The organism is Thioclava atlantica (assembly GCF_000737065.1).
Taxonomy (GTDB): Bacteria; Pseudomonadota; Alphaproteobacteria; order Rhodobacterales; family Rhodobacteraceae; genus Thioclava; species Thioclava atlantica.
Genome location: NZ_AQRC01000017.1, coordinates 1 through 82,182, shown reverse-complemented (window position 1 = coordinate 82,182; position 82,182 = coordinate 1). Strand labels below are relative to the sequence as shown.

74 protein-coding genes, 1 tRNA gene and 2 pseudogenes are annotated in these 82,182 nt (G+C 65.2%); 34 read left to right on the top strand and 43 right to left on the bottom strand.

What is annotated here, in order from left to right; translation table 11 throughout:
- Window positions 1-423: 423 nt before the first annotated feature.
- The 3 genes and pseudogenes from DW2_RS17340 to DW2_RS19180 all read left to right on the top strand — a co-directional run bounded on the left by DW2_RS17340 (window position 424) and on the right by DW2_RS19180 (window position 3,542).
- Entirely contained in the window at window positions 424-1,578 is a 1,155-nt protein-coding gene (locus DW2_RS17340; RefSeq protein ID WP_051856381.1) for an AAA family ATPase, read from the top strand.
- 365 nt (window positions 1,579-1,943) lie between these two features.
- A pseudogene (locus DW2_RS17335) lies at window positions 1,944-2,867 on the top strand (HAD-IC family P-type ATPase); the annotation flags it as partial.
- 48 nt (window positions 2,868-2,915) lie between these two features.
- Complete coding sequence (locus tag DW2_RS19180; protein WP_051856378.1) at window positions 2,916-3,542, top strand: hypothetical protein; 627 nt, start codon at window positions 2,916-2,918, stop codon at window positions 3,540-3,542.
- Between the two features lie 231 nt (window positions 3,543-3,773).
- Here DW2_RS19180 and DW2_RS17325 read toward each other — a convergent pair whose 3' ends face one another.
- Window positions 3,774-4,769, bottom strand: a complete 996-nt coding sequence (locus tag DW2_RS17325) for an HNH endonuclease signature motif containing protein (RefSeq protein WP_051856375.1) — start codon at window positions 4,767-4,769, stop codon at window positions 3,774-3,776.
- 506 nt (window positions 4,770-5,275) lie between these two features.
- On the bottom strand, window positions 5,276-7,483 hold the full coding sequence (locus tag DW2_RS17320) for a heavy metal translocating P-type ATPase (RefSeq protein ID WP_038148487.1): 2,208 nt from the start codon (window positions 7,481-7,483) through the stop codon (window positions 5,276-5,278).
- Window positions 7,484-7,592: 109 nt separating this feature from the next.
- On the opposite strand from DW2_RS17320, the gene DW2_RS17315 reads away from it, so the two are divergent.
- A complete protein-coding gene (locus tag DW2_RS17315) occupies window positions 7,593-8,021 on the top strand; it encodes a MerR family transcriptional regulator (RefSeq protein ID WP_038148485.1) in 429 nt (142 codons plus the stop codon).
- A 22-nt stretch (window positions 8,022-8,043) separates the two neighbouring features.
- Here the strand turns inward: DW2_RS17315 and DW2_RS17310 are convergent, their stop codons facing one another.
- The 3 genes from DW2_RS17310 to DW2_RS17300 all read right to left on the bottom strand — a co-directional run bounded on the left by DW2_RS17310 (window position 8,044) and on the right by DW2_RS17300 (window position 10,729).
- Window positions 8,044-8,664: a class I SAM-dependent methyltransferase gene (locus DW2_RS17310; protein WP_038148484.1), complete on the bottom strand. Its 621-nt coding sequence runs from the start codon at window positions 8,662-8,664 to the stop codon at window positions 8,044-8,046.
- 139 nt (window positions 8,665-8,803) lie between these two features.
- A complete protein-coding gene (locus tag DW2_RS17305; protein WP_038148483.1) occupies window positions 8,804-9,778 on the bottom strand; it encodes a calcium/sodium antiporter in 975 nt (324 codons plus the stop codon).
- Window positions 9,779-10,084: 306 nt separating this feature from the next.
- A complete protein-coding gene (locus DW2_RS17300; RefSeq protein WP_238321357.1) occupies window positions 10,085-10,729 on the bottom strand; it encodes an ArsR/SmtB family transcription factor in 645 nt (214 codons plus the stop codon).
- Between the two features lie 103 nt (window positions 10,730-10,832).
- On the opposite strand from DW2_RS17300, the gene DW2_RS17295 reads away from it, so the two are divergent.
- A complete protein-coding gene (locus DW2_RS17295) occupies window positions 10,833-11,684 on the top strand; it encodes a sterol desaturase family protein (protein ID WP_038148480.1) in 852 nt (283 codons plus the stop codon).
- Window positions 11,685-11,832: 148 nt separating this feature from the next.
- Here DW2_RS17295 and DW2_RS17290 read toward each other — a convergent pair whose 3' ends face one another.
- Window positions 11,833-13,104, bottom strand: coding sequence for a hypothetical protein (locus DW2_RS17290; RefSeq protein WP_238321356.1), 1,272 nt, complete (start codon window positions 13,102-13,104; stop codon window positions 11,833-11,835).
- A gap of 225 nt (window positions 13,105-13,329) precedes the next feature.
- Window positions 13,330-13,698 (bottom strand): annotated as a pseudogene (locus DW2_RS20395) (TniQ family protein); the annotation flags it as partial.
- 39 nt (window positions 13,699-13,737) lie between these two features.
- On the opposite strand from DW2_RS20395, the gene DW2_RS17280 reads away from it, so the two are divergent.
- Window positions 13,738-14,280, top strand: a complete 543-nt coding sequence (locus DW2_RS17280; RefSeq protein WP_038148475.1) for a flavin reductase family protein — start codon at window positions 13,738-13,740, stop codon at window positions 14,278-14,280.
- Between the two features lie 310 nt (window positions 14,281-14,590).
- Here the strand turns inward: DW2_RS17280 and DW2_RS17275 are convergent, their stop codons facing one another.
- The 4 genes from DW2_RS17275 to DW2_RS17260 are packed head-to-tail and all read right to left on the bottom strand — an operon-like array spanning window position 14,591 to window position 18,049.
- On the bottom strand, window positions 14,591-15,856 hold the full coding sequence (locus DW2_RS17275) for an NAD(P)/FAD-dependent oxidoreductase (RefSeq protein WP_038148474.1): 1,266 nt from the start codon (window positions 15,854-15,856) through the stop codon (window positions 14,591-14,593).
- A 12-nt stretch (window positions 15,857-15,868) separates the two neighbouring features.
- Complete coding sequence (locus DW2_RS17270) at window positions 15,869-16,600, bottom strand: amino acid ABC transporter ATP-binding protein (protein ID WP_038148473.1); 732 nt, start codon at window positions 16,598-16,600, stop codon at window positions 15,869-15,871.
- Window positions 16,597-17,253: an amino acid ABC transporter permease gene (locus DW2_RS17265; RefSeq protein ID WP_038148472.1), complete on the bottom strand. Its 657-nt coding sequence runs from the start codon at window positions 17,251-17,253 to the stop codon at window positions 16,597-16,599. The genes DW2_RS17270 and DW2_RS17265 overlap by 4 nt, the downstream gene beginning before the upstream one ends.
- 58 nt (window positions 17,254-17,311) lie before the next feature.
- Window positions 17,312-18,049, bottom strand: a complete 738-nt coding sequence (locus DW2_RS17260; RefSeq protein WP_038148471.1) for a substrate-binding periplasmic protein — start codon at window positions 18,047-18,049, stop codon at window positions 17,312-17,314.
- 212 nt (window positions 18,050-18,261) lie between these two features.
- Here DW2_RS17260 and DW2_RS17255 point away from each other — a divergent pair, with 212 nt between their 5' ends.
- Entirely contained in the window at window positions 18,262-18,873 is a 612-nt protein-coding gene (locus tag DW2_RS17255) for a helix-turn-helix domain-containing protein (RefSeq protein ID WP_051856371.1), read from the top strand.
- Window positions 18,874-19,036: 163 nt separating this feature from the next.
- Here the strand turns inward: DW2_RS17255 and DW2_RS17250 are convergent, their stop codons facing one another.
- From DW2_RS17250 to DW2_RS17240, 3 genes are read right to left on the bottom strand one after another with little or no spacing between them, the layout of a single operon-like run.
- Window positions 19,037-19,453 carry a thioesterase family protein gene (locus DW2_RS17250; protein WP_038148470.1) on the bottom strand — a complete coding sequence of 139 codons (417 nt, stop codon included), beginning with the start codon at window positions 19,451-19,453 and terminating at the stop codon, window positions 19,037-19,039.
- On the bottom strand, window positions 19,450-20,364 hold the full coding sequence (locus DW2_RS17245) for a DMT family transporter (protein WP_156103016.1): 915 nt from the start codon (window positions 20,362-20,364) through the stop codon (window positions 19,450-19,452). The genes DW2_RS17250 and DW2_RS17245 overlap by 4 nt, the downstream gene beginning before the upstream one ends.
- Window positions 20,361-21,284 carry a bifunctional helix-turn-helix transcriptional regulator/GNAT family N-acetyltransferase gene (locus DW2_RS17240; RefSeq protein ID WP_038148468.1) on the bottom strand — a complete coding sequence of 308 codons (924 nt, stop codon included), beginning with the start codon at window positions 21,282-21,284 and terminating at the stop codon, window positions 20,361-20,363. The genes DW2_RS17245 and DW2_RS17240 overlap by 4 nt, the downstream gene beginning before the upstream one ends.
- 59 nt (window positions 21,285-21,343) lie before the next feature.
- Here DW2_RS17240 and paaI point away from each other — a divergent pair, with 59 nt between their 5' ends.
- Window positions 21,344-21,757, top strand: a complete 414-nt coding sequence (paaI, locus tag DW2_RS17235; RefSeq protein ID WP_202900128.1) for a hydroxyphenylacetyl-CoA thioesterase PaaI — start codon at window positions 21,344-21,346, stop codon at window positions 21,755-21,757.
- Between the two features lie 405 nt (window positions 21,758-22,162).
- A complete protein-coding gene (locus DW2_RS17230; RefSeq protein ID WP_038148465.1) occupies window positions 22,163-22,951 on the top strand; it encodes a hypothetical protein in 789 nt (262 codons plus the stop codon).
- A 43-nt stretch (window positions 22,952-22,994) separates the two neighbouring features.
- Here DW2_RS17230 and DW2_RS17225 read toward each other — a convergent pair whose 3' ends face one another.
- From DW2_RS17225 to DW2_RS17215, 3 genes are all read right to left on the bottom strand, one after another.
- Window positions 22,995-23,381 carry a hypothetical protein gene (locus DW2_RS17225; RefSeq protein ID WP_038148463.1) on the bottom strand — a complete coding sequence of 129 codons (387 nt, stop codon included), beginning with the start codon at window positions 23,379-23,381 and terminating at the stop codon, window positions 22,995-22,997.
- A 151-nt stretch (window positions 23,382-23,532) separates the two neighbouring features.
- A complete protein-coding gene (locus DW2_RS17220) occupies window positions 23,533-24,624 on the bottom strand; it encodes an AAA family ATPase (protein ID WP_038148461.1) in 1,092 nt (363 codons plus the stop codon).
- A gap of 314 nt (window positions 24,625-24,938) precedes the next feature.
- Complete coding sequence (locus DW2_RS17215) at window positions 24,939-27,203, bottom strand: adenosylcobalamin-dependent ribonucleoside-diphosphate reductase (RefSeq protein WP_038148458.1); 2,265 nt, start codon at window positions 27,201-27,203, stop codon at window positions 24,939-24,941.
- Window positions 27,204-27,379: 176 nt separating this feature from the next.
- Between DW2_RS17215 and DW2_RS17210 the strand changes: the two genes are divergently transcribed.
- Window positions 27,380-27,793: a DUF1489 family protein gene (locus DW2_RS17210; RefSeq protein WP_038148456.1), complete on the top strand. Its 414-nt coding sequence runs from the start codon at window positions 27,380-27,382 to the stop codon at window positions 27,791-27,793.
- On the opposite strand, the gene DW2_RS17205 is transcribed toward DW2_RS17210, so the two are convergent.
- The 7 genes from DW2_RS17205 to DW2_RS17175 form a co-directional block, all read right to left on the bottom strand.
- Window positions 27,790-28,110 (bottom strand): hypothetical protein, encoded by a 321-nt coding sequence (locus DW2_RS17205; protein ID WP_038148455.1) that lies wholly within the window; start codon window positions 28,108-28,110, stop codon window positions 27,790-27,792. The two genes, DW2_RS17210 and DW2_RS17205, sit on opposite strands and share 4 nt — an antisense overlap.
- An 80-nt stretch (window positions 28,111-28,190) precedes the next feature.
- The gene (gene pgi, locus DW2_RS17200; protein ID WP_038148454.1) at window positions 28,191-29,798 is read right to left on the bottom strand and encodes a glucose-6-phosphate isomerase; all 1,608 of its coding nucleotides are present in this window, start codon (window positions 29,796-29,798) and stop codon (window positions 28,191-28,193) included.
- Between the two features lies 1 nt (window position 29,799).
- Complete coding sequence (gene pgl / locus DW2_RS17195) at window positions 29,800-30,471, bottom strand: 6-phosphogluconolactonase (protein WP_038148452.1); 672 nt, start codon at window positions 30,469-30,471, stop codon at window positions 29,800-29,802.
- Window positions 30,468-31,925 carry a glucose-6-phosphate dehydrogenase gene (gene zwf, locus DW2_RS17190; protein WP_038148447.1) on the bottom strand — a complete coding sequence of 486 codons (1,458 nt, stop codon included), beginning with the start codon at window positions 31,923-31,925 and terminating at the stop codon, window positions 30,468-30,470. Before zwf ends, pgl begins: the two co-directional genes overlap by 4 nt.
- A 108-nt stretch (window positions 31,926-32,033) precedes the next feature.
- Window positions 32,034-32,528, bottom strand: a complete 495-nt coding sequence (locus tag DW2_RS17185; RefSeq protein WP_038148445.1) for a DUF2478 domain-containing protein — start codon at window positions 32,526-32,528, stop codon at window positions 32,034-32,036.
- A 197-nt stretch (window positions 32,529-32,725) separates the two neighbouring features.
- Window positions 32,726-33,271 (bottom strand): RSP_2648 family PIN domain-containing protein, encoded by a 546-nt coding sequence (locus DW2_RS17180; protein WP_038148443.1) that lies wholly within the window; start codon window positions 33,269-33,271, stop codon window positions 32,726-32,728.
- Window positions 33,271-34,464, bottom strand: a complete 1,194-nt coding sequence (locus tag DW2_RS17175) for an RSP_2647 family RNA methyltransferase (RefSeq protein ID WP_038148438.1) — start codon at window positions 34,462-34,464, stop codon at window positions 33,271-33,273. Before DW2_RS17175 ends, DW2_RS17180 begins: the two co-directional genes overlap by 1 nt.
- A 213-nt stretch (window positions 34,465-34,677) precedes the next feature.
- On the opposite strand from DW2_RS17175, the gene edd reads away from it, so the two are divergent.
- Both edd and eda read left to right on the top strand, forming a co-directional pair.
- Window positions 34,678-36,483, top strand: a complete 1,806-nt coding sequence (gene edd / locus DW2_RS17170; RefSeq protein WP_038148435.1) for a phosphogluconate dehydratase — start codon at window positions 34,678-34,680, stop codon at window positions 36,481-36,483.
- A gap of 133 nt (window positions 36,484-36,616) precedes the next feature.
- Window positions 36,617-37,258 (top strand): bifunctional 4-hydroxy-2-oxoglutarate aldolase/2-dehydro-3-deoxy-phosphogluconate aldolase, encoded by a 642-nt coding sequence (gene eda / locus DW2_RS17165; protein WP_038148434.1) that lies wholly within the window; start codon window positions 36,617-36,619, stop codon window positions 37,256-37,258.
- Here eda and DW2_RS17160 read toward each other — a convergent pair.
- Both DW2_RS17160 and DW2_RS17155 read right to left on the bottom strand, forming a co-directional pair.
- Window positions 37,255-37,521: a hypothetical protein gene (locus DW2_RS17160; RefSeq protein WP_038148506.1), complete on the bottom strand. Its 267-nt coding sequence runs from the start codon at window positions 37,519-37,521 to the stop codon at window positions 37,255-37,257. The two genes, eda and DW2_RS17160, sit on opposite strands and share 4 nt — an antisense overlap.
- A gap of 15 nt (window positions 37,522-37,536) precedes the next feature.
- Window positions 37,537-40,311 (bottom strand): [protein-PII] uridylyltransferase family protein, encoded by a 2,775-nt coding sequence (locus tag DW2_RS17155; RefSeq protein ID WP_038148433.1) that lies wholly within the window; start codon window positions 40,309-40,311, stop codon window positions 37,537-37,539.
- A 135-nt stretch (window positions 40,312-40,446) separates the two neighbouring features.
- Between DW2_RS17155 and DW2_RS17150 the strand changes: the two genes are divergently transcribed.
- The 5 genes from DW2_RS17150 to DW2_RS17130 all read left to right on the top strand — a co-directional run bounded on the left by DW2_RS17150 (window position 40,447) and on the right by DW2_RS17130 (window position 45,227).
- Window positions 40,447-40,914 (top strand): YbaK/EbsC family protein, encoded by a 468-nt coding sequence (locus tag DW2_RS17150; RefSeq protein WP_038148432.1) that lies wholly within the window; start codon window positions 40,447-40,449, stop codon window positions 40,912-40,914.
- A 128-nt stretch (window positions 40,915-41,042) separates the two neighbouring features.
- Entirely contained in the window at window positions 41,043-41,504 is a 462-nt protein-coding gene (locus DW2_RS17145) for a DUF2852 domain-containing protein (RefSeq protein ID WP_038148431.1), read from the top strand.
- A gap of 168 nt (window positions 41,505-41,672) precedes the next feature.
- Window positions 41,673-42,503 carry an arginyltransferase gene (locus tag DW2_RS17140; RefSeq protein WP_038148430.1) on the top strand — a complete coding sequence of 277 codons (831 nt, stop codon included), beginning with the start codon at window positions 41,673-41,675 and terminating at the stop codon, window positions 42,501-42,503.
- A 240-nt stretch (window positions 42,504-42,743) separates the two neighbouring features.
- Complete coding sequence (locus DW2_RS17135) at window positions 42,744-43,841, top strand: TRAP transporter substrate-binding protein (protein ID WP_038148426.1); 1,098 nt, start codon at window positions 42,744-42,746, stop codon at window positions 43,839-43,841.
- Between the two features lie 273 nt (window positions 43,842-44,114).
- Window positions 44,115-45,227: a TRAP transporter substrate-binding protein gene (locus DW2_RS17130; RefSeq protein WP_038148425.1), complete on the top strand. Its 1,113-nt coding sequence runs from the start codon at window positions 44,115-44,117 to the stop codon at window positions 45,225-45,227.
- A gap of 93 nt (window positions 45,228-45,320) precedes the next feature.
- Here the strand turns inward: DW2_RS17130 and DW2_RS20095 are convergent, their stop codons facing one another.
- From DW2_RS20095 to DW2_RS17115, 4 genes are all read right to left on the bottom strand, one after another.
- Window positions 45,321-45,488 (bottom strand): hypothetical protein, encoded by a 168-nt coding sequence (locus DW2_RS20095; protein ID WP_156103013.1) that lies wholly within the window; start codon window positions 45,486-45,488, stop codon window positions 45,321-45,323.
- 105 nt (window positions 45,489-45,593) lie between these two features.
- Window positions 45,594-45,764, bottom strand: a complete 171-nt coding sequence (locus DW2_RS19885) for a hypothetical protein (RefSeq protein WP_038148424.1) — start codon at window positions 45,762-45,764, stop codon at window positions 45,594-45,596.
- Window positions 45,765-45,852: 88 nt separating this feature from the next.
- Entirely contained in the window at window positions 45,853-47,589 is a 1,737-nt protein-coding gene (locus DW2_RS17120) for a TRAP transporter large permease (protein WP_038148423.1), read from the bottom strand.
- Complete coding sequence (locus DW2_RS17115; protein WP_038148422.1) at window positions 47,589-48,161, bottom strand: TRAP transporter small permease subunit; 573 nt, start codon at window positions 48,159-48,161, stop codon at window positions 47,589-47,591. The genes DW2_RS17120 and DW2_RS17115 overlap by 1 nt, the downstream gene beginning before the upstream one ends.
- A gap of 542 nt (window positions 48,162-48,703) precedes the next feature.
- Here DW2_RS17115 and DW2_RS17110 point away from each other — a divergent pair.
- From DW2_RS17110 to DW2_RS17100, 3 genes are all read left to right on the top strand, one after another.
- Window positions 48,704-50,449: an acetolactate synthase 3 large subunit gene (locus tag DW2_RS17110; protein WP_038148419.1), complete on the top strand. Its 1,746-nt coding sequence runs from the start codon at window positions 48,704-48,706 to the stop codon at window positions 50,447-50,449.
- 90 nt (window positions 50,450-50,539) lie between these two features.
- On the top strand, window positions 50,540-51,100 hold the full coding sequence (gene ilvN / locus DW2_RS17105) for an acetolactate synthase small subunit (protein WP_038148417.1): 561 nt from the start codon (window positions 50,540-50,542) through the stop codon (window positions 51,098-51,100).
- An 8-nt stretch (window positions 51,101-51,108) separates the two neighbouring features.
- Window positions 51,109-52,080 carry a glycosyltransferase family 2 protein gene (locus DW2_RS17100; RefSeq protein ID WP_038148416.1) on the top strand — a complete coding sequence of 324 codons (972 nt, stop codon included), beginning with the start codon at window positions 51,109-51,111 and terminating at the stop codon, window positions 52,078-52,080.
- Here DW2_RS17100 and DW2_RS17095 read toward each other — a convergent pair.
- The 4 genes from DW2_RS17095 to DW2_RS17080 all read right to left on the bottom strand — a co-directional run bounded on the left by DW2_RS17095 (window position 52,077) and on the right by DW2_RS17080 (window position 57,894).
- Entirely contained in the window at window positions 52,077-53,282 is a 1,206-nt protein-coding gene (locus tag DW2_RS17095) for a glycosyltransferase family 4 protein (RefSeq protein WP_038148415.1), read from the bottom strand. The two genes, DW2_RS17100 and DW2_RS17095, sit on opposite strands and share 4 nt — an antisense overlap.
- On the bottom strand, window positions 53,279-54,748 hold the full coding sequence (locus DW2_RS17090; protein WP_051856364.1) for an O-antigen ligase family protein: 1,470 nt from the start codon (window positions 54,746-54,748) through the stop codon (window positions 53,279-53,281). Before DW2_RS17090 ends, DW2_RS17095 begins: the two co-directional genes overlap by 4 nt.
- Window positions 54,745-56,889, bottom strand: coding sequence for a right-handed parallel beta-helix repeat-containing protein (locus DW2_RS17085; RefSeq protein ID WP_038148413.1), 2,145 nt, complete (start codon window positions 56,887-56,889; stop codon window positions 54,745-54,747). The genes DW2_RS17090 and DW2_RS17085 overlap by 4 nt, the downstream gene beginning before the upstream one ends.
- 138 nt (window positions 56,890-57,027) lie before the next feature.
- Window positions 57,028-57,894, bottom strand: a complete 867-nt coding sequence (locus tag DW2_RS17080) for a glycosyltransferase family 2 protein (protein WP_038148411.1) — start codon at window positions 57,892-57,894, stop codon at window positions 57,028-57,030.
- A 185-nt stretch (window positions 57,895-58,079) separates the two neighbouring features.
- Here DW2_RS17080 and DW2_RS17075 point away from each other — a divergent pair, with 185 nt between their 5' ends.
- Window positions 58,080-59,483, top strand: a complete 1,404-nt coding sequence (locus DW2_RS17075) for an oligosaccharide flippase family protein (protein WP_051856359.1) — start codon at window positions 58,080-58,082, stop codon at window positions 59,481-59,483.
- Between the two features lie 42 nt (window positions 59,484-59,525).
- On the opposite strand, the gene DW2_RS17070 is transcribed toward DW2_RS17075, so the two are convergent.
- The 7 genes from DW2_RS17070 to pdxH all read right to left on the bottom strand — a co-directional run bounded on the left by DW2_RS17070 (window position 59,526) and on the right by pdxH (window position 66,436).
- Complete coding sequence (locus DW2_RS17070; protein ID WP_038148500.1) at window positions 59,526-59,867, bottom strand: zinc ribbon domain-containing protein YjdM; 342 nt, start codon at window positions 59,865-59,867, stop codon at window positions 59,526-59,528.
- A gap of 190 nt (window positions 59,868-60,057) precedes the next feature.
- Window positions 60,058-60,303 (bottom strand): hypothetical protein, encoded by a 246-nt coding sequence (locus tag DW2_RS17065; protein WP_038148499.1) that lies wholly within the window; start codon window positions 60,301-60,303, stop codon window positions 60,058-60,060.
- 89 nt (window positions 60,304-60,392) lie between these two features.
- Window positions 60,393-64,043: a vitamin B12-dependent ribonucleotide reductase gene (locus DW2_RS17060; RefSeq protein ID WP_038148404.1), complete on the bottom strand. Its 3,651-nt coding sequence runs from the start codon at window positions 64,041-64,043 to the stop codon at window positions 60,393-60,395.
- A gap of 512 nt (window positions 64,044-64,555) precedes the next feature.
- A tRNA-Pro gene (locus DW2_RS17055) sits at window positions 64,556-64,632 on the bottom strand.
- A 40-nt stretch (window positions 64,633-64,672) separates the two neighbouring features.
- Window positions 64,673-65,170 (bottom strand): DUF192 domain-containing protein, encoded by a 498-nt coding sequence (locus tag DW2_RS17050; protein ID WP_038148498.1) that lies wholly within the window; start codon window positions 65,168-65,170, stop codon window positions 64,673-64,675.
- The gene (locus DW2_RS17045; protein ID WP_038148495.1) at window positions 65,140-65,676 is read right to left on the bottom strand and encodes a cold-shock protein; all 537 of its coding nucleotides are present in this window, start codon (window positions 65,674-65,676) and stop codon (window positions 65,140-65,142) included. The genes DW2_RS17050 and DW2_RS17045 overlap by 31 nt, the downstream gene beginning before the upstream one ends.
- A 136-nt stretch (window positions 65,677-65,812) precedes the next feature.
- On the bottom strand, window positions 65,813-66,436 hold the full coding sequence (gene pdxH, locus DW2_RS17040) for a pyridoxamine 5'-phosphate oxidase (protein ID WP_038148403.1): 624 nt from the start codon (window positions 66,434-66,436) through the stop codon (window positions 65,813-65,815).
- A 152-nt stretch (window positions 66,437-66,588) separates the two neighbouring features.
- On the opposite strand from pdxH, the gene fabI reads away from it, so the two are divergent.
- The 7 genes from fabI to trpE all read left to right on the top strand — a co-directional run bounded on the left by fabI (window position 66,589) and on the right by trpE (window position 73,783).
- Complete coding sequence (fabI, locus tag DW2_RS17035) at window positions 66,589-67,410, top strand: enoyl-ACP reductase FabI (protein WP_038148402.1); 822 nt, start codon at window positions 66,589-66,591, stop codon at window positions 67,408-67,410.
- Between the two features lie 8 nt (window positions 67,411-67,418).
- Window positions 67,419-68,036: a LysE family translocator gene (locus DW2_RS17030; protein WP_038148401.1), complete on the top strand. Its 618-nt coding sequence runs from the start codon at window positions 67,419-67,421 to the stop codon at window positions 68,034-68,036.
- A gap of 10 nt (window positions 68,037-68,046) precedes the next feature.
- Complete coding sequence (gene gpt / locus DW2_RS17025; RefSeq protein WP_038148400.1) at window positions 68,047-68,553, top strand: xanthine phosphoribosyltransferase; 507 nt, start codon at window positions 68,047-68,049, stop codon at window positions 68,551-68,553.
- Between the two features lie 4 nt (window positions 68,554-68,557).
- Entirely contained in the window at window positions 68,558-69,061 is a 504-nt protein-coding gene (locus DW2_RS17020) for a DUF2127 domain-containing protein (protein ID WP_051856357.1), read from the top strand.
- 105 nt (window positions 69,062-69,166) lie between these two features.
- Entirely contained in the window at window positions 69,167-70,348 is a 1,182-nt protein-coding gene (locus DW2_RS17015; protein ID WP_038148399.1) for an aminotransferase, read from the top strand.
- A gap of 67 nt (window positions 70,349-70,415) precedes the next feature.
- Complete coding sequence (locus DW2_RS17010; RefSeq protein ID WP_038148398.1) at window positions 70,416-72,260, top strand: SurA N-terminal domain-containing protein; 1,845 nt, start codon at window positions 70,416-70,418, stop codon at window positions 72,258-72,260.
- An 11-nt stretch (window positions 72,261-72,271) separates the two neighbouring features.
- Window positions 72,272-73,783, top strand: coding sequence for an anthranilate synthase component I (gene trpE, locus DW2_RS17005; protein ID WP_038148397.1), 1,512 nt, complete (start codon window positions 72,272-72,274; stop codon window positions 73,781-73,783).
- A gap of 28 nt (window positions 73,784-73,811) precedes the next feature.
- Here trpE and DW2_RS17000 read toward each other — a convergent pair whose 3' ends face one another.
- Entirely contained in the window at window positions 73,812-75,524 is a 1,713-nt protein-coding gene (locus tag DW2_RS17000; RefSeq protein WP_038148396.1) for a divergent polysaccharide deacetylase family protein, read from the bottom strand.
- A 185-nt stretch (window positions 75,525-75,709) separates the two neighbouring features.
- On the opposite strand from DW2_RS17000, the gene DW2_RS16995 reads away from it, so the two are divergent.
- The 6 genes from DW2_RS16995 (at window position 75,710) to lexA (ending at window position 80,584) form a co-directional block, all read left to right on the top strand.
- The gene (locus tag DW2_RS16995; protein ID WP_038148395.1) at window positions 75,710-76,303 is read left to right on the top strand and encodes an anthranilate synthase component II; all 594 of its coding nucleotides are present in this window, start codon (window positions 75,710-75,712) and stop codon (window positions 76,301-76,303) included.
- A gap of 8 nt (window positions 76,304-76,311) precedes the next feature.
- Complete coding sequence (gene trpD / locus DW2_RS16990; protein ID WP_038148394.1) at window positions 76,312-77,334, top strand: anthranilate phosphoribosyltransferase; 1,023 nt, start codon at window positions 76,312-76,314, stop codon at window positions 77,332-77,334.
- Window positions 77,331-78,128: an indole-3-glycerol phosphate synthase TrpC gene (trpC, locus tag DW2_RS16985; protein ID WP_038148392.1), complete on the top strand. Its 798-nt coding sequence runs from the start codon at window positions 77,331-77,333 to the stop codon at window positions 78,126-78,128. Before trpD ends, trpC begins: the two co-directional genes overlap by 4 nt.
- Window positions 78,125-78,595 carry a cyclic pyranopterin monophosphate synthase MoaC gene (gene moaC / locus DW2_RS16980; RefSeq protein WP_038148391.1) on the top strand — a complete coding sequence of 157 codons (471 nt, stop codon included), beginning with the start codon at window positions 78,125-78,127 and terminating at the stop codon, window positions 78,593-78,595. Before trpC ends, moaC begins: the two co-directional genes overlap by 4 nt.
- Before the next feature lie 3 nt (window positions 78,596-78,598).
- Window positions 78,599-79,783: a molybdopterin molybdotransferase MoeA gene (locus DW2_RS16975; protein ID WP_038148390.1), complete on the top strand. Its 1,185-nt coding sequence runs from the start codon at window positions 78,599-78,601 to the stop codon at window positions 79,781-79,783.
- 90 nt (window positions 79,784-79,873) lie between these two features.
- Window positions 79,874-80,584 (top strand): transcriptional repressor LexA, encoded by a 711-nt coding sequence (lexA, locus tag DW2_RS16970; protein ID WP_038148389.1) that lies wholly within the window; start codon window positions 79,874-79,876, stop codon window positions 80,582-80,584.
- A 113-nt stretch (window positions 80,585-80,697) separates the two neighbouring features.
- Here lexA and DW2_RS16965 read toward each other — a convergent pair.
- Window positions 80,698-82,182 (bottom strand): ComEC/Rec2 family competence protein (locus DW2_RS16965; protein WP_038148388.1); only part of this gene is annotated, 1,485 nt, incomplete at its 5' end.

The following is an 82,182-nucleotide window of genomic DNA, read 5'->3' as shown; positions in this document are numbered from 1 at the left end:
AGCCAGGAAAGCTTAGCCGAAAACTCCAGCTTCAAACGGTCCAGTTTTCAGGGGGCAGAGCACGCGTAATACGAAATCGCTCGTGCGAAAAACGAACTCGAACGGAAGCGAGTGACGTTCCTGCCGCAGGCCGGTCACCCATCCTGTGGGTCACAGAACGAATCTTCGCCGATATCGCGCCACCAACCGCACACTTTACAGCCTGCACAGCATGTCCGACCAGAGTCGTGCGCCGGCCTCACCATGTGCGAAAAACACTGAAAGAACAGTGGGTTGACTCACACACCCTCTGAGACCAGAAGAGCGACCTAGAAGAGAATCGTCGTGTTGCGGTCGCTATCCCCAAAAGATCGGCTTGTATCGTTTGGAACCGAAGCCTCGTGCCGCCCGCGCTTCCCATAGTTGTGCTGCGAGGAACATCAGATGAAGACTTCCTGGGGAGCCCATGCGGGGCGGTCAAACGCCGGACCGGATGCCGATATGTTGCGAACTTCAACCGTGCAGATCGCGCATGTGAAGTTCTTTCCGAAGCAGACAGCACAAGACATCGAAAACCGCCTTTCAAAGACGCAGGCGCAGCTTCGACGACGCGCACTCGGGATCGACGAGATCTGGTTCTCATCGCTCGAAAAGGGAGAAGAATGGACAGATATCATGGATCAGACCGCCCCGAGCCGAGTGGATCGGGAAAAAATCGTCCGTCGCGCCCAGCGGTTCGTGCAGTTACGCGAGTTGGCGTCCGGCCAGAGCCATCTCGGACATGAAGACCGAAAACGGCTCTCATCGCTGGAAGACGGGATCACGCTCACGCAGCTCAGAACTGAGCATCAGGCTGACGAAATTGCGGCTCGCTTACACGAGGAGATGCCCTGGATGTCCCGGGCGACTGAAATCGCCTGGAACGCCATGCGTGAAAGCGTCCGTGAAGGTAAACCGGCCCTGAGCTTGCCGCCCATCCTGCTCGACGGCCCCCCTGGGATAGGCAAGAGCCACTGGGCGCGACGGCTGGCAACTCTCGTCGGCACGCCATCGGAACTGATCGATGCCGCGACTGAGCCCGCGGGATTTTCCATAGCCGGCAGTCAAAAAGGCTGGTCGACGGCAAATCCCGGTCGGCCACTGGAACTCATCCTACGCGAGCGCGTGGGCAATCCGTTTATCGTTATCGATGAGGTGGATAAGGTGGGCGATGTGCGGTCGAACAAAGGTTTGAGCTTCGCACTGAGCAATGCGCTCTTGCCGCTGCTTGAGCCCCTCAGCGCCCGCACCTGGAGCTGCCCCTATTTCCGGGTGCGTTTCGATATGCGGTGGATCAGCTGGGTTCTGACCTCGAACAACCGCCGCAACGTTCCTGCGCCTTTGCTTAGCCGCTGCCGGGTTGTGGATGTAGCGCCTCTCACGGGCGTGCATCTAGCCCACTTTGCGCGGAGGGAAGGGGCAAGGCGCGGTTTGTCCGATGGGAGGATCGAGGCGCTGTCGCAAGTGCTGGCGCGCACCCATCAGAACGTGGATTTGCGGGCCATTATCAAGCTGATCGATGGCTTGTTTGCACGTGAGAACCTGCCACCGCTGCATTGAGGGTAATTCGTATTCAGCCCTTTGCGGCGGAGCTCAGAGGCGCGCTGCCAAGGGGCGTCGCCCTCGGCAATCCGGCGCAACTCGTTTGAGCCGAAGACCGAACCGACCCGTTTTTGTCGAAGTGAAAACAACCTGCTTGCGGAGAGAGCGGATGGAGATCGAAGGCAACAGCTTTTCTCAGGTGGAGATCGAAGTGTTCCTGAAGGCCTATTCGCGCCTTGCGCGCGCATGGGGCCTGTCGGAGCACGAAGCCTCTGGTCTCCTCGGAATGCCTGAGCCAGTTTGGAGCGGCCTGCAGGAGCCGGGCGATGCCCCGTCTCTGACGGAGGATCAACTCCTTCGCCTTTCTGGCGTGCTCGGGATCTACAAGGCGCTTGACCGAGGGCAAACCCGCGCTGACCGACGTGATCGCAGAGGGCGCCTCGGAGGACGAGGTCAAATCGCTCGCCGCCGCGCTGGAACGCGGCGCGGAGCACCCGCTGGCCGAGGCGATCGTGCAGGGGGCGGAAGATGCGCCGAAGCGCGAGGCGGAAGGCTTCGAGGAGGTCACTGGCAAGGGCGTCACGGGCCGCGTGGATGGCGCGCAAATCGCGCTCGGAAATGCCGCCCTGATGGCGCAGATCGGCGCGGAGTTCTCGGGTCAGTCCGCCACCGTCGAGCACCTGCAATCGGACGGCAAGACCGCGATGTATCTCGCCCGCGACGGCGCGGTGATCGGCGTGATCGCAGTGGCCGACCGGATCAAGGAAACGACGCAAGAGGCGATCCGCGCGCTTCATGCCGAGGGGCTGCGCATCGTCATGGCCACCGGCGACAGCGAAGCCACCGCAATGGCCGTCGCGCGCGAACTGGGCATCGACGAGGTCCATGCCGGGGTTTCCCCCGAGGACAAAGCCGCGCTGGTGGAGAAACTGCGCAAGGGCGGCGCCTCGGTCGCGATGGCCGGTGATGGTGTAAATGACGCCCCCGCGCTGGCCGCCGCCGATGTCGGGATCGCCATGGGCACCGGCGCCGACGTGGCGGTGGAAAGCGCGGGGCTCACGCTGGTCAAGGGCGACCTGACCGGGATCGTGCGCGCCCGTCGCCTCGCCGAAGGGGTGATGCGCAACATCCGCCAGAACCTGTTCTTCGCCTTCGCCTATAACACGGCGGGCGTGCCGATCGCGGCTGGCGTGCTCTACCCGGTCTTCGGCGTGCTGTTCTCGCCGGTGATCGCCGCGCTTGCGATGAGCTTCTCCTCGGTCTCGGTGATCGGGAACGCGCTTCGGCTGCGGCGCTTGAAACTGTGACGCGCGCACCTCGAGATGATAGGTTGGACCAAACACTTCGGAGATCACATGAAACGACATCTTGCTATCGCCGCGCTCGTGGCGGCCCCGGTTCTCGTCCCTGCCATTTCCCATGCGCAGAGCATGGACGCTCACGACATGATGTCGGGCGATCACGCGATGACGCATAGCGCGGACATGGCGGAGCACGCGGGGATGATGACAGCGGGTTCACCCGAGGGCGAAACGGGTGCGATCACCGAGCCCGGCCAGTCCGCTTTCGCGGCGATACAGGAGATCGTGGCCCATCTGCTTGCCGATCCCGAGACCGATTGGAGCCGCGTCGATATCGAGGCCCTCCGCCAGCATCTGATCGACATGAACAACGTCACCCTGCACGCTCAGGTCAGCGAGAGCGACATCCCCGGTGGCGCACGCTTCGAGGCAATCTCGGAGGCTCCGGAAGTCACCGCGTCCATCCGGGCGATGGTGCCCGCCCATGTCGCAACGATGAACGGGGTCGAAGGCTGGAAGATGAGCGCGGAGGAGATCCCCGGCGGCAGCGCCCTGACCGTGACCGGGGCGGATGCGCAGAAGATCCGCGCGCTCGGGTTCATCGGCATCCTGACGGTCGGCGCGCATCACCAGGCGCACCACCTGGCAATCGCGAAGGGCGAAGCGATGCATGGGCACTGAGGCCCTGACGGCCGCCGATGTCGTTCGGCCTTGAAAGCCATTGAGGTCGGTCGTCGCTCGAACTCGCGACCGTCGCCACGTTTGTGGCGGATGGTCACGATGGGCCTTGAAAAACCTCATTGGCGAAAGGGCGTAGACCAGTCATTCGCCGCGTTTTGCCTCGATGGTTGCTTTGGGCCGACAGGCACCAAGGATTGCACGGCGGTAACACGAAATAGCGCCGCACACACTTCACGTATAGTCGTCGATGCTGTCCTCAAAACTTTCGCCGGTCAGCTCGCAGAAGACCTTCAGCGCTCCCTGAAGCGTGAAATATTGATGCTTGCTGCTATGAACAAACAACTCGCCACGGATCGTGATCATAGCGACAGCCCAGTCCTTGATCGCGTTAGCTTCCGCAGCCCGGGTGAGAACAACCAGCCCGCCCTCGACCAGCGCGCGTTGCACGACCAAGCTCTGGTAGATGCGGTTCCGGGCGAAGACATCACCGAACCGGAGGTTCTGAGCGTATCGCTCCAACCCATCTTCTGACACTGCCTCCGGGCATCCGGGAAACTCGGTCGGAACCCTCCACTTCACTTGGATTGCCGATGGTGTCAGGCTTTCATACTCTTCCGGCTCCGGCTCGAAGTCAGCTCGCTCACGGGTGCCGTAGAGCCACTCGCCGATTGCGCCTCCGCTCGGAACCGACCCGCTCTTCGCCCATGCCTCAAAGCGGGACATGGTTCTGGCACCCTCTTCCTTGGTCACGGTCCGCATCCATGAGACGTCGGGAAAGGATGTCTCGTTTATGGGCTTGGATGGATCTTTGAGAAACGCTTCTATCGACCCGTAAGCCAGCTCAATGCGGCGGGCAGTTGTTTCGTTCAAAAGTGCATTTTCCAGCCTCGTGAGCCAGCGTAGGTTCTCGGGTCTGTTATTCGCCCGATTGGTGTCGATGTGATCAACGACATGTTGATCGGAGGGTGGCGGGCCGTTGAAGGCGGTGCAAACGATGCGATGGATCGGCACACCGGCCAGAAAATGATAGCCGGTCATGAGGTTCTGGCGTCCGAAGGTCCACGTCTTGTCAAGCGGACGGGCGCGTTTTCGGAACTCGTTTAGTCGATAGACCGCGCCGTTGTCACGAACGCGATATCGCTCGCCGCGATATTCGACCTCGACTTCGGATTCATAGAGTTCCAACAGGTGGTTATGCTCGCCCACAAGCGTTTTCGAGGATGGCATCTTGCTCTCCAGTGCAAGGGTGTCTCGGCCTTCCCCGGTTTGGTCCGGTGCCGGTTCTTGTTGGCAGACGTGAGATAGCGCGTCTGGCGCTGCCTTATGCTCTGGACGCACCGGAAGAATGTCGAATTTGCAAGGTGTGTGTCAACGACAAACGGGGACAGTGCACGTTCATGCGACGCGCACTAATGCGAGCCCCTCTGATGTCAGCTACGCGGGTGCAGCCGCAGCATCAAAGCACGGTGCTGAGAGACCGGTATGGGCCGATTGCAACTGATGGGTCGAAAGGGCGGAAAGCTGTCGTTCGCTGCGAAGACAAAGTAGTGCCTCTATCATTTGGAAGCGGCCATTCAGGGCGCGCTATCCCACAAATCGCCGCGGCGGATTCCTTCAAAGAAAGAGTAGGCACGCCAGCTTCGAGTTGCCTCAAACGTTTTCGGCTGCCCGGTTGAACGGCACGGGGTTTGTCGATTTAGGAAATCTCCAGCGCTTGAGCAGAGATTTCAGGCCTACTGCGCCTCCGCCTTGAACCGCAGCAGGCGCAGCGCGTTCATCGTGACCAGCACCGTCGCCCCGGTATCTGCCATTACCGCGATCCAGAGACCGGTGAGACCGAGGAGCGTCGTCACCAGAAACACCCCCTTCAGCCCGAGCGCGATGGCGACGTTCTGACGGATGTTAGCCATCGTCGCGCGCGCCAGCCGGATCTGCTCGACGACATCGGTGACCCGGTCGCGCAGCAGCGCTCCGTCCGCAGTCTCGAGGGCGACATGGGTGCCCGATCCCATCGCGATGCCGATATGGGCGGTGGCGAGCGCCGGGGCGTCGTTGATGCCGTCGCCCACCATCATCACATGCGCATCCCGCGCCAGATCGCGCACTGCCGTCACTTTGTCCTCGGGCAGCAGCCCGGCACGGGCTTCGATGCCCAACCCGTCGGCAATCGCGCGGGCCGTCACCGGGTTGTCGCCGGTCAGCATGACCGACGAGATACCCATTTGCTTGAGCGCGGAGACCGCCTCTGCCGCATCAGCGCGCGGCTCGTCGCGAAGAGCCATCAGGCCCAGAAGGCGCTCAGGCGTGAAGACGGCGACCACGGTCTTACCCGCGCTTTCCAGGCGGTGGGCAGTGGCGCTGTCGGCGGCGCTGAGCACGCCCGTTTCGTTTGCGAGGCGCGGCGCCCCGACATTCCAGATTTCACCGTCGATCTCGGCGCGCGCACCGCAGCCCGGGATCGCCGTGGCGGAGGTGCTCTGCGGCACCGCGATGCCACGTGCCTCCGCCCGGGCGACGATCGCCTGTGCGAGCGGATGGCTGCTGCCGGTCTCGACCGCCGCGGCGGTAGCGAGAAGCTCAGCCTCGGTCCCGTTCAGGGGCAAAAGATCGGTGATCTGCGGTCGCCCCTCGGTCAGCGTGCCGGTCTTGTCGAAGGCGACGAGGCTGGTTTTAGCCGCTGTCTCCATCACCGCGCCGCCCTTCATCAACAGCCCGTGGCGCGCCCCGGTCGAGAGCCCGGCGGCGACCGCGGCGGGAACCGAGATCACCAGCGCGCAGGGGCAGCCGATCAGCAAGAGCGCGAGGCCGCGATAGATCCACGTCTCCCAGGGCGCGCCGAAGGCCAGCGGCGGCACGATCGCGGCCAGAAGCGCCACGCCCACCACCGCGGGCATGTAGACGCGGCTGAACCGGTCGATGAACCGCTCCACCGGGGCGCGCGCGCTCTCGGCCTCCTCGACGAGGTGCAGGATGCGCGAGATGGTGTTGTCCTCGGCGGCTTTCTCGACGCGGATGCGCAGCTCGCCCTCGGTGTTGATCGCGCCGGCGAAGACCGCGTCGCCGGGCTCTTTCAGGACTGGCACGCTCTCGCCGGTCACAGGGCTTTCATCGACACCCGAACTGCCGGAGACGATGACGCCGTCCGCCGGGATGCGGTCGCCCGGGCGGGCCTGCACGATCTGCCCGATGGCGAGGCTGTCCGCCGGAACTTCTCGGATCCGGTCTCCGGTGACGAGCCGCGCGGTCTTCGGCACAAGATCAGCCAGCGCCCGGATCGAGCCGCGGGCGCGCGACGCCGCAAGCCCTTCGAGCATCTCGCCGACAGCGAAGAGGAAGACGACGAGCGCGGCTTCCTCCGCCGCCCCGACGAAAAGCGCGCCGATCGCGGCGATGCTCATCAGCATTTCGATGGTGAAGGGCATCCGCGCCCGCGCCATCAGGGCGGCCCGCCGCGCCACGGGGGCGACGGCGATCACGGTGACGAGCACGAAGACCCAATGCGCGATCGGGCCGCCGACCAGCAGCTCCACCACCCAGGCGGCGGCCAGCAGAAGCCCGGTCGCGATCAGGTAGCGTCCCTTCGGGATCGCATACCACGCGGGATCGGCAGGCGGCGTTGGCGCGCTCTCGACCGCAGGCGTCTCATTCGTCTCGCTCGCCCCCGGAAGGGCACCCTCGGGAAGAACGAAACCGCCCTTGGGCTTTTCCGGCTCAGCCCCTTTGGCCGAGACGCCGTAGCCGAGGCGGCGGATCGCCTTCTCCACGCTTTCGCGCGAGGTGGTGGCCGTATCGAGCCGCAGCCGCAGACGCTCGTTCATCAGCGTCACCTCAACCCCGTCGACACCGGGCAGAGCCTCGACCGCGCCGCGCACCTTCGCCGCGCAGGCGCCGCAATCCATGCCCGTCACGCGCCATTCCTGAAGGTCTGCTGTCTCGGTCATCTGCTGTCCTCTCGCGTGGTTTTCTCGACAGAGGGGAAGATAGGAGCTACAGCAACTATAGGTTCAAGGAGGAAATCCGCACTCACGCAACCGTGAAGGGAGGTGCAGCATGCATACGATCGGAACATTGGCCCGCCGCACCGGAACCAAGGTGCAGACGATCCGCTATTACGAGCAGATAGGCCTGATGCCCGAGCCCGGACGGACCGAGGGCGGCCAGCGGCGCTACGGCGATGTCGATCTCGACCGGCTCGCCTTCATCCGTCATTCGCGCCAGCTTGGGTTCCCGCTCGAAGCGATCCGCGAATTGCTGGACCTGTCAGATCATCCGGCGCGCGATTGCGGAGCTGCGGATTCGATTGCGCGGCGGCAATTGCGCGAGGTCGAGACCCGGATCGCGCGTCTCCAAGCGCTCAGGAGCGAACTGGAACGGATGATCGGCGAATGTCGGGGTGGGACAGCCTCGGAGTGCCGGGTGCTCGAGGTGCTGCGCGACCACTCGGAATGCCTCGCCGACGATCACGACGCGATAGACTGACGCCTCGGAGCATAGGGGCCGATCAGCGAAGCTTCCGGAACAGGCTGAACTGGAAAGACTGCAGGTTGCCTGAGGGCGTCGTGTGTTTCTGGAACCGTTTCGCCACCAACTCAAAATTGGGGCCCAGCACACCGCCGAGGGCCTCCGGACTGTAGCGACGAACGGGAAGGCCGCTGCAGGTCTCCGGCCCGTCAGGAGCGAAGGTCGCGATGATCGCGTGCCCCCCAATGCGCAGGGCACGAGATAGGCGCGTCACATAGGCAGCCCGGTCCGATGGATCGACCAGAAAGTGGAACACGGCGCGATCATGCCAGAGGTTATAGACCCGCTGGGGCGACCAGCGCGAGATATCGGCGACGATCCACTCCACGTCCGCGCCGCGCGGCCCAAGCCGGGCACGCTGGGCGTCGAGGGCCGTCTGGGAGAGGTCGAGAACGGAAAGGTCGTGCAGGCCACGCGCGATCAAGCCGTCAACGACCCGGGACGTGCCGGCGCCCACGTCGATCACCCGAGTGTCCGGCGTCAAACCGGCGCATTCGGCAAGTCCGAGCGAGGTCTCCGGAGCGTCCTGATGCCAGCTGAGGTCACTGTCACTCTTGCTGCCGTAGATCCGGTCCCAGTGATCCTTTCGCGCCTCGTTCATCCAAATCCCCTATTCTCTGGCAATAATAGCATTGCTATCAAGGCGCCTGGTGTTCGTGATCCATATGCTTTTTCAGATTTTGACGCCGCCCCGCCCAGGGTTCGACATTTCAAAGTTTTCACCTTTGGCTCCAACCTTCTCAAGGCCAAAGCTTCCAAAGATAGATACCGTAGCCCGCGATTAGCGCCAGCCCCTCCCATCGGGTGATCCGTAGCCCGGTGGTCGCGAAGACCACCAGAAGGAGTGAGACAAGAACCATCAGCGGGGCGTCAAATCGCGCGATTTCCTCGGGCACGCGCGACGGGGCGATCAGCGCCGTCGTCCCACCGATGCCGAGAATATTGTAGATGTTTGATCCGACTACATTTCCGAAAGCCACCTCGCCCTGACGCTTCAGCGCCGCCACGATCGAGGTGATCAGCTCGGGCATCGAGGTGCCAATCGCCACGATGGTCAGACCGATGACCGTTTCCGAGACGCCAAAAGCCCGCGCGAGCGATACGGCGCCACCAACCAGCAATGAGCCACCGAAAACCACGAGTCCCAATCCGGCGAACGCGAGCAACAGCGGCATGAGAATACCGTGAGGTGCATGCGGTGGCGCGAGGCCGGGATCCGCGTCAGCAAGGGCCACCGTCTTGTCGTAGATCGCGCCGCGGTCAGCGTGCTGGCGTTCCTGATGGATCACGAAGCACAAATAGCCGACCAGCGCTGCGATCAATCCAACTCCGGCGATCCGCCCCATCGGAGCGAACGGCGCGACCCCAGCGAAGACGACGGCGACGACCAGCATCACCATCGCATCTCGTCGCAGGGCGACGCGCGCCACAACGAGGGGCGCAATAACGGCAGAAACGCCAGCGATCAGAAGGATATTCGCGATGTTTGAGCCCACGACGTTGCCGAAGGCGATGCCTGGCGATCCACTCAGACCGGCCTGAACCGATGTCACCAGTTCCGGTGTCGAGGTGCCGAACCCCACCAGTGTCAATCCGATCACAAGCGGTGAGATACCGATCCGCTCAGCGGTCTGGACCGCCCCGCGGACCAAAAGCTCGCCTCCGACCACCAGCGCGACCAGCCCCGCCAGAATGGGCCCCCAAATCTCGAACATCTCAGTCCATCCCTATGCGGTCATCGCCGCTTACCGCACGCAAAATGGCGGTGGCGCGCGCGGGTATCAAGAGAGTTGCGCGAGGTGTGTCGCGGTGTAGAGCAGCGCTCCGGCATGCGTATCAACGGCAGCAACTGGCCGTCCATGAACGGCGACCCGGTAGCAGACACCAAGCGGAGGTTGCTTCCATCATGAGATCTCATGTGAAGTCTGGGCGAATTGTCATTGCACTTTTGAAGGCCTCGCATGCAGTGCGATCACATAGTCAGGTCGACCCGTAGCGACATCGAATAAGGCCTTTGTCGATCAGGATGTTGCCTGAATGGCTCGACCGTCTTCGCGCCACTCAGGCAGACCGCCGTCAAGCCGACGAGCGTTGAAGCCATTCTTGCGCAAGAACGCCACGGCTTGGTGAGCGTAGACACAGTATGGACCACGACAATAGGCCACAATCTCGGTGTTTCGGTCGAGATCCGTCAGGAACTTGTCCAGCTCCGTCACGGCCATGTTGAGCGCGCCCGGGATATGAGCATCGGCGAACTCGTCGGCGGGGCGCACGTCGAGGACGGTCACCGACCCTTCACTCAGTCGAGCGGCAAGCTCGTCGCGGTTGATCGGTTCCGGCGCGTCTTCGCCGTTTGATAGCCCGCGCAGAATCTCCCCAACCTGTGCGAGGTTCCTTTCGGCCACATCGCCCAAAACCCCCAACAACGTCAGTGTCCTCGCGTCGGTCAGCCTGTAGATTATCGCCTTGCCGTCGCGCCGACTGGTGACAAGGCCAGCACGCCGCAATTGCTGCAAATGTTGCGAACTGTTCGCAACAGTGAGCCCGGTTTTTTCCGCAAGCGCCTCTACCCTGCGCTCGCTCTGGGCGAGCTGCTCAAGAAGCATAAGGCGTGCGGGGGCCGACAAGGCCCGCGCGACAAGGGCGTATTCTTCGAGAAGGGCCATCTTTGGGCTAATTGACATGGGCTGCCTCGGGATATTACATCATTCAATCGAATAATTGAATGGTAGCGAATCCAGCCTGCGCCACAAGAGCAAAGCCGACCGCATGACCGAAACGATTCTCACCGCTGAGCCGACGATCCGACTTGCCGCTTTCCTGGGCGTATTGGCGGCGATGGCGCTATGGGAGGTCGTGGCCCCCCGGCGGCGCAGAGAGATCCCGCGCTTGATCCGTTGGACGAACAATATCGCCCTGGTCTTTGTGGATACGGTGATCCTGCGCCTGGCATTCCCGATCCTCGCAGTCGGATTGGCCATCATGGCCGAGGATCGTGGCTGGGGGCTGTTCAACAATCTTGATTGGCCCAGCTGGGCCGCGATCCTTGTTTCGATGCTGGTGCTCGATTTGGCGATCTACCTTCAGCACGTCATGTTCCACGCAGTTCCCGGACTTTGGCGGCTTCATAGGATGCACCATGCCGATCTCGACTTCGACGCAACGACGGGCCTGCGGTTCCATCCGGTGGAAATCCTGATCTCGATGGGGATCAAGCTGGCGGTGGTCGCGGCGCTCGGGCCGCCTGCGGTCGCGGTGCTGCTGTTCGAGGTGATCCTGAATGCGACCGCGCTTTTCAACCACGCTAATATCGATCTGCCGCGCCCGGTTGATAGAGTGCTGCGCCTGTTCGTGGTCACGCCCGACATGCATCGCGTCCACCATTCCATCGATCCGCGTGAGACCAATTCGAACTACGGCTTCAACCTGCCTTGGTGGGATCGGCTATTAGGCACCTATGTCGCGCAACCGGCCAGAGGGCATCAGGACATGGAGATCGGGATCGAACAGTTCCGCACGCGCCGTGACCTTTGGATCGATAGAATGCTGCTCCAGCCCCTGCGCGGCCCAGCTTCGGGTCATGCCCTTGATCCACGCATCGCGGTGGAGGAAGAGGAATGACTTACATCCTCGGCATCCGCGAGAACCTGCGCCTTTTCTTGAACAGCTCTTGCAGGTTCTCTTTTCGGCTTTCAGGAAGCCCGTTGACCCTTGGAAACGCACTCCGCTTAAATCCCGCCTCCGATCAGAAAGATACAGATGCTTGAAATCACAACGCGACGCCTTGGCTTTGCGGCGATCCTTCTCGGCCTTGTGTCCCTTGCGCTTCTTGCTTTGTCCGTCTGGGGGTATCCCCCCGTCGATAGATCGTCGTCCCAATCTCGCGAGGTTTGAACAACGGCTCGATACCGTGCTTGTCCAAGAGGGATTTCGCGGCGGATCTCTTGATATGATATTCGAGTTCCAGTTTGTGCCCCAAAACGAAATGCTTCCGAAATTCGTAAAGCGCCCCAGGCAAGACCCATTTTCCATATCGATCTGGAGCATCAATTGCTTCGAGAAGCGCACCGCCTTCCCGCTCCCGGGTCAACGAATTGATCGCGGCACGGGTCAGGCCCAGCACTACCATCGCCATCTCCAGAGACATACCCGGCTGAGGGAGATTGTCAGACGTGGCGAATTCTTTTGGATCCAGAACAAGCCCCTTGAACCCCTTGACGTTCGCCAGTCGAAATACCCGCCGAATTCGTCTGGCGAGTAAGCGGCGGAGAACCCGTTCGTTCGTCAGGCGCGAGCGTTCAAGGCATTCCGAAATCGTCGCCATACCAGGAGGGATGCGGTCGACGACACGAGGCACCAAGTTCCCGAGCCGATTGAGCAAGTCGTGAATCTCCCTCGCATCGATAGAGCGGCTGAGTTTTCCTCTGGCCTCGCCATCAAGTCGAACCTGCGAAAGCGCACCGATTTCAATGAGTGTGGACACCATAGGGCGCGACGCATTGAGGATTTCGCCGACGCACGTGACCGGGACCGCGCAACGGATCGCATAGGTTGCTTGTCGTCCTTTTTTTGTATCGACAAGGAGTTCCGAGCACGTTCGGGACGCGGCGTGGCAGTCAAGAACGCCGCGAGCGATCAAAACATCGCGCAGCGTCAGCGCATTAACTCTGTCTACCTTTGACAAGGTGGTTACGCTGGAAAGTCTCGGGGTTCGGACTTCCTGACCAAGGACTACCTCCCCGGGTGCGACGTCCATGGTTTCGACGATATGGCGGCGAAGAACCTCTCGGATTTCACCGGGATCCTTGCGCTGCTTGCTGGAGGCGAGCCAACGATAGAGCATCCCGAAGACGGCACTTCGGCTCAGCCAGTCCCGTCCTCTGCCCTTTGCGGCTTCCTGCAACTCCGTGAGAGCCCTGCGCACACCATGCTCACCGCAGCGCACGTATTGCCAGCCCAACTCTCCCGCCTTAGCCCAGTCGAGCATGGTCAGCCCCCCCGGCTTTGCTTTCGGGCCGAATGCGAGCACGGCCCCCAGCATTTCTGTGGCTCTCACTGCCTGCTCGATCGGCTGCCTGTCCAACCACTGGGGGCCGTTCTGCCCCTCAAATCGCGCCAAGACGTAGTCTTGGAGTCCCAGTCGCTGCACTGTAGGTGCCGCACCGACCAGACGGAGAAGCTGCTCGCGCGTCTCTGGCACGAGGACGGGAAGCTCGTGGAGAAAGTCATCCCACACCCCCCGGCGCCTCTCAAGGAGCGGTAATTTGTGGTGAGGACAGATTCGGATCGGCTGCAGACCCCAACTCAGCCTGTGCTTGCGCGCGACAGAAATTCGCGGCTCGCGGGTATCATCCTCAGCCAAACACGCGGGGCAAAAGCGCGTCACCGCCCCTGTCGTGAATTCGGCACTAAAGGTCTCCCGGCGGAGGCGATATTGACGCGGGCCGTTCCGCGCGATGGCGTTGCGATGAAGATCGGACAGATTTTGGCCTGTCTTGTCAGACAGTCGAAGAAGCGCGTCCTCACCGCCTGCAGTGAGGCGATTGGGAGCGATCCCCAGATCGTTCAGGAATGGCCCCAGCCGCCCTCCCGTATGAAAGGCAGCAAGGCGTGAAGCCCACGACAGAACGCTCTCTTCGGCTTGGAAGGGAAGGTAACCGAAAGGAAAATACCAATGATACCGTTACCGCTTTCGCGCACTTTCACCTTGATCGAACCCGGGCCGGTGGTCTTGGTGACGACCCATGACGGAACAAGGGCTAACATTATGACCATTAGCTGGACAATGGTCCGTAGTTTCGACGCTACCTTTGCGCTCACTACCGGCCCGTGGAACCACTCTTGGAAGGCATTGTGCGCGACTGGTGAATGCGTCTTCGCCATCCCCACCGCCGACATGATCGACACAGTCGTCGGCATCGGGATGTGTTCGGGCGCCGACACCGACAAGTTCGAGCGCTTCGATCTGACCGCCGTGCCTGCGCAACATGTCAGGGCGCCGCTGATTGGCGAGTGCCTCGCTAACATCGAATGCCGCGTCGAGGAGATTGTCGAACGGCTGAATCTTGTATTGCTTCAGGGCGTCGCCGCCCATATCGACACCGACCGGAAGGATATGCGCCTACTTCACGCGGTTGGCGACGGGACCTTCACCGCTGACGGCGAACGGTTTGACCGAAGCGCGGCCATGCGCGCCAAGCTCCCCACCGGACTGTAGGCGGCGAACGGAAGCCGAGTTGTTTTACAGCAATGAAAGCCCGGGTTGAGAGGGCGACACCATGTGAGAGGTGCGACCGGCCAATCCTGTCGTCCGGCTTCATGCGGTTTCTGCGGCGCGGTTTCTCCAAACCAGCCGCTCGATGTTGGGACCCACTCAAACTCTGCTGCGGAGCAGTCCCTAGGTCTCTCGTGGAGATGGTAGCTCAGAACCGCTTGCGTCGTCGTGATGCCCCTTCAGGTTGCCCTCGCCAGAATTGGCCGACGCGTCATCAGAGGGGGCACTTCTGGCAGAACCGTGACGGGAACGGTCAGTCGAAGCGGTCGCGCAAGCGGTAGTATTCGATTGCGACGGTGCCGTAGAGCGCATGCAACGCATGAAACGGGAGCGTCTTGATAGTCTTGGCAACGGGAAACGGCATTGCGGCGCCTTGGGTCAGATAGGCGGCAAACGCCTTACCGAGTGCCGTCGACAAAGCCACCCCACGTCCGTTGAACCCGGTCGCGAGCAACATCCCCGGTTCCGGCTCACAGATCCGGATCCGATGATCGGCGGTCATACCGACGCGCCCGAACCAGCGATGCTCGATTTCGATGTCTTGGCCCAGAACCGAACCGAAGCGCGTGCGCATCTCAGCCTCGATACGACGAAAATGCGTGGCGCGGGTCGGATCCGAGAACTGCCCGCGTCCGCCGAGCATCAGCCGGTTGCCCGGTCCGATCCGGAAATAGGTGCCGACGCGGCGCGCTTCCGAGACGACCGCGCCATTGGGCAGGATCTGCGCGAGCAGCGCGGGGGGCAGCGGCCTTGTCGCGATCTGGAAGCTGTTGGCCGGCACAGTGGCGCGGGCAAGATCACGGTTGAGGGTGGGCGGCGTGTAGACATTGGTTGCCAGCAAAACCCGCTCGGCGCGCACGGCGGGCCCCGAAGCGAGTTCGGCTCGCCAGCCTGTCCCTTCGCGCAGAAGCGAGGCAACGGGCGAGCCGCCGAAAATCCGTGCTCCGGCCGCCGTCGCGACCCGTGCCAGCTCCCGGGCGTATTTCAGCGGATGCAGCTTGCCCGCACGCCGGTCGATCCAGCCTCCCGCGAAACTCTGCGAGCCGATCTCGCGCGCCATGTCTTCGGCTTCGAGCCATTGCACCGGAGCACCGCGCGCGGCCCATTGCGCCATCCGCTCGTGCAAACCCGCCAGATGCACCGGCTTGGTCCCGGCCTGGATCCAGCCGTCGCGGACCGCGTCACAATCGAGCCCAAGCCGCGCGACCAGATCGAAAACCACATCGGCGGTCGACCCGGCGAATTCGGTCGCTTGCGGTCCCCAGAGCCGGTCCAGCGCATCGGGATCGTCCTTCAGCCCCGGGATCACCTGCCCGCCATTGCGGCCCGAGGCGCCCGAACCGGGCTGCCCCGCCTCGAGCACCACCACATCGACCCCGGCCTCGGCCAGATGCAGCGCTGCGGACAGGCCCTGGAACCCGGCGCCGATCACGAGGACATCGGCCTGGAGGCTTTCCGTCAGGCGCGGAAAGGCCGGGACGTCCGGTGCGGTCGCGGCCCAGAGGGATTGAAAGCTCATGATCGGCTCCGCTTACAGCAAATGACTGACGCGACGCAGGAATTCCTGCGTCCGCTCGCTTTTCGGGCGGGAGAGAACCTCTTCGGCGGTGCCCTGCTCGGCGATCCTGCCGCTGTCGAGGAAGAAAACCCTGTCGGCCACTTCGCGCGCGAACTGGATTTCGTGGGTCACGATCAGCATGGTCATATGCGCGTCCGCCAGATCGCGCAGCACATTCAACACCTCGCCCACCATTTCCGGATCGAGCGCCGATGTCGGCTCGTCGAGCAGGATTGCCTCGGGTCGCATCGCAAGGGCGCGGGCGATCGCGACGCGCTGCTGTTGACCGCCGGAGAGCGCGGAGGGGTAGAAATCCATCTTGTCGGCCAGACCGACACGGCGCAGATGCTCCTCGGCCCGGGCGCGCACCTCCTTGCGATCCTCTCGCAGCACTTGCGCTGGCCCCTCCATGACGTTTTCGAGCGCGGTCATATGAGGAAACAGGTTGAAACGCTGGAACACCATCGCGACGCGGGTGCGGATGTCGTGGATGCTCGCGGCATGGGCATCGACCTTGCGATCATCGATGAAGATGCCGCCCGCCTGGTAATCCTCCAGCCCATTCACGCAGCGCAACAGGGTGGACTTGCCCGAGCCGGACGCCCCGATCAGGCAGACGACCTGCCCCTTCTCGACCTCGGCGTCGATCCCCTTGAGCACCTCGTGACGCCCGTAGGACTTGTGGACATTCTCGAAGCGGATCATCGCGATTTCCCCATTTTCAGCTCGACCTGGCGCATCACGATGTTGAGCGGGATGGTGAGGCAGAGATAGAGCGCGGCGACCATCGTGAAGACGGTCATGTTGTCGAAGGTCGAGGAGGCAAGCATCTTGCCCTGCATCGTGAGTTCGGCGACCGAGATCACCGAGACCTGCGAGCTGTCCTTGAGCAACATCACCATGTTGTTGCCATAGGGCGGCAAGGCGATCCGCACTGCCTGTGGCAGAATGATCCGGCGCATCATCTTGCCGTGGCGCATGCCGATGGACTTCGCCGCCTCGACCTGCCCGCGATCGACGGCTTCGATGCCGCCCCGGAAGGTTTCACCGATGTAGCACGAATAGGTCAGCGCGAGACCGATCACCCCGGCCTGAAAGGCGCTCAGATCGAGACCGATCTCGGGCATCACGAAATAGATGTAGAACAGCACGACGAGGATCGGGATCCCGCGCAGGAATTCGACGATGAACCGCGCGGGGCGCTCCAGCCAGACATTGCGCGAAGTGCGCAGCATGGCCCAGACAAGGCCCAGTGCCGTCGCAAGGATAAGGGCGAGCAGCGACACCGCGACGGTGCGCCACAGGCCGGTGATCAGCAGCGGCAGATAGTCCTGCATCCGCTCGGTGAGGGGCGCCATGATGGCCTCCTGTAGAAAGGCAGGGGCCCGACGCCGCCGCGCCGGGCCCGGGATCGGATCAGAGGCCGTATTTCGCGAAGATCTCGGTCAGCTCGCCGCTGTCCTTCATGGCCGCGATCGAGGCATTGACCTTGGCCAGCAGTTCCGGATTTTCCTTGGATACCGCAAGCGCCACATTGCCGATCCCCATCGGGGTGTAGCCATCGACCAGATGCACGCCGAGCGCGGGGGTCTGCGCGACTTGATAGGCGATGATCGGCTTGTCGCCGAAACCGGCCTTGATCCGGCCAAGCTTCACGTCGCGCATGATGTCGACGAGGCTGTCGTAGAGTTTCACCTCCTTGAAGATCCCCTTCGCCTGCAGCTTGTCGGCAAAGGTCGTGCCGATCTGCGCACCGACAACCTCGCCGGCCAGATCGTCGATCTGATAGGCGGTGTCGTCATCGGCGGCCACGAACATCGCATCGCCATAGCTGTAAACCGTGTCCGAGAAATCGACGACCTCCTTGCGCTTGTCCGTGGCGAACATGCCCGCCGAGATCAGGTCGATCTTGCCGGTTTCGAGCGCGGGGATCAGTGCCGAAAACTGGGTGACCGCGAATTTCGGCGTGTCGCCGATATCCTCTGCGATCGCCGCCGCAAGATCCACCATCGCGCCGGTCGGCTGCTGCGTCGCGGTATCGACGAAGGTGAAGGGGACGCCGGTCGTGGTCACGCCGACGGTCAAATCGCCGGCATGGGCGCCAAGCGCAGTCAGGGTGAGAGTGCTGACGAGGGTGAGCATTCGAAGTTTCATCGGAGTATTCCCTGTTGTGAGCGCGTCTTCGGGCGCATTTGAACGAACTTCACTATAATGAAGAACATTGCATTCTCAAGCGACAACCTTCACAATCTTCATATTGGTGAAGAATTATGCGAAATCGTAGATTTTTCTTATCCACAAGCTGAACGTTTCATATAAAGAAGTTCCGATCGACGTTGCCTTCCCTAGTGAAAGAAGAGCTCCCCATGCCCCTCGCCCCGACCGAAGCAAGATTACAGCCCGACCCGCTCGGCGGTCTCGATGATGTGTCGCTTGGCGATGCGGTGCGCCGCGCGCGCAGGGATCGCCGGCTGTCCCTGCAGACCGTCGCGGACGGGGTCGGGATCTCGACGGGGCTGCTGAGCCAGATCGAGCGTGGAATTTCCTCCCCCTCGGTGCGAAATCTGCGCGCGATCTGCGAGGTGATAGGCATCCCCTTCATGTCGCTCTTCGAAGCGGCACCGTCGGCCGATCGCGAAAACGGGCTGATCGTGCGATCAGGGCATCGACGCACGGTCGATTTTGGCGACCGGGGCATGGTGAAGTCTTTCCTGACGGCCCATGACGAGGGCAGCTTGCAGGTCATGGAAATCGTGATCGAGCCCGGCGGCGGATCGGGCGATGAATCCTATAGCCACGAAGGCGAGGAATGCGGTGTCGTGCTTTGCGGCGAGGCAGAACTATTCGTGGATGAGGACAGCTATCGGCTTCGCGAAGGAGATTCATTCCATTTCGAAAGCAAGCGGCCGCACCGGTTCCGCAATATCGGCCAGGACATCTGCAAGATCATGTGGGTGACCACACCGCCAGTCTGGTGATCCGCGTCGACCTAATCGGCCCAGTCCTGCCGTTCGAAGCGACCGTCGATGACTCACCGCACCGTCACCGAAGCGGCCATTCGTGAATCGCGCAGCAATTTTCGTGGGTGAAGGTCGGCAGTGCGGACAAAGCCGCCCTTCGTCCAATGTCCGCTCATGGCGATTATCCTCTCGCCTTTTCCTCGACTTTCGCCATGAACCGGTCGAGATCGATCACCGCGCGGTGGTGACTGCCTTTTCCGATCAGGCCGACATCATCGAATGCCTCCACCTTGAAGGTAAGCATCCGGCGCTCCACGCCAGTCAGGCTGACCTCGGCCCGCAAGCCCATTCCGGCGGGCGTCGCAGCGGTGTGGCTGATATTGATGTGCGTTCCAACCGTGTGTTCTCCATCACCCAAGTGATTCGCGATGCACTCGATGCAGGTGGCTTCGATGAAGCCCACCATCATCGCCGTAGCGAACACCGGTGGCATATCCGCGAAGGCCGTCAGCTCCGCGCTGACATTTGGAACGGTCATCGAGGGCAACACCTTCAGCGTGCCGGCGTGTTTCAGGCCGGGTTTCAGCGTGTCCTTCATAGGTGTTTTTCCTTTCGGTCGATGGGCCGCTCCTTGAAGCGGGCGAAGCAGAGGATACCGCCGCAGACGATAGCGACGGCAATCAGCAACGAGGGCGTCATGTCCGTCGCGAGGGAGACCAGCGACAGAACCGCAGCGGTGATCGGGCTGAGAGCGAGAAAACCGGTGACGAGGGTTGCGGGCAATTTCTCGATGGCGTGGAACCACATCAGGTAGCCGATGCCCGAGGACAGGCCGATTGCCAGGATCAGCCACCAAATTGCACTCGTCCATTCATTCGGTGTCTGCGCAGATGGCAGGATTACCGCGATCAGTCCAAGCGGAATTAGCGAGACTGTAAAGGCAACGGAGCTGATCTTGACGGGGCCGTATCGCCTCACGAAAGGCGCGTAGAGCGACGAGCAGACTGCAACGCAGAGTGTCGCTCCGGCGGCGGCACCCATGCCAATGACATCGTTTGTGCGAACCCCGCCGGTCATCGCATCTGCGCCGACCAGGACCGCCACACCGCCTATCGACAGCGCGACCCCAAGACCGATGCGCCTGCCCCCGAACGGACGACCAAGAGCAAGGTCGATAAACATACTGACGGCGGGCAAGGTCGCGAAGATCAGGGCGACCCGTGCGGCGCTGGTATAGGCGACGGCCGTGTTGAGCAGGGCGATCATCATCCCGATCTGACCAAGACCGAGCAGGATGATCGGGAGCCAATCGGCACGTGCGATCGGCGCGGATGGTCTTAGGAGCAGGAGAGGGAAAAGGAGCAGCAGGGCGATGCCGTATCGCAGAAGCCCCAGCAGCCCGACTCCGACATCGCTGACGATGAGCTGGCTGGCAAAGAGCGCCGCGCCGACCTGTATTCCTGTCAATAGCCCCGCGACGGCCCCCGATCCCGAACCAGTTTCTGTCACAAATCGCGGCCCCACACCTGCCCGACCAAATCCTTGCCGAAGCTGTGATGGGGTTCCTCTTCCAGAAGTTCGAATCTGGCCGCCTCGTAGATGCGCCTCGCGGAAACAAGCACATCATTCGTCCAGAGGATCATCCGCTTGTAGCCTTTAGCGCGGGCGAAGCGCAGGGTTTCCTCGACCAGCCGCCGCCCGAGGCCGAGACCGCGCGCGCTTTCATCCACATAGAGCAGGCGCAGCTTGGCGGTGTCGTCGTCCTGCCGGACGACGAAGACCGATCCGATGACTTCGCCCTCGCGCTCCGCCACCCAGCAACGTTCACAGGACGGATCATAGGTCTTGGCGAACTGGCCGACGATTTCCGCAACCAGAGCCTCGAAGGTCCAGTCCCAGCCGTATTCCTTGGCGTAGAGACGCCCATGCTGATAGGTGATCCATCCCAGATCACCCGGTTCAGGGTCACGCAGTATGAAGGTTGCTTCGTTTGTCCCGTTACCCAGCAGACGGCGCACCTTCCACATCGCACCGATCAGCTCGCGCTGTTCCTGGTCCGACAGGCCTTCGAGCATCGTGGCCGCTTCCTTGGCTGAGGCGTCGTTCAGTCCCTTGAAGACCTCGCGGCCTTTGTCGGAAAGCGTCAGCGCCAGCCTCTTCGCGTTCCCGTCCGAAGGCACACGGTCAATCAATCCTTCCTCGGCCAGGCCGGTAACGATCCGGCTCAAATAGCCGGTGTCCATACCGAGAGCTTCGCCCAGATCGCGGGCCGAAGGTGGAGCCTTCCGCGGTGCGTTGGCCACTTCATAGAGAACCCGTACCTGCGGCAGCGTGTAGTCAGATGCCAGCAGATGTTCATTCAGCGCACCGATCAAGCGCGTGTGGAAGCGGTTGAACTCCCTGAACTGCGCAATGCGATCCTCCGACATATTGACTATTCCTTATATATGTTGCTTTTAGCAATATGCTGATTTGGAGGTTATTTGCAATGATTGACAATGACGAACACAGCGCGGCGCGGCGCATGTTCGAAGGCGATGCGTTGATGCGGCAATTCGGGGCGACGCTGGATGATGTGGGGGACGGCGCAGCTACTCTTTCGCTGACGGTCGGAAAGAACATGGTGCAGGCTCATGGCACCTGTCACGGAGGGACGATCTTCGCGCTGGCCGATGCCGCCTTCGGGGTCGCTTGCAACAGCGGCGAGCATCCGGCTGTCGCACAGCAATGCTCGATCATTTACCTGCGTCCGGCAAATGTCGGTGACATGCTCACGGTCAGGATTGCCCACCGCTCCGAGAGTGGGCGAACCGGTGTCTATGATGGGTCTGTCGTGACCGGAGACGGCACGCTGATCGCGGAGTTTCGGGGGATTTCGAGAAGCCTGCCGCCCCGGAAGTGATGAAGAAAGCGGCCGTTCGCTGCACGTTGTCGAATGGGCAAGTTGGGCTCAAAGCGGTCATGCGGCGCTGCGGCGGGCCGCGTGACCAGCCTGGCGGTGCTGCGTGATGCTCACGGCCCATTGCGGACTTTCGCCTTTACGATCGATGCTGCATTGCAGCTTCCTCAAAGCTGACCTTGGCGCGGCGACCCATATTTGCGGCGTCGCGATCACACTTCTGCCACTCGCGGACTTGGCGACGTCTTTACAGTAGCGTTTTCAGCACTGTAGGGTTTCGAAGGCCCTTACATCTCAAGAGCATAACCGGATTTTGAATTTGCGCGGTATTCCTCAGGTGCACACCCTCCATTGGGGCCAAAATAGTCAATGCGAAGGCCGTTTACTTGAGTGAGATGTATAGAAAAGATGCCAATTTTCGAGATTGAAAAAGATGACCTTCTTGGCCTTGATGATGGTCAGTTAGAGGAGCTGATTGCACGCCTTTGTGAGGCTGAAGTCGCCGCAAAAAGCCATGCAATCAGCAGCGTTCGTTGGGGCGGAAGTCTCACAGCGGCGGATGGCGGTGTCGACATTCGCGTAACTGTCAAAGATCCGACCTTTGTGGGTGATTTCATTAGGCGCAGGGATACGGTCTACCAGGCCAAAGTGCCATCTATGGCACAGGCGGCCATCAAGAAAGAGATCTCAGGCAAGGACACCAGCAAAGATCTATTTCAAGAGTTGGCTATATCTCAGGGCGCATACGTCATCGTCAGCCTAAAAGATGACCTTGCGCCTGCCAAGCTGACAGAACGCCGTAAGCTCATGTCGGAAGAGGTGGACAAGCTTGTCACCCCAGGCTCCGTTGCGTTGGATTTCTTTGATCGCTCCACTCTCCATCAGTGGCTTCGTCAACATGTTTCCGTCCAACTGTGGGTTCGCCGCGCCTTGGGAAAAACGCTCTCTGAGTGGCGGCCATTTGAGCGTTGGACGAACGTCCAACCTGATGCCGACGACACCTTGATCGTCGGAGAGGGGCTATATCTCTCGCTCCCCGGACAGAACTCCGATCTACCATTGGCAGAAGGAATCCCCGCTGTCCACTTTCATCCTACGACAAGGGCGCCTTCGCACGTGCAGAGAAAGCCAGCTTTCCGCCCGAATTACCCCTATAGTCCACGCCCCGAAGCCCTTCGGACCGGATACGCTCAATAGCGGGACTGAACTGGCGCCGTCCGCTGACGGTGCGGCCCACTCCTCACGCCCCGGCGAGGCAAGCATTGAGATATTTCCGGATCTCCAGGATCTGTTCCAATCCTCCTTTGATCGCTACATCAACCGGGCGCGCTCCGAGAAACAGCGGCCCGGTGTTGGGCCGCGTCATCCAAGTGCGCGCGAGCGGCTTGGAGAAATAGAGTTCAAGCGCCTTGTAGATCCCGAGCACAGCAGAAAGGCGAAGGAGTTGAACCTCCGTCAGAGACGGGGCATCGCCCGGCTCCTGTGGGGTGCTCCAAACTGGCCCAGGCATTCCGAGGAGGCCAGAGGCTTCGTGCTCCGACAGACCCCATGCGCGCGCAAGGCGCGAATAGGCCTTCAGGAACACTTCGATCTCCACCTGAGAAAAGCTGTTGCCTTCGATCTCCATCCGCTCTCTCCGCAAGCAGGTTGTTTTCACTTCGATACGACCAGGTCGGCTCGGTCTTCGGCTCAAACGAGTAGCGCCGGATTGCCAAGGGCGACGCCCTTTGGCAGCGTGCCGCTGAGGTCCGCCGCGCAGGGCTGAATACGAATTGCCCTCAATGCCGCGGTGGCAGGTTCTCACGCGCAAACAAGCCATCGATCAGCTTGATAACGGCCCGCAAATCCACATTCTGATGGGTGCGTGCCAGCACTTCCGATAGCGCCTCGATCGCCCCATCGGACAAACCTCGCCTTGCCCCTTCCCTCCGCGCAAAGTGGACCAAATGCACGCCCGTGAGAGGCGCTACATCCACAACCCGGCAGCGGCTCAGCAAAGGCGCAGGAACGTTGCGGCGGTTGTTCGAGGTCAGAACCCAGCTGATCCACCGCATATCGAACCGCACCCGGAAGAAGGGACAGCTCCAGGCCCGGGCACTTAGTGGCTCCAGAAGGGGAAGAAGCGCGTTCGAGAGTGCGAAACTTATGCCCTTGTCCGACCGCACCTCCCCCACCTTGTCGATTTCATCGATAACAATGATCGGATTGCCCACCCGCTCACGTAGTATCATCTCGACTGGGCGACCCGGATGCGCCGTCCCCCAGCCTTTCTGGCTTCCGGCCACCGCGAACCCCGCCGGCTCTGCTGCGGCATCGATCAGTTCCGAGGGCGTGCCAATCAGCTCCGCCAATCGACGCGCCCAGTGACTCTTCCCGATTCCCGGCGGCCCGTCGAGGAGGAGCGTCGGCAGGCGCAGCGCGGGCGCTCCGGAGCGCACACTCTCACGCATCGCATTCCAAGCGATCTCGCTCGCGCGGGACATCCAGGGCATCTCCTCGTGCAGAGCGGCGGCGATCTCGTCGGCGCGGTGTTCACTCGCGAGCTGTTCCATGCGCACGCCGTGCTTGAGCCCCGTCAGCGTCTCCCGTGCGTCACGACCCAAATGCGCCATTCCTGACGCGCTCAGCCGCCGATCGGCGAGCGCAGAGGCGCGACGCCGGATCCTGTCGCCATCATGCAAGCTGGGGCGACACGCACGCATCGCGTCGTCCCAGCGGTCATCATCGCGCACCGCGTCAAAGTCAGCCCGATCGTGGCCCTTTGCCACCCAACGCAGCTTGCGCAGGAAACTGGTGAGTTCGGCCTCGATCTTCGCAGGCGAGGTCTCGAGATCGAAGCGTAGGTCGCAGATCGGGAAATGGTCGGACATGGCAGGCTCCTTCTGATCAGGCGGCACGCGCCGCTGAAGCCCCTCACGAGACGGCTGCTCGCGAGGCGTTGATGATGAGGAACCCGGGTTTGGGTGGAGGTTAAGTCGATTTCCCGAGGCGACGTCAACCGGCCTGGAGCGCCGGAAAACTGATAAGAAAGCCCCTTTGCCGGAGACGAACCAAAGCATTGAAACAAAAGAAAAACCATCGAAGGAAGAACCTTCGATGGTCACTTTATGCTTTCCGGAATGGACAAAAACCTACCGGAATGGGTATTTTATGCGGCGCTCAATATCTTGCCCCGCGCGCGCGATCAGCCGCACTTGCTGTGGCCGCAATCGGCGCAGGTCATGCAGCCTTCGACCATCCGCATCGAGAACGAGCCGCAGGAGGGGCAGGTCTTGCCGCGCGGGGCCTCGTTGACGATCATCTTCTCGGCTTCCGGGTCGGATTTGAGCCCCATCCCCTCGCCTTCGATGAAGCCGATCGAGATCAGGTGACGCTCGATCACCCCGCCGATGGCCGCGAGGATCGAGGGCACGTATTTGCCCTGCACCCAGGCGCCGCCGCGCGGATCGAACACCGCTTTCAGCTCCTCGACCACGAAGGACACGTCGCCACCGCGGCGGAACACGGCCGAGACCATCCGGGTCAGCGCCACGGTCCAGGCGAAATGCTCCATGTTCTTCGAATTGATGAACACCTCGAAGGGCCGGCGATGACCGCCCTGCACGATGTCGTTGATCGTGATGTAGATCGCGTGCTCCGAACCCGGCCACTTGATCTTGTAGGTCGCGCCCTCGAGCGCCGCCGGACGGTCCAGCGGTTCGGTCAGATAGACGACATCGGCACCGCTATCGGCCTCGGGGGTCTTCTCCGAGTTTTCCGACACGCTCAGCACCGACCCGGTCACCTCGTTCGGACGGTAGGTCGTGCAGCCTTTGCACCCCGTCTCGTAGGCTTCCATATAGACATCCTTGAACCCTTCGAAGGAGATGTCCTCGGGGCAGTTGATCGTCTTCGAGATCGAGCTGTCGATCCATTTCTGCGCCGCCGCCTGCATCCGCACGTGATCGAGCGGGGCGAGCGTCTGGGCGTTGACGAAATAGTCCGGAAGCGGCGCATCGCCGAACTTGTCGCGCCACATCTGCACCGCGTAATCGACCACCTCTTCCTCGGTGCGCGAGCCGTCGGGCTGGAGCACCTTGCGCTTGTAGGCATAGGCGAAGACCGGCTCGATCCCCGACGACACGTTGCCTGCATAGAGCGAGATCGTCCCGGTGGGCGCGATCGAGGTCAGCAACGCGTTGCGGATGCCGTGTTCGCGGATCGCCTCGCGCACGTCATCGTCCATCTGCATCATGTTGCCGGAAGCGAGGTATTTCTCGGCGTCGAAGAGCGGGAAGGCGCCCTTTTCCTTCGCCAGATCGACCGAAGCGAGATAGGAGGCCCGCGCGATCTGCTTCATCCAAGACTCGGTCTGCGCCGCGGCCTCTTCCGAGCCGTAGCGCAAGCCCAGCATCAGGAGCGCATCGGCGAGGCCGGTCACGCCAAGGCCGATCCGGCGCTTGTTCTGCGCCTCTTCTTCCTGCTGCGGCAGCGGGAAGCGCGAGGCGTCGACGACATTGTCCATCATCCGGATCGCGAGGCGCACCAGCTCGTCGAGCTTCTCCGGATCGAGCTCGGCATTCGCCTCGAACGGGTCGGTCACGAGCCGCGCGAGGTTGACCGAGCCCAGCAGGCAGGCGCCATAGGGCGGCAGAGGCTGCTCACCGCAGGGGTTGGTGGCCGCGATCTGCTCGACATAGTTGAGATTGTTCATCTTGTTGATGCGGTCGATGAAGATCACGCCCGGCTCGGCATAGTCGTAGGTCGCGCGCATGATCTTGTTCCACAGATCGCGCGCATTGACGGTGTGATAGACCTTGCCGCCGAATTTCAGATCCCAGGGTTTGTCGGCCTTCACGGCCTCCATGAAATCATCGGTCACCAGCACCGAGAGGTTGAACATGCGCAGCCGCGCCGAATCCTGCTTCGCGGTGATGAAATTCTCGATATCGGGGTGGTCGCAACGCATCGTCGCCATCATCGCGCCGCGGCGCGAGCCGGCCGACATGATGGTGCGGCACATCGCATCCCACACATCCATGAAGCTCAGCGGCCCCGAGGCATCCGCCGCCACGCCCTTCACCTCGGCCCCGCGCGGGCGGATCGTGGAGAAATCATAGCCGATCCCGCCGCCCTGCTGCATGGTCAGCGCGGCTTCCTTCAGCATGTCGAAGATCCCGCCCATATTGTCGGGAATCGTGCCCATCACGAAGCAGTTGAACAGCGTCACCGCGCGGCCCGTCCCGGCACCTGCGGTGATCCGGCCTGCCGGAAGATATTTGAAATCCTCCAGGGCGTTGTAGAATTTCGCCTCCCACTCGGCGGGATCCTTCTCCACCGAGGCGAGCGCGCGCGCGATCCGGCGCCAGCTATCTTCGACAGTGGCGTCGATCGGCGTGCCATCTTGCTCTTTAAGACGGTATTTCATGTCCCAGATCTGTTCGGCAATCGGGGCGGCAAAACGGCTCATTCTATCCTCTCAACGGTTTGGACTGGACGGGGCTGAATCCAAAAACCCCCGCCGCATATTGTGCGCCGGAGGCGGACAACCACTATACATAAGGCGGCAGGCTCTGGCCAGACGCCATTTACCCGGTTGCCGCCGCGGGAGGCAGCCCCTACCTAGGGAAAAGAGCGGGGGTCGGCATGATTCATCTCATCAAACTTTGCGTAGGCGCCGAGAAGGTCGAGGATCTCATCGCATGGCAGGCGAGCCGCTACGGCGCGGGCCCGGCGATGCATGTCACGCGGATGTGGCCCAAACGCGCACCGGAAATCCTCGAAGGCGGCTCGCTCTACTGGGTTTTCAAGGGGGCGGTGCTGGCGCGCCAGAGGGTGCTCGCGCTCGACGAGGTGATGGGCGCTGACGGGATCGCGCGCTGCGCCATCGTTCTCGACCGCGACGTCGTGCGCACCGAAGCGCTCACCCGCCGCCCCTTCCAGGGCTGGCGCTACCTCAAGCACGAAGACGCCCCGCGCGACCTGCCGAAGGGTCGCGGCCGCGAAGAGACCCTGCCGCGCGAACTCGCGGTGGCGCTCTCCGAGATCGGCCTGCGTTAAGCTGCGAGCCAGCGCTCGGCTTCGTCTCGGGCGGTGAAGACGCGAAACCCGTCGCCCTCGCCCTGCATCGTCGCTTCGGAGCGCATGTCCTTGGGCACGATCAGCGCACAGCGCTCCGCCTGACCGTCGCGGCAGGCCCGGCGCATGCCCCCGACCAGTTCGGCCATGTACCCATCGAAGCGCGGCGCGACCTGCACCAGAAGGCGATCGCTCGGCGCGACGACCCGGAGCGCCTCGGTCACGTCATGCGCCAGAACGGTGCCCGAAACCTCGAAGCCGGTGATCCCGCCAGGGGCGTTGTCCATCTTCTCGATCATCGCAAACCTCCTTCGCACTCACACGTTTCGACACGAAAACCTGCGAATGCGGGAGAGCGTTCCGTCACGATCGCGGGACGTCAGCCCCAGAGGTTCCGGATGCGGGCGACGAGCTGGCGGGTGGAGCCGTCCAGCTCCGCGCCGCTATCGCTGCCTTCGAGCACCGGGCCGAGCGCGAGGGCCAGCTCCTTGCCCAGTTCCACGCCCCACTGGTCGAAGCTGTTGACCCCGAGGATCACCCCTTCGACGAAGACGCGGTGCTCGTAGAGCGCGATGATCCCGCCCAGAACCGCCGGGGTGAGCTTCGGGTAGAGCAGCGTGGTCGAGGGCCGCGATCCGGGGAAGACCCGGTGGCGCGCCTGCCGGTCGAGCTCCGCCCCCTCGAACCCTTTCTTGCGCATGATCGCGGTCGCCTCTTCGAGCGAGCGACCGCGCATCAGCGCTTCGGACTGGGCAAGGCAATTGGCGACGAGGAGAAGATGCTGATGGGCCAGATCGGGCTCGTGCCCCTCGGCGGCCACCATGAATTCGCACGGGACAACCCGCGTTCCCTGATGGATCAGCTGGTAGAAGGCGTGCTGGCCGTTCGTGCCGGGCTCACCCCAGACGACAGGGCCCGAATTCACCGCCAGATCCTTGCCATCCATGCTCACGCGCTTGCCGTTGCTCTCCATCTCGAGCTGCTGGAGATAGGCGGGCAGACGGGCGAGCCGCTGATCGTAGGGCAGCACCGCGCGGGTCGCGCAATCGCAGAACTGGTTGTGCCAGACCCCGACAAGCGCGAGCAGGACGGGCAGGTTCTCGGCATAATCGGCAGAGCGGAAATGGGCATCCATCTCGGCCGCGCCCTTGAGGAAATCCGCGAAATCCTCGGGTCCGATCGCGATCATCAGCGACAGCCCGATCGGCCCCCACATCGAGTAACGTCCGCCGACCCAATCGGCAAAGCCGAAGACCCGCGCGGGGTCGATCCCGAAGGCGGCGGTCTTCTCGGCCGAGGTCGAGAGCGCGGCGAATTGCGCCGCCGGGTTGGAAACCTTCTGCGCCATCCAGCGCTTGGCGGTCTCGGCATTGGTCATGGTCTCGATCGTGGTGAAGGTCTTCGAGGCCACGATCACCAGCGTCGTTTCCGGGTTCAGATCTTCAAGCGTATCGTGGATATGCGCACCATCCACGTTGGAGACGAAATGGCAGCGCGGCCCGTCATGATAGGGCGCGAGCGCGAGCACCGCCATCGCGGGCCCGAGATCGGAGCCGCCGATACCGATATTGACGATATCGGTGATCTTGCCCCCCTGCCCCGTGAAACGGCCGTCGCGGACGTCGCGGGCGAAAGCGACCATGCGCTCATGGGTCGCGCGCACCTCGGTCATCACGTCCTGGCCGTCGACGCGGATCTCGGCTTCGAGATTGCGCAGCGCCGTGTGAAGAACCGCCCGATGCTCGGTGTCGTTGATCTTCTCGCCGGAGAACATCGCCTCGGCGCGGCCCGCGACATCCCGCTCGCGCGCCAGGTCGACGAGCATCTCCAATGTTGCAGCGTCGATATTGGTCTTGGAGAAATCGAACAGGAATGGCCCGAATTCCCGGGTGAACTCGGCGGCTCGCTTGTCGTTTTCGAACAATTCCGCAAGGGGGCGGGATTTCACAGCGGTGGATTTCTCGAGAAGGTCTTGCCAGATCGTCATGTCATTCGGCCCAGTGAACGGTCGCATTTTTCAGAACGGCGCGCACCGGCGCCTGCTCGACGGGGAGGCTCTCGGCCGCTTCGATCGCGGCGCGTTTCTCGGCGCCCGTGATCAGGATATGCGTGTGCATCGCATCGCGCAGCACCGGTGCCGAGAGGGTGATGCGCGGCTCGCCAGCCGCTTCGGCGCGCATCGGCAGCAGGATCGGCGCGGCTTCGGAGAGCGCCTCCGCGAGCCGGTCGGCGCCGGGAAAGAGGCTTGCCGTATGCATGTCCCCGCCCATCCCCAGCAGCAGGACCGAAATCGGCAGATGCGGCGCGATCCCCTCGGCCAGCTCATCCATCTTGTCCTCGGGGCGCGGCGCCTCGCAATAGAGCGGCACCAGCTTCGCTTTCGCCGCGCGGCCGGTCAGCAACCGCTCCCGGATCAGCCGCGTGTTCGACCGCTCGGAGCTTTCTGGCACCCAGCGCTCGTCATTAAGCAGCACCGCGACCTTGTCCCATTCGAGATCGAGATCGGAGAGGATGTCGAAAATCGGACCCGGCGTGGTTCCGCCCGGAACCGAAAGCGTCGCGCGCCCATCGCTGCGGATCGCGGCGCGCAATTCGCTTGCGATACGGTCGGCGAGGCCCATCATCAGCGCCTCGCGGTCAGGGTAGGTCGTGAAGTTCATTCGCGGATATCCCTCCAGCGGCGGCCATCGCGATGCATCAGCATCAGGGCGTCATCGGGGCCCGAGGAGCCGCTGTCATAGGGTTGCGGCCGGTCGCCCCGCTTTTCCCAGCCCTCGATGACCGGATCAGTCCAGGCCCAGGCCGCCTCGACCTCGTCGCCGCGCATGAACAGGGTCTGGTTGCCGCGGATCACATCCATGATCAGGCGCTCATAGGCATCGGTGATATCCGCCCCCTCCGGCCCGAGCGCCTCGGCGAAGGACATGTCGAGCGGCACCTGGACGAGACGCATCCCGCCCGGCCCCGGTTCCTTGATCATCACCTTGAGGTTCATCCCCTCATTCGGTTGCAGCCGGATCACCAGCACGTTCTCGCGCCATTCGCCCTCGGCCTCGTCGAAGATCGAATGCGGCGGCGCCTTGAAGGTGATCGCGATCTCGGAGGTACGGGCCCGCAAGCGCTTGCCGGTGCGCAGGTAGAAGGGCGTATCCGTCCAGCGCCAGTTCGCGACATGGCATTTCAGCGCGATATAGCTCTCGGTCGTCGACTCCGGGTCTTCGGAATCCTCCAGGTAACCCGGCGCATCCTTGCTCGCGAGATACTGGCCGCGCACGATATCGGCGGGTGCGACCGGCTGGAGCGCGCGGATCACCTTGAGCTTCTCGTCGCGTACCGCGTCGGGATCGAAGTGATAGGGCGGCTCCATCGCGATAAGGCACAGAAGCTGCATCATGTGGTTCTGCACCATGTCCCGCATCGCGCCGGACTTGTCGTAATACGACCCGCGCCCGCCCACGCCGACGGTCTCGGCCACGGTGATCTGGACATGATCGATGAACTGGCTGTTCCAGAGCGGCTCGAACAGGATGTTGGCAAAGCGCACCGCCATCAGGTTCTGCACCGTCTCCTTCCCGAGGTAATGGTCGATCCGGTAGATCTGCGTCTCGTCGAAATACTCCGCGAGCGTCGCATTGAGGGCACGCGCCGAGGCAAGATCACGCCCGAAGGGTTTCTCGACCACGATGCGCGCATCGGGTCCCGCGATGCCGCGCGTGTGCAGCCGCTCGGCCAGATCGCCGAAAAGCGCGGGCGCGACCGAGAAGTAGAAGGCATTGACGGCCTCGGTGCGAACGAGCGACTTGAGCGTATCCCAGCCACCGTCCCCTTTCGCGTCGATCGCGACATATTCGAGGATCTCGAGGAAGGCCGTGACGGCTTTCTTGTCATCGGCCATCGGGCCGGCATGTTCGGCGATCGCCGCCCGCGTCTGGTCGCGGAACTCGTCGGCGCTCATCTCGGTCCGCGCCGCCCCGATGATCTTCGAGCCTTCGGGAATCTGTCCGGCGCAATAGCGGCGATAGAGACCGGGCAGGATCTTGCGATTGGCGAGATCGCCGGTGGCACCGAAAATGACCAGATCGAACTGATCCACCGGAATGACGCGCGATACCATGGGATGCTCCGTTGTTGAGGTCCGTTAGCGCTAACGAGCGTCTTCTAATCCGCTTCGCTCCCGAAGTCTAGCGCTGCCGGCCCTCAAGGCAAAGGATCGCGGCCTTCCCTATAGGCCCGCGACGAAGCTTTCGAGCGCATCCATTTCCGGCGCGAGCTCCTCGCCCAAACCCGCCGAGAAAGCATCGAACTCCGCGCGCGTCTCGGGCGGCACCGAAATCAGCACCGGCAGCCCGGTTTCGAGCGCCCGCGCGATCAGGTCACGACAGCCGCGCCCCGCGGCCTCCTGCTTGCCGAACTTGTTGAGGATCACGACCGTTCCCGGCTCCGCCATGTCGAGCGCCCGGTTCACCTGCGCGACCACCTCTTCGAGCGCGCCCGCATCGAGAGAACAGGCCTCGGCCTCAGTGCCAAGAGCCTGGGAGATCGAGCGCACGCCCAGATCGGGCAGAAGCCGCAGATGCATCTCGCAGTCGAACCGCTGGGGCACATCCGCCCGCACCATGCCCACCACGGGCCGCCCCGCCGCGACCAGCCGGTCGGCGAAGCGGGCGAGAAGGCGATCTGCCGCCCCTTTTTCGGTGCAGGTGATGAAGCCAAGCATACAAGTTCAATGGCGGGGCTTTGCGCCGGGGTCAAGACGGCTCCTAGGCGGCGAGGCCGCAAAGGGGGCGCTGCCCCCTCGCGCGGACGCGCTCACCCCCGGGATATTTGGATCAAGAGGAAGGAAACGCCCTCTGACTTCCTCTTGACGAAAATATCCCGGGGGAGGCTCCCGCAAGGGAGACGGGGGCGGAGCCCCTACCCGGCCAGCGCCTTGCCGAAACGCGGCAGGCGGGCGCGCTTCATCAGCGGTCGGATCGGCTGCGGCTCTCCCGAGAGACGCTCGGCCTCTGTGCGCACCGCTTCGACGACCGCACGCATTTCGGCGGGATGTTCGGAAAGAAGCTGCCAGAGGAAACCGTCGGGATCGCGCCGTTCCAGCCCCTCTCCGGCAAGCGTGCCACGCGGAAAATCGCTGGCGTTGAAGGTCAGGATCGCATCGGCCGAACCCGCGATCGCGGCCGCGAGCACGTGAATATCGTTCGGGTCAGGCAGGACGAGGCGCGCCTCGATCCCCGGCTGCGGCGGCACCTCGGCTCTTGGGAAAGCCGCGCGCAGAAGCGCGATCTCGCCGCGTGCGATCGCCTCGTCGGCAGGCCCGGTCCGGGCCGCGGCCCGCGCCCATTCCTCGAGCAGCCGCGCCGACCAGAGCGGGCGGTAGAGCCCCGCCTTCGCTGCGCCGATCAGGATCTCGCGCAGCACCGTGGGATAGAGCACGCAGGCGTCGAGCAAGACCTTCTGCATCAGTCCAGCCGGAAGAACAGCGATTTCAGGTAGCCCGATTCGGCGAGCTGCGGCAGCATCGGGTGGTCGGGCCCGGCAAAACCGGTATGGATCAACTGCGCGGCCCGCCCCGCCTTGCCGATCCCGCGGGTGCAGGCGGCGCGGAACTGCGCGAGGTCGGCCGCATGCGAGCACGAGCAAAGCACCAGATATCCACCCGGCGCCACCAGGGGCGCGGCCATGCGCGCGATCCGCTCATAGGCGCGCAACCCGGCCTGAAGCGCGGGTTTCGCCGGGGCGAAGGCCGGCGGGTCGCAGATCGCCAGATCGAAGCGCGCACCCTCCCGGCCCAACGCTTCGAGCGCGTCGAAGGCGTCGCCCTGCCGGGTCGCGAACCGATCCGCCGCGCCCATCGCCGCGGCCCCGCGCGCGGCGAGATCGAGCGCCGGAGCGGAGGCATCGACCGCGAGCGCCTCGCGCGCACCGCCCGCGAGCGCCGCCAGGGCAAAACCGCCCACATGCGAGAAGAGGTCGAGCACCCGCGCCCCCTCGGCAAGCCGCGCCGCGAAGGCGTGGTTCGGGCGCTGATCGTAGAAGAGCCCCGTCTTCTGCCCGCCCATCAGGTCGGCCAGATAGATCGCGCCGTTCATCGGCACTTCGATCGGCGCGTCGACACCGCCGCGCAGGGTCAGGGTTTCCTCGGCCAGGCCCTCGAGACTGCGCGCGCGCCCCGAGCCGTTCTTGATGATCGTGGTGACGCCCGTCACCTCGGCGAGCGCGCCCTCGATCTCCCCGATCATCGCCTCGGACCAGGCGGCGTTGGGCTGGATCACCGCCGCATCGCCGAACCGGTCGATGATCACCCCCGGCAGGCCATCGGCCTCGGCATGGACAAGCCGGTAGAAGGGGGCCTCGAAGAGCCGCGCGCGCATCTCCAGCGCGCGCGACAGCTTGGCCGCGATCCAGTCGCGGTCGATTGTGGCCTGCGGATCGCGCTCCATCACCCGCGCGATGATCTTCGAATTCGGGTTCACCGTCACGGTGGCGAGCGGGCGGCGCTCGGCATCCTCGAGCGTCGCGATCGTGCCGGACGCCAGCGCTTTCGTGCGCCGGTCCGTCACCAGCTCATCGGCATAGACCCAGGGGAACCCGTGGCGGATCGCGCGGGCCTCGGCCTTGGGACGCAGGCGGATGACGGGGCGGGTTTCGGACATGATGCACTCCTTGCTCTCGGGCGCCTCTCTATCCGCTCGCGCCCGCCCGCGAAAGCCCGATCCTTGCCGATCGGGCGCCGCGGCCCAGATATTCGCGTGGGTTTCCGGGTTGCCACGTTAGCGCTAACGGAGTAGAAGACGGGCAACCTCCCCGCAATGGCAGCCCAGGGGCTGCGACCCGCGACGGACTGATAGCAAGGAAAGGCCCAGCCGATGACACTCGATGCCACGATCGCCCGTGTGACCGACCGGATCCGCGCCCGCTCGGAAGGACCGCGCGCCGATTACCTCGCCCGCATGCGTGCGGCGGCGGAGAACGGGCCCTCCCGCGCGCATCTGAGCTGCGGCAACCAGGCCCATGCCTATGCGGCGATGGGCGAGGACAAGGAGGCGCTCGCCACCGGCCGCGCCCCGAATATCGGGATCGTCACCGCCTATAACGACATGCTCTCGGCCCACCAGCCCTACGAGACCTTCCCGCAACTCATCAAGGCGGCGCTGCGCGACGTGGGAGCGACCGCGCAGGTCGCGGGCGGCGTGCCGGCCATGTGCGACGGGGTCACGCAGGGCCAGCCTGGGATGGAACTGTCGCTGTTCTCGCGCGACGTGATCGCGATGGCGGCGGCGGTGGCGCTGTCGCACAACACGTTCGACGCGGCGCTCTATATGGGCGTATGCGACAAGATCGTGCCGGGGCTGATCATGGCCGCGGCGACCTTCGGTCACATCCCGGCCATCTTCATCCCCGCGGGCCCGATGACCACGGGTCTGCCCAATGACGAGAAGGCGCGCGTGCGCCAGCAATTCGCCCTGGGCGAGATCGGCCGCGACAAGCTGATGGAAGCCGAGATGGCCTCCTATCACGGGCCGGGCACCTGCACTTTCTACGGCACCGCGAACACCAACCAGATGCTGATGGAATTCATGGGGCTGCACCTGCCCGGCAGTTCCTTCGTGAACCCGAACACGCCGCTGCGCGAGGCGCTGACCGTGGCGGGCGCGAAACGCGCCGCCGAGATCACCGCGCTTGGCAACGAGTATCGTCCGGCCTCCGAGATCCTCGACGAGAAAGCCTTCGTGAACGGGCTGGTCGGATTGATGGCGACGGGCGGCTCGACCAACCATATCCTGCACCTGCCCGCGATGGCGCGCGCGGCCGGGATCGTGCTCGATCTGGAGGATTTCGACGAGGTCTCCTCGGTCGTGCCGCTCATGGCGAAGGTCTATCCGAACGGCCTGGCCGACGTGAACCATTTCCATGCCGCGGGCGGGCTGCAATTCATGATCCGGCACCTCCTGAAGGCGGGCTTGCTGCATGAGGATGCCAAGACCATCGCCGGCGACGGCCTCCAGCGCTACACGCAGGAGCCGAAGATCACCGAGGACGGTCTCACCTGGGTCGAGGGCCCCGAAGAGAGCCAGAACGACAAGATCCTGCGCAAGCCCGCCGACCCGTTCCAGAAGACCGGCGGCCTCAAGCAGCTCGAGGGCAATCTCGGGCGCGGCGTGATCAAGGTCTCCGCGGTGGCCGAAGAGCGCCGCCAGATCGAGGCGCCGTGCCGGGTGTTCCAGGATCAGTCCGAGGTCAAGGAGGCCTTCAAGCGAGGCGAGTTCACCCAAGACACCGTCGTGGTCGTCCGCTTCCAGGGGCCGAAAGCCAACGGGATGCCCGAGCTGCACTCGCTCACCCCGACCCTTTCGGTGCTCCAGGATCGCGGGCTGAAAGTGGCGCTCGTCACCGATGGCCGGATGTCGGGGGCGTCGGGCAAGGTGCCTGCGGCGATCCATGTCTCGCCCGAGGCCGCCGATGGCGGGCCGCTCGCGAAACTCCAGGACGGCGATATCGTCCGGCTCGACGCGCAGTCGGGCGAGCTTGTCTGCCTCACCGAGGGGTTCGAGAGCCGCGCACCCGTCCAACCCGATCTGAGCGGCAACCAGTTCGGCCTCGGCCGCGAGCTTTTCGGCGCCTTCCGCACCCATGTCGGCCCGTCCACCGCCGGGGCCTCCGTGGTCCTCTGATCCATTGCCTCCGCGGGGGATATTCGAGCGGAGTCGAAGTCGAGACTGCATGACCTTCGACTTTACCGAGACATCCCCTGCGGCGCATTCCGCCATTCCCGCCCCTGCGGCGATCCGAGACAGGAGAGAGCCAATGACGCCTTCCGAACAATCCCAGGCCACCCGCAAGGTCTGCCAGCTCGCGCCGATCGTGCCGGTGATCGTGGTCAAGGACGTGGCCCATGCCGCCCCGCTCGCGAAAGCGCTGGTCGCGGGCGGCTTGCCCGCGCTCGAGGTCACGCTGCGCACGCCCTGCGCGCTCGACGCGATCCGCGCGATGGCCGAAGTCGAGGGCGGCGTGGTCGGCGCGGGCACCCTGCTGACGCCCGCCGACGTGAAGGCCGCGAAGGCGGCAGGTGCGAAATTCGGCGTCTCGCCGGGTGCGACCGAGCGACTGGTCAAGGCCTGCGAGGACGAGGGGCTGCCGCTCCTGCCCGGGGCCGCCACCGCCTCGGAAGTGATGAAGCTCTACGAGATCGGCTATGACGTGCTGAAATTTTTCCCCGCCGAAGCCTCGGGCGGCGCCCCTGCGCTCAGGGCGATCGGTGCGCCGATCCCGCAGGTTTCGTTCTGCCCGACGGGCGGGGTCAGCATGAAGAATGCCGATGACTATCTGAGCCTGCCGAACGTCCTCTGCGCGGGCGGCTCCTGGGTCGCGCCCGATGCGATGGTGCAGGCGGGCGACTGGGACGGCATCGAGGCGCTCGCCCGCGAAGCCGCCGCCTTGCCGCGCTAGGACCGGCGCCCGCGCGCCCCGCCGCGCCGCGCCGGCGGGCGGCTCTCGCGGGTCAGACCCTCCCCGAGCACCCGTGTCATCGGGTGTTCGGATTGCCCCTGATAGGCGACCAGCACGGTGCGCATGGCCTCCTTGGGATCGAGCCCGGGATGCAGGCTCAGCGCCCAATCCATGAAGATCGACCGGCATTCGGCGTCGCCGATCCCGTCGATCCGGTAGCTCTCCCGGATCAGCCCTTTCGGATCGGCCTCACCCAGATCCATCAGCTTGCGCCCCATTCAGCCCTCCAGAACCCGATCCACGATCGCGGCGACATCGGTCGTCGCCTCGCTCAGCCGCGCGGCCAGCGCCTCGAGACTGTCGAGCCCGGTCTCGCGCAGAAGGAAGGCCCGCCCCCCCTCGCCGATCGCCGCCATGTCGAGCGGCTTGTCGCTGAGGAGCCGCCCCCCCGCCTGCAGACGCCACAGGAACCGATAGGCGGAGGCGAGACGCTCGCCTTCATCGCGGGTCACATATCCCGCCCGAGGCCCGATCCGCAACTGCGCTTCGACCCTGCGCGCAGGCGCGCCTTCGCGCAGCGCGAAACTCTGCGCCAGCAATTCGATATCCTGCAACCGCCCGGGCCCGATCTTGGCCTCCCATTCGGCATCGGGCGCCTTGGCGGCGAAGATCCGCGCCCGCATCTGGGCCAGATCCGGAAGCACCTTCGGATCGCGCCCTTTACAGCTCAGCACCCTGTGCCGGATCTCCTCGACGCGCGCGGCGAGATCCGGGCTTCCCGCGACGGACCGGGCGCGGGTCAGCGCGAGATGCTCCCAGGTCCAGGCCTCCTCCATCTGGTAGCTCTCGAAACTCTGGATCGAGGTGGCAACCGGTCCCTGCCGTCCCGACGGACGCAGGCGCATGTCGACCTCGAACAGCGTGCCCTCCGGCATCGGCGCCGACAGCGCCGTGATCAGGGCTTGCGTGAGCTTCGCGTAATAGGCCCTTGCCGCCAGGGGTTTCCTGCCCTCGGACCAGTCCTGTCCGGCAGCATCGTAGATCACGATGAGATCGAGATCGGATTGCGCGTTGAGCCGCTCGGCGCCAAGGCTCCCCATCCCCAGAACCACCGCGCCATTGCCGGGGCACGGGCCGTACCGGCGCGCGAATTCGGATTGCACCACCGGCCAGAGCGCGGCCAGAACCGCCCCCGCCACGTCGGCATATTGACCCGCCGCCTCGGCCGCCTCGACAAGCCCGCGCAGGTGATGCACGCCGACGCGGAATTTCCACTCCTTGGCCCAGCGGCGCGCCGCATCGAGCGCGGCCTCGTAATCGGGCGCCTGCGCCAGAACCCGTTCGAGATCCGCCGCAAGCTGCGCGCGCCCCGGCCAAGGCGCGAAGAAACTGCCGCCCAGCACCGCGTCGAGCACACCGGAATGGCGCGAGAGATAGCTCGCGAGCGCCGGCGCGGTCGCGCAGATATCCACGATCAGGTCGATCAGTTGCGGGTTCGCCTCGAAGAGCGAGAAGATCTGCACCCCGGCGGGCAGGCCGCGCAGGAAGCCGTCGAACTGGGCAAGCGCCTCTTCCATATTCGCCGCCCGCGCCATCCGCCGCAGCAATTCCGGCTCGAGCCGTGCGAAGATCGCGCGCCCCCGCTCCGAACGCAGCGCCGGGTATCCGCTCCAGCCCTCGACGATGGCGCGCGCGGCTTCCGAGAGCTCGGGGCGCTCCGCCGCCTCGTCGGGGGAGAAGAACGCCTCGGTGAGGCTCTCGACGCGCTCGAGCCGGTCGCGCAACCGCTCGGACCACCGTGCGGGATCGCCCTCGCCCATCATCGCGGCGATACGCGCGATCCCCTCTTCGTTGCCCGGCAGCCGCTGGGTCTGCGCGTCGTTGACCATTTGCACCCGGTGTTCGATCTCGCGATGTTCGCGGTAATGGGCGATGAGTTCCTCGGTCACCTCGCCCGGGACCCATTTCTTTGCCGCGAGCGCGCGCAGCCCGCCCACGGTGGTGCGATCGCGCAAGGATTCGTCGCGCCCCCCGGCGATCAGCTGGCGGGTCTGGGTGAAGAACTCGATCTCGCGGATGCCGCCCTGCCCGAGCTTGATATCGTGGCCGCGCACCTCGATCGGGCCGTGCAGGCCCTTGTGCTCGCGGATCCGCAGCCGCATGTCATACGCGTCCTGGATCGCCGCGAAATCGAGATGCTTGCGCCAGACGAAGGGGCGCAACGTCTCGAGAAACCGCTCGCCGGCCGCGAGATCGCCTGCGCAGGGCCGCGCCTTGATATAGGCGGCCCGCTCCCACGTGCGCCCCTCGGCCTCGTAATAGAGCTCCGCCGCCCCCATCGAGATGCAGACCGGGGTCACGCTTGCATCGGGACGCAGCCGCAGATCGGTGCGGAAGACATAGCCCTCCGCGGTCCGGTCGTTGAGCATCGCCGCCATTTTCCGCGTCGCCCGGATCAGTGCCGCGCGCGCCTCCATCCGGTCGCCCGCATCGTATCGCTGCTCGTCGAACAGGCAGATCAGGTCGATATCCGAGGAGTAGTTGAGCTCCCCTGCCCCCATCTTGCCCATCGCCAGCGCCACCATCCCAGCCGCCGTCTCGGCATCTCCCTCGCCCGCGCCGGGGATCTTTCCGCGCCGGATCTCCTCGCCCACGAGCCGCTTGAGCGCCAGATCGACCGCCAGATCGGCAAGCCGGGTCAGCGCGCCGGTCACCTCTTCGAGGCACCAGACGCCCCCCAGATCGGCCAGCCCCGCGAGAAGGGCCACCCGGCGCTTGGCGCGGCGCAGCTCCGAGGGAAGTTCGGCGACCGGAACCGGCGCGAGCCGCGCGAATTCCTCGGCCAGCGCAGCTTCGGGATGGATCGCGAGCGCCGCGCGCAGCCAGTCCTCCTCAGACTCGATGAGCCCCTTCAGATATGGGCTGCATCCGGCCGCCCCGGCGATCAGCTCGCCCAGTTCCGGAGCGAAGTCGGAGAAGCGCGCGCGGGCTTCGCTCCCCCTTTCGGGTTCGAACGGGATCGGACAGCGGTTCAGGCGGGACACGAAGGGCATGGGCGCATCGTTACCCCGCCTGCGGCAAGGGTCAATGGCGATTGGACACGTCCCCCCTTAGCGATAGTTTCCCCACATGAGGCGGTGCCGGGACCGACCCGGCGCCGCGGCGAGGCAAATCGAGGAACAGGCAGGATGAGCAAATCCCTCAAGAGGGTCCGCGCGGCACTGGAAGCCACCGGGGAGCCGCATGAAATCCGCGAAGCGGGCGAGGCGCGCACGGCGGAACTCGCGGCGCAGGCGGTGGGCTGCGAGGTCGACCAGATCGCGAAGTCGATCATCTTTCGCGGCGAGACCAGCGGCCAGGTCACGCTCTTCATCACCGCGGGGGGAAACCGCGTGTGCCACGAGAAGGCGAGCGCCGTCGCGGGCGAGCCTCTGGGCAAGGCGGATGCCGCCCTGATCCGGGCCGAGACCGGGTTCGCGATCGGCGGCGTCGCCCCGCTCGGGCATCTCTCGCCGGTGCGGGCCTTCCTCGATCCGCGGCTGTTCGATTTCGACGAGGTCTGGGCGGCCGCAGGCACGCCGCGCCACGTCTTCCGCATCGCCCCCACCGACCTGGAACGCATCAGCGGGGCCGCCCGGGCCGATTTCACCGAATAAAATCCAATGAGATCGCGCACTTCTTCCGCGGGATGTAAAAAACATTCACATCCCTCTTGCAAGCGCGGCCAGGGCTACCGATCTTGAGTGATGTAAAAGGCATTTACATCTTCAACCCGGAGGTTCCCATGTCCACCTATTCCACCAATTCCGCGATGCCGGTCGCACGCGGCAACTGGTTCACCCGCGCCATCGACTGGATGGACGGCCACGGCCCCGGCGCTTGGATCGCGCTGATGGTCGCGGGCTTTATCGTCGCCGGGCCGCTGGGTCTGGTCCTGCTGGCCTATATCCTCATCACCGGGCGCTTCGGCCGCCGCTGGCGCAACGGAGGCGCGCAGGTGCAGGCCCGCAACTGGGGCTGCATGGGCTCGACCCGCGTGCATGTATCGCGCTCGAGCGGCAACGCCGCCTTCGACGCCTACAAGGCCGACACGCTTGAACGGCTCGAGCGCGAACAGCAGGAATTCGAGGACTTCCTGCGCCGCCTGCGCGAGGCGCGCGACAAGGCCGAGTTCGACCAGTATATGGAAGACCGCGCCAAGGCCGCTGCGCAGGACACGCCTGCCGAAGACGAGAACAGGGCCTGACCACCGCCCTCGAAAGAGGCACGCACATCCCTGACGGCGTATTCTCTCGCTCCCTTGCACCGCCCCGGTTGACGAAACCGGGGCGGTATCTATCTCTACGCACGAAACACTTGGCGGTCGGGAGGCGGTTTGCTAGCCTCTGGCAATTCCGCCCCGATCGAGGCTCTTATGCGCCACTCGCTTCCGCTTGCCCCGCAGTTCTACGTGACCGCGCCGCAGCCCTGCCCCTATCTGGACGGCAGGTTCGAACGCAAGCTGTTCACCGCGCTTCAGGGCGAAGGGGCCGAAAAGCTCAACAACGCGCTCTCGCGTCAGGGTTTCCGGCGCTCGCAGAACGTGCTCTATCGCCCCTCCTGCGCCGATTGCACCGCCTGCCTGTCGGCCCGGATCCGGGTGGCCGATTTCAAGAAATCGCGCTCGCAGAAACGCGTGCTCAAGCGCAATGCCGATCTCCAGCGCACCGCGACGAGCCCCTGGGCGACCGAGGAACAGTTCGCGCTGTTTCGCCGCTATCTCGATGCGCGTCACGCCGATGGCGGCATGGCGGACATGGATATCTTCGAATTCGCCGCGATGATCGAGGAGACGCCGGTCAAGTCGCGCGTGATCGAATATCGCGAGAGCGCCGAGACGCCGGGCTCGGTACGCGCTCTGATCGCGACCTGCCTGACCGATGTGCTCGATGACGGGCTGTCGATGGTCTATTCCTTCTACGAACCCGAACGCATCGGCGACTCGCTGGGCACCTATCTGATCCTCGATCACGTCGCGATCGCGCAGCGGCTCGGGCTCCCTTATGTCTATCTCGGCTACTGGGTGCCGGGCTCGCGCAAGATGGGCTACAAGGCGAATTTCGCGGCGCTCGAGATCTACAAGGGCGGCCGCTGGGTCGATATCGGCGACCCGAAGGACCACGAGACCGAGACGCATCCCCTCTCGGTCGACCCGATCGCCGAACAGGTGGCCCGGATCCAGCTCCCCGATACCCGCAGCGGCTGATCGTCGCATCTCGCCCCTGCGGGATTCGCAAGCGTGCGAGAAAAACCTCGGCAGACAAGGCCCGGTCAACACGATTTCCAAAAAACTTTCCGTGATCTCAGGTGATTACCTGCGTGTGGTCTCTGGACACTCGCCCTGCACAGTGGAAAGGCTCCGGCCAAGTCCGCAGCGGAGGACTCGTCGCGGGCGGCGGAACGCAGAGGCGTTCCGCGAACCGAAATAGATTTGGGAGGATCCTTCATGGACCGTCGTTCCTTTCTGACGAAGGCCGCACTGGGTGGCGCGGCCGCAAGCACGCTGGCCGCCCCCGCGATCGCGCAGAGCAACCCGCAGATCACCTGGCGCCTCGCCTCGTCCTTCCCGAAATCGCTCGACACGATCTATGGCGGCGCCGAGGTCCTGTCGAAGATGGTCGAGGAAGCCTCGGACGGAAATTTCAAGATCCAGGTCTTCGCCGCTGGCGAGATCGTCCCCGGCCTGCAGGTCGCCGACGCCGTGATGAACGGCACCGTCGAGGCCTGCCACACCGCGGGCTACTACTTCTGGGGCAAGGACCCGACCTGGGCGCTCGCGGCGGCCGTGCCGTTCTCGCTCAACGCGCGCGGGCTCAACGCGTGGCACTACCATGGCGGCGGCATCGACCTCTATAACGAGTTCCTCGCCAAGCAGGGCCTCTACGGCCTGCCCGGTGGCAATACCGGCGCCCAGATGGGCGGCTGGTTCCGCAAGGAAATCAACTCGGTCGAGGACTTCAAGGGCCTGAAGATGCGCGTCGGCGGCTTTGCCGGCAAGGTGCTCGAGAAGCTCGGCCTCGTGCCGCAGCAGATCGCCGGCGGCGATATCTACCCGTCGCTGGAAAAAGGCACGATCGACGCCACCGAGTGGATCGGCCCCTACGATGACGAGAAGCTCGGCTTCTACAAGGTCGCGCCCTATTACTACTACCCCGGCTGGTGGGAAGGCAGCCTGACCGTCCACTTCTTCTTCTCGAAGAAGCAGATCGAAAGCCTGCCGAAGCAATACCAGGGGCTCCTGCACACCGCGGCGCAGGCGGCCAACGCGGACATGCTTCAGAAATACGACATGAAGAACCCCGCGGCGATCAAGCGCCTTGTCGCTAACGGCACCCAGCTCAAGGCCTTCAATCCCGAGATCATGCAGGCCTGCTTCAAGGCGGCCAACGAGGTCTACGCGGACATGGAAGCCTCGAACCCCGAATTCGCCAAGATCTGGGGCTCGATCAAGGACTTCCGCAAGGACTACTTCACCTGGGAGCAGGTGGCCGAGTACAACTACGACACCTTCATGATGCGCGAGAACATCGCGGGCAAACTCTGATCCGCCCCGCTTCAAGCGGTCAAGTCACTGACCCCGCCCCGGCGCCAACAGGCGCCGGGGCTTTTTCATCCCTGTCCTTTTGGTCAGGTGGGGCTCAAGCCAAAAAGGTATCGGGCCATCAATCTGACCGAAAATCCGCAAAAGGCGAAACTCGCCGGTTTACAGGCCGAACCGGTCAAGTAAAGTGACCGCCATGATCGTCCGTGAGGGAGCCTGAGGGCACGGAGGCGGGCGGTTAGAAAAAAAGACGAGAACCAATACCGGGAGGAAAACATGGATCGTCGCTCTTTCCTGCGCAAAGGCGCGCTTGGCGGGGCCGCCGCCGCTGCGGCTGGAACGCTGGCCGCACCGGCCATCGCACAAGAAACCCCGAGCGTGACGTGGCGCATGACCTCGTCCTTCCCCAAGTCGCTCGACACGATCTACGGCGCCGCCGAGACGATGGCGAACTACGTCAAGGGAATGACGGACGGCAAGTTCAACATCCAGGTCTTTGCCGCGGGTGAGATCGTGCCCGGCCTGCAGGCCATGGACTCGGTGTCGAACGGCACCGTCGAAGCCTGTCACACCGCGTCCTACTACTACTGGGGCAAGGATCCGACCTTCGCCTTCGCGACCGCAGTGCCCTTCGGCCTCAACATGCGCATGCAGAACGCCTGGTTCTACTATGGCGGCGGCAACGACCTGATGAACGAGTTCTACGCGAACTACGGCATCACCGCGTTCCCCTGCGGCAATACCGGCGCCCAGATGGGCGGTTGGTTCCGCAAGGAAATCAACACCGTCGAAGACCTCAAGGGCGTGAAAATGCGCATCGGCGGCTTCGGCGGCAAGGTTGTCGAGAAGCTCGGCGTGGTGCCGCAGCAGATCGCCGGCGGCGACATCTACCCGTCGCTGGAAAAAGGCACGATCGACGCCACCGAATGGGTCGGCCCCTACGATGACGAGAAGCTCGGCTTCTACAAGGTCGCGCCCTACTACTACTATCCGGGCTGGTGGGAAGGCGGCGCCTGCCTGCACGCCATGTTCAACAAGAAGGCCTATGACGAGCTGCCGGAGGCCTACAAGGTCGCCCTGCAGGCCGCGACGCAGGCTGCGAACTCGGACATGATGGCGTCCTATGACTACAAGAACCCCTCGGCGCTGAAGAAGCTTCTCGGCCAGGGTGCGCAGCTGCGTCCGTTCTCGCAGGAGATCCTCGACGCGTGCTTCAACGCCGCCAACGAGGTCTATTCGGAACTGAACGCCTCGAATGCCGCGTTCAAGAAGGTCTATGAGAGCCAGTTCGGCTTCCGCAACGACGCCTATGGCTGGTGGCAGCTCTCGGAGTTCAACTTCGACTACTTCATGATGCGCCAGCAGGCGGCGGGCAACCTCAAGATCTGAGGCGACTTCCAACAAATCGCGAAGGCCCCGGAGAGATCCGGGGCCTTTTTCGTTTGCACTGCCTGGGCCCCGAGAAGGGCGCGGGGCACGAGATTACTTCGTCGTGGCCGCTCCGGCCGCCGCGCCCGCCGCCGCCCCCACGGGCCCCGCAACAAGCAGTCCGCCCACGCCGCCGGTGGCCGCGCGCTGTTCGGTCGTGTTCCCGCAAGCCGCGAGCGAGACGAGCATCCCGCCCGCCATCAGAAGTGCCAAGATACGCATGTCTTCGTCCTTTCCCGTTTCAAGGCCGTATTAGGCCACCCGGGGAAAAGACGCGCCAGCCCCTGCCCCGGTTCCCACCGGGGCGCGGGCGGCCTGCGGCTCTTCTCAGTTCTTCTTGGTGACGACGCCGAGACCGGCCCCGACCGCCGCGCCGACCGGGCCCGCCACGACGAGCCCCGCCACCCCACCGGTGGCCGCGCGCTGCTCGGTCGTGCTCCCGCAGCCCGCCAGTCCGAGCGCCACCATCCCCGTGAAGACCAAACCCAAGATCCGCATCGTTTCTATTCTCCGTTGAAACTCGCCGCCGGCGAATGCGCGGTCAGCGCGAAAGCAAGAGGCGGCCCCGCAGGGCCGCCTCGATCACTCAGTTGCTGCCCGGTGCCGGAAGCGGAGGCAGACCGCCTCCATCCGACGAAGGCGCACCACCCGGAGGCGCCAGGGGCGGCAGCCCGCCCAGGCCTCCCAGACCGCTGCCATCGAGGCCCGGCATCGTCGGCAGCTTGATCTCGACCGTGGAGGGATCCACCACCTTGCCCTTGTAATGCATCACCATGCCCGGGAAGGCGATCACGATGGCGATCATCGCGATCTGGATGAACACGAAGGGAATGGCGCCCCAGTAGATCTGGGAGGTCTTCACCGGCTCCATCTTCTTGCCCGTGACCTTGTCGATATAAGGCACCTTGGCCGCGACCGATCGCAGGTAGAACAGCGCGAAGCCGAAGGGTGGGTGCATGAACGAGGTCTGCATGTTCACGCCCAGGATGACGCCGAACCAGATCAGGTCGATCCCCAGTTTCTCGGCGGCCGGCGCCAGAAGCGGCACGATGATGAAGGCCAGCTCGAAGAAGTCGAGGAAGAAGGCCAGGAAGAACACCAGCAGCGAGACCACGATCAGGAAGCCCAGCTGGCCACCCGGAAGCGAGGTCAGCAGATGCTCGACCCAGATCTGCCCGTTCACCCCGTAGAAGGTCAACGAGAACATCCGCGCGCCCAGAAGGATGAAGAGCACGAAGGCCGAGAGCCGCGTCGTGGCCGCGAGCGCGTCGCGCACAACCTGGTAGCTCAGGCGCTTCTTGATCGCCGAGAGCACGATCGCACCGACCGCACCCATCGCGCCGCCTTCGGTCGGGGTCGCAACGCCGAGGAAGATGGTGCCGAGCACCAGGAAGATCAGCGCCAGCGGCGGGATCAGCACGATCACGACCTGTTGGGCCAGACGGCTCATCACGTTCGTCTTCAGCGCCTTGTCGAGCACGGCGACGATGTAGATCGCGATCACGGCGACGCCCGCGGCGAGGATCTCGGCATTGTTGACGCTCGATCCGGTCTTCTCGAAATACGCCAGACCGAGATAGTAGATCACGCCCGCGCCGACCAGCGCGACAACGAGCGAGGTCACGCCCGAGCCGAGCGTCCGGGCTTCCTTCGGAAGGGCCGGCATCGAGTGCGGGCGGATGATCGACATCAGCGCGACATAGCCGAGATAGATGCCGGTCAGCACGAGACCCGGGATCATCGCGCCCTTGTACATGTCGCCCACCGAGCGGCCGAGCTGGTCGGCCAGGACGATCAGCACCAGCGAGGGCGGAATGATCTGCGCCAATGTGCCTGAGGCCGCGATCACGCCTGTCGCCACCTTCCGGTCATAGCCATAGCGCAGCATGATCGGCAGCGAGATCAGGCCCATCGCGATCACCGAGGCCGCAACGACGCCGGTGGTGGCCGCGAGAAGCGCCCCCACGATGATCACCGCATAGGCGAGACCGCCGCGCACGGGGCCGAACAGCTGGCCGATCGTGTCGAGCAGATCCTCGGCCATGCCCGATTTCTCGAGCACGATCCCCATGAATGTGAAGAATGGAATGGCCAGAAGCGTCTCGTTACTCAAGACCCCCCAGAACCGTTCCGGCATCGCGCTGAGCAAGGGCCAGCTGAGGTTGATCGCGCCGCCGGAATAGCCCGACAGCTCGACGCCGATCACGAAGAAGAACAGGCCGTTCGCCGCCAGGGCGAAGGCGGCCGGGTAGCCGATCAGAAGGAACACGATCAGCGACACGAACATGATCGGCGCCATGTTCTGAGCGATAAGCTCGAGCATCAGAGCGCCTCCTCTTCCGCGATCGGATCATGGCCGTGATGGCCCGCCGAGAGCGCATGCGGGTCTTCGATCAGGCCGCGCATCACCGCGATTTTCTTGATGATCTCGGAAATGCCCTGGAAGAAGAGCTGCATGAAGCCGATCAGCAGCAGCATCTTGGCAGGCCACAGGATCAGGCCGCCGGCATTGGTCGACATCTCGCCCGAATGGACCGAGAGAAGAACGTAGGGCACGAGCTTGAAGAGCATCAGGATCACGAAGGGCATCAGGAAGAAGATGTGCCCGAGCAGGTCGATCCAGTGCTGCACCTTGCGCGAGAAGGCACCGTAGACGATGTCGATGCGGATATGCTCGTTCTGCTTGAGCGTATAGGCCGCGGCCCCGAGGAACGCTGCACCGAAAAGATACCATTGCAGTTCCAGCCACGCATTCGACGACATGTCGAACAGCTTCCGGACAATGGCGTTTGTCGCACTCACGATGATCGACACCAGGATCAGCCAGGCGACAGCCTTTCCGATCTTCTCGTTTATCGTGTCGATAAGACGTGAAAGGGCAAGTAAAGCGCCCATTTTCCACTTCCTCCCTTGGTTTCCCACCCGGCTTCGGGCCGTTGCCTGTCCTTGACCGAGGAGCCCGAAAAGGTCAAGCGTTTAAGGGCCGATGCGGTCTATTCACCTTACCACCTGCGGCTGATTGGGCGAGAAGCAAACTCGCGAGTTGAGCCCGGTTTTTCCGGCGGTTCCGGCCGAAGTGACCGGCAATCCACGCGCAAGGCCCTTCCGAACCACCCCGTTTTTTCCCAAAATTGCGACCTTGCGCCGCAGCGGCGCAACAATCAGGAAGATTTCACCGCCTGACGCGACATTTTATTCAGCTTTTGCCATTGACGCCCAAATCCGCCGCTCCTAATGTCCGCCCGAAGCATTCGAAAGGGATCCGCAATGGATGCGATTCTTCTTGTCGTCGTAGGAGCCAAGCGCATGGGCCGGTAACGGTTTGACCATGAAGGTTCCCATGCGCCCCCGCCTGAAAGCCGGGGGCTTTTTCTTGACAGGACGATGCGGCAGCGACAGACGGGAGAGACCCGTCGGCGGGAATATGGAGTGAGCAAATGGCACGGCAGATGACCGGCGCGAAGATGGTGGTGCAGGCGCTGAAGGATCAGGGGGTCGATACGATCTTCGGCTATCCGGGCGGCGCGGTCCTTCCGATCTATGACGAGATCTTCCAGCAGAACGATATCCGCCACATCCTCGTGCGCCACGAACAGGCCGCCGTCCACATGGCCGAGGGCTATGCTCGCTCAACCGGCAAGCCGGGCGTGGTGCTGGTGACCTCGGGCCCCGGCGCCACCAACGCGGTGACCGGCCTGACCGACGCGCTGATGGACTCGATCCCGGTCGTGGTGCTGACGGGCCAGGTTCCGACCTTCCTCGTGGGCACCGACGGGTTCCAGGAGGCCGATACGGTGGGCATCACCCGCCCCTGCACCAAGCATAACTGGCTGGTGAAGGACCCCGCGAAGCTCTCCGAGACGATCCATCAGGCCTTCCATGTCGCCACCTCTGGCCGCCCCGGCCCGGTTCTGGTGGACATGCCCAAGGACGTGCAATTCGCCGTCGCGACCTATACCGAACCGAAAGCCGCGAAGACCGACCACTATCAGCCGAAGGTGAAAGGCGATCTCGATGCGATCACCAAGCTCGTCGAGCTGATCGAAACCGCCGAGCGCCCGATCTTCTACACCGGTGGCGGCGTCATCAATTCCGGCAACGCCGCGAGCCAGCTTCTGCGCGAGCTGGTGGAGGCGACCGGCTTCCCGATCACCTCGACCCTGATGGGGCTTGGCGCCTATCCGGCTTCCGGCAAGTCGTGGCTCGGAATGCTCGGGATGCACGGGCTCTACGAGGCCAATCTCGCGATGCATGGCTGCGACCTGATGATCAATCTCGGCGCCCGCTTCGACGACCGGATCACCGGGCGGATCGCGGATTTCTCGCCGCGCTCGACCAAGGTCCATGTCGATATCGACGCCTCCTCGATCAACAAGATCATCCCCGTCGACCTGCCGATCCTCGGCGATATCGGCCATGTGCTCGAGGACGTGCTCAAGGTCTGGAAATCGCGCGGGCGCAAGCTCAACAAATCCGGGCTCGAGAAGTGGTGGAAGAAGATCGAGGAATGGAAGAAGGTCAACTGCCTCGCCTACACCGCCTCGGAGAACACCATCAAACCGCAATATGCGCTGCAGCGGCTCGAGGAACTCACCAAGAAATACGACCGCTACATCACGACCGAGGTGGGCCAGCACCAGATGTGGGCCGCACAGTTCCTCGGCTTCGAGGATCCGAACCGCTGGATGACCTCCGGGGGTCTGGGCACCATGGGCTACGGCTTCCCGGCCTCGATCGGCGTGCAGATCGCGCATCCCGACGCGCTGGTGATCAACGTCGCGGGCGAGGCGAGCTGGCTGATGAACATGCAGGAGATGGGCACCGCGACCCAGTTCCGCGTGCCGGTGAAGCAGTTCATCCTCAATAACGAACGCCTCGGGATGGTGCGCCAGTGGCAGGAACTGCTGCATGGCGAGCGCTACTCGCATAGCTGGTCCGAAAGCCTGCCCGATTTCGTCAAGCTCGCCGAGAGCTTCGGCTGGAAGGGGATGCAGGTCTCCGACCCCGCCGATCTCGACGATGCGATCATGGAGATGATCGCGCATGACGGGCCGGTGCTGTTCGACTGCCTCGTGGAGAAGCACGAGAACTGCTTCCCGATGATCCCGAGCGGCAAGCCCCATAACGAGATGCTGCTCGCGGCCGATGCCGAGGTCTTCAAGGAAGGCGCCGCGCTGGTGTGATGTGCAGGCTGGGGGGCCAGCCCCCCAGACCCCCCGGGATATTTGGATCAAGAGGAAGATCTGGTCCAAAGATAGAAAAGGAGAGAGGCGATGGCCGCTCTGAAGATCAAGAAAGGCTCGTCGAGCCACTCGGCCTACGACCTGCGTGACAGCCATTCCCAGGTCGAGAGTTCGCATACGCTCGCGGTGATCGTGGATAACGAGGCGGGCGTGCTCGCCCGGGTGATCGGGCTCTTCTCGGGGCGCGGATACAATATCGACAGCCTCACCGTCGCCGAGGTCGATCACAAGGGCCACAAGAGCCGGATCACCGTCGTCACCCGCGGCACCGAGGCGGTGATCGACCAGATCAAGGCGCAGCTCGGGCGGATCGTGCCGGTTCACGAGGTCAAGGACCTGACCGTGGAGGGTTCTCCGGTCGAGCGCGAGCTGGCGCTGATCAAGGTCTCGGGCACGGGCGACAAGCGGATCGAGGCGCTGCGCCTGGCCGAGATCTTTCGCGCCAACGTGGTCGATTCCACCCTCGAGAGTTTCGTCTTCGAAATCACCGGGACGCCCGAGAAGATCGATGCCTTCGCCGATCTGATGCGTCCGCTGGGGCTCGCCGAGATCGCGCGGACCGGGGTGGCGGCGCTTTCGCGCGGGGCCTGAGCCCCCCGATGCCCGATCAGCGCCCCGCCATCGGCGTCGTCATCGTCACCTACCGCTCGGCGGATGTGATCGGGGCCTGCCTCGCCTCGCTGCGCGCGATCGACGACGTCGCGCTGCATGTGGTCGTTGTCGACAACGCCTCGCCCGATGACACGCTCGCCGCGATCCGGATCGCCGTACCCGATCTGAAACCCGCGTCCCAGGCCGGGAGCGAGGGGGTCGCCCTGATCGAGGCGGGTGCGAATGGCGGGTTCGCAGCCGGGGTCAATCTCGGGCTCGCCCGGCTCGCGGCCAACCCGGCGCTCGACCGGTTCTGGCTGCTCAATCCCGACTGCACCGTGCCGCGCGATACGCCGCGCCGTCTCGCGACCCACGATCCCGGCCCGAAAGGTGCCGCGATGATCGCCCATCGGGTGGTCTATGGCGACGAGCCGGGCCGGATCCAGATCGATGGCGGGGTGATCGACCGGCGAACCGGGGTGACGCATAACCTCAACCAGTTCGCGCCCGCGCACTGCCCTGCCCCGGACCCGGCCCAGATCGATTTCGTGACCGGCGCGAGCCTTGTCGCGACGCGCGCCTTCCTTGAGCGTGCCGGGCCGATGGCGGAGGACTATTTCCTCTATTACGAAGAGGTGGACTGGGCGCTGCGCCGGGGCGACCTGCCGATCACTTTCTGCGAGGGGGCGGTGGTGCATCACATGGCGGGTACCGCGATCGGCTCGCAGCGGATGGGCTCGGTCGCCTCGCCCTTCTCGCAATATTTCAAGCATCGGGCACGGGCGATCTTCCTGCGCCGGCATTTTCCCTCGGGCCTGATCGGGGGCGCGGCCTGGTCGCTGGCGAAAGCCGCCCAGCTTCTGGGCCAGGGGCATCGCGCTGAGGCGGCGGCGCTGTTGCGCGGCTTCTTCGGGATGGCGCCGCCGAGAGCCGTTCTCGCGGCGCTCAGCCCCGAGGCGCGGCAGAAGATCGGCCGCTAGCCTCCGAGCGCGCCCTCGTAGAGCCGCACCAGCCTCTCGGCCTTGCCCGGCCAGAGCCCTTCGCGCAGCACTTTCGCCCGCCCCCCTGCCCCCAACCGCGCGCGCAAGTCGGGATCGTCGGCGAGGGCCGCGATGGCGGCGGCGACATCGCGGGCAAGCGCCTCGGGCGTGGTGACCGGGCATTTGAGCCCCGTCACGCCCTGCTCGACGATCCAGTCCGGCCCGCCCCGCGCCGCGGCGATCACCGGCAGGCCCCAGCGCATCGCTTCGTAGAGCACATTGCCCGCGGGTTCGCGCCAACTCGGGAACACGAAGATATCGGCCTCGGCATAGAGCGCCTCCACCTCGGCACGCGGGATCGGACCGAGGAAACGGCAGCGATCCGCGACACCCAGCCGTTCGGCCTCGGCGCGGCAGATCGCGATCTCTTCCCCTGCCCCGGCGCTCGTCAGATGCAGATCCGTCCGCCCCTTCAGCAGTCCCATCGCCCGCACCACGTCGCGCAGACCCTTGGTGCGCACGCCACGCCCCACATGCAGAAGCCGCATCGGGCCATCGCTGCGCGCCGGACGCTCGGGGGCGGCTCCGTCCACGCCAAGCTCGAGGACGTTCTCATAGGCGTGGATCGGCACCGGGGCGAGCTGGTCGCGGATATAGGGGGCGACGCCGAGCACGAGCGCCGCGTCGGAATAGGAGGCCCGGAGCGCCGGATCGAAGCGCAGCCGCAGCCGGTCGAGCCCGCGCAGCCGCGTATACCATTTCGCCCGCCCCGCCTCGACGGCGAAGGCGGGCGGCGTCGAGAGCGAACCGCCGAGCGGGCCGATCACATAAGGCAGACCATACCCGCGCAGCGGCGTCGCGTAGCGCATCGCCTGCGGCATGATCTGATGGGCGATGTCGAACTCATCCGCGTGCTCTTCGAGCCAGCCCCGGACCCGGCGCATGAAGACCGGCCATTCGGGCTTGAGCATCGCGCGCAGCCGCGGCGCCGCGTCGAAGATGCGCGGCGCGGGCCAGGTGATCGCGCGCACGGTCGGAAGCTGCTCGGCCAGAGGCGTGTGGCCGGGGCTTTCGAAGGCGGCCACCGTCAGATCGACCCGCTCGGCCAGCGCCTCCGCCCATTTGAAGGCAACGAAGGCCTCGCCCGTCGCCTCGCGCGACAGGAAGGGCGCGATCAGGAGAACCCGCAGCCTATCGCTCATTTGGCGGAGCGCGCCTTTCGCGCGGGAAAGCGGCTATAGGGAAGCTGGGCGGAAGGGCGACGCGGGCGCGGCTCGGGCCGGTCCCGGGCGGGTTCGGAATTTGCCGTGGGCGCGGCTTCTTCCTTCGCGTCGAGCAGCCACATCCCGGCGCCGAACATGAAGAAGACGAAGGCATAGACCGAGCCCCAGACATGCACCGTGCAGAGCGTGAAGGACAGGCCGACGAAGGTGAAGACCCAGGCGCGCCGGAACACCCGAAGCCTCAGATCATGGGTGAAGTTGCGCCGCATGATCTGCGCGAGGCCAAGCGCATAGCCGCCCGCGACCAGCGCGAAGCCCGGTATCCCGTAGCGCATCGCCATCAGCAGCCAGTAATTGTCGACGCTCGGCGAATGCATCCAGGCCGGACGCACCCAGTCGTTGAGCCCGAGGCCGAAGACCGGATTGGCCCAGACATTCACCATCCCCCATTCGAAGATCAGCATCCGCCAATAGGCGGTATGGGCCGAGAAGGTCGCATAGGACATGAAGACCTTGATCGGGCTGCGGTTGGAGAGCAGGTCGATGGCGACATAGGCGAGCACGACGAGCCCCACCAGCAACCACCAGCGCCAGACGATCCGCCGGAACATCAGGAACCAGCCGATCAGCCCGATTTGCAGCAGCACGGCGAGGATCGCACCGGAAGAGAGCGCGAGCATCCCCGAGGCACCGACGGTCGCAGCCATGAGGACGCGCCATTGCCGCGAACGGATGCCCTTGAAGGCGAGGAATGCCAGCGAGAAGGCGACCGAGGCGTAAAGCCCGAAATGGATCGGGTGATCGAAGGAGCTCTGCACCCGCTCGAGCCCGAGACGCGGATCGGTCACGACGAGGGTGATCGAGCCCAACCCCGGCAGCTTGCCTATCAGCGTCGGGATCAGGGCGATCCCGGTCTTCGTCTCGTAAAGCGTGAAGGGCAGCAGGAGCAGGAGCGACAGGACGAGGGCGTGGGAGAGCGCGGCGAAATCCTCGCGCGTGCGGATATAGGCCCGACCCAACAGGTAGCCGCCGAGAAACTCGATCCCGACCGAGCCCGATTGCTGGATCACCCGGTCGAAATTGTTCACCGCAAGCGCGAGGGTGAGCCATCCGAAATGCGCGAGAAACAGCCAGTCGACCCCCCGCATCCGCCCGTAGCGCCCGGAAAAGAGCCCCGCGAGCAACGGAAGCACCATCACCATCAGCACGAGCCGTACGCCGGTCAGAGCGAGCGGGCCGAGCTTGAAAGAGACCGGCACGAGGATCGCGATCAGGAAGAGGAGAACGGGCCTGGGAAGTTTCGCGCCTGCCAGCGCCGCATCGGGGAGAAACGGGCCGGATCGTCCCGCCTCTTGCGGCGCGCGCCCCCCCGCCGGAGGGGCCGCAGCCGCGCTGGCCGCATTCCCGCCCGCGCGGGTGTAGCGCAGCGTTCCCGAGCCGCTCACCGCTGCGCTCCCATCACCGCGGGGCCGGTGGCGCGCAGATCGAGCGCCCGGATCTCGCCGTGGAAGCTGGGGCGGTCGCCGAAGGGATTGCCAAGCGAAAGCCCCCAATATTCCATCGGCCGCACCCGTCCCGATACGGTGCCCTTGCCGATCACCTCGTCATCCGCCAGCACTTCGAAAAGCGTCTCGGCCGAGGAATAGCGCAGCGTGATATCGTGCCAGTTCCCGTCGTAAAGCGGCACCGAGCGGGTACGCAGCAACAGCCTCTGACCGTTCGCGGGCCAGAACTCGACCCGGAGCGTACCGCGTCCGGAGGCCGTCACGATCAGCGATTGATGGACCCGCAGGACCTCGCCCGCCGATTTGTAGCCCCCCTGCGCGCGCAGCTTCAGATGGATCTCGAAATGATCCGCACCGAAGAAGGGGGCGATCATCTCGGGCGGGATGTCGATCGAACCGCCGCCCAGGCCGAATTCGAGCGCGCCGGGGCTGATCTGGATGCTGTCGAGCGCTTTCGGCTCGGCCCCCGCATGCGAGATGATCCGCCCGAGCTGCGGATCGTAGCTCAGGATCCGGTCGTCGCGCACCACCACCCGGCCCTGGCTCTTCGCCACCCGCCCGTCGGGAAGCGTCGCGCTCAGCGTCACGTCATAGCTGCCGGGATGGGTAAAGCGCATCGGCACCCTCGCCCCCTCGACCGGCGCGGCCTCGGCGATCTGCCAGACGTAGCGAACATCGCCTGAAGCGATCCCCTCCGGCAGCACCGATCCGCTGGCATCGAATTCGAGCGCGGTGCCCCCCGAGGCATCCTTCGCGACGCGCATGACCGGCTGGAAACTGTTCCCGGCCCCGAGCGTATCGAGTTGCGGCGCCCCCACGCCAGTGCCCGCCAGTGCGCCGCCCGGAAGATAGGCGAAGTTGCGCAGATCGGTCGGCAGTCCGGTGCGCGCGGCCACGAAAAGCGCGTCGTAGTAATCCGGGCGGCCCGGGGTCAGGTCCTGGATGATCCGGTTGCCCGTCACCCTCCAGTCGCTCTGCCCCACGGGGCCGCTTATCTCGCCCACCGCATTGCGCGCGATGGTGACGTTGCGCGCCGATTTCGCGACCCGGATCTGCGGGATCCAGAGCCGCGGGTCGCGTTTCTCTCCCTCGGAGAAGACATCATGGATCAGCGTGTTGTTCTCGATGCGCAACCCGTCGGTCTCGCCCACGGAAATGCCGTGCAGATGCGCATTGACGATCACGTTGTCGCGGATGTCGAGATTGCGGTAATACATCTCGCGCCCCGCCTCGCCGCGATCGACCATCTCGTTGCGAATGAAGATCGACTGGGTGAAGCCGCCGAAGCCCGAATTGAGAACGTTCTCCGCGATCACCACGTCGCGGGTCGGGCGCTCGGTGCGCGCGGTCCAGAACTGGATCATGTCGGCATGATCGCCCGAGCCGAGCGCGCGGCGGAAATCGTGGATATGGTTCTTCTCGATCCGCACCCGCTCGACTTGCGCGAAATTGAGCCCGTCCATGCGCATGTCGTGGATGTCGTTGCCGCGCAGGACCACATCTGTGCAATCGGTGACGATCGCGCCGCGATAGAACAGCCGGAACTCGTTGTCCTCGATCGTGATCCCGGTCGAGGCGCGCACGGCAAGGCCGAAAGCCGTGGGCAGCGGGCCCAGTTCGGTCAGCGCAGGGTCAGGGGGCGCGAGATCGCCGTCGAAGAGGCTGTCACGGATCGTCAGGTCGCGGGTGGTGAAGACCTGAAAAGGGCGCAGATTGGCGGCATCCCCCTGCGAATGGCGGTAGTCGAAGATCAGGCGGTCGAGCACGAGATGGCTCACCTCGCGCAGATCCATGCGCGCGATCTGCGCGGGATGGCCAGGCTCGGCGGAGCGGATGGTGATCGGCGCGCCCTGGGCGCCTGCGACCTTGTTAAGAACGAGCTCCGGATACCGGCCGGGCGCCAGGTCGACCACATCTCCCGGTACGACGCGCTCAAGGACCTGCGCAAGCTCCCCGGGCGCCGCCACCCGCCAATCCTTCGCAAATCCCGGCGTGACAGCGACCAGCGCCAGCGCGCACCCGAAAAGGCCACGCCGTGCGGCGCGGGCGAATTGTCCCCAGCGTTGTGCGATTTGCTCCATCGCGACCTGCCCATCACGGCCGCTTGGCTGCGGCTCTCGAGATATCGTTGCCCGCGACGATAGTCGGCCGTTGCGCGGTCGGGCAAGGTTTTCGGGCCGCGCGCAAGGGCTTGGTCGCGGTCTGTGGCCCCTGAGCCGCTACAGTTTCCCGAAAAGCGCCTGCCGCAGCATCCAGACCATCCGCGCCAGCCGCAGGCGCGCCAGCGTGCCGACAGCCCGTATCCGCTCGCCCCCGTCGCGGAGCCCGGGATGCCTGAGGACCTTCGGCACATGGGCGAGGATCGAGAGCGGCATCAGGAGCGCCTTGCCCGCCCAGCGGAGCCGGTCGCGCGGCCCCGCGCCATTCACCCCGAACCCCTCCTCGGTGAGCCGTCGCCATTTCCGCGCCAGCGCCGCCCAGTCCTGTCGCGAGGGATGGCCCACGCGCAACTCATCCGCATAGACGAGCGTATAGCCCTTCGCGGTCGCGCGGCGGCACCAGTCGAGATCCTCCGAGAGCCCCGCGATGAAAGGCCCCGTCGCCGCGTAGACATCGCGCCGCGTCAGCAGGTTGCCAGTGCCCGAAAAGCCCTTCTCCTCGATATAGCGGCGGAAATCGAAGGCGAAGACGGTCTCGAAAGCTTCCGCGCCCGAACGCGGGGGCGGCGTTTCGTCGAAGACCGCGACATGTCCGCCCACGAGATCACCCCGTCCGGCCACGGCGAAGGCGGTGGCGATCCAGTCGCGATCGGCCACGCAATCGCTGTCGATGAAGAAGAGCCGCTCCGCCGTGGTCTCGGCCACGCCGCGATTGCGTGCCTCGGCCGCCCCGCGCTTCGGCTCGGTGACGATGCGCAAGTCGGGATAGGCCGCGCGCAAGGGCGAGAGATCGGCGCTCGAGCCGTTGTCCACCACGATCAGTTCGATCCGGTCGTCGAGTTGCGGCACCAGCCCGTCGAGGCAGCGCATCAGGCGCGCCACGTCATTGTAATGCGGGATGATGACGGCGGCTTCGGGGCGGGTCATGCTCGATCTGTCTCGGTTTTGCGGCGAGTTGAACAGCAATGCCCGACCGCAGGCAAGCCCGACCGCGGCGCTCAGGGCACAGCGATGGCGCGAGCGCCACAGCCTTCTTGACCTCTCCACCCGCGCGACCGGATGATGCGCCTCGAACCGCGCGGCCGCGAAAGGCCCGCCCAGCCGGACCGAGCATGCTGCGCACCGCCCTTCTGATCCTTTCGGGAAATGCCGCGACCTCCGCGCTGCTGCTGGCGCGCAACCTGATGGTGGCGCGGCTGATCCCGGTGCCCGATTACGGGATCGCGGCGACCTTCGCGATGGTCATGGCGATGATCGAGATGGCCTCGACGCTCGAGCTGCACCAGCAGATCGTCCAATCGCCCAAGGGCGACGAGCCCCGGTTTCAGGCTGCGCTACAGGGGTTCCAGGTGCTGCGCGGCGCGATCGCGGCGGCGGTGCTCTTCGCGCTGGCCGGGCCGATCGCCGCCTTCCTCGACGTGAGCGAGGCCGTCTCGGCCTATCGCTGGCTCGCGCTGATCCCGCTCATCAACGCGCTTCAGCATTTCGATATTCACCGCGCACAGCGGGGCGGGCGCTACCTGCCGATCCTGCTGACCGGCAACCTGCCCGCACTCGGGGCGCTGATCTCGCTCTGGCCGCTCGCGCATCTCTTCGGTGACTGGCGGGTCGCGCTCTGGGCGATGCTGCTTTACGCGGGGCTCGGGCTCGTCACGTCGCATGTCATGGCCGAACGCCCCTACCGTCTGAGCCTCGAGCGCATGGTAATCCGCGAGAGCCTGCGCTTCGGGATGCCGATGCTGGTCAATGCGGGGCTGATGTATCTTGTCTTTCAGGGCGACAAGATCATCGTCGGGCGCGTCTCGGGGATGGAGGCGCTCGCGGTCTACGCGATGGGCGTGACGCTGACACTCACGCCCACGCTGATCGGCGCGAAGACGATCCAGAACCTGTTCCTGCCGCGTATCTCGACCGCCCATGCCGCGGGCGACGCAGTCGCGTATGGGCGCCTGTCGGCCGCAACCTTCGAGGCCGCGCTGCTGACCGGAGCGGCGCTCGTGCTGGGCACCTTTCTGCTGGGCGCCCCGGTGGTGCATTGGCTGCTCGGGGCGAAATACGCGCCGCTCATCCCGCTCCTGATCCCGTTCGCGGTGCTCCATGCGCTGCGGGTGTTCAAATCCGGCCCCGCCGTGGCCGCGTTATCGGCAGGCGACAGCAGCAACGGATTGTGGGGGAACCTGCCGCGCGTGGCGGTGCTGCCGCTGAGTTACTGGGTGCTGCGCGAGACCGGATCGTTTGCCGCAGTGATCTGGCTCGGGGCCGCGGCGGAACTCGCGGGCTTCGCGCTCGGCCTGTGGCGTTTGCGCCGCGTCGCCCCCCTGCCCCCGATCCAGGGCGCGGCACTTGCCACCGCGATCACGCTGCTGGCAATCCCGCTGGTCACATGGCTCGCGCCGTCCGGCGGCCGGGGGCTCGTTCTCGCGCTCCCCCTCGTGCTGGTCCTGATCGCGTTGCAGGCGCTCTCGATGAAGGGATTGCGGGGCTATTTCGCGGAGCGCCTCCCCGGCGAACTCTGAGAGAACCGGCGCGCGGTGGCCGCGGACGAAAGCCGCGCGCCCCTAGTCGGAGACTTTCTTCACGAATTGGGACTTCAGCCCCATCTGCCCGATCCCGGGGATCTTGCAGTCGATATCGTGATCGCCATCGACAAGCCGGATGCCGCGCACCTTGGTGCCGACCTTCACCACCGAGGACGATCCCTTCACCTTGAGATCCTTGATCACCGTGACCGTATCGCCATCGGCGAGGAGATTGCCCACGCTGTCGCGCACCTGCGTCCCGGACTCCGGCGGTGCCTCGGCGGACCATTCATGGCCGCATTCGGGGCAGATCAGCAGCGCGTCCACCTGATAGGTATAGAGGGATTTGCATTCGGGGCACGGAGGCGGGGTCTCGGTCATGAACAGGCCCATAGGCCCACGGGCGAGCGATCGCCAGAAAATTCGTCACCCTGCGGCATAAAGCGGCCCCCTCCCGTGGGGTGGGAGGGGGCCAGTTTCGCCGATCAGGCTCATTCGTTGACCGCCCGAGCTTATCGTCGTTTTGCCTGGGCCTTCTCAGCGTCTGGGGCGAGCGCACCCGCCCCGGATCTCAATGCAAAGCCATCTCGCGGGTCGCGAGGAGCGTCACGGTGGTCGTGGCGCCGGCCATGCGGATATCGGTCACGTCGAGCGCGTGATGGTCGAGATCGCCGCCCGAGAGCGCGATCGAGGTGCCGCCGAAGGTCGCATCGAGCACCGAGGTGAGCCCCTCGCCCGCAAGCTCCGCCTCGACCCCGCCGGGGATCCGGCGCAGCGATTTCGGCGTCACCCGCTTGTTTCCGACGATCAGTTCCACGCGTTTCTCCGTTCCGTTCTTGCGCGCCGAGGCGCACACGCCCCCGCATTCGTCGTCGGGGCCCCGGGCGAACCCGGAGCCCCTGTCCCTCAGGAACAACCGCTGGTCGCCCCGCAGGTATTGCACTTCATGCAGGTGCCGTTGCGCACGAGCGTGTAGTTGCCGCATTCACCGCAGGCCTCGCCCTCGTAGCCCTGCATCTTCGCCTTGGTGCGCGCATCCATCTGCACCGATCCGGTCGCGACCGCGGTGGTGGTGGTCACGCTCGCCTGCAGGCTTTGTGCGCGCAGGGTCTCGATGCCCGCGCCGCCCTGCAGCACCATCAGCTCCTGCGGCATCCGCTTGCGCAGATAGCCGGTCGAGGAGATCTGGCGCAGCACTTCGAGCGATTTCGACGCGGTCTCCGAGACCGGCTCGACATTGCCCTCGCGCTTGCCCTCGGCCACGCCGCCGCCCAGATCGTCGAAGGTCGTGCCCTGCGGCTTGATATGCGCGAGATCCGTGCGGTCGAGATAGGACACGGCGAGTTCGCGGAACACGTAATCGAGGATCGAGGTCGCGTTCTTGATCGAGTCGTTGCCCTGGACCATGCCGGCGGGTTCGAACTTGGTGAAGGTGAAGGCGTCCACGAATTCCTCGAGCGGCACCCCGTATTGCAGGCCGACCGAGACGGCGATCGCGAAGTTGTTCATCATCGCCCGGAAGCCCGCACCTTCCTTGTGCATGTCGATGAAGATCTCGCCGAGATTGCCGTCCTCGTATTCGCCCGTGCGCAGATAGACCTTGTGGCCGCCCACGACCGCCTTCTGGGTGTAGCCCTTGCGGCGATCGGGAAGCTTCTCGCGGTGGCTGCGCACCAGCTCCTTGACCACCACCTTCTCGACGATCTTCTCGGCCAGAACGGCCGCCTTTTCCTGCGCCGAACCGGTGGCGAGGATTTCCTCGGCCTCCTCGTCATCCTCGACGAGCGCCGCGGCGAGCGGCTGGCTCAGCTTCGAGCCGTCGCGGTAGAGCGCATTGGCCTTGATCCCGAGAGACCAGCTCAACTCGTAAGCCGCCTTCACGTCCTCGATCGAGGCATGGTTGGCCATGTTGATCGTCTTCGAGATCGCGCCCGAGATGAAGCTTTGCGCCGCCGCCATCATGTAGATGTGGCTGTCGACCGAGAGGTAGCGCTTGCCCTTCTTGCCGCAGGGGTTGGCGCAGTCGAACACGATCAGATGCTCGTCCTTCAGATGCGGCGCGCCCTCGAGCGTCATTGTCCCGCAGACATGATCGTTCGCGGCCTCGATCTGCTTCTTGGTGAAGCCGAGATGGCGCAGCATGTCGAAGGTCGGATCGTTGAGCTTCGCAGCCGGGATGCCGAGAGTCTGGGTGCAGAACTCCTCGCCCAGCGTCCACTGGTTGAACACGAAGCGGATATCGAAGGCCGTGGGCAGCGCCGCCTCGATCTTCTCGATCTCGCGCGGGCCGAAGCCGTGGCCGATCAGTGCGGTGGTGTTGATGTCGGGGCAGTTGCCAAGCGAGGCGTGGCCCACGGCATAGGCGATGATCTCCTCGATCTCCGCCGGGCCGTAGCCGAGCGTCTCGAGCGCCGCGGGCACCGAGCGGTTGATGATCTTGAAATAACCGCCCCCCGCGAGCTTCTTGAACTTCACCAGCGCGAAATCGGGCTCGATGCCGGTGGTGTCGCAATCCATCACCAGTCCGATCGTGCCGGTGGGCGCGATCACCGAGACCTGCGCGTTGCGGTATCCATGCTTCTCGCCCAGGCTCAGCGCCTCGTCCCAGGCCTGCACCGCGAGCTGGACCAGATCTTGATCGGGGCAGTTCTTGTGGTCGAGCGCGACCGGTTTCACCTCGAGCGCCTCATAGCCCGTGCTCTTGCCGTTCGCGGCGGTGCGGTGGTTGCGGATGACGCGCAGCATGTGCTTGGCGTTCTTCTCGTAGCCCGGGAACGGCCCGAGCTCGCCCGCCATCTCGGCAGAGGTCGCGTAGGACACGCCGGTCAGGATCGCGGTGAGCGCGCCGCACAGCGCCCGGCCCTCGTCGCTGTCATAGCCGAGGCCCATGTTCATCAGCAGCCCGCCGATATTGGCATAGCCGAGACCCAGCGTCCGGAAGTCGTAAGAGCGCTGCGCGATCTCCTTCGAGGGGAACTGCGCCATCAGCACCGAGATTTCCAGCGTCACCGTCCAGAGACGGGTCGCGTGGATATAGGCCTCCGCGTCGAACTTGGCGTCCTTGTAGAAGGTCAGCAGGTTCATCGAGGCGAGGTTGCACGCCGTGTCGTCGAGGAACATGTATTCCGAGCACGGATTCGAGCCGCGGATCGGGCCGTCCTCGGGGCAAGTGTGCCACTCGTTCACGGTGTCGTGGAACTGGATGCCCGGATCGGCACAGGCCCAGGCCGCGTGGCCGACCTGCTCCCACAGATCGCGCGCCTTCACGGTTTTCGCGACCTTGCCGTCGGTGCGGCGGATCAGTTCCCAATCGGCATCGTCCTTCACCGCCTTCAGGAAGGCATTGGTGACACGCACCGAGTTGTTCGAATTCTGGCCGGAGACCGAAACGTAGGCTTCGCTGTCCCAATCCGTGTCATAGGTCGGGAATTCGATGGAGCCATAGCCCTGCCGCGCATATTGCAGCACGCGGTTGATATAGGTCTCGGGGATCATCACGCGCTTGGCGGATTTGATCGCCTCTTTCAGCGCCGGGTTCTTCACCGGATCGACCGAGCCCTCGTCCGAACCGTCGAAAACACGGATCGCCTCGAAGATCTTGTTGAGTTCGCGCTCGTGCAGCTTCGAGCCCGCGACCAGCGAGGCCACCTTCTGCTCCTCGATCACCTTCCAGTTCACGAATTGCTCGACATCGGGGTGGTCCATGTCGCAGATCACCATCTTCGCCGCGCGGCGCGTGGTGCCGCCCGACTTGATCGCACCTGCCGCGCGGTCGCCGATCTTCAGGAACCCCATCAGGCCCGAGGATCTGCCGCCGCCCGAGAGCGATTCCCCCTCGGCGCGCAGGCTCGAGAAGTTGGTGCCGGTGCCCGATCCGTATTTGAACAGACGCGCCTCGCGGACCCAGAGATCCATGATCCCGCCCTCGTTCACCAGATCGTCCGAAACCGACTGGATGAAGCAGGCATGGGGCTGCGGATGCTCATAGGCCGAGCTCGACTTGGTCAGCTTTCCGGTCTTGTGATCGACATAGAAGTGCCCCTGACCGGGGCCGTCGATGCCATAGGCCCAGTGCAGGCCGGTGTTGAACCATTGCGGCGAGTTCGGCGCGGCCATCTGCTCGGCGAGCATGTAGCGCATCTCGTCGTAATAGGCCTGGGCGTCGGCCTCGGTCGAGAAGTAGCCCCCCTTCCAACCCCAGTAGCACCAGGCGCCTGCGAGACGGTCGAAGACTTGCTTGGCCGAGCTCTCGCCGGTGAAACGCGCCTCTTCGGGGAGCTGGGCAAGCGCGTCTTCATCGGGCACCGAGCGCCACAGGAATTCCGGCACGCCCTTTTCGCGCACCTTCTTGAGCGCGGCGGGGACACCGGCCTTGCGGAAATATTTCTGGGCGAGCACGTCGGAAGCGACCTGGCTCCAGCCTTCGGGGACCTCGACCGACTCGTTGCGGAACACCACCTTGCCGTCGGGATTGCGAATCTCCGAGGCCGTCGTGGTGAAAGCGAGCGCTCCGTAGGCGCCGGTGTCTTCCGTGGTGAACTTGCGTTCGATCTTCATTGCCCAGTCCCCGTTCAATGTCCAATCAATCGCGACCTTTCGACGGGCAAAGACGAACCGACAGCCCGCAACCGGCGCTGCGAGGGAAAACGGGGGTATTTGCCCCCGTCAAAACCGTTGCTGTTCCTTGCCCCGCCGCTCCCACTACATGTGGTGGGTTTGCCGCTGGTAGAACACAACCTGCCGTAGCTTCGACAACGCGTCAACGAAACTTTCACCCTGTCGAAATGCATTTTCCGGTTGACCGGGCCGGAGTCAGAAGGCCTGCCCGATTCATCCACATTTGGTTAATGGGCGGGTGCCGCGACGCGGCATGAAAAAATGACGTTTTTCTTTGGGCTTAGGGCCCCTGCAGGGGAAATCCGTGCCATTCGATCCACAAACCGCAATATTTTGTGGATAGCCTGGGAACGAGGCGCTCAATTTTTGGGCATGATGCACAACCGTGCCGGCGGACCCGGTCTCGCGGCGAACCACAACATGTTGGGGATCATTTCAGAGCGATGCGAAGATGGTCGGGGCGGCGAGATTCGAACTCACGACCTTCTGTACCCAAAACAGACGCGCTACCAGGCTGCGCTACGCCCCGACGCCCTCTCCTTAGCGAGCGATCCCCGTCAAGAAAAGGGTCATTTGCAGGGAAAGACCGCCCGCGCCGGGTCGATCGCGGGATGGGCGAGTTGCGCGCCCGGGCCGAGGCCGAGCCGCGCGGCGAGGCCCGCATTGATCTCGAGCACGAAGCGCACCGGCATGTCGGAGGGAATCGGGGTGTCGTCATTGGGCCGGGTTTGCGCCGCGACCTTCACGACCCGCCCGGCCTCGTCGATGAAGAGCATGTCGAGCGGCAGCGGTGTGTCATGCATCCAGAAGGCGACTTCGCGCGGCGTCGGATAGACGAACAGCATCCCCGCCCCGGTCGGCATCGATTCGCGCCCCATCAGTCCCTGGGCGCGCTCATCCGGGTCATCGGCGATCTCCACCCGGAACTGCGCGAGCTTGCCATCCGTCCGCAGGATGGCGACATCCTCGCTGCATTGCGCCCCCTCCCCCGCCCGGACCGGGCCGGGCACGGCGAAGGCCAGAAGGAGACAGGCGCTCAGCGCCCCGATTTCAGACCGGCATCCCATGCGAGAACCTGCGCCGCCATGCGCCCGCGCTTGCCGTCGACCACGCGAAGGCAGACCGCCTCGCCTGGCGCGAGATCGGCAAAGCCCGAACGCCGCAGCACCTCCATGTGAATGAAGACATCCTCGGCCCGCTCGAAGACATTGGCGAAGCCGAACCCCTTGGCCTTCTCGAACCACTTCACCCGCGCCGGTTCGAGCGGCAGGGCCGCGATCTCGGCGGAGGCGTTCTCCCCGAGATCCTCGATCGGGACGAGGCTCTCGCCCTCGGGCGGCTGGATCTCGAGCACCTCGACCGCCTGCGCCCCGCGCGGCGTCATCTGCACGGTCACCCGGATCTGCGCCTGATCCGCGACCGAGCCCTGCCCGAAATTGCGCAGCACATTGGCATGAAGGAGAATGTCGGGACCGCCCGCATCGTCGAGGATGAAGCCAAACCCCTTGACCGCGTCGAACCATTTCACGGTTCCCGCGACCTCATGCGGCGCGCTCGCCGCCTCGCCTGGCATTTTCCATCCCGTCTGCATCTTCGGGTGTTCCCGGATCTACTCCGCGGCGCTCTGTCGAGAACTTGCGCCGCTGCGGGGACTGTTCAAGAGAAAACCTCGCGTTTCAAGACCCTAGGCCGAGGGCGCGAGGCCGGGCTCAGGGGTTGAGGCGCGAAATTTCCCAAGGATCGGCAACGCTTTGCCGCCGCCAGCGGAAGCGGTCATGCAGGCGGAAGGCGCCGTCGGCCCAGAATTCGATCTCCAAGGGCTTGATTCTGAACCCTCCCCAGAAGGGAGGCCGCTTAGGATTGGGTCCGAGCTGCGCGGTGAGCTTGGCGACCTCCCCCATCAGGCTCGCGCGCGATGACAACGGCTCACTTTGCCGCGAGGCCCAGGCGCCGAGCCGCGATTTGAGCGAACGGGAGGCATAGTAGGCATCCGCCTGCGGCCCCTCTTCGCGTTCGACGAGGCCGCGCACCCGAATCTGGCGCCGCAGCGACTTCCAGTGCATCACGAAGGCGGCCTTGCCCGACGCCTCGATTTCGCACGCCTTTACCGACCCGTAATTGGTATAGAAGACGAAGGCCCCGCCCGAGGGCGCCACCATTTCCTCGATTTCCTTGAGCAAAACCATGCGCGCATTGGGCAGGCCCGTCGCGTCGACGGTCGACAATGCGATCGCGTTGGGATCGTTGATCTCGCTGCCCTCGGCCTCGCTCAGCCAGGCCTGCGCGATCGCGAACGGGTCGTCGCCCGCGAAAATACCGCTCCGGTCGCTCATCCTACCCTCCTGTGCCCGCAGGTCTCGCCGCCGATCCCGCGCCCTTCGGCGCGCCGGGCGCGCGTCTGACGATGGGTCAGCAGCCTTGATGCGTCCTCACCTTTCGCCTAAAGCATTCGAACTTACCAGAGCGAAGCGGGGGAAAACCTGACATGTCGAACAACCTGATGGCGGGCAAGCGCGGGCTGATCATGGGCCTCGCGAATGACAAATCAATCGCCTGGGGAATTGCGAAGGCGCTTGCGGATGCGGGCGCGGAACTGGCCTTCTCGTATCAGGGCGAGGCCCTGAAGAAACGCGTGGGGCCGCTGGCCGGCGAACTCGGCTCGGATATCCTGATCGAGTGCGATGTGGCCGATAGCGGCTCGATCGACACGCTGTTCGACACGCTCAAGGAGAAATGGGGCAAGCTCGACTTCGTCGTTCATGCGATCGGCTTCTCCGACAAGAGCGAGTTGCGCGGCCGCTATGTCGACACCTCCCGCGACAATTTCGCGATGACGATGGACATCTCGGTCTACTCCTTCACCGCCGTGTGCAAGCGCGCCGCCGACATGATGACCGAGGGCGGCTCGCTCCTGACGCTCACCTATTACGGCGCCGAGCAGGTCATGCCGCATTACAACGTGATGGGCGTCGCCAAGGCCGCGCTGGAAGCTTCGGTGAAATATATCGCCGAGGATCTGGGCAAGGACGGCATCCGCTGCAACGCAATCTCGGCCGGCCCGATCAAGACGCTCGCGGCCTCCGGCATCGGCGACTTCCGCTACATCATGAAGTGGAACGAGCTGAACTCGCCCCTGCGCCGCAATGTGACCCAGGAAGAGGTCGGCAAGGCCGCGCTCTACCTGCTCTCGGATCTCGGCTCCGGCACCACCGGCGAGACGCTCCATGTCGATGCGGGCTATCATGTCGTCGGCATGAAGGCGGTGGACGCGCCCGATATCGACGTGGTCACCGGCCGCAAGGACTGAGCAAAGCGATGAGCCTCGCGGCCTTCACGGCGATCTATTTCGTGCATCTGGCGGCCGCGATGTCGCCGGGGCCCGCCGTGTTGCTCGCGGCCCGCACCAGCCTGCGCGAGGGCTTCTCGCGCGGGATCTGGCTCGCGGTGGGGATCGGGCTCGGCGCGGTGATCTGGGCTGCGGCGGCGCTCTTCGGCCTCGCGCTCGTCTTCAAGATCGCCCCGGCGCTCCTGACCACGCTCAAATTCGCGGGCGCGGCGTATCTGCTCTGGCTGGCCTTCAAGATGTGGCGCCATGCGGGCGAGCCGATGGATCAGGACATCGCCGAGCTGCCCCGCGCCCGCTCGATCCCGCGCCTCGTCTGGCTCGGTGTCTCGACCCAGCTCGCCAATCCGAAACCCGCCGTGTTCTTCGGCACGATCTTCCTGACCTTCATCCCGCCCTCGGCGCCCGGCTGGGCCTATGCCGCGATCCTCGCCATCGTGATGTTCAACGATGCCGGCTGGAACGTGATCGTGGCGCGGATCTTCTCGCTCGAGAAGACGCGCAGGGCCTATCTCAACCTGAAATCCGTGATCGAGCGCGTCTTCGGCGGCCTCCTCGCCCTGCTCGGTCTCAAACTCGCATTGACCTGAGGAAATCGTCATGTCCGACCGTTTGCCCCACGAAAAAGGCTTCCATGTCAGCTGGGACCAGCTCCACCGCGACGCGCGCGCCCTCGCCTGGCGGCTCGACGGCAAGGGGCCCGATGACGGCAACTGGCGCGCGGTGGTGGGCATCACCCGCGGCGGGCTGGTTCCCGCGGCGATCGTCGCGCGCGAGCTCGATATCCGCACCGTCGACACGATCTCGATCAAGAGCTACAGCCATCAGGACCAGCGCGCCGCGCAGGTCCTCAAGCCGACCCAGGCTGATCTGATGGAAAATGGCGGCGAGGGCGTGCTGATCGTCGACGATCTCGTCGATACCGGCAATACCCTCAAGCTCGTGCGCGACCTCTTCCCCAAGGCGCAATTCGCCACCGTCTATGCCAAGCCGATGGGCGCGCCGCTGGTCGATACCTTCGTGACCGAGGTCAGCCAGGACACCTGGATCTTCTTCCCCTGGGACATGGCGCTGCAATACGTGCAGCCCTATCGCGGCACGGACTGATCCCTTGCGGCTGGGCGCTCCCGGAACCGCGCTCGGGCGGTTCCTGCACTGGCTCTTCGAGGCGAGCCTGATCCTCAAGGGCCTGTTCGCGCTGGCCGAGACGCTCTCGGGGCTCGCGCTCTGGGGCTTGCCGGGGAATGCCGTCTTCAATATCGCGCAATGGATCACCCGGCGCGAGCTCAGCGAGGATCCAAAGGACGCGATCGCCTCGGCGCTCCTGAACGCGGCACAGCATTTCTCGATTCAGACGCAGAGCTTCTACGGCTTCTACTTCACCAGCCACGGCGCGCTGAAGCTGATCGTGGTGATCCTGCTGATGCGCGGCATCCTGTGGGCCTATCCGGGGGCGATCGCGCTCCTGTTCGGTTTCGTCGCCTATCAGCTCTATGTCTGGAGCCTGCATCACGACATCTCGATGCTGCTGCTGACGCTGCTCGATCTCGTGGTGATCGCGCTCACCTGGCGCGAATGGACGGTACGGCACGGGCGCGCCTGGTGGCATCGGTGACGATCACCCCTTCACCTGGATCGAAATACCCCCGCCGGAGGCTCCTGCCCCTTGCCAAGGCCGCCCCGCTCTGCTGATCTCGCCCGGCCAGCAACGAGGACACCGATGCCCCATCCGCTCAATCCCGCCTTCGCCCGTACCTTCGCCCCCCCGGTGATGGAGGCGCGGCGCTGGCTCGAGGGCGTCGTCTTCCCCTCCGACCGCCCGCTGATCAATGTCAGCCAGGCCGCGCCCGTCGATCCCCCGCCCGAGGCGCTACGCCAGGCGATCGCGGAGGCCGCACTGAACGATCCGCAGGCGCATCTCTACGGCCCGGTCCTGGGCATGCCGGAGCTGCGCGCAGAACTCGCCCGTCAATGGTCTCTCGCCTATGGCGGCACGATCGGGGCGGCGCAGGTCGCGATCACCCAGGGCTGCAATCAGGCCTTCTGCGCCGCGCTCGCGACGCTGGCGGGCCCCGGCGACGAGGTGATCCTGCCGACGCCGTGGTATTTCAATCACAAGATGTGGCTCGACATGGCGGGCGTGACCACGGTGCCGCTCGCCCCCGGCGCGGGGCTCCTGCCCGACCCCGAGGAGGCGGCGGCGAAGATCACCGGGCGCACCCGCGCGATCGTGCTCGTCTCGCCCAACAATCCGGGCGGGGCGGAATACCCGGCCGAGCTGATCCGCGCCTTCGCCGAACTTGCGCGGCATCACCGGATCGCGCTGATCGTGGACGAGACCTATCGCGATTTCGACAGCCGGACGGGCGCGCCCCACGATCTCTTCGCCGATCCCGACTGGGCCAGGTACTTCATCCATCTCTACAGCTTCTCGAAAGCCTATCGCCTGACCGGCCACCGCGTCGGCGCGATCGTCGCGGGCGAGGACCGTCTCGCCGAGATCGAGAAATTCCTCGACACGGTGGCGATCTGCCCCGGCCAACTGGGCCAGATCGCGGCGCTCTGGGGGATGCTGCACCTCTCGCAATGGGTGGCGGGCGAGCGTGCGGAGATCCTCGCGCGGCGGGCCGCGATGGAACAGGCGGTGGGGACGCTCGAGGGCTGGGACCTGCTCGGCTGCGGCGCCTATTTCGCCTATGTCACCCATCCCGATCCGCGCCCCGCCCCCGAATTCGCCCGCGCGCTGGTGCGCGAGGCGGGGGTGTTGATGCTGCCGGGCACGATGTTCATGCCGACCGATGCCGAAGCGGGCGCGCGGCAGATGCGGATCGCCTTCGCCAATGTCGATACCGCCGGGATCGCGGCGCTGCGCGACCGGCTCGCGGCTTACGCGCACCCATAGCCTTGCAGCCTATCGGGCAAAGCCCTAAACAGCCGCGAAGACCTGACCGCTCCGAGGAGGACCCCCTATGAAGCTGCGCAGCCACGGCAAGAGTGTCGTCGTCTGGATCTTGCTGGCCATGCTGATCCTCGGACTTGGCGGTTTCGGGCTGCGCTCGTTCTCCGGGCAGATCAAGTCGGTCGGATCGGTGGGCGACACCAAGATCTCGGTCGACGAATATGCGCGCGCCCTGCGTCAGGAGATGCAGACCCGCAGCCAGCAGATCGGCCAGCCGGTCACGATGGCGCAGATGCGCGCGAGCGGCCTCGACCAGCAGGTGCTGGGCCGCCTGATCGGCCAGGCCGCGCTTTCCGAAGCTGCGAGCAGGCTTGGCGTGTCGGTGGGCGACGAGCAGCTGCAAAAGCAGATCTTCGACATCCAGGCCTTCCAGAACGCCTCCGGCAAGTTCGACCGCGAGACCTACAAGTTCGCGCTGCGTCAGCAGGGCTATTCCGAGACCCAGTTCGAGGCCCAGCTTCGCGGCGATCTCGCCCGCTCGATCCTGCAAGGTGCGATCGCGGGTGGCGTGAAGGCGCCGCAGGAGGTGATCGACGCCTATACGAAATATGTAGGCGAGCATCGCGCCTTCACCTGGGCCGAGATTACCGAGGGCGACCTGACGACCCCGGTCGCGAAGCCGACCGACGAGGAGCTTCAGGCCTATTACAACGACCATATCGACCAGTTCACCGCGCCCGAGACGCGCGAGATCACCTATGCGTGGCTGACGCCCGAGATGCTCAAGGACAAGGTCAAGATCGACGACGCGACGCTCAAGGCCGAGTACCAGCGCCGCATCGACGAGTTCCAGCAACCCGAAAAGCGGCTGGTGGAACGGCTCGTCTACCCGTCGATGGACGAGGCGCAAGCCGCCAAGGACAAACTGGATGCGGGCAAGGCGAGCTTCGCCGATCTCGCCAAGGAGCGTGGCCTCTCGCTCGATGATGCGGATCTTGGCGACGTGAGCAAGGCGCAGCTCGGCAAGGCGGGCGATGCGGTCTTCGCGCTCAAGGAGCCGGGTGTGGTCGGACCGATCGACACCGATCTGGGCCCTGCGCTGTTCAAGATGAACGCGATCATCGACGCGCAGACGACCACATTCGAGCAGGCGCGCGAGGAACTCGCGGGCGAGGCGGAAACCGACATGGCGCGCCGCGAGATCAGCAGCGAGACCGAGAAGCTGCAGGATATGCTGGCGGGCGGGGCGACGCTCGAGGACATGGCCAAGGAAACCGACATGGAAATCGGCCAGATCCCCTATACCGCCGACAGTTCCGACGGGATCGCGGGCTACGAGGAGTTCCGCAAGGCCGCCGATGCCGCGCAGGTCGGCGACTATCCCGAACTCGACAACCTCTCGGATGGCGGTGTCTTCGCGCTGCGTCTCGACAAGGTCGTGCCGCCGACCCCCAAGCCCTTCGACAAGGTCAAGGACGAGGTCGCGACGGCCTGGCATCAGGACCAGCTCGTGAAGGCCGAGGAAGCCCGGGCGGGTGAAGTCGTCAGGGCGCTCGAGGGCGGCAAGTCGCTCGGCGAGACCGGTCTGCTGACCACGACGGTGCCCAGCATCGCGCGGGGCGGGTTCAACGACGAGGTGCCCCCGCAGGTCGTCTCCAAGGTCTTCGCCACCGAGCCGGGCAAGCCCGCGCAGGTGACCGCGAAGGGCAAGGTCTACGTGCTGGTGACCGACAAGGTGATCCCCGCCGACATGAACGACAGCGACACCAAGCTGATCTCCGGACAGGTCGGCAGCCAGCTCTCGCAGGCGCTCGCCAACGATCTGCTCACCTTCTACGCCAACGCCATCGAGAGCGAGGCCGGTCTGTCGCTCGACAATCAGGCGGTGACGGCGGTGCAGTCGCAGATGCAGTAAGGAGGCCCCAGGTGGTCGCGCTCTCTCCCTCCTTCGAGGAATTCGAGGCCCGCTGGGCCAAGGGTGAAAACCAGCTCGTCTATGCGCGTCTGGCCGCCGATCTGGACACGCCCGTCTCGCTGATGCTGAAGCTCGCCGAGGCCCAGCCCAACTCCTTCATGCTGGAATCGGTGACCGGCGGCGAGGTGCGCGGACGGTACTCGATCATCGGGATGAAACCCGACGTGATCTGGGAATGCCGGGGCGAGAACGCGCGGATCAACCGGCAGGCCCGTTTCGACGAAGCCTGGGAGGATCTGCCCGGCCATCCGTTCGAATCCCTGCGCGCGCTCATCGCCGAGAGCCGTATCGAGATGCCCGAAGGGCTGCCCGCCGCCGCGGCCGGTCTCTTCGGCTATCTCGGTTATGACACGATCCGGCTCGTGGAGAAGCTGCCCAACGTGAACCCCGACCCGATCGGCGTGCCCGACGCGGTTCTGCTGCGGCCCTCGGTGGTGGCGGTGCTCGACGGGGTGAAGGGCGACGTGATCCTCTGTGCGCCCGCCTTCCAGTCCTCCGGTCTGTCGGCGCGCGCCGCCTATGCGCAGGCCGCCGAGCGGGTGTCTGACGCGCTGCGCGATCTCGACCGCACGCCGGTCGAGAGCCGCGATCTGGGCGAGAGCCTGCAGGTCGGCGAGATGCGCTCGAACTTCACCAAGGAGGGCTACAAGGCCGCCGTGGAGAAGGCCAAGGATTACATCCGCGCGGGCGATATCTTCCAGGTGGTCCCGGCCCAACGCTGGTCGGCCGATTTCCCGCTGCCGCCCTTCGCGCTCTATCGCAGCCTGCGGCGCACCAACCCCTCGCCCTTCATGTTCTTCCTGAACTTCGGCGGGTTCCAGATCGTCGGGGCTTCCCCTGAAATCCTCGTGCGCGTGCGCGAGGGAGAGGTGACGATCCGCCCGATCGCGGGCACCCGTCCGCGCGGGGCGACGCCCGCCGAGGACAAGGCGCTCGAAGAGGATCTGCTCTCGGACAAGAAGGAACTGGCCGAACACCTGATGCTCCTGGATCTGGGGCGCAACGATGTGGGGCGCGTCTCGAAGATCGGCACCGTGCATCCGACCGAGAAATTCATCATCGAGCGCTACAGCCACGTCATGCATATCGTCTCCAACGTGGTGGGCGAGCTGGCGGACGATCAGGACGCCCTCTCGGCACTTCTGGCGGGTCTGCCCGCGGGCACCGTCTCGGGCGCTCCGAAGGTGCGGGCGATGGAGATCATCGACGAGCTGGAGCCCGAGAAGCGCGGCATCTATGGCGGCGGCGTGGGCTATTTCGCGGCCAATGGCGAGATGGACATGTGCATCGCGCTGCGCACTGCGGTCGTGAAGGACAAGACCCTCTACATTCAGGCGGGCGGCGGCGTGGTCTATGACAGCGATCCGGAAGCCGAATGGATGGAGACGGTCAACAAGTCCAAGGCGCTGCGCCGCGCAGCCGAGGATGCAGGCCTGTTCGTCTCCACCCGCGGGAACGGCTGAGGGGCCTGCGCCCGGCGGCGTCCGTGCGTTACTGCCCGGCGGCGGGCACGCTCGACAGAACCAGCGACGAGACCGGGACGAGCGCGAACCGGCTCTGCTCGGCGACATACCAGTCGTCGATCCCGGAAATCGTCTCGGGCCAGGCCGAAAGCATCACCGCCACCTGCCCTTCGCGGTCGGCTTCGAAGCCCGCGCGCGAGAGCATCCGCGAAATCGCAGGCGCCTTCTCGCGCCCCGCATCGAGTACCCGCCAGATCTGGGTATGAGGAAGACCCGAGGACGCCGCGATCTGGTTGGCGCTGTCGAAGCCCACTTTCTGCGTCACAAGCCCGAGCCCGTCGCGTGCCAGCGCACTGACCATCTGCCGCGCGAGCGGCCGGTTGTTCTGGAACTCGGGCTTGCGCCGCTCGACCACCGCGACCGCCTCGGGCAGCGTGTGGCGCCACGCTTCGAGCGCGACCTCGACATCGGCCGGGGTCGCATTTTCAGGCAGGTCGGCCGCGAGGATCGCGATTTCGTAACCGGCCTCGCGGAAGGCTTGCCCGTCCTCGGCCGCACCGGGCCGCGTCGGGTCGATCGCGATCGTCATCGGCAGGCCGAGCGAGGTGATCGTGTCGGGGTCGAGAGCGCCCGCCGCGATACCCGGATCGATCAGCACGATCGAGACGCGGGCCTTGGTTGGGTCGGGGACGACAGGCGCGGCGAACCGCTCGAGCGGGGTCATCGCGCGCGTGTCGGGGGCTGACGGCGGCGCGACGTCCGCAGGTGTCGCGCCCGGTGCCGCATCGGTCGGCGGCGCGGCCCCGACCTGCGGGAGCCGGTCGACGATGACGCCGGGGGCGGATTTGAACCCGCCGATCGACTTGCCCGGAAGGCTCGGCGCAGGATCGAGGGTGAGAACCCGCGGTTTCTGAGGTGTCAGGTCAGGCGTCGCGTCCGGGGCCATGTCCGGCTCACTGGCGGGCGGCGCCATCTCGGGCGCAGGCGCTGCAAAATCCGGCGTCAGGGGCGCGGCTTCGGGTAACGCGGGCATCGCCGCGGATCGGTCCGGAGAAGCCGCATCCGGTTGGGTCTCGGGCACTCTGTGCGCTTTCATGCCAGCCCCGCTGAGCGTGACCGGACCGGAGGCCCCCTCCCCGGTTTGCAACGCGGCCTCCCTTCCGATCCCCGCATCGACAAGCGGGCCTGCCTCGGGCGAGACGGGCAATGTCGGGGCCCCGGCAGGGGGCTGCGGCGCTTCGGGTATGCTTGGCGCCTTCGAAGGGGCCGCCGCCGGGCCGAGTGCGGGCACGTTCACATCACCGGGCGGCGGCACCGGGATGGGTTGTTCGGGCGTGACCGGCGCCTCGAGCGCGGCCACCTCGCCTTCGGGGTTGGGCTGCGGTTCGGGCGTCTCGGGCGCCGCTTCGGGGCGCGCTGCGGGTTGGGTATCGGCGATCTGCGGCGGGGGCGCGAGGCTCGGCTGGCTCAGCGGCGCGCTCGGCGGCGCGGTGGGGGCGGTGAGCGGCGCGCCCGCAGGTGCCGGCATCCGCGGCGCGCGATCAGTCGCGGCACGGGTGAAATCCGAGCCCGCCGGGACCATGACCGTGTCGGATTGCGGCTTGGGGGCGTAGGCGACGAGCCCTTCCTCGAACTGCTCCCCCGGCTCCTTCGGGCGCGGCAGCACGAGCGAAAGGCCCGCGATCGTCAGCACCGCGACCACGATGCCCGCCAAACCGCCTCTGATCACAGAACCGAACATTTGCCTGCCTCCACGCCTTCAAGGCCGTCCTCGCACGGCCCGCCGGGGGCATCTGCCCTTGACCCCGGCACATCGCTAATTGCATCTATAGCCCGACCCGATCCCCGGTTCACCCCCAATATGCGGCCCCTTGCAGGCCGATGACGGCGGGCATAGCTCGGGGGCACATGAAGAAAGGCCCGGCCATGCTGCTGCTCATCGACAATTATGACAGCTTCACCTACAACCTCGTGCATTATTTCGGCGAGCTGGGCGCGGATGTGAAAGTCTGGCGCAACGACGCGCTCAACGTGCAGGAAGCGATGGGCATGGGCGCCGAGGCGATCGTGCTCTCGCCCGGGCCCTGCGACCCCGATCAGGCCGGGATCTGCCTGCCGCTGGTGATGGCCGCGGCCGAGGCGAAACTGCCGCTTTTCGGCGTGTGTCTGGGGCATCAGACGATCGGTCAGGCCTTCGGCGGCCGCGTCGTGCGCGCCTCCGAGATCGTGCATGGCAAGATGGGCGAGATCCATCACGAGGGCAAAGGCGTGTTCAAGGGCCTGCCCTCGCCGCTTCAGGCGACCCGCTATCACTCGCTGGTGGTCGAGCGCGAGAGCCTGCCCGACTGCCTCGAGGTGACCGCCGAACTCAAGGACGGCACGATCATGGGGCTGCGCCACCGCGAGCTGCCGATCGAGGGCGTGCAGTTCCACCCCGAATCCATCGCCTCCGAACACGGCCACGCGATGCTCCGGAATTTCCTCACAGAGGCAGGCGTGAGCCTGAAGGTGCCCGCATGAGCCAACCGATGAGCGAGGCGATGAAGCCGCTGATCTTCGCGGCAAGCGAGGGCCCGCTGAGCCGCGCGCAGGCCGAGACCGCCTTCGAGATCCTGTTCAACGGCGAGGCGAGCCCCGCGCAGATCGGCGGATTGCTGATGGCGCTGCGGGCGCGCGGCGAGTCGGTCTCCGAATATGCCGCCGCCGCCGCCGCGATGCGCGCGAAATGCGTCCCCGTGAAGGCGCCCGAGGGCGCGATCGACATCGTCGGCACCGGCGGCGACGGGATGCACACGCTCAACATCTCGACCGCCACAGCCTTCGTCGTGGCCGGCGCGGGCGTGCCGGTCGCCAAGCACGGCAACCGGGCTGCCTCGTCGCGCTCGGGCACGGCGGATGTGCAGACGGAACTGGGCATCGACGTGATGGCCGGCCCCGAGGCCACCGAACGCGGGCTTGCCGAGGCGGGGATCGGCTTCATGATGGCGCAGATCCATCACCCGGCGATGCGCCATGTGATGCCGGTGCGGCTCGAGCTGGGCTGCAAGACGATCTTCAACATCCTCGGGCCGCTGACCAATCCCGCGGGCGTGACGCGGCAGCTGACCGGGGCCTTCGCGCCCGACCTGATCTTCCCGATGGCCGAGACATTGCAGATGCTCGGCGCGGAGAAGGCCTGGCTCGTGCATGGCTCGGACGGGACCGACGAGATCACCATCACCGGCACGACCGAAGTGGCCGCGCTGGAGAACGGCCGGATCGAGTCGATCCAGGTCCATCCCGAAGATGCGGGCCTGCCGGTGCATCCGTTCAAGAACATCATCGGCGGCACGCCGGCCGAGAACGCGGCGGCGCTGCGCGCATTGCTCGAAGGCGAGAGCTCGGCCTATCGCGACGCGGTTCTGCTGAATGCGGCGGCTGCACTGGTCGTGGCCGACAAGGTCGCCGATCTGAAGGCTGGGGCCGAGATGGCCGCCGAGAGCATCGATTCCGGGAAGGCCAGGGCCGCCCTTGAAACGCTGGCCCGGATCACGCAGGAGGTGGGCGCATGAGCACCATCCTCGACAAGATCAAGGCCTACAAGCTCGACGAGATCGCCGCGGCCAAATCGGCGCGCCCGTTGAGCGAGGTCGAGGCACAAGCGAAGCTGCAACCGCCCACCCGCGGTTTCGCCAAGGCGCTGAGCGCCAAGGCCGAAAGCGGTTACGGGCTGATCGCCGAGATCAAGAAGGCGTCGCCCTCCAAGGGCCTGATCCGTCCCGATTTCGATCCGCCCGCGCTGGCGAAGGCCTATGAACAGGGCGGCGCCGCCTGCCTGTCGGTGCTGACCGATACGCCCTCCTTCCAGGGCGCGCCCGAATTCCTGACCGCGGCGCGCGCCGCCTGTTCGCTGCCCGCTCTGCGCAAGGATTTCCTCTATGACACCTATCAGGTGGCCGAGGCGAGGGCCTGGGGCGCGGATTGCATCCTGATCATCATGGCCTCGGTCGACGACGGGCTCGCGGCCGAGCTGGAAGACGCGGCGTTCGGATGGGGCATGGACGTTCTGGTCGAAGTGCATGACATGGCCGAGACCGAGCGCGCGCTCGCGGCGCTGAAATCGCCGCTTCTGGGGGTGAACAACCGCAATCTCAAGACCTTCGAGGTCTCGCTCGACGTCACCCGCCAGCTCGCGCCGACGATCCTTGCCGCGGGCCGCGATCTGGTCTGCGAAAGCGGCATCTGCACCCGCGTCGACATGGCCGCGATGGCCGAGGTCGGCGCGCGCCGCTTCCTGATCGGCGAGAGCCTGATGCGCCAGGACGACGTGGCCGGCGCCACCGCGAAACTTCTGGAGGTCGCATGAGCCTTTCGCATTTCGACGAACAGGGCCGGGCCCATATGGTCGATGTCTCCGACAAGGAGGTGACCGACCGCATCGCCGTGGCCGAGGGCCGGGTCGAGATGACGCACGAGACGCTCGACCACGTGCTCAAGGGCACGGCGAAGAAGGGCGACGTGCTGGGCATCGCTCGGATCGCGGGCATCATGGCCGCGAAGAAGACCGCCGATCTGATCCCGCTCTGCCACCCGCTGCCGATCACCAAGGTCGCGCTGGAACTGACCCCCGACGAGGCGCTTCCGGGCGTGCGGATCGAGGCGACGGTGAAGACCTCGGGCCAGACCGGGGTCGAGATGGAGGCGCTGACCGCGGTCTCGGCGGCTGCGCTGACTGTCTATGACATGCTCAAGGCGGTCGAAAAGTCGATGCGCATCGAAGGCATCCGCGTGGTGCTGAAAGATGGCGGTAAATCCGGACGTTACGAGGCTTGATCCATGATTTCTGTCGAAGAGGCCCTTGAGAAGGTTCTGGCGCTGGTCGAACCGCTCGGCACCGAGCGTGTCGCGCTGCGTTCGGCCCTCGGCCGGGTGATGGCGGAGCCCGCGGTTGCGCGGCTGACCCAGCCGCCCTTCTCGGCCTCGGCGATGGACGGCTACTGGATCGCGGCCGAGGATCACAAGCCCGGAGCCACCCTGCGCGTCGAGGGCGAGGCGGCGGCCGGGCGTGCCTATTCGGGCCCCCTCGCCCCCGGTCAGGCGGTACGGATCTTCACCGGCGCGCCGGTGCCCGCGCCGGGCGGCGTGGTGGTGCTGCAGGAACATGTGACCCGCGAGGGCGACACGATCACCCTTGGCGAGACGCTCGAGACGCATGACAATATCCGCCCGCAGGGGCAGGATTTCGCAAAGGGCGAGACCTTCTGCCCGACCCGGGCGCTCACCGCGCGCGATCTCGGGCTGCTCGCCGCGATGAATGTGGCCGCGGTGACGGTGCGCCGCCGCCCAGTCGTCGCGATCATCGCGACCGGCGACGAGTTGGTGATGCCGGGCGAAGAGCCGGGCCCCGACCAGATCATCTGCTCCAACAGCTTCATCGTCGCCGCGATCGCCGAGAGCGCGGGCGCCGAGACGCGCATGCTGCCGATCGCGCGCGACGACCGCGACAGTCTGCGCACCGTCTTCGACCTCGCGAAGGGCGCGGATCTGGTGGTGACCTCGGGCGGGGCTTCGGTGGGCGCGCATGATCTCGTGGGCGAGGTGGCGCAGGAACTCGGTCTCGAACGCAGCTTCTGGAAGATCGCGATGCGCCCGGGCAAACCGCTGATGGCGGGCCGGATGGGCGGGGCCGCGATGCTCGGCCTGCCCGGCAACCCGGTCTCGGCCACGGTCTGCGCAGAGCTCTTCCTGCGCCCGATGCTCGCACGCCTGCAGGACCTGCCCGCGCAGACCCGCACCCGGGAGGCAGAACTCGCCTGCGATACCGGCCCGACCGGCCCGCGCACCCACTACATGCGCGCCCGTCTCGAACCGGGCACGCCGATGCCCCGCGTCACGCCCTGCGACAACCAGGATTCGGCGATGCTGAGCGTGCTGAGCGACGCGGCCTGCCTCTTGATCCGTCCCAAGGATGACGGCCCGCGCCGCGCCGGCGAGATCGTCGAGATCCTGCCTCTGCGCTGAGATCCGTCCCGGATGCGTTGACAGCGACGTGGAACAGGGCTAGAACATTCGCTGAACAGACTGCCCGCGACCGCGATCGGAGAGATGCGAATGCTTACGCGCAAGCAATTGGAATTGCTGGAATTCATCCAGAAGCGGATGGCGAAGGACGGGGTTCCGCCCTCGTTCGACGAAATGAAGGATGCGCTCGACCTGCGGTCGAAATCGGGCATTCATCGGCTGATCACCGCGCTCGAGGAGCGCGGGTTCATTCGTCGCCTCGCCCATCGGGCCCGCGCGATCGAGATCGTGAAACTGCCCGAGGCGCTGGAGAAGAAGCTCGGCAAACCGGCGGAGACGAGCGGCTTCGCCCCGCAGGTGATCGCGGGTGACAAGGTGGCCCCGCCGCCTGCCGCGATGCCGGTCGAGGTGGTGCACGCGCTCGAACTGCCGGTGATGGGCCGGATCGCGGCCGGTGTGCCGATCGAGGCGATCTCGGAAGTGTCGCATCACGTCGCCGTTCCGGGCTCAATGCTGTCGGGCCGGGGCGAGCATTACGCGCTCGAGGTCAAGGGCGACTCGATGATCGAGGCCGGGATCAACGATGGCGATATCGTGGTGATCCGCGAACAGGGCACGGCCGATAATGGCGATATCGTCGTCGCGCTGGTCGAGGGCCATGAAGCAACGCTCAAGCGTTTCTACCGCCGCAGCGGGATGATCGCGCTGGAAGCCGCGAACCCCGCCTACGAGACACGGCTTCTGCGCGATGACGAGGTGAAGGTGCAGGGAAGGCTCGTCGGGCTGATCCGCAGCTACTGATCCGAGGGGATACGAGAAAGCGGGGCGTCCGGTCGGGCGCCCTTTTTCATGGCGATGCTCGAGCGGCGCGGGCGCGTCTGCCTCCGGCGGGGATATTTTCCGGCATTTGGAAGTCAGGGCTTCGTCCAGAGACGGCGGCCCTTGGTTTGCACGGTCGTCGTGACCTGCCCCTGCGCGTCAAAGGCGACGGCACCGGCCTTGCGCAATCGGCGCTGATCCCAGACCTCGCAGGGCCCGTCCATCGCGGGCGCGCGCGCGGCAAGGATCACGATGCCGCCGCGAATGCAGGTCTCGAGCAGGCGGTCCGTGGCCCCTTTCCCGCTCAGATGGGTGAGTGGCGCGTCCCGGAATATCCCCGCGCGCGCGTTGCCGGGACCGGAAAAGCCCGCTCGGGCCGCGGCTTGCGCGAGGGGGGCGGCGTCGCCATCGGCTTCGAGCCATCGACCGGCGATGAAGCCGGCCCCCTCCTTCGAGAGGACCCGGCCGCTCGGGGTCAGCAGCCCCACTTGCTGGGCTTCGGGGGCGATGAGAAGCGCCGGGCGCGCGCGGGCGGCGTCGACCCAGAGAAACCCGGCCGCCCCGATCATCATCGCCCCGAGGCTCCGCCCTGCCCCGCGCGCCAGAACCATGCCCAGGGCGCCGAGCGCAAGCAGCGGCAGCACGAGCGGGCCGGGCTGCGCGATTCCGGGAACCGCGCCCTCGAGCGCCGCGATCCGTTCGGCCACGGCGAGGATCCAGCCGGTACCGATCCCCATCGCCCAGAGCGCGGGGCCGGCGAGCCCGAGCGGTGCGAGGAGCGCCGCGACCACCCCCATCGGCATCACCACCAGCCCCATGGCGGGCACCGCGAGCAGATTGGCCACGAGCCCGTATTCCGAGATCCGATGGAAATGCGCGGCAACGATGGGCGCGGTGGCGAGCCCGGCTATCAGAGAGGTCGCGACAAGCATCAGCACGGGGCGGAGAAGCGGGGACAGGCGGCGAGAGAGCCGCGTCCAGGGCCCGAGCGCCACGATCAGCGCGGTAGTCGCGGCGAAGGACATCTGGAAGCCCGGCTCGGTCAGGCTCTCGGGCTGCCAGATCAGCAGCAGGCTCGCGGCGAGGGCCACCGTGCGCAAGCTCAACGCGCGGCGATCGACGAGAACCGCCGCGAGCATCACCGAAACCATGATCCAGGCGCGTTGGGTCGAGACGGCCGGCCCTGCGAGCCAGAGATAGGCGGTGGCGGCGAGAAGCGCGCAGAGCGCCGCGATCTTCTTCGCGGGCCAGATCAGCGCGGGCCGACCGGCGGCAGCAAGCGCGGAGCGCACCAGCGCGAAGACGAACCCCGTTAGGAGCCCCATATGCAGCCCCGAGATCGCGATCAGATGCGCGAGGTTCGAACTCCGCATCGCCTCGCGCGTGGCTTCGGTCAGCCCCGAGCGGTCGCCGGTGAGCAGCGCCGCCGCGATCGCGCCGGGCTGGCCCGCGATCCGGGACTGGATGGCGCGGGAGAGCCGCATGCGGGCGCGGTGGGCGTTGAGCGTCCAGTCCGAGCGATCTGGCGCGGCCTGCTGCGCGACGGGGCGGCGGACATAGCCCACCGCCCCGAGCCGGTC

What these genes read in the sequence shown, in the direction of transcription:
- DW2_RS17340 (WP_051856381.1), top strand. Translation starts at nt 424, where the DNA reads ATGAAGACTTCCTGGGGAGCCCATGCGGGGCGGTCAAACGCCGGACCG.
- DW2_RS19180 (WP_051856378.1), top strand. Translation starts at nt 2,916, where the DNA reads ATGAAACGACATCTTGCTATCGCCGCGCTCGTGGCGGCCCCGGTTCTC.
- DW2_RS17325 (WP_051856375.1), bottom strand. Translation starts at nt 4,769, where the DNA reads ATGCCATCCTCGAAAACGCTTGTGGGCGAGCATAACCACCTGTTGGAA.
- DW2_RS17320 (WP_038148487.1), bottom strand. Translation starts at nt 7,483, where the DNA reads ATGACCGAGACAGCAGACCTTCAGGAATGGCGCGTGACGGGCATGGAT.
- DW2_RS17315 (WP_038148485.1), top strand. Translation starts at nt 7,593, where the DNA reads ATGCATACGATCGGAACATTGGCCCGCCGCACCGGAACCAAGGTGCAG.
- DW2_RS17310 (WP_038148484.1), bottom strand. Translation starts at nt 8,664, where the DNA reads ATGAACGAGGCGCGAAAGGATCACTGGGACCGGATCTACGGCAGCAAG.
- DW2_RS17305 (WP_038148483.1), bottom strand. Translation starts at nt 9,778, where the DNA reads ATGTTCGAGATTTGGGGGCCCATTCTGGCGGGGCTGGTCGCGCTGGTG.
- DW2_RS17300 (WP_238321357.1), bottom strand. Translation starts at nt 10,729, where the DNA reads ATGGCCCTTCTCGAAGAATACGCCCTTGTCGCGCGGGCCTTGTCGGCC.
- DW2_RS17295 (WP_038148480.1), top strand. Translation starts at nt 10,833, where the DNA reads ATGACCGAAACGATTCTCACCGCTGAGCCGACGATCCGACTTGCCGCT.
- DW2_RS17290 (WP_238321356.1), bottom strand. Translation starts at nt 13,104, where the DNA reads ATGCTGGGGGCCGTGCTCGCATTCGGCCCGAAAGCAAAGCCGGGGGGG.
- DW2_RS17280 (WP_038148475.1), top strand. Translation starts at nt 13,738, where the DNA reads ATGATACCGTTACCGCTTTCGCGCACTTTCACCTTGATCGAACCCGGG.
- DW2_RS17275 (WP_038148474.1), bottom strand. Translation starts at nt 15,856, where the DNA reads ATGAGCTTTCAATCCCTCTGGGCCGCGACCGCACCGGACGTCCCGGCC.
- DW2_RS17270 (WP_038148473.1), bottom strand. Translation starts at nt 16,600, where the DNA reads ATGATCCGCTTCGAGAATGTCCACAAGTCCTACGGGCGTCACGAGGTG.
- DW2_RS17265 (WP_038148472.1), bottom strand. Translation starts at nt 17,253, where the DNA reads ATGGCGCCCCTCACCGAGCGGATGCAGGACTATCTGCCGCTGCTGATC.
- DW2_RS17260 (WP_038148471.1), bottom strand. Translation starts at nt 18,049, where the DNA reads ATGAAACTTCGAATGCTCACCCTCGTCAGCACTCTCACCCTGACTGCG.
- DW2_RS17255 (WP_051856371.1), top strand. Translation starts at nt 18,262, where the DNA reads ATGCCCCTCGCCCCGACCGAAGCAAGATTACAGCCCGACCCGCTCGGC.
- DW2_RS17250 (WP_038148470.1), bottom strand. Translation starts at nt 19,453, where the DNA reads ATGAAGGACACGCTGAAACCCGGCCTGAAACACGCCGGCACGCTGAAG.
- DW2_RS17240 (WP_038148468.1), bottom strand. Translation starts at nt 21,284, where the DNA reads ATGTCGGAGGATCGCATTGCGCAGTTCAGGGAGTTCAACCGCTTCCAC.
- paaI (WP_202900128.1), top strand. Translation starts at nt 21,344, where the DNA reads ATGATTGACAATGACGAACACAGCGCGGCGCGGCGCATGTTCGAAGGC.
- DW2_RS17230 (WP_038148465.1), top strand. Translation starts at nt 22,163, where the DNA reads ATGCCAATTTTCGAGATTGAAAAAGATGACCTTCTTGGCCTTGATGAT.
- DW2_RS17225 (WP_038148463.1), bottom strand. Translation starts at nt 23,381, where the DNA reads ATGGAGATCGAAGGCAACAGCTTTTCTCAGGTGGAGATCGAAGTGTTC.
- DW2_RS17220 (WP_038148461.1), bottom strand. Translation starts at nt 24,624, where the DNA reads ATGTCCGACCATTTCCCGATCTGCGACCTACGCTTCGATCTCGAGACC.
- DW2_RS17215 (WP_038148458.1), bottom strand. Translation starts at nt 27,203, where the DNA reads ATGAGCCGTTTTGCCGCCCCGATTGCCGAACAGATCTGGGACATGAAA.
- DW2_RS17210 (WP_038148456.1), top strand. Translation starts at nt 27,380, where the DNA reads ATGATTCATCTCATCAAACTTTGCGTAGGCGCCGAGAAGGTCGAGGAT.
- DW2_RS17205 (WP_038148455.1), bottom strand. Translation starts at nt 28,110, where the DNA reads ATGATCGAGAAGATGGACAACGCCCCTGGCGGGATCACCGGCTTCGAG.
- pgi (WP_038148454.1), bottom strand. Translation starts at nt 29,798, where the DNA reads ATGACGATCTGGCAAGACCTTCTCGAGAAATCCACCGCTGTGAAATCC.
- pgl (WP_038148452.1), bottom strand. Translation starts at nt 30,471, where the DNA reads ATGAACTTCACGACCTACCCTGACCGCGAGGCGCTGATGATGGGCCTC.
- zwf (WP_038148447.1), bottom strand. Translation starts at nt 31,925, where the DNA reads ATGGTATCGCGCGTCATTCCGGTGGATCAGTTCGATCTGGTCATTTTC.
- DW2_RS17185 (WP_038148445.1), bottom strand. Translation starts at nt 32,528, where the DNA reads ATGCTTGGCTTCATCACCTGCACCGAAAAAGGGGCGGCAGATCGCCTT.
- DW2_RS17180 (WP_038148443.1), bottom strand. Translation starts at nt 33,271, where the DNA reads ATGCAGAAGGTCTTGCTCGACGCCTGCGTGCTCTATCCCACGGTGCTG.
- DW2_RS17175 (WP_038148438.1), bottom strand. Translation starts at nt 34,464, where the DNA reads ATGTCCGAAACCCGCCCCGTCATCCGCCTGCGTCCCAAGGCCGAGGCC.
- edd (WP_038148435.1), top strand. Translation starts at nt 34,678, where the DNA reads ATGACACTCGATGCCACGATCGCCCGTGTGACCGACCGGATCCGCGCC.
- eda (WP_038148434.1), top strand. Translation starts at nt 36,617, where the DNA reads ATGACGCCTTCCGAACAATCCCAGGCCACCCGCAAGGTCTGCCAGCTC.
- DW2_RS17160 (WP_038148506.1), bottom strand. Translation starts at nt 37,521, where the DNA reads ATGGATCTGGGTGAGGCCGATCCGAAAGGGCTGATCCGGGAGAGCTAC.
- DW2_RS17155 (WP_038148433.1), bottom strand. Translation starts at nt 40,311, where the DNA reads ATGCCCTTCGTGTCCCGCCTGAACCGCTGTCCGATCCCGTTCGAACCC.
- DW2_RS17150 (WP_038148432.1), top strand. Translation starts at nt 40,447, where the DNA reads ATGAGCAAATCCCTCAAGAGGGTCCGCGCGGCACTGGAAGCCACCGGG.
- DW2_RS17145 (WP_038148431.1), top strand. Translation starts at nt 41,043, where the DNA reads ATGTCCACCTATTCCACCAATTCCGCGATGCCGGTCGCACGCGGCAAC.
- DW2_RS17140 (WP_038148430.1), top strand. Translation starts at nt 41,673, where the DNA reads ATGCGCCACTCGCTTCCGCTTGCCCCGCAGTTCTACGTGACCGCGCCG.
- DW2_RS17135 (WP_038148426.1), top strand. Translation starts at nt 42,744, where the DNA reads ATGGACCGTCGTTCCTTTCTGACGAAGGCCGCACTGGGTGGCGCGGCC.
- DW2_RS17130 (WP_038148425.1), top strand. Translation starts at nt 44,115, where the DNA reads ATGGATCGTCGCTCTTTCCTGCGCAAAGGCGCGCTTGGCGGGGCCGCC.
- DW2_RS20095 (WP_156103013.1), bottom strand. Translation starts at nt 45,488, where the DNA reads ATGCGTATCTTGGCACTTCTGATGGCGGGCGGGATGCTCGTCTCGCTC.
- DW2_RS19885 (WP_038148424.1), bottom strand. Translation starts at nt 45,764, where the DNA reads ATGCGGATCTTGGGTTTGGTCTTCACGGGGATGGTGGCGCTCGGACTG.
- DW2_RS17120 (WP_038148423.1), bottom strand. Translation starts at nt 47,589, where the DNA reads ATGCTCGAGCTTATCGCTCAGAACATGGCGCCGATCATGTTCGTGTCG.
- DW2_RS17115 (WP_038148422.1), bottom strand. Translation starts at nt 48,161, where the DNA reads ATGGGCGCTTTACTTGCCCTTTCACGTCTTATCGACACGATAAACGAG.
- DW2_RS17110 (WP_038148419.1), top strand. Translation starts at nt 48,704, where the DNA reads ATGGCACGGCAGATGACCGGCGCGAAGATGGTGGTGCAGGCGCTGAAG.
- ilvN (WP_038148417.1), top strand. Translation starts at nt 50,540, where the DNA reads ATGGCCGCTCTGAAGATCAAGAAAGGCTCGTCGAGCCACTCGGCCTAC.
- DW2_RS17100 (WP_038148416.1), top strand. Translation starts at nt 51,109, where the DNA reads ATGCCCGATCAGCGCCCCGCCATCGGCGTCGTCATCGTCACCTACCGC.
- DW2_RS17095 (WP_038148415.1), bottom strand. Translation starts at nt 53,282, where the DNA reads ATGAGCGATAGGCTGCGGGTTCTCCTGATCGCGCCCTTCCTGTCGCGC.
- DW2_RS17085 (WP_038148413.1), bottom strand. Translation starts at nt 56,889, where the DNA reads ATGGAGCAAATCGCACAACGCTGGGGACAATTCGCCCGCGCCGCACGG.
- DW2_RS17080 (WP_038148411.1), bottom strand. Translation starts at nt 57,894, where the DNA reads ATGACCCGCCCCGAAGCCGCCGTCATCATCCCGCATTACAATGACGTG.
- DW2_RS17075 (WP_051856359.1), top strand. Translation starts at nt 58,080, where the DNA reads ATGCTGCGCACCGCCCTTCTGATCCTTTCGGGAAATGCCGCGACCTCC.
- DW2_RS17070 (WP_038148500.1), bottom strand. Translation starts at nt 59,867, where the DNA reads ATGACCGAGACCCCGCCTCCGTGCCCCGAATGCAAATCCCTCTATACC.
- DW2_RS17060 (WP_038148404.1), bottom strand. Translation starts at nt 64,043, where the DNA reads ATGAAGATCGAACGCAAGTTCACCACGGAAGACACCGGCGCCTACGGA.
- DW2_RS17050 (WP_038148498.1), bottom strand. Translation starts at nt 65,170, where the DNA reads ATGGGATGCCGGTCTGAAATCGGGGCGCTGAGCGCCTGTCTCCTTCTG.
- DW2_RS17045 (WP_038148495.1), bottom strand. Translation starts at nt 65,676, where the DNA reads ATGCCAGGCGAGGCGGCGAGCGCGCCGCATGAGGTCGCGGGAACCGTG.
- pdxH (WP_038148403.1), bottom strand. Translation starts at nt 66,436, where the DNA reads ATGAGCGACCGGAGCGGTATTTTCGCGGGCGACGACCCGTTCGCGATC.
- fabI (WP_038148402.1), top strand. Translation starts at nt 66,589, where the DNA reads ATGTCGAACAACCTGATGGCGGGCAAGCGCGGGCTGATCATGGGCCTC.
- DW2_RS17030 (WP_038148401.1), top strand. Translation starts at nt 67,419, where the DNA reads ATGAGCCTCGCGGCCTTCACGGCGATCTATTTCGTGCATCTGGCGGCC.
- gpt (WP_038148400.1), top strand. Translation starts at nt 68,047, where the DNA reads ATGTCCGACCGTTTGCCCCACGAAAAAGGCTTCCATGTCAGCTGGGAC.
- DW2_RS17015 (WP_038148399.1), top strand. Translation starts at nt 69,167, where the DNA reads ATGCCCCATCCGCTCAATCCCGCCTTCGCCCGTACCTTCGCCCCCCCG.
- DW2_RS17010 (WP_038148398.1), top strand. Translation starts at nt 70,416, where the DNA reads ATGAAGCTGCGCAGCCACGGCAAGAGTGTCGTCGTCTGGATCTTGCTG.
- DW2_RS17000 (WP_038148396.1), bottom strand. Translation starts at nt 75,524, where the DNA reads ATGTTCGGTTCTGTGATCAGAGGCGGTTTGGCGGGCATCGTGGTCGCG.
- DW2_RS16995 (WP_038148395.1), top strand. Translation starts at nt 75,710, where the DNA reads ATGCTGCTGCTCATCGACAATTATGACAGCTTCACCTACAACCTCGTG.
- trpD (WP_038148394.1), top strand. Translation starts at nt 76,312, where the DNA reads ATGAGCGAGGCGATGAAGCCGCTGATCTTCGCGGCAAGCGAGGGCCCG.
- trpC (WP_038148392.1), top strand. Translation starts at nt 77,331, where the DNA reads ATGAGCACCATCCTCGACAAGATCAAGGCCTACAAGCTCGACGAGATC.
- moaC (WP_038148391.1), top strand. Translation starts at nt 78,125, where the DNA reads ATGAGCCTTTCGCATTTCGACGAACAGGGCCGGGCCCATATGGTCGAT.
- DW2_RS16975 (WP_038148390.1), top strand. Translation starts at nt 78,599, where the DNA reads ATGATTTCTGTCGAAGAGGCCCTTGAGAAGGTTCTGGCGCTGGTCGAA.
- lexA (WP_038148389.1), top strand. Translation starts at nt 79,874, where the DNA reads ATGCTTACGCGCAAGCAATTGGAATTGCTGGAATTCATCCAGAAGCGG.